The sequence below is a fragment of the Sphingomonas ginsenosidimutans genome, assembly GCF_002374835.1.
GTDB classification, from domain to species: Bacteria; Pseudomonadota; Alphaproteobacteria; order Sphingomonadales; family Sphingomonadaceae; genus Sphingomonas; species Sphingomonas ginsenosidimutans.
The window spans coordinates 54,473-165,493 of the sequence record NZ_NWVD01000003.1; the positions used below are offsets into that span (position 1 = coordinate 54,473).

Consider the following 111,021-nt stretch of genomic DNA (forward strand, 5'->3'; position numbering starts at 1 on the left):
AGGCGCTGGCGCGCTTCTACGCCGGCTGCCGCAAGCAGGTGGTGGAAGCCGCGATCGGATCGAATGGCGACCGCTTCCGCGCGGTCGCCGCCGAGTTGGAGGAGATCGCCGGCGCGTGGCGACAGGCACGCGCCGCCTGAGCGGTTATCGTCCGGTCGACCGATCCAAGGCCGTCATCCCAGCGCAGGCTGGGATCTCCCGGCGACGGCAGCGGGCAGGAGCTGCCGGATCCCCAGCCTGCGCTGGGCCGACGGTTTCGATCAGGTGGGTCGAACGCACGATACGCGCTGACGCGCCCCCGCGCGCCTACCCGCGAAACCAGTGCCGCCGCAGGAAATAGATCGTCACCCCCGCCGCCACCGCGGCGCATATCCCCATCACCGCGTCAAACGCCCATGGCTGATCGGCATAGGGCAGCCCCTTCACGTTCATCCCGTACAGGCCGGTGATGAACGTCAGCGGCAGGAACACCATCGCGACGATCGCGATCACCAGGCTGCGCTGATCGAGCTGTTCGGCGCGCAGGTCGGTCAGCGCCTCGTGCATCAGCGCGGCCCGCTCGCGGATCGCCTCCACCTCCTCGGCCATGCGCGCCGCGCGGTCGGCGGCGGCGGCCAGATGCGCGCGGTCGTCGTCGGCCAGCCAGTCGCCCGGCAGCGCCGCCAGCCGTTCCAGCGCGGTCCGCTGCGGGTTCAGGAACCGGCGATAGGTGATCGATTCCGACCGCACCTTCGTCACCCCGCGGCGCAGTTCGAACACGCGATCGGTGCGCAGGCCCTGTTCGCAATCGTCCAGCCAGTCGCCCAGGTCGGCGACGACCGGGTCGAGATCCTCGGTGATCGCGGTGGCGAAGGCGGCGATCAGGTCGCCGGGATCGCGCAATTCGCCCGCCTTCACCGCCGCGACGACGTCTCCCATGGCGACCAGGTGCTTGCGCGTCACCGACACCACGCGGCCCTTGGCGGCCCAGATGCGGATCGACGCCAGCACGTCGGACGATCCGACATCCTCGTCGGTGCGCCCGCGCAGGTTCACGAACGCGCTGTCGCCCATCTTCTCGCAGCGCGGGCGCGTCTCCCCGGCGGTTAGCGCGTCGACGACATAGGCGGGCAGTTGCGCCTCGTCGCGCAGCCACGTCTGCGCATGGTCGGTGTTGGTGGTCAGGTGCACCCAGACGAACGGCGCCCCGCACGTCAGCGCGCCAGCGACCGGCACCTGCTCCGCGCGGCCCTCCGCCGTGATCCGCCAAGCATAGCCGCTCATCGCATCATCGCCACATCGACCACCCGTTCCCCCGACGCCGCCGTCGCCGGGGGCGCGTCGGTCGCTTCGCGCGCGGCATCGGCGCGCGCGCGGTCCAGGATCGCGCGCGGCACGTCGGCGCGGTGCGTGACCCGGTCCGCCCCCGCCAGCCAGCGCGCGTGGCGCAGCGTCAGGTCGTCGGGATCGCGCGACGCCAGCACGATCCGCCGCACCGCCCCCGCGCCATCGTCGCCGGTCAGCGCCGCCAGCACCTCCACGTCGCCGTGATCGTCGAGCGGATCGAGCGCGCCGCCCGGCGCCAGTGCCGCCGCTATCGCCCGCCGCCGCGCCGCGCCGTCGGGGAACCGCGCGCGCAGTCCCCCCCGCGCCGCATACAGCCCGCGCGCCAGCTGCCCCAGCGACGCGGGCAGCAGCCCCTCCAGCCGCTGGCGCAGCGCCGCCGCCAGCCCGGCGGACACGCCCCCGGTGCCTATCGCGATCAGCACCGGGTCGCGATCGACGATCGCTGGCAGCGTGAAATCGCACAATTCGGGGCGGTCGACCGCATTGACCAGCACCCCGCGCGCCTTGAGCCGCGCGACCGCCGCCTCGTCGTCCGCGACGATCGCCAGCACCGCCGCGGCCTCGTCCTCGCCGACGATCCTCGCGCCGGCGCGCTCCAGCAACCGGCGCTTGGCGGCCGCCGCCTCGCCCTCCCCTACCAGGATGACGGCGCGCCCGGCCAGCCGCACGAATAGCGGCAGGCTGTTGAGCGGGGCGGGCGCGCTCACGCCGTTACAGCCACTCGGGAACGCGCTCGGCCGCCAGGATCGTCTCGGCCGCGATCCGGTCGGCGACCACGGCATAACGATCGCCATCGACCAGCACCTCGGGCACCAGCGCGCGGCTGTTGTACGTCGATGCCATCGTCGCGCCATAGGCGCCGGCGGTGCGGAACACCGCCAGATCGCCCTTCGCCACCCGGTCCACCTCGCGCGCCATCGCGAAGGTGTCGCCGGTCTCGCACACCGGGCCGGCGATGTTCGCGGTCATCCGCGCGCCATCGGGGGTCACCGCCGCGAAATCGTGCCATGCGTCGTACAGCGCCGGACGCGCCAGATCGTTCATCGCCGCATCGACGATGACATAGGGGTGGACGACACCGGGCTTGACCCAGATCACCCTGGTCAGCAGCACGCCGGCATTGCCCGCGATCGCGCGCCCCGGCTCGAACATCAGCCGGACGTCCCAGCCCTTCGTCGCGCGCTCCACCATCGCGCCGTAATCGGCCAGCGTCGGGGGTACGTCGCCCGCCTTGTACGCCACGCCCACACCGCCGCCCAGGTCGACGCGCGCGATCCGGTGGCCCGCCGCGCGCAGCTCGTCGACCAGCCGCTTGACCCGCGCATAGGCGGCCTCCAGCGGCGCCAGGTCCATCAGCTGGCTGCCGATGTGGATCGCCACGCCTTCCAGCGACAGGCCGGGCAAGCCCGCCAGCCGCGCGAAGATCGCCGGCGCCTGGTCGATCGGCACGCCGAACTTGTTCTCCTTGCGCCCGGTCGAAATCTTGGCGTGGGTGCCGGCATCGACGTCGGGGTTGACGCGCAGCACCGCGGTCGCGGTCAGCCCGCGTTCCGCCGCCAGCCGCGCCAAGACGACGCCTTCCTCCTCCAGCTCCAGGTTGAACTGGCCGATCCCGGCCTCCAGCCCGCGGACCAGCTCCTCCTCGGTCTTGCCGACGCCCGAAAAGACGATGCCGTCGGCGGGCATCCCGGCCGCCAGCGCGCGCGCCATCTCGCCGCCGGACACCACGTCCGCGCCATAGCCTTCATGGGCCAGCACCCGCAGCACCGCCAGGTTCGGATTGGCCTTGATCGCATAGGCCAGGTGCGTGTCGGCGATCCCCGACAGGCCGTCGCGGAATTCCCGCGCGCGCTGCCGGAACGCGGCGGCGGAATAGACGTAGACGGGGGTGCCCACCTCGGCGGCGATCCGCGCCATCGGCACGCCTTCGCACCACAGCGCGCCGTCCTGGTAATGAAAATGATCCATGGTCGTCCGTATCGGGTCAGCTCGGGGGCAGGTCGAACGCGTCGTTCTGCCGTTCGTGCGAGCGGGTCATGATCTCGCTGTTGCGCTGCGGGCGTTCCTGCACCGACGGGGTCAGGAGGTCCGCGACGGTCGGCGTCGCAGGGGCGCCATACGGCGCTGCGGGCAATTGCTCACCCGCGGCCGGTTTCAGCGCCTGCGTCGATCCGCACGCCGCGAGCGGCAGCGCGGCCAGCAACAGGGACCAGCGTGCGCGCGTCATGTGCGCGCCTCGCGCGCGGCGCGGATCGCGGCGCGGACATTGTCGGGGGCGGTCCCGCCGAAGCTCCGCCGGCTCGCCACCGAGGCATCGACCGACAGCACGCCATACACCGCATCGGTGATCCGCGCGTCGATCGCCTGCAGGTCCGCCAGCGGCACCGCGTCCAGCGTGCAGCCCAGCGCCTCGGCCCGCGCGACCGCGCGACCGGTGATGTGGTGCGCCTCGCGGAACGGCACGTTCGCCTCGCGCACCAGCCAGTCGGCCAGGTCGGTGGCGGTGGCATAGCCGCTTTCGGCGAGGCCGCGCATGCGGTCGGTGCGGAAGGTCGCGCTTTCGATCATGCCGGTCATCGCCGCGATCGAGATCGCCAGCAGGTCATGGCATTCGAACACCGGCGGCTTGTCGTCCTGCATGTCCTTCGAATAGGCCAGCGGCAGCCCCTTCATCGTCACCATCAGGCTGACGAGGCAGCCGGAAATGCGCCCCGCATGGCCGCGCACCAGCTCGGCGGCATCGGGGTTGCGCTTCTGCGGCATGATCGAGCTGCCGGTCGACCATTGGTCGGACAGCGCGACGAAGCCGAACGGCTGCGACGCCCACAGCACGAATTCCTCCGCCAGCCGGCTGAGGTGGAGCGAGCATTGCACCGCCGCCATCAGGTAATCGAGCGCGAAGTCGCGGTCGCTGACCGAATCGAGGCTGTTGCGCGTTGGCCCGTCGAACCCCAGCGCCGCGGCGGTCGCGTGGCGATCGATCGGAAAGCCGGTGCCCGCCAGCGCCGCCGATCCCAGCGGGCACAGGTTGCCGCGCGCGCGATTGTCGCGGAACCGGCTGATGTCGCGCGACACCATCTCGTGATAGGCCATCAGGTGATGGCCCAGCGTCACTGGCTGCGCCGATTGCAGGTGGGTGAAGCCGGGCATCACGCTGCCGGCATGGTCCTCGGCGCGCGCCAGCAGCGCATCGTCCAGCGCGGCCAGCGCGGCCAGCACCTGGTCGGTCGCGTCGCGCACCCACAGGCGAAAATCGGTCGCGACCTGGTCGTTGCGGCTGCGCGCGGTGTGCAGCCGCCCGGCGGCGGGACCGATCGCGTCGGACAGCCGCGCCTCGGTCAGCATATGGATGTCCTCCATCGCCAGGTCGTCGGGCACTCCGTCCGCGGCATAGCCGGCCGCGACCTCTTCCAGCCCGGCGTCGATCGCGGCGACGTCATCGGCGGCGACGATCCCCTGCGCGCCCAGCATCGCGACATGCGCGCGGCTGCCCGCGACGTCCTGCCGCCACATCCGCTTGTCGAAGGGAATCGACGCGTTTATCTCACGCATCACGGCCGCCGGTCCTTCGGCGAACCGCCCGCCCCACATCTGGTTGGAACCGCTCATGGCCTCCCGCGTCGCGATCGTCTGTCTCCTGGGGGTCGCCGTCGCGACCGCGGCCTGCGATAGGGCGTCACCGGGCAACGGGCAAGCACAGGCGGACACCGCCGCCACGACGGCGGCCAGCCCGGACGAGGCCGCCCCCGCCAATGCCGGCGCCAGGAACGACAAGGTCGACCGCAGCCACAAGGGCGAGGGCGCGCCCGATGTCGCCTTCGCCGCGCCGGGCGGGAAGGAAGGTCCCGTGACGCTCGCCGCGTTCAAGGGCAAGCCGGTGCTGGTCAACCTGTGGGCGACGTGGTGCGCGCCGTGCGTCAAGGAAATGCCGACGCTCGACGCCGCCGCCGCGACGCTGGGCGATCGCGTGCCCGTGCTGGCGATCAGCCAGGACATGGACCCGGCCAAGGCGATCGCCTTCCTCGACCAGCGCAAATTCGCGCACCTGCGCCCCTATCTCGACGCCAAGCTGGGGCTGAGCCTCGCCTATGGCACCAACCTGCCGACGACGATCCTGTACGGCGCGGACGGCAAGGAAATCTGGCGCGTCACCGGCGACCTCGACTGGACCGGCGAGGAGGCGAAGGCGCTGCTCGCCGAGGCACGCTGACGCCCGTACCGACCCCCGCGCACGGCGACCTGCTCGTCGCCCGCGTGTTCCGGCGCAGGCCGGGCCGGTGGCGGTCACGCGCAACGGCCGTGCCGCGCGCCACCCCGTGTTACGGCGAACGCCGGAACCCAGGGCCACGCACGCATCGTGCGCGGTTACCGCGTCCCCTCATCCGCCGCGCGGCGGCGTTCGTCGTCGCGTGCACGTCCCCGCTCGCGCAGGTCGGCGCCGGCATCCTCCAGCGCGGCGCCCGCGTGGTCGCGCGCCGTGTCGACATGGCCGCGAATGTCGCGTTGCAGGTCGTCCGACGCGCGGTCCAGCCGGTCCGCGGCGCGGTCGAGCGAGCGCGCCGCCGCGCCGTCCAGCTGGTTGGCGACCGTGCCGGTCAGCGCATCGACGCTGTCGACGACATTGCTGGTCGCGGCATGGACATCCGCAGCGATCGCATTGCCGGTACGTTCGGCATGATCCTCCACGCGGTCGCCGCACCCCGCCAGCGACAGCGCGGCGGCGGTGGCAACGGACAGGATGGCGAACGGCTTGACGGTCATCATGGCATCTCCTTTGCCGATGCCCAATCCGCGACGCCGGCGTTTCGTTGCGCCCGCGTCCCGCCAGCCGCCTAGCCGGTCGCCTGGATCACGTCGTCCAGCCGCGCGCGCAGCATCCGCGGCGCACACGGCTTGGCGCACACCAGCGCGCCGGGGTAGCGGTCCTCCAGCCCCTGCCGGTCGGCATGGCCGGAATGGAAGATGATCGGCACCCCCGCCTTGGCCAGCCGGTCGGCGGCCGGGAACACCTCGCCGTCGCGCAGCCGCACGTCCAGGATCGCGCACAGGTAGAAGCCCGGCGGCTGGCGCTCCATCGCGTCCAGCGCCTCGGCCAGCGAGCTGTACGGCCCGTCGACCGACAGGCCGGCGTCCTCGACCGTCATCTGCACGTCCAGCGCAACGAACAGTTCGTCCTCGACCAGCAATACCGGCTTAGCCATGCGCCAGCACCGACCCCGGCAGCCGCAGCGCCAGCGTGAAGCGGCCCTCGTCGGCCGCGCGCGTCACCGTCGCGCCCAGCTGGCGTGCGGAGGTGTCGACCAGCAACGTGCCGAAGCCGCGCACGTCGCCGGCGCGGTCGTCGTCGGATGCCGCGCCGCCAACCCCGCCGCGCTCCACCCAGTCCAGCACCACACCGTCCCCATCACGCCGCCATGTCACGTCCAGCCTGCCCTCGCTTCCTTCCGCCAGCGCCCCGTATTTCACCGAATTGGTCGCCCACTCGTGCAGCATCAGCGCGAGCGAGGAAAGGCAGCTGCGGTCGATCCGAACGTCCGGGCCGGCCACAACGATCCCGGCGTGATCGCGATAGGGCGCGATCGTCGCGGCGACGAGATCGGCGAGCGCGATCGCCTGCTGCTCGCCGGTGGGGGAAGCGAGCGCATGCGCGCGCCCCAGCGCGGCGATCCGTTCGCGCATGTCGTCGGCGAAGGTGCGCACGTCGTCATGGCTGCGCGCCGCGGTGCTCACCATCCCGCCGATGATCGCGAACAGGTTCTTCACGCGATGGTTCATCTCGCGCAGCATCAGCTCGCGGGTTTCGGCGACCGCATATTCGGGGGTCACGTCGATCGACACACCCACCATCCGGCGCGGGCTGGCACCCGCGATGGTGCGCCCGAATCCCTTGATCCAGCGGGTGTCGCCGGTCGGGGTCAGGACGCGGAAGCTCGCCTCGAAATCGGCCTCGCCGCGCTCGGCGATGCGCAACGCATCCTCCACGCGGGGGCGGTCCTCGGGGTCGATCCGCGCCATCAGCCCGTCGATCGCCATCCCCGGCACGCCCTCCACCCCGAACAGCGCCTGTTCCGCGCCGTCCAGCACCGTCTCGCCGGTATCCGGGCAATATTCCCACACGCCGATCCCGCCGGCGCGGATCGCCAGCCCCAGCCGCTCGCGCTCGTCGGCCAGCTGGCGTTCCAGCGCCAGCGCATCGGTGATGTCGGTCAGCACCAGCGTCGCGCCATCGATCCGGCCGTTCTGCAAGCGGTAGGGCAGCGTGCGCAGCGCGAAGGTGCGGGCGCCGTCGCGACTGGTGACGCGCCGCTGCGTCGCGGGCGCGCCCGCAGCGACCGCGCGCGCGTCGGCGACGTAGTCGGCATCGTCCAGCCCGCTCGCCACATCGGTCAGCGGGCGTCCGCGATCGACCGGCTGGAGCGGGAAGATCGTGGTCGCGGCGGCGGTATAGTTGCGGATGCGCAGATCGGCATCGACCACCACCACCGCCAGATCGGTCGATTCGAAGAAATTGCGCAGGTCGGCATTGGCGACGGTCAGCTGGTCGACCTTGGTCTTCAACTCGTCGTTGACGGTCGACAGCTCTTCGTTGGTCGATTGAAGCTCCTCGTTCATCGACATCATTTCTTCGTTGGAGCTCTTCAGTTCCTCGTTCGCGGTCTCCAGTTCCTCCACCGCGGAACGCAGCCGGTGGCGCGTCAGCCGCAGTTCGTCCTCCAGCGCCTCCAGATGGTCGTCGCCCTCCGCCAGGTCGACCGCGTCGGGATCGTCGGCGGGGCGGAACGGGCCGGCATCGCGGAACACGAACAGCAAGGTGCCGTCGCCCAGCGGGTCGCACACCACCTCCACCGGCTGGATGCCGAATTCGTTCGCCACCTCGACGTCGCGGGCCACCACCTGCCGGCGCCCGTCGCGCGCCTGCCGCAGCAGCGGGCCGATGACGTCGCGCAGGCCAGGCCGCGCCAGCGTGATCGCACTCGATCCGCCGGTGCGCGATACGGGGAAGTCGAAATAGCGGCTCAGCCGCCCGTGCGCCGCCAGGATCGCGCCGTCCTGGTCCAGCACCATGCTGGGCGGGGCGTAACGATCGACCAGCCGGCGCATCGCGGCCTGATCCTCGGCCAGCGTGCCCGCGCCGTCGCGCCCCGCCCGGTCGCGGCGCGGCGCGGCCTGGCGCAGCCCGCCGGGCAGGTCGATCGGATAGGCCGGGGCGCCCGGCGACCGGGTGAACAGCCGCGCATGGCGATCGATCGCGGGGAACAGATGCTCGAACCGCCCGACGCTTTCGGACGGCCCAAGGAACAGGAAGCCGCCGGGCCGGATTGCATAATGCAGCAGCGGCAGCACCGTCTGCTGCAACCGGTCATCGAAATAAATCAGCAGGTTGCGGCACGACACCAGGTCGACGCGCGAAAACGGCGGATCCTTGACCAGGCTATGGTTGGAGAAGCGGATGAGGTCGCGGATCGCGGTCGTCATCGTGAACCGCTCGCCATGCGGCACGGTATAGCGTTCGCGCAACGCCGCCGGAATGTCCGCCAGCGCCGCGACCGGATAGGTGCCCTCCCGCGCGATCGCCAGCATCTGTTCGTCGATGTCGGTGGCGAAGATCTGCACCGCCGCCGGCTCCCCCGCCTCGCGCGCGGCCTCGGCGAACAGCATCGCGATCGTGTACGCTTCCTCCCCGCTCGAACAACCGGGAATCCAAACGCGCACGTCCTCGCCCGGGTCCCGCCCCGCCAGCAGCGGCGCGATCGCCTCGGCGCGCAGCAGCTCGAACAAAGCGGCGTCGCGGAAGAAGCGCGTGACATTGATCAGCAGGTCGCGGAACAGCGCCTCGCATTCGTCGGCGTCGCTACGAATCCGCGCCAGATAGCCGCGCCCGCTGTCGATCCCTAGGACGTGCATCCGCCGCTCGACCCGGCGGATCAGCGTCGAGCGCTTGTAGCCCGAGAAGTCGTGCCCGACCGCCTGGCGCAGCACGCGGCACAGGTCGTCGACATGGTCGGCGACCACGGTCGCCTCGCTTTCCAGCGGATCGCCCGCGCGCCGCGCGAAGAAGCTGGACAGGCATGCGATGATCTCGCCGGGCGGGCGCACGTAATCGACCAGCCCGGTGCCGACCGCCGACAGCGGCATCCCGTCGTAACGCGCGGTGTCCGGCTGCTGGACGACGCACACACCGCCGTTTTCCTTCACCGCGCGCAGGCCCGTGGTGCCGTCCGCGCCGGTGCCCGACAGGATCACGCACGCCGCATCCGCCTGCCGGTCGACCGCCAGCGACTGGAAGAAATCGTCGATCGGCCGGCGCAGCCCGCGCGGCTGCGCAAAATCGGTCAGTTCCAGCACGCCGTCGCGAATCGCCAGCCCGTGGCCGGGCGGATGATATAGACGCGGTCCGGCTCCAGCCGCTCGCCGCCCTCGCACTGCAACACCTCCAGCGCGGTATGCCGGTCGAGCAGCTGCGCCAGCATGCTTTCGTGATTGGGGTCCAGATGCTGGACGATCACGAACGCCATGCCGGTGGACGTGCGCACCGGCGACAGCATGTCGCGCAGCGCCTCCAGCCCCCCCGCCGACGCGCCGATGCCGACGACGGGGAACGCGGCCTTGCCGGGCATGTCCGTCTCTCCGCCGGGTCGCTCCTGCGTGTCGCCGCTCACGGGAAGCGGACGTCGTCGAGCTCGGCCAGCGTCAACTTGGCCTGTGCGATGGTCGCGGCGGTATTGCCGATCGTCATCAGCGATCCTTCCAGCACCATCCCCGCCTCGGCGACCAAAGGGGTCAGCCGCGACAGCGTCATCCCCAGTTCGCGGTCGTAATCGGCCAGCAGTTCGGGCTGCGCATGGCTGACGTCGAATTGCGAGGCGAAGATGAACGGGATCGCGCCGTCGCCCGTGCGCAGTTTCGACATGTAGAGCAGGTTCACGAACGGCCGGCCGTCCTTGCGGAAATTGACGATCGACGTGCGCACGTTGACGTGCCGGTCGCTGCCCAGGAATTCGTGGATCCGCTCGCGCGCCTCCACATTGGGCGCGTCGCGCTGCAACAGGCGGCAGTTCTGCCCCACCACCTCCGCCGCGCTATAGCCGGTCAGCGCCTCGAACGGCGCATTGACCGTCAGCAGCGCATGATCGTCGGTCACGCCGGCGATCGCCAGCGCGATCCGCGACTGGCGGCAATAGTCCGACAGATGATGGGGAATAATCTGGTTCACACTCACGCCCTTAACGTGGACTAATCGCGAGCGCGAGAACAGTTCCCGCCGATCGACGCCCGCGATCACAACGAGCGGGGCGAAGCCGCGTTCAGCGGAGGAAGGGATGGATGCCCGACAAGGATTCGAACCTTGATTGACGGAGTCAGAGTCCGCTCTCTTACCATTAGAGGATCGGGCAACGAGGCGGCGCGTCTAGCGGCTGCGACCGCGCCGGTCAACCCCCACTGCCCCTTCCCGGTCCGCGTGCCTTGCCGCGCGGCAGGCGAGCGTGTAGCCTGATGGTCAAGCACCGGCCGGCAGCGCGTGCATTCCGTTGCGCGACGCCGGCACGGCAGACAGAAGAAAGTGGACGGCAATGGTGGACGTCACCGCCCAATTGCCGCGCCGGCAGGGACAGCGCCCTGCCCGTTCGGCCCCCCATTCGCCGTCGCCCGCGCGCGGCGGCCCGCGGCATTATGCCGCGCTCGACCTTGGCACCAACAATTGCCGGCTGCTGATCGCGCGCCCGCAGGGAGACGGCTTTGCGGTCGTCGACGCCTTTTCGCGGATCGTGCGGCTCGGCGAAGGGCTGTCGGCGAACGGCGCGCTGTCCGATGCGGCGATCGAACGGACGATCGCGGCGCTGCGCGTGTGCGCGGACAAGCTGAAGCGCCGCAACGTCCGCCTCGCGCGGTCGGTCGCGACCGAGGCGTGCCGCCGCGCCACCAACGGCGCGGCGTTCATCGCGCGGGTGCTGGACGAAACCGGCATCCATCTCGACATCATCTCGGCGGAGGAGGAGGCGCGGCTGGCGGTGCTCGGCTGCCACGCGCTGCTCGAACCCGGGACCGGCCCCGCGCTGGTGTTCGACATCGGCGGCGGCTCGACCGAACTGGTGCTGGTCGATGCCGACACCACCGTGCCGCGCGTGCGCGACTGGCATTCGGCGCCCTGGGGGGTCGTGTCGCTGACCGAGAGCGCGGGCGGCGGCGGGTCGGCGGAGGAACGCGCCGCCGCCTATCGCCGGATGCGCGCGCTCGTCACCGAAAGCTTCGCGCCGTTCGCCGCGCGGCTGCCGCGCCCCGCGGTGACCCCGCGGCTGCTGGGCACCAGCGGCACGGTGACGACGCTGGCCAGCGTGCATCTGGGGCTGGAGCGCTATGACCGCGCGCAGGTCGACGGGCTGATCGCGCCCGCCGCGGCGATGCGCGCGATCAGCCAGGAACTGGCGGGCATGTCGCTGACCGAACGCGCGCAATTGCCGTGCATCGGGCGCGAGCGTGCCGACCTGGTCGTCGCGGGCTGCGCTATCCTGGAGGGGATATTGGACCTATGGCCCGCGCAGCGGCTGGGCGTCGCCGATCGCGGCATCCGCGAGGGCATCCTGCGCCGGCTGATGGAAACCGGAGCGTAAGGGCGGATCATGCGGGGAACCGGAGCGGGGCGCCAGCGCGTCAAGACCGCGCGCAAGCGCAGCGCGCAATCGACCCGCTGGCTCGCGCGCCAGCTCAACGATCCGTACGTCCACCGCGCGAAGGCGGAGGGCTATCGCAGCCGCGCGGCATTCAAGCTGATCGAACTGGACGAACGCTTCGGCCTTCTGAAGGGCGTGAAACGCGTCGTCGACCTGGGGATCGCGCCTGGTGGGTGGAGCCAGGTGGTGCGCCGCCAGGCGCCCGGTGCCGCGATCGTCGGCATCGACCTGCTGCCGGTCGATCCGATCGACGGCGTCACCATCTTCGAGATGGATTTCATGGCCGACAAAGCGCCCGGCGTGCTGATGGAGGCGCTGGGCGGCGCGCCCGATCTGGTCATGTCGGACATGGCCGCCAACACCGTCGGCCATCCGCAGACCGACGCGCTGCGCACCATGGCGCTGGTCGAAACCGCGCTCGCCTTCGCGATCGACGTGCTGCGCCCCGGCGGCACCTTCGTGTCGAAGGTGTTCGCCGGCGGCGCCGATGCCGCGCTGGTGGCGGAGATGAAGCGCAACTTCACCACCGTCAAACACGCCAAGCCGCCGTCGAGCCGCAAGGGATCGGTGGAATGGTTCGTCGTGGCGCAGGGGTTCAAGGGGCGCGCGGTGCCGACGGACGACGGGGCGGCGGAATAGGGTCACGGCGGGCGGAGTGAGGGGCTTCTCACCCGTTCGCCCGCCGGTCCGTTCACCGCCCCCTTCCGTTCGCCCTAAGGAGCCGTTGAGCCTGTCGAAACGGCGTCTCGAAGGGTGGTGAGGCTACCGCACGTGCCTCGAGACGAGGCTTCGACACGCTCAGCCGCTCCTCGGCACGAACGGTTGCCCCCTTCCCGTCATGCCGGACCTGTTCCGGCATCCACCGCGCCGCATCCTCGCGATCGGTCGATCTCGCGGAACGCTGGACCCCGGAACACGCCCGGGGTGACGATTCCTGCGTGTTGGGCGGTGCGCGCTTCGCCATGGCGACGGATGGACATCCCCTCAGCATAACGAAACGGGCGCCGGTGTTGCCACCGACGCCCGATCGTCTTTAGCGATGTACCGCCGGCTTACGCCGCCTGGGGCAGCGCCGCCTTGGCCTGCGCGATGATCGCGGAGAAGGCCTCGCCCTCGTGCATCGCGATATCGGCCAGCACCTTGCGGTCCAGCTCCACGCCGGCCAGCTTCAGGCCGTGCATGAACTGGCTGTAGGTCAGCCCTTCGGCGCGGACGCCGGCGTTGATGCGCTGGATCCACAGGCCGCGGAAGGTGCGCTTCTTCACCTTGCGGTCGCGATAGGCGTACTGGCCGGCCTTCTCGACCGCCTGACGGGCGACGCGGATCGTGTTCTTGCGACGACCGCGATAGCCCTTGGCCTGTTCCAGGATGTTCTTGTGCTTGGCGCGAGTGGTTACGCCCCGCTTGACGCGTGCCATATCTTATTCCTCCTCGTCGCTCAGTTCAGGCCGTACGGCGCCCAGGCCTTCACCGTCGCGGTGTCGGCCTTCGACAGCACCGTGGTGCCGCGGTTCTGGCGGATGTACTTGCCGTTATGGCTGATGAGGCGGTGGCGCTTGCCGGCGACGCCGTGCTTGAGCTTGCCGGTGGCGGTGAGCTTGAAGCGCTTCTTGACGCCGCTCTTGGTCTTGAGCTTGGGCATTTTGGTCCTTTCGTTAAGAGCGCTGAGGCTGGACGGCCGCGGCAGCCCTTGATGGCCGGGCCGTCGTCAAGCACCTGTCGCTCGAGAAGCGGGCCGCCTAGCCGAACGCGTCGCGAAAAGCAACCTTCGGGAACCGCCGGCACGGCGCGGCGATTGTGCCGCCATGGCAACGACCGCTCCCGCCCCAGCTGCGTCCGCCGAACCGCCGACCCGCGCGCGCCGCATCGCACGGGTGGCGGCGCGCGTCGCGCTGGGCGTGCTGGCGCTGCTGTTCGCGATCTGGCTGGTGCTGTTCGTCACCAAGGGCCGCTTCCTGAAACATCCTTTCGAATCGGTCGCCGGTCGCCTGACGAACCGCACCGTTACCGTCGGCGGCGATTTCCGGCTCTATTTCTCGCCGCTGCGCCTCACTTTCTATGCCGAGAAGCTGTCGGTATCGAACCCGGGCTGGGCGACGCGCCCGTACCTGTTCACCGCCGAGCGGATCGATTCGCGGATCGCGCCGCTGTCGCTGCTGTTCGGCAAGCGGCGGTTCCACTGGCTGGACCTGACGCGCGGCGCGGTCGATCTGGAATGGAACGCCGCGCACGATCGCAACACCTGGACGTTCAGCGAGAAGAAGGGCTCGGGCAAGCCGCTCGACCTGCCGCGGATCGATCGCGCGACGATCGCCGGGACGAGCGTGCGCTATCGCGATCCTCGCATGAAGCTGACGACGCAACTGGCGCTCGACACGATCCGCTCCACCGACGCGCGGATCGGGCAGGCGGTCGGCGTTAACGGATCCGGGGTGCTGCGCGACACGCCGTTCACGCTCGCCGCGCGACTGCTGTCGCCCGATGCCACCGTCGCGCGCGGCAAGAACGAATTGGTGATGCGCGCCCGCGCGGCCGGCAACGTCATCGACGTCACCGGCACCCTGCCCAGCCTGGCGCAGGTGGAGGGCGTGCCGCTGGCGGTGCGTGCGCGCGGGCGCAACCTGGCGGCGCTGCTGGGGATCATCGACGTCGCCATCCCCAATACGCGCACCTATCGCCTGCGCGCGCAATTGGTGCAGCAGGGGCAGGAATATCGCTTCACGCGGATGGCCGGGACGTTCGGCGACAGCGACCTGGCCGGGCGGCTGACCGTCACCAACGGCGATCGCCTGCACCTCGATTCGCGACTGGAGACGAAGCGGCTCGATATCGTCGATGCCGCGCCGTTCATCGGCTACAATCCCGATATCGTCGCGACGAAGGGCGCGGTCGCCGCCGCCGCCGCGACCGGTGCCGCGCCCGCGCGGCTGCTGCCCGATGCCGAGCTGCCGGTCGCGACGATGCAGCGGTTCGACGCCGACCTCATCTGGCATATCGCCACGGTCCGCTCGCGCCGGGTGCCGGTGTCCGATGTCGATCTGACGCTGAAGCTGGCGGACGGACGGCTGGCGCTGTCACCGCTCACCTTCGCGATGGCGCGCGGCAATGTCGCGTCGGACCTCGTCTTCGACACGCGCCAGCGTCCCAGCGCGATCCGCTACGACATCCGCCTGGCGCCCACCCCGCTCGGCCGGCTGCTGGCGGGCTATGGCGTGGCGGAGGCGGGGACGACGGGGACGATCGGCGGGCGCATCCAGCTGGCCGGGCGCGGCGATTCGCTCCACGATTCGCTCGCCACCGCCAACGGCCGCATCGCCTTCGTCATTCCCGCCGGCACGCTGTGGACCCGCAACGTCCAGCTGGCGGAACTGGATATCGGCACCTTCGTCCAGAAGATGTTCGCCGATCAGCTGAAGGAGCCGGTGCGGATCAACTGCGGCCTCATCGCCTTCACCGTGCGCGGCGGGCTGGCGGCGGCGGACCCGATCCTGATCGACACGACCAAGAACGTCATCCTCGGCCGCGGCGGGTTCAGCTTCCGCAGCGAGGGCGTGGACATCGCGGTGCGCGCCGATGCGAAGAAGTTCAGCCTGTTTTCCGGCCAGTCGCCGGTCGGGATCACCGGCACCTTCGCGCAGCCGGGGCTAACCGTCATCACGCCGCAGCTGCTGGCTCGCGCCGGCGCCGGGCTGGGGCTGGCGGTGGTGGCGACGCCGGTCGCCGGCATCCTCGCCTTCGTCGATCCGGGCGATGCCAAGGCGGCGCAATGCGGCCCGGTGCTGTCCGGGCGCACCGCCGCGGCACAGCGCACCGACAAGGGCGAACCGCGCACCGACGTGGGCGACGGGCGATCAGCGACCCCCGACCAGCAGCCGGCGAAGCGCAAGAAGTTCCTGGGCATCTTCTAGGCCGCCGCCGTTGCCGCCCCGCCGCGCACGCCGTACAAGGCGCCGCGATGCCCGTCGTGCCGATCCTCCTGTCCGCGCTGGCGATGGCCGCGATCGTCGCGGTGCGCTATCTGCTGGCCAGCGGCGGGTTCGCGCTGGCGACGCGGCTGCGCCACCGTGGCCTCTACACCGGGCTGGACCCGCAGATCCGGCGGGAGATCGCGTGGAGCCTCGCCTCCGCCGCGATCTACGGCCTGCCCGCCGGGGTCATCGCCTGGGGCTGGCAGAACCGCGGCTGGACGCGAATCTATTCCGACATCCACGCCTTCCCCCTGTGGTACTGGCCGCTGTCGGTGCTGCTGTACCTGATCGCGCACGACACCTGGTTCTACTGGACGCACCGCTGGATGCACCGCCCGCGCGTGTTCCGCGTCGCGCATGCCGTCCACCACGCCAGCCGCCCGCCCACCGCCTGGGCGGCGATGGCGTTCCACCCGGTCGAGGCGCTGACCGGGGCTGTGGCCATTCCGCTACTGGTGTTCGTGATTCCGATCCATGTCGGCGCACTCGCATTGGTGCTGACGATGATGACCGTTATGGGGGTGACCAACCATATGGGGTGGGAGGTTTTCCCGCGGTTCATGTGGGGGGGGATAATGGGGCGCTGGCTGATCACCGCCAGCCACCATCAGCGGCATCATGAGCGGTACGGGTGCAATTATGGACTGTATTTCCGGTTCTGGGACCGCCTGTGCGGCACCGACGAGGGGTTGGGGGATTTCGCGCGCGCGCATGCGCAGGCTGGCCGTCGCGGGGGCGATGGCGGTCGGCGCGATGCCGCTGGTGGGGGCGGCGCCGGTCGGGGCGCTTGACGTCGCGCTTGACCATCTGCGCTCGGCGAAGGGGTCGATCCGCGTCTGCCTGACCGCGGACCCGGACAATTTCCCCAATTGCATCGACGATCGTCACGCGGTCACCCGCTCGATCCCCGCCGATCAGCACAGCTTCCGCTTCGGCGCGCTGCCGCGCGGCGATTATGCGATCGCGGTGATCCATGACGAAAACAACAACGCGAAGCTCGATACGTTCGCGGGCATTCCGAAGGAAGGGTTCGGCTTTTCGCGCAACCCGCCGATCCGCTTCGGCCCGCCGCGCTTCACCGCGGCGCGCTTCACGCTCGACAGTGATGCCGAAATGCAACAGGTGACGATGCGCTACATCCTGTAGCGCGGCGACACGGAACCGGAATTCTTTCTCCTTTGTTGCGCCCCGGTATCATTCCGGGGGAAAGTTCCGTGTCCATCCTGCCTCATGTCGCGATCCGCGCGACGCTCGCCGCCGCGCTGGCGGTGCTCGCCGTTCCCGCGACCGCGCAGACCGTCAATGCGCCCGCCGAACCCAATGCGATGCCCGATCCGGCGATGGGCGGCGATACCGTCACCGTCGCGATCGCCGGCGCGTATCTGCCCGATTACGAGGGGTCGGACGACTATCGGCTGGTCCCCGGCCCGGCGGCGATCGGCTCGGTCGGCGGCCATGCCTTCACCATCCTGGGCAACCGCGCCTCGATCGACCTGATCCCCAACCAGCCCGGCCCGACGTGGGACGTGCAACTGGGGCCGGTCGGCGTCATCAACTTCAACCGCAACAGCGTGAACTCGATCGACGATCCGCGGATCAAGGCGCTGGGCAAGGTCGGCACCGCGATCGAGCTGGGCGGCTATGCCGGGATCGGCAAGACAGGGGTGCTGACCAGTCCCTATGACAAATTGTCTGCCTCGATCAGCTATCGCTACGACGTCAACGGCGTGCACAAGAGCGGCATCCTGACCCCGTCGATCAACTATTTCACCCCGCTCAGCCTCAAGGCCGCGGTCGGTCTGTTCGCCGCCGCGGAGCGGGTCGAAAGCAAGTTCGGCCAGACCTATTTCTCGGTCGACGCCGCCGCCGCGGCGCGCAGCGGCCTGCCGCAGTACCAGGCGCGCGGCGGGTGGAAGCACTGGACCGTCGGCCTGGCCGGAACCTATTCGCTGACCGGCAACCTTTTGAAGGGCGTGAAGCTGATCGCGGGCGGCAGCTACAAGCGCATGCTGAACGACTATGGCGATTCGCCATTGGTCTCGATCGCCGGATCGCGCAGCCAGTGGCTGGGCGCGGTCGGCATCGGCTACACGTTCTGAGGGGATATCGGCAGGCTTATGCCGTCTCGACGGCTTTTCGGCAGGCGGTCGGCGGTTATGTCGTGCGGAGCGTAAAGCGTGCCTTGCGGAGGACCGTCGCCCCTTCGCGCCGATAGAACCGGATGGCGCCTTCGTTCCATTCGGGCGTCTGCCACTGGATTTCGGCCATGCCCCGCGATGCCGCAGTGGCGCGCACCGCAGCCAGAAGTTGCGCGCCAACACCCCGCCCCCGGCACTGCTCCTGCACGAAGAGGCAATCGAGGTAGAGGAACGACTGTCCGCTCCACGTCGAAAAGTCCGCCGTCGCAGTGGCATAGCCCACCGGTTCGCCGGTCTGCGTAGCGATCCAGGCAGTAAGAACGACCGGCGGGTCGTCCAGAGCGGATCGCAACGCCGCTTCGCTGACATTGGCCTCCACGCATTCATATTCGGCATGGCGGCGGATCAGCGGAAGCATGGCCGCCGCGTCGGCTCCGCTGGCAGGACGGACGCAGACGGGATCGTGGCGGCTGCCTGTCGGGATGTGCGGATCAGGCACGCGGTTGATGGCTTTCCAGCGGGAAGCCCTCGTCGATCCAGCCTGTCACGCCCCCGGTCATGATCTTCACCGGCCGACCCAGCCTTGCCAGGCGAAGTGCGCCCCGCGCCGCGCCGTTGCAATGCGGGCCCGCGCAATAGGTGACGAACAGCGTATCGGCCGGCCACGCCGCCATCTTGGAGGCGATGATCTTGCCGTGGGGCAGGTTGCTGGCGCCCGGCACATGTCCTTTGTCAAACATGTCGGGACCACGCACGTCGAGCAGGACAAAACCGGGCTCCGGGCGCGACAGCGCCTCGTGGACGTCCCAGCAGTCGGTCTCGAAACGGAAGCGATCGGCGAAATGCGCCTCGGCCTCCGGGGCCGAAGCTGCGGGTATGTCGATGACGGCGTTGGTCATGAAGCGTCTCCTGTGGGCGCCCCCTTCATGCCGGTGCGGCGGCGTCGCTGGCCAGTGACTGCATTGCCGTTTATCGTAAGGATCATGCCAATCGCTGCCACCGCAACCGATCACTTGGTCGTCGCGCTCGCATATGACGGGCTTTGCACCTTCGAGTTCGGCATCACCGCCGAAGTGTTCGGTCTGGAGCGCCCTGAGATGGGGGACGACTGGTACAGCTTCACCACGTGCGCGGAGCGTCCCGGCCGTCTCGCGACCAATGCGGGCCTGGCGATCCACGTCGATCACGGCCTGGATATGTTGAGCGCGGCGACGACGATCGTCATCCCCGGTTGGCGATCGGATGGGGCGGCACCATCAGATCCGCTGCGTAACGCTTTGCTCAATGCGCATGCCCGCGGCGCGCGTCTGGTTTCAATCTGCTCGGGAGCCTTCCTGCTTGCGGCCACGGGTCTGCTCGACGGTCGTCGCGCGACAACGCATTGGCGCTACGCCAAGAGTTTGCAAACGGCCCATCCGGCCGTCGTTGTTGATGCCGATACACTCTATGCCGGTGATGATCGTATCTTCACGTCGGCCGGGTCAGCAGCCGGGATCGACTTGCTGCTCCATCTGGTCCGCCTCGACTTCGGCCCGGACGCCGCGAACATCGTCGCGCGACGCTTGGTGGTTGCCGCTCATCGCAGTGGAGGCCAGGCGCAATTCATCGAGCGTCCGGTCCTGACGCGCCCGGATGGCGTATTGAGGCCTTTGCTCGACCGGCTTCGCAGCGATCCGGCCGCGCGGTGGACGATCGGACGGATGGCGCGCACCGCCGCCATGAGCGAACGCACATTGGCGCGGCGCTTCCGCGAAGAAACGGGTGAAAGCCCGTTGGCGTGGCTGACCGCGCAGCGGCTCGCCCTGGCGCGCGATCTCCTCGAGACGACGAACCTGTCGATGGAACATATCGCCGACCGGGCCGGCATGGGAACCGCCGCCAATCTGCGCCTGCACTTCACGTCGACGGTCGGGATACCGCCAAACCTCTATCGCAAACAATTTCGACGTGCCGACGCCTGAAACGCCGCGGGTCCGTTGCTGCGTGACGCAACGGTGGCGGGTGTGCCGCGCGCCACGGTGGCGGTTGCACCACGTATGTCACGTCCGCGACGGCACGGCCCATGTCGGGAAGCATGTCGACGGCGATCTGGATCGGCCGCACGCGATCGTGACTCACCACATCGCGCGGGGCGACCCGCAGGAGTGGAAGCGCCAGCGAGGCAACCTGCGCCGATTTCGCCGCTTGGGCGTTTCCCTTCGGCGCGCGGGTGGATATGCCCCTCGCCCTGCCGTATCGCACGCGTTAGGGGTGCGAGGCTTTGGCCAGTGAGAGTAGGAAAGGGTCTGCGATGACGGATAGCGAGCATCAGATGGAGGCGCCGTCCGCGCCCGAACCGCGCCGCGCGTCCCGGCGGTCCTTCTTCACCGGCGCGCTGGGCACCGGGCTGGCGGCGGCGACGCTGGCCGGCCGCGCAGTGGCACAAACGACGCCGGCGCCGTCCCCCTCGCCCTCTCCGTCGCCTTCCCCCTCGCCGTCGCCCACCGGCACACCGACGCCGGGGCTGAGCGACGTCGACATCCTGAACTTCGCGCTCAACCTCGAATATCTTCAGGCGAATTATTATTCCTACGCGATCGGCAGCGGCGCACTCGCCGCCACCGACATCAGCGGCACCGGCACCGCCGGGGCGGCAAGCGGCGGTCGGGCGGTGTCGTTCGGCACCGAAACCGTGATCCAGGCCTATGCCCGCGAAATCGCCGCGGATTCGCTGGCGCAGGTGCGTTTCCTGCGCGGGCAGCTGCCCAGCACCGCGGTGATCGCGCAGCCCGCGATCGACCTGTCGGTCAGTCCGACCAGCGCGTTCAGCGTCGCCGCGCGCCGCGCCGGGATCATCGCCGGCACCGGCGATTCGTTCGACCCTTACGCCTCGGTCGACAATTTCCTGATCGGCGCCTTCCTGTTCAAGGATGTCGCGGTCACCGCCTACAAGGGCGCGGCGCCGCTGATCTTCAACAAGACCTTCCTGGAGTCCGCGGCCGGGATCATGGCGACCCACGCCTATCACGCCGCGACGATCCGCACCTTGCTGTACCGCCGCGGGCAGGCGAACGCGGTGCTGATCCCGTGGACGACCGGCATCGCCGCCGCGCGCGACGCGCTGGACGGCGCGCCGACGGAGGATCTGATCCGCGGCATCGCCCCCAACGACGACCAGGGCGTGGCGAAGGTGTCCACCCCCGACGGCGACCGCGCGAACATCGTGCCCAGCAACAGCAACGGCATCACGTTCAGCCGCTCGCCGACGCAGGTGCTCAACATCGTCTATCTCAACGCCGCGGCGGTGACGTCGGGCGGCTTCTTCCCCAGCGGGGTGAACGGAACGGCCAAGACTAGCGCGGCATCGGGCTGACGCGCCCGGTCGCGTCGCGCCACCCCCGTCTTTCCCCCTTTCCCATCAGGGACATGCCGTCATGATCAAGGATTCCGTCTTCGCCGCCCTCGACCTCGCCAACCAGCGGCGGGCAGAGCGGCGCCGCTTCATCAAGCTGGCCGCCGGCTCCACCGCGGTGGCCGGCAGCCTGGCGCTGCTGTCCGCGTGCGGCGGCAGCAACGACGATAGCACCAGCCCGTCGCCGACCCCGTCGCCCTCGCCCACGCCGACCAGCACCGGCGTCGCGACGGACATCGGCATCCTGCAACTGGCGCTCAACCTCGAATATCTGGAAGCGCAATTCTATTCGATCGCGGTGCTCGGCCGCCCGCTGCCCGACGCCAGCCTGACCGGCAGCGTCGGCACGCGCGGCGCGGTGACCGGCGGGCGCAGCGTCGGGCTGACCGGCACGCTGGCCGAACTGGCGCGCGAGATCGCCTATGACGAGATCGCGCACGTCACCGCGCTGCGCAGCGCGATCACCACCGCCGGGGGCGCCGCGCTGCTCATCAACCAGCCCGCGATCAACATCGACGGCGGCACGAACGGCGCCTTCACCGCCGCTGCGCGCGCCGCCGGGCTGGTCGGCGCGACCGAGACGTTCGACCCGTACGCCAACGAACAGAATTTCCTGCTCGCCGCCTTCCTGTTCGAGGATGTCGGCGTCACCGCGTACAAGGGCGCCTCGCCGCTCATCACCAGCACCACCTATCTGGAGGCGGCGGCGGGCATCCTGGCGGCGGAGGCGTATCACGCCGGGCTGATCCGCAGCGAATTGTTCGCGCGCGGCACCGCGGCGCAGCTGGCCGCGAACAAGATCGCCGCCGCGCGCGACACGCTGGACGGCACCGGTACGCGCGATGCCGGGATCGCGGTGGTCGATGCCAGCGGCAATCCGACCGGCGCGTCGAACATCAGCGCCGCCGACGGCAATGGCATCGCCTACAGCCGCTCGACCGCGCAGGTGCACAACATCGTCTACCTGCGCCGCGACGCCGGGATCGGCGGCGGCTTCTTCCCGGCCGGCACCAACAATTCGATCGAGGCATTGCGCACCAGCGGCGCGACCGCCTGATCGGACGCGGCCCTTTCCTTCTTCCCCGGGAGCGCTATGCTGCGCGTCACCCCGGGGGGCCGCTGACGCGCGGCTGAGAGGGGGGCAGCAGCCCCCGACCCGTCGAACCTGATCCGGCGCCCCCTTCGGGGCCCACCGGCGTAGGGAGGGAGCGGCGTCGTGACCGGCAAACCGTCTTCCCTCCGTGAGTAGGAGAAGACGTGATGGCCGACATTCCCGCCCGCGCCGAAATCGGCGTCACCACCGGCCCGATCCGCGGCAGCCGCAAGATCCACGTCGGCCCGCTCAAGGTGGCGATGCGCGCGATCGACCTGGAGCCGTCGTGCGGCGAACCGCCGCTCAACGTCTACGACACCTCCGGCCCCTATACCGATCCCGATGCGCGGATCGATATCATGGCCGGGCTGCCCGCGCTGCGCCGCGACTGGATCGTCGCGCGCGGCGATGTCGAAAGCTATGACGCCCGCGCCATCCGGCCCGAGGATAACGGCCAGCTCGGCCCCGATCGCTCGGGCGGGGTGCAGCCCTTCCCCAATGTCGTGAAGCGTCCGCTGCGCGCGCGTGCGGGCGCCAACGTCAGCCAGATGCACTATGCCCGCCGCGGCATCATCACGCCCGAGATGGAATATGTCGCGGTGCGCGAGAATATCGGGCGCGAGATGCTCAAGGACCATGTCCGCGACGGCGAAAGCTTCGGCGCGGCGATCCCCGATCACGTCACCCCCGAATTCGTCCGTGACGAGGTCGCGCGCGGCCGCGCGATCATCCCGTCGAACATCAACCACCCCGAATCCGAACCGATGGCGATCGGCCGCAACTTCCTGGTCAAGATCAACGCCAACATCGGCAATTCCGCGGTCGCCAGCAACGTAGCGTCGGAGGTCGACAAGCTGGTCTGGTCGATCCGCTGGGGCGCGGACACGGTCATGGACCTATCGACCGGGCGCAACATCCACGACACGCGCGAATGGATCATCCGCAATTCGCCCGTGCCGATCGGCACCGTCCCCATCTATCAGGCGCTGGAGAAGGTCGGCGGCATCGCCGAGGAGCTGACGTGGGAGATCTTCCGCGACACGCTGGTCGAACAGGCCGAACAGGGCGTCGATTACTTCACCATCCACGCCGGCGTGCGCCTGCCGTACATCCCGCTGACCGCGAAGCGCGTCACCGGCATCGTCAGCCGCGGCGGCTCGATCATGGCGAAATGGTGCCTGGCGCATCACAAGGAATCGTTCCTCTACGAACGCTTCGACGAGATCACCGAGATCATGAAGGCCTATGACATCGCCTATTCGCTGGGCGACGGCCTGCGCCCCGGCGCGATCGCGGACGCCAATGACGAGGCGCAGTTCGCCGAGCTGTACACGCTGGGCGAGCTGACCAAGCGCGCCTGGGCGCAGGACGTGCAGGTGATGATCGAGGGGCCGGGCCACGTGCCCATGCACAAGATCAAGCAGAACATGGACAAGCAGCTGGAGGCGTGCGGCGAAGCGCCCTTCTACACGCTCGGGCCGCTCACCACCGATATCGCGCCGGGATACGACCATATCACCAGCGGGATCGGCGCGGCGATGATCGGCTGGTACGGCACGGCGATGCTCTGCTACGTCACCCCCAAGGAGCATCTGGGCCTGCCGGATCGCGACGACGTGAAGGTTGGCGTCGTCACCTACAAGCTGGCCGCCCACGCCGCCGACCTGGCGAAGGGCCACCCCGCCGCCAAGCTGCGCGACGACGCCCTGTCCCGCGCACGCTTCGAATTCCGCTGGCGCGACCAGTTCAACCTGTCGCTCGACCCCGACACGGCGGAGCAATATCACGACCAGACGCTGCCCGCCGAGGGCGCCAAGACCGCGCACTTCTGCTCGATGTGCGGCCCGAAGTTCTGCTCGATGAAGATCACGCAGGAGGTTCGGGACTTCGCGGCGAAGCAGAACGCCCCGGTCGACACCTTTGTCGCCGCACAATCCTCCCCGAGCTCGCTCGGGGAGGTGCAGCCGAATGGTGGAGGGGCTGGTCAGGCGAACACCGCGCCACTGGACGAGGCCGAAGCGGAAGCGGGCATGGCGGCGATGAGCGACCTCTACCACCAGACCGGGCGCGAACTGTACATGGGTGCGGGCGATCGGGAGCGGGATTAGTAGACGTGTATCCGTTAGCGGTCTCGGTGGTTCTGCCGTGCGTCCGCAGTCAATCTACGACAGGACGAAGATCAGCTGCGTTGTAGGACTGCCGCATAGATAAAGAATAATTGAACTCGGCTCATCCCGTAAAAGAGGTCGCGATTTAGCGAATGCCAAGATCAAGCATGAGGAAACGTTGGAGTAGCTGGACCCTACCAACTAGGCTGACCCTCATATTTACATTCGTCGGATTGCTTATTTCCATACTTCAGCTCTTCGAAGCTCCAAGAAGGCTGTCGCAGTGGATATGGCCGGCTGCGCCGCCGCCTTATGACCTAGCTCTTGAGGCTTCAATAACATCACTTCACCAATCAAATATATGCCTCACGTCCAAGCTAATCGAACTTTGACCCTGACGAAAACGATTCGAAATCGATGGTAAATTATCCCACCTCTAGTTGTAAGATTGATTTAGCACCGCTTCAGCTCTTTGCTGAAAATTACACAAACTATCTATCACAGATTCCTTATTCAGGCGCAGAAAGCTTCAAAAACTTCACCGCCACCCTTATCGAATCTCAAATAGAGATAAACAAGGCCAATAGTATTGATGATCTTTTGACAGCGCAAAAAAAGATTGGCATGAGTTTGTCAGAGGTTGGCTTCTGGATGTGCGGGATGGAGTGGTATCTTCGGTTGGCCCCGGAGGGAGTAGGACCTGATAAGGCACCGTTCAAGGGTATTAGCCTGACAGATACTTGGAACGAGTGGGATAAGAAACACGCAAAATTTTTTCTCGGAATCGGTCAAGCGGAGGCTTAATTATCAATATGGCGACAAAACTAATACATGCAGTGGATTTATAGATCTCATCGACTGATTGCGCAGGGAAATCGTAATTTATCACCTGTATCTTATTGAAATAATCAATAATGATAGCGGCACTGCGCCGCCTGCAACACCTGCTCGTCGCCGCTGCCCGCCACCCGATACACTAGCCGATGCTCATGGCTGATCCGGCGCGACCACCAGCCTGACAGGTTGCCGCCCAGCGGTTCGGGCTTGCCGATCCCATTGAACGGTTGACGGCGGCATTCCTCGATCACTGCGTTGAGCTTGCCGAACAGCTTCGCGTCATGATCATGGAGGTCGAGATATTCGGCCCATGATCGGGACGAGAACTGGACCTTCACGGCTGGATGAGATCGGGCGTTTCGCCGCCGCCTGCTTCCAGCACCGCCTTCAAATTCTCGCGCGCTTCAGAATAAACGACCGTCCGCATGACGGCTCATATGGACAGGTTCTTGTCCAATGTGAATATTAGCCGCCACCCGCGCCTTCCGTCCCCTGTCCTACACACGCCCTCTTGTGCCTTACCCTGCCGGATGACGCACACCCCCGCACCGCCCGCCCCCGCCCGCGCGCGCTGGACCCCAGCCCGCCAGCGCATCTTCCTCGCCGCGCTGCATGACAGCGGCAGTGTCGCGCAGGCGGCGCGCGCCGCGGGGATGTCGCGGTCGAGCGCGCATCGGTTGCGCATCCGGCTGGCGGGCACGCCGTTCGTCGGCATGTGGGATCACATCCTCGCCGATCATCGCCGCCGGCTCGGCGATCCGTTCGTCCCCGCGCCGGACGCCGCGCCGGCCGCGCCGCCCGCCCGCCCGTGATGTGCGTGTCGCGTCACCGTCGCCCGGATGGCGCGGTCGTGGCGCGTGCCGGTAGCGCGAGCGTCGCGCCGCGGGCGCGTCGCCGTTGCGCCAGCGGCGCGTCCGTCCGCAAACCGCGTCAGCGTCACAACGTTCGCAACATTCGCCGGCGCGCGCGCCCGCGCTCACACCGTCGCGGGCAGCGCCCAGTCGATCGTGCCCCGGCCGTGCTCCGCCAGGAACGCATTGGCGCGGCTGAAATGCCGCGACCCGAACCAGCCCTTGTACGCCGACAAGGGCGAGGGGTGCGGCGCGGTGAGGACCAGATGGTGCCCGCCGCGGCGCACGTCCGTCACGAACGCGGCCTTCTTCTGCGCATGGCTACCCCACAGCAGGAAGACGACCGGCTCTTCCTTCGCCGCGACCAGCCGGATCACCGCGTCGGTGAACCCCTCCCACCCGCGGTCGCGGTGCGAGGCGGCCTGCCCTTCCTCGACGGTCAGCACGGTGTTGAGCAGCAACACCCCCTGCCGCGCCCAATGTTCCAGGAAACCGTGCGCGGGCGGCGTGACGCCGCAATCGTCGGCCAGTTCCTTGTAGATGTTGATGAGGCTGGGCGGCGGCTTCACCCCTGGTCGCACGGAGAAGCACAGGCCGTGCGCCTGTCCCGCGCCATGATAGGGGTCCTGCCCCAGGATCACGACGCGCACGTCGGGCAGCGCGGTCAGTTCCAGCGCGCGGAACCAGTCCGCCGAATGCGGGAAGATGCGCTTGCCCGCCGCCTTCTCCTCGCGAAGGAACGTGCGCAGCGCCGCCATCCCCGCGCCCGCCAGCACCGGGCGCAGCGGCTCCAGCCATGTCGTGTCGATGCGCGGATCGGCCATGGCCCGCCTCCTATCGCGGCGGCGCGGGCGCGTCCATGCGGGGCCTGCGGGCGGCGCCTAGTCGGGGATGCCGCTCGCCGAATCGGCGCCGGTGGCGCGGCCGCCGCCCTTCTTCGGGTAATCCTCGGGCGCAACCGTCGACTGGTTCTTCACCGCCTGTTCGTCGCCCGCGTCGCGGATGGTGCCGTCGTCGCGCACGTCGCCGCCGGGCTTGTTGGGTTGCCGTTCCATCGTCCGTCTCCTTCGCCGCACCAACGGGTGGCGACGGCGGACGGATCCGGCGCCCCGGCCGCGTCAGCCCTCGGTACGCCGCTCGATCAGCCACGGGCGCGGGCGGCCGGTCGGCCTGGGCGTGCCGTCCAGCCGGATGACGCGGTCGACGCGGACGGGCTTGAGCATCAGCGTGCCCTTCATCCCGCCGCCGGTCTTCTCCGCCAGGATGCGGCGCACGGTCGCCTGTCCGGCGACGACGCGCCCGAACGCGGCATAGCCGGGGTTGGCGGGGGACCAGTCCATCGACGGCATCGCGCCGACGGTGATGAAAAAATTGCCGTTGGCCGATCCCGGTGGCCCCTTGCGTGCCATGGAGATGGTCATGTCGAGGTGGCGGATGCCGGTCTTCTTCGTCGATTCGTGCGGGATCATGTCCAGGAAACGGCGCGCATCGGTGCGGATGCCCGACTGGATGAAGCCATATTGCGGCGCGCGGCGGTTGCGCGCGGTGCGGTAGAAACTGACCCCGTCGAACCGCCCGTCGTCGACATAGCGCAGGAAATTGGCGGTGGTGATCGGCGCGCGCCGCTGGTTCAGCGCCAGCACGATCGGCCCGTCGGCGGTTTCCATCCGTACCCGCACCCAGCCGGGTGTCGCCCGGTCGGCGCGCTGCGCCGTCACGGGCATGGCGGCGAGGAGGGGGATCAGCAAAAGGGAGAGGAAACGCATGTCCGCCCTATCCGGCGCGTCACGGTCCCGCGCAACCCTTCACACGCCCAGCCATTCCAGCGGCGCGGCCAGCGGATCGGCGGCATAGTCGACCTGCACCACCCGCCGCCGCCGCGCGCCGGTCGCCGCGGCGGAGGCGTGCAGGATCGGGGTGGCATAGGCCCAGATGTCGCCCGCGCGCGCCCGGCACGTCCGGCACCCGTGCCGCGCCACCACATCGGCGATCGCCGGCTCCGCGATCCGCCCCAGCCGGTGCGATCCCGGCGCGATCAGCAGCGGCGCATTGTCGTCCGGCACATCGTCCAGATGGATGCGCAGCGTCACCATCGCCTCGATCACCGCAAAGGGTGGCTCGACATGCAATATCCCCTGCTTGCGCGTCCACGGCCCGTAACCGGGGACGTCATGCCGCGCGCGCACTGCGACGGTACGATCCTGGTGCCACGCCAGCGACCAGTTCGCGGCGGGCGACTTGTCGAACAGCAAGGCGCGGACCGGCCGCGCCCGCTCGCCCAGATAATGCGTCGCCACGCCATGGATCACGCCCGCGGACAGCAGCGCGGTCAGGTCCGGCACGCGGTGCAACCGCACCCCCGCCCGCCCCTGCGGCTGCGCTGCCGCGATGGCGAGCAGCGCGCCGAGCACGCCGTCTGCCGCGCCGGCATGATGCACCGCCCCCACCGACGAAAAGAGGGCGGTCGCCCGGTCGGCGCCGCCCTCCTTCGCGTCGGTCATGGAGCGGTCGCCCCGCGCCGTTCGTTACAGCTTCTCGGTCAGTTCCGGTACGATCTTGAACAGATCGCCGACCAGGCCGATGTCAGCCACCTGGAAGATTGGTGCGTCCTCGTCCTTGTTGATCGCGATGATCGTCTTGCTGTCCTTCATCCCCGCCAGATGCTGGATCGCGCCCGAGATGCCGACCGCGACATAGACTTCCGGGGCGACGATCTTGCCGGTCTGGCCGACCTGGTAGTCGTTGGGGACGTACCCTGCGTCCACCGCCGCGCGGCTGGCGCCGACGCCAGCGCCCAGCTTGTCGGCCAGCGGCTCGATCACCTCGGTGAACTTCTCCGCCGAACCCAGCGCGCGGCCGCCCGACACGATGATCTTCGCGCTGGTCAGTTCCGGCCGGGTCAGCTCGGCGATCTCCTGCCCCTCGAACGTCGACAGGCCGGCCTCGCCGGTCGTCGCGACCGCCTCGACGCTGCCCGATCCGCCTTCGGCCGCAGCCTTGTCGAAGGCGGTGCCGCGCACGGTGATGACCTTCTTGGCATCCGACGTCTGCACGGTGGCGATGGCATTGCCGGCGTAGATCGGGCGGGTGAACGTGTCCTCGCCCTCCACCGACAGGATGTCGCTGATCTGCATGACGTCGAGCAGCGCGGCGACGCGCGGCGCGATTGCCTTGCCCGAAGTGGTGGCCGGGGCGACGAAGGCGTCGTGACCGTCCATCAGCTGCTTGACCAGCGGCGCGACATTCTCGGCCAGCTGATGGGCATAAGCGGCATCGTCCGCGACATGCACCTTGCCCACGCCGGCGATCCTCGCCGCCGCCTCGGCGACGCCGCCAACGCCCTGTCCGGCGACGAGCAGGTGCACTTCGCCCAGCTTCGACGCGGCGGTGACCGCCGACAGCGTGGCGTCCTTGACGGCATTGCCGTCGTGTTCGACCCAAACGAGAGTCTTCATGTCTCTATCCTCTCTGCCCGGCGATTACTTGGCGATGCCCATCGACTTGAGCTTGTTCACCAGCTCGTCGACATCGGCGACCTTGATCCCGGCCTGGCGCTTGGCCGGTTCGGTGACCTTCAGCGTCTTGATCCGCGGCGTAACGTCGACGCCGAAATCGGCGGCGGTCTTCTGCGCGAGCGGCTTCGACTTGGCCTTCATGATGTTCGGCAGGCTGGCGTAGCGCGGCTCGTTGAGGCGCAGGTCGGTCGTGACGATCGCCGGCAGCTTGTAGCTGTCGGTCTCCAGCCCGCCGTCGACCTCGCGGGTCACCCTGGCGGCATCGGCGGTCAGTTCAATCTTCGATGCGAAGGTCGCCTGTCCCCAGCCGAGCAGCCCGGCCAGCATCTGGCCGGTCTGGTTGTTGTCGTCATCGATCGCCTGCTTGCCCAGGATGACGAGCGAGGGCTGTTCCTCCTCGACGATCTTGGCGAGGATCTTGGCGACGCCCAGCGGCTCGACCTTGTCCTCGGCGGTGACCAGGATCGCGCGGTCCGCGCCCATCGCCAGCGCGGTGCGCAGCGTCTCCTGCGCCTTGGCCTCGCCGATCGAGACGGCGACGATCTCGGTCACCGTGCCCTTTTCCTTGAGCCGGATCGCCTCCTCGACGGCGATCTCGTCAAAGGGGTTCATGCTCATCTTCACGTTGGCGAGGTCCACGCCGGACCCATCCGCCTTCACGCGGGGCTTCACGTTATAGTCAAGCACGCGCTTGACCGGCACCAAGACCTTCATCGAGGCTCCTTCCTCATCCTGTCCTTACGCGGTCGCGTTGGCGATCCACATGGCTGTTCAGGCCGTCTTTCGCAAGTGCGGTATGGCGTCGCGCGCGTCGGAGCGCCATTCCGTAGCGTCAGCGGCACGACAAGAAACGGCCCGGACGATCAACGCCCGGGCCGTGCGATTCGCTTCAAAAGTAACGACGCCGGGTCACGCCGCCTTCTGCACCTCGGCGACTATCTTCTTCGCCGCATCGCCCAGATCGTTCGCCGGCACGATGGCGAGGCCCGAGTTGGACAGGATTTCCTTGCCCTGCTCGACGTTGGTGCCCTCCAGACGGACGACCAGCGGCACCGACAGATTCACTTCCTTCGCCGCCGCGACGATGCCCTCGGCGATGATGTCGCACTTCATGATCCCGCCGAAGATGTTGACGAGGATGCCCTTCACCGCCGGATCGGCGAGGATGATCTTGAACGCCGCGGTCACCTTCGCCTTGTCGGCGCCGCCGCCGACGTCGAGGAAGTTGGCCGGGAACATGCCGTTCAGCTTGATGATGTCCATCGTCGCCATCGCCAGACCCGCGCCGTTGACCATGCAGCCGATGTCGCCGTCCAGCTTGATGTACGCCAGGTCGTACTTCGATGCTTCCAGTTCGGCGGGATCTTCCTCGGTTTCGTCGCGCAGTTCCATCAGGTCCTTGTGACGGAACATTGCATTGCCGTCGAAGCCGACCTTGGCGTCGAGCACCATCAGCTTGCCGTCTTCGGTGACAGCGAGCGGGTTGATCTCGATCTGCGACGAATCGGTGCCCAGGAACGCGTCGTACACCTTGCCCGCCAGGCTCTGCGCCTGCTTGGCCAGATCACCCTCGAGGCCCAGCGCATTGGCGACGGCGCGGCCGTGATGCGGCTGGAAGCCGGTGGCGGGATCGACGTCGAACGTGTGGATCTTCTCCGGCGTGTCGTGCGCGACGGTCTCGATATCCATCCCGCCCTCGGTCGACACGACGAAGGCGACGCGGCCGGTGGCGCGATCGACCAGCAGCGCGAGGTAGAATTCCTTGGCGATGTCGACGCCGTCGGTCACGTACAGGCGGTTGACCTGCTTGCCGGCCTCACCCGTCTGGATCGTCACCAGCGTGTTCCCCAGCATCTCGGCCGCGGCGTGGCGCACCTCTTCCTCGGTCTTGGCGAGGCGGACGCCGCCCTTGCTGCCCTCCGGCAGTTCCTTGAACTTGCCCTTGCCGCGGCCACCGGCATGGATCTGCGCCTTGACGACATAGAGCGGTCCGGGAAGCTTCTTCGAGACGTCGACCGCCTCCTCCACGCTCATCGCGGCGTAACCAGCCGGCACGGGGACGCCGAACTTCGCGAGCAATTCCTTGGCCTGGTATTCGTGGATGTTCACGGGCCGATCCTCCAGCAATTGATAGAGTCGAATGCGTTCCCACGGCCTAAAGCACACGGCTTGACGCGAATCCACCTTCATATGTGCAGCTGCGAAGCATTTGCGGTATCGTTTCCTAGGTTGCCAATCTGTTCCCTGGAGCGCACCTAGGGGCGGTGACGCCGCTTCCCTATCCCGCGCTGCACGCCAGCCATTCCGGCATCTGGATGGCGCAGGGCGACGAACCCGTGCGCGCATTGTCGCGGGGCGAGGCGATCCGGCTGGCGGCGGACACGCCGGTGATCCTGCTCAACGCGCCGCTGGTCGGGCAGCGGCTGGGCTATGCCGATCTGTCGGGGCTGGACGTGCTGGAGCTGTTCGCCTTCCTCCATCCTGCACGTTTCATGGTACCGACGCCCAAGGGCGTGGCGCAGGCGACCGGGCTCACGCCGCCGGGGTCGGATGCCGATGTCGCGCCCTTCCTGCTGGAGGCGACCGCGCGGATGCTGGCCGTCACCGATACCGACTGGCCGGAGCGGGAGGGCGCATGGACCGCCGCGCAATCGCTGACGCGCGCGCGCTGGGCGTGGGCGCCGGTGGTGACGCCGCGCCTGCGCAAGCCGGCGCAGAATGAACGCTGGCTGTTCACGCGCCTGCCCGAATGGAGCGAGGCCGCGCCGCGCCCCGCCCCGCGCACCGTGACGCTGGACGATCGCCAGGTTGCCGAGCGGCTGACGACGCTGACCGGCGCCGGGGCGGAGGCACGCGGTGGCCAGCGCGCCTATGCCGCCGCCGCCGCGGGCGCCTTCGCCCCGCGCGTCGCGCGCGAGGTGCCGAACCTGGTGCTGGCGGAGGCGGGAACGGGGATCGGCAAGACGCTCGGCTATCTCGCGCCGGCGTCGCTGTGGGCCGAACAGGCGGGCGGGGCGGTGTGGATCTCCACCTACACCAAGGCGCTGCAACGCCAGCTGGGGCATGAGACGACGCGCCTCCACCCCAATCGCGCCATCCGCAAGGCCAAGGTAGTGACGCGCAAGGGACGCGAGAATTACCTGTGCCTGCTCAACCTGGAGGATGCGTTGCAGGGCGGGTTCGCGGGACGCGCCGCGATCCTGGCGCATCTGGTCGCGCGCTGGGCCGCCTATACCGACGACGGCGACATGGTGGGCGGCGACCTGCCGGGGTGGCTGACCACGCTGTTCCGCCGCAACGGCTCCGCCGCGCTGACCGACCGACGCGGGGAATGCATCTATGCCGGCTGCCCGCATTATCGGAAATGCTTCATTGAACGCGCCGCGCGCGCCTCGGCGGAGGCGGACCTGGTGATCGCCAACCATGCGCTGGTGATGGTCAACGCCGCGCGCGGCCGCGAACTGGCGACGCGCCCGACCCGCTACGTCTTCGACGAAGGGCATCATTTGTTCGACGCGGCCGACGCGATGTTCGGCACCGCGCTGACCGGGCAGGAGACGATTGAGCTGCGCCGCTGGATCGTCGGGCCGGAGGGCGGGTCGCGCGGCCGCCGCCGCGGGCTGCAGGCGCGGCTGTCCGATGTCGCGGGTTATGACGAAGCGGGCGCGCGCGCGATCACCGATATTGTCGCGGCGGCGGGATCGCTGGCGGCGGACGGCTGGCTGGCGCGGATCGCGGAGGGTGCGCCGTTCGGCGCGATCGAGCATCTGCTCGCCGCGGTGCGCGGGCTGGCCTATGCGCGTGCCGAACAGGATGCCGAGGCGGGATACGGGCTGGAGACCGAACTGGCGGCACCCTCCCCCGAACTGATCGAGGCCGCCGCCCCCGCTGCACACGCCCTCGACGCGCTCGTCCGCCCGATGGTCGCGCTGGGCAAAAGGCTGGAGGCGGTGCTGGCCGAGGCGCCCGACTGGATGGACGGCCCGGCGCGCGCGCGGATTGAGGGGGCGATCGCCTCGCTCAGCTGGCGCGCGGAAACGGTGGCGGGGTGGCTGGCGCTGCTGGCGCGCATCGGCGGACCGGCGGACGACCGCTTCGTCGACTGGCTGGCGGTCGACCGGGTCGAAGGGCGCGAGTTCGACATGGGGCTCCACCGCCGCTGGGTCGATCCGACCATCCCCTTCGTCGAGACCGTTCTGAAGCCCGCGCATGGCGCGCTCGTCACCTCGGCGACGCTGACCGGCGGGGGCGACTGGTCGATCGCGGAGGCGCGGGTCGGCGCTCCGCATCTGGCGCGCGCGCCCGAACGCTTCGCCGCCCCCAGTCCGTTCGATTACGCCACCCAGGCCGAGGTGCTGATCGTCACCGACGTGAAGCGCGGCGACGTGCCGGGACTGGCCAACGCCTATGCCCGGCTGATCGAGGCGAGCGCGGGCGGTGCGCTTGGGCTGTTCACCGCGATCCGCCGGCTGCGCGCGGTCCATGCGCGGATCGCCGACCGGCTGTCGCGCGCGGGGCTGCCGCTTCACGCCCAGCACGTCGACCCGGTCGATACGGGCACGCTGGTCGATATCTTCCGCGACGATCCGCATTCCAGTCTGCTCGGCACCGATGCGCTGCGCGACGGGGTGGACGTGCCGGGGGACTCGCTGCGGCTGGTGGTGATGGAGGGCGTTCCCTGGCCCAAGCCGACGGTGCTGCACGCCGCGCGACGGATGGCCGACGCGGGGCCCGGCGGGGGTGGGGGCAACACCTATGACGACCGGATCGTGCGCGCGCGGCTGGCGCAGGCGTTCGGGCGGCTGATCCGGCGCCGCGACGACAACGGGCTGTTCGTGCTGCTGTCCTCGGCGATGCCGTCGCGCCTGCTCGACGCCTTTCCGCCGGGCGTACCGGTGGCGCGTGTTCCGCTGGACGAGGCGATCGTGCGGGTACGACAGCGGCTTTCCTCGACGCGCGCGATCGGGCATGAGGCGGCGCACGACATCGCCTAACGGAGATCAGGACCGGTGAAGACGCTGACGCTGCTGCGCCACGCCAAATCGGGCTGGGACGATCCGGTGGCGCGCGATTTCGACCGCCCGCTCAACCCGCGCGGGCGCCGCGCGGCCGCGACGATGGGGCGCCACCTGCGCGCGCTGGACATGGCGTTCGACCGGGTGATCGCGTCCCCGGCGGTACGGGTTCAGGAAACGCTGGACGATGTCGGCCAGGGATTCGGGCGGATGGCGCCGGAATGGGACCGGCGGCTGTACCTGGCGTCCGCGGCCAGCCTGCTCGACGTGATCCGCGAATGCCCGGCCGATATCGGCTCGCTCCTGCTGGTCGGGCACAATCCGGGGCTGGAGGATCTGGTGCTGATGCTGGTCCCCGACGAACGCGGTGGGCTGCGCGACAGCGTGGAGGAGAAATATCCGACCGCGACGCTGGCGCAGATGACCTTCGCGGTCGACGACTGGGCAGCGGTGGCGCCCGGCGGCGCAACACTGACGCACTTCATCCGCCCACGCGACGTCGACCCGGAGCTCGGCCCGGAAGCCTGATCCTCAGCGGATCGCCGCCGTACACCGCACCTGCGAATCGGTCGACGCGCGCACGGTGCACGCCGCGTTACCCGCGACGTCGACCACGCTGCCCGCCGACGCGCGCACCGTCGCGGTCGACCGCGCGGCGGCGCGGACCTGCGCGGCATCGCCCGCCTGGATGACGAGCCGGTCGGTGACGAGGCCCGCCGCATCGATCGTGCCGGCATCCGATCCGATCCCGCTCGCCGCCAGCCGCACCTCCGCCGCGCGCCCCGCCAGCGACACGCTGCCACCGCCGATCAGCGTGGCGACCAATTGGGGCGTGTCGAGCGCGGTAACGGTCAACGCCCCCTTCCCCGTCACCGTCAGCATGACGCGGTCGCCGCGCATCCCCGCCACGCTCACCGGCGCATCGGCGAAGAGCGCCACCGACTGGAGCCGCGGCACCGCCACCGTGACCGCGCCGCGCAGCGACGTCGCCGGACGCACGGCATTGCCCGCCAGCCGGATCAGCAGCGTTCCCGCATTGACCGTGACCTCCAGCGCCTCCAGCACGCGCGGATCGTCGGCGGTGGCGCGCACCGCATTGCCCGCGCCGGTGGTGACGGTCACCGCCAGCGGTGCTTCGACCTGCAGCCGTTCGGCGCTGCCCAGATGCCAGCTGCGCTCCGAAGCGGATGCGGGGCTCGCCCCCAGCGCCAGCCCCAGCCCCAGCATCGCCCCGGCGATCAACCGCATCGTCCGCCCGATCATCGTCGCCCCCAATGTTGTCAATGTTGAGTCGATCGCAGGGGTTGCGCAAACGAAAAGGGGCGACCCGTCCGGACCGCCCCCTTTCGTCGCCGGAAGGATGCCGGGTCAGGCCGGCACCTTGTCCTTGTTGTAGATCGCCGCGGCGGTGCGCAGGATCTCCAGGATCTTTTCCTGCGCCGCCGGCTCGTCGATCTGCTCCATAGCAGCCAGCTCGCGCGCCAGGCGGCTGCAGGCACCCTCGAAGATCTGCCGCTCGGAATAGCTCTGCTCGGGCTGGTCGTCGGCGCGGAAGAGGTCGCGGACCACCTCGGCGATCGACGCCAGGTCGCCCGAGTTGATCTTCGCTTCATATTCCTGCGCGCGGCGGGACCACATGGTACGCTTCACCTTGGGCTTGCCCTTCAGCGTTTCCATCGCCTCGCGCATCGTCTTGTCCGACGACAGCTTGCGCATCCCGACCGATTCGGCCTTGTTGGTGGGAACGCGCAGCGTCATGCGCTCCTTCTCGAACCGCAGCACGTACAGCTCCAGCTGCATGCCCGCGATTTCCTGTTTCTGCAGCTCGATCACACGGCCGACACCGTGCTTGGGATAGACGACATAGTCACCGACATCGAAATGCAGAGCCTTGGCAGCCATAGGTGGCCTTTCCGGTGTTGTTGCCCGGGACGCGGTTGCCGCGACAAGGACCGTCGCGGGAGGGCGTCGTCAGGGACAGATAGGTTGGACGTCTCCATCGGGCGCGGGAAATGACAAAGCGCCCGTGCCGGACGTATGTAGCACCGTCGCAATAAAATTTCCAGCGCCTTTGGGACAGCACGGCTGACGCGCGGGAACCTTTCCGGTTCCGCGACGGGACGGTGCGTCCGATGGTAGCGGCGGGCAGCAACCGCGCCGGGCGGCGATATCAGTCGCCCGCGCCCGGCTCCGCCGAGAAATATTTGTCGTACTTGCCCTCTTCGCCCTTGTGCTCATCGGCGTCGGCGGGAGTCTGGTCGGCCTTACGCGTGACATTGGGCCACTGCGCGGAGAAGGTGTTGTTCAGCTCCAGCCATTGTTCCAGCCCGCTTTCGGTATCGGGCAGGATCGCCTCGGCAGGACATTCCGGCTCGCACACGCCGCAGTCGATGCACTCGGACGGGTTGATGACGAGCATGTTCTCGCCCTCGTAGAAACAGTCGACCGGACACACTTCGACGCAGTCCATATATTTGCAGCGGATGCAGGCGTCGGTGACGACGTAGGTCATGGATCGGGTTCCTCTGTTCCGGCGCACGCTTTTGCGAAGCCTGACGCCTGCGTCAACGCCCCACCGCCGTGATGCGGCACGTTTGCGGGCGGATCGGTCACCAGATCCTGGTAACAGGCCTGCGCCTCCGGAGCCGGGCCGCGCCGGTGCGGCAGCGCCTCGACACGCAGCACGCGCACCCGCCCGGCGTGGACGAAGGTCAGGATATTGCCGATGCGGACCGGCGCGTGCGCGCGGTCGATCGCGCGACCGTCGATGCGCAGATGGCCGGCACAGGCCATGTCCTGCGCCGCATCGCGCGAGCGCGCCAGCCGCGCGAACCACAGGAAGCGGTCGAGCCGCATCGCCGCCGCGCTCACGCCACGGGACTCACGATCGTCCCCAGTCCGCCAGCGCGGCAAAGGCATTGTCCGGGGCCGGACGCACCGACGGCGCGGGCGCGCGTCCCCGGCCGCGCCAGACATAGCGCGTCACCCCTTCGCTGTCGGGGGCGGGACGGAACCCCAGTTCCGCCATCAACCGCGCGATCGTCCCCGGCTCCAGCCCGATCGACACCGCCAGCGCCGGATCGAGAACGAAGGGCGCGCGCGGCGATGCGGCATCGCGCGCATCGTGCACCGCGCGCGCGATCCGTTCGACCATGTCGATTCGCACCGCCTGCGCCGCGATCGGGCGATAGCCCATCGCCGGCACCGCGCCGGGCGCGCCGCGCGGGAATATCGTCGCGCCCTGCGCCGGCGCCATCGTCCGGGGGGCACCGGCGGCCTGCAACAGCGCGCGGCGCCACGGCTGCGCGGCGGGCTTGAGCAGCCGCGGGTCGAACAGGTCGAGCGCGCCGATCGTCACCCCCTGCCGCCGCAACCAGCGGCGCTGGTCGGGCGTCAGCGCGTCGACCGACGAACGCAGCGGCAATCGCTCGGCAAAGCCGCCGCCCGCCTCCAGCGCGCCGGCGATGCTGCGCAGCGCAGGGCCGGCCGCCTTCGCCCGCGCCGCTTCCGACAGCGCGGCCAGCGCGGGCAGTGCCGCGGCGGCGGCGGTCGCCACCCAGTCGCGCAGCCGCGCCGCGACCCGGTCGCGCACGCCCGCGTCGAGGCAATCGAGCGCGGGATCGAGCACGAGCTGCGGCCGCATCAGCGACGGCCCGCGCGCCAGCCGCGCGACCGCCAGTCCGTGCGATAGGATCGCGCCGTCTTCCGCCAGCGCGAAGCCGTCGTCCTGCGCCGCGATCAGCGTTTCGGCGCGGCGCCGCCGCTCCCCCGCCAGCCGCTTCTCGGCGGTAGCCAGCAACAGGCGCTTGTCCGCGGCATTGGCATCGGGTGCGACCAGGAAACGAAAGCCCTCAAGCCTGCCGATCGGGTGGGTGTCGATCGTCACCTCGCCCCCGGCATCGATCTCGACCGGCAGCGCCCCCGCCCCGCCACCGATCTTGCGCGCCAGCGCGGTCGTCCGCTTGTCGACGAACCGCTGTGTCAGCCCGGCGTGGAGCGCATCGGACAGGCGCTCCTCGATCGCCAGCGTGCGTGCGGCCCAATGCGCCGGATCGGCGAGCCAGTCGGAACGCTGCGCGATATAGGCCCAGCTGCGGATCGCCGCGATCCGCCCCGCGATCGTCTCGACATCGCCCTCGACGCGGTCGAGCCGCGCGACCTCGTCCGCGAACCATCGGTGCGGGATATGCCCCTGCGCCAGATAGCCGAACACGCGCCCGACAAAGCGCGCATGGGGATCGAGGCCCAGCTTGGCGAAATCGGGGATGCCGCACGCCGCCCACAGCCGCGCGACATTGTCCCCGCGCGCCCGCTCGCGCACGCCGGCCTCCTCGGCCAGCCGCTTCAGCACCTTGACGTCGATCGCCTCGGGCGCAGGGCGCAGCCGTTCGTGATCGGGGCGCCGCGCCAAGCTGGCGATCAGCGCGTCGAGACTGGACAGGTCCGGCTCGCCCTCGCGCCAGTACAGCCAGTCGAGCTTCGGGAAGCGATGCCCCTCGATCGCGGCGACCTCCTCCGGCTCGAACGCATCCGGCCCCTCGGCGACCAGCGCGCCGAACGTCCCGTCGCGCTGGTGCCGTCCGGCCCGCCCGGCGATCTGCGCCATTTCCGCCACCGTCAGCCGACGGCGCTGATAGCCGTCGAACTTGGTCAGCCCGGCGAAGGCGACATGCCCGACGTCGAGGTTCAGCCCCATGCCGATCGCGTCGGTCGCCACCAGGTAATCGACCTCGCCCGCCTGGAACATCGCGACCTGTGCATTGCGGGTGCGCGGCGACAGCGCCCCCATCACCACCGCCGCCCCGCCGCGCAACCGCCGCAGCATCTCCGCGGTGGCATAGACTTCCTCTGCGGAGAAGGCGACGACCGCGGAGCGGCGCGGCAATCGCGACAGCTTCTTCGCACCGGCATAGCTGAGCGTCGAGAAGCGTGGCCGCTCGACGATCTCGACGCCGGGGATCAGCGCGCGCAGCACCGGGCGCAGCGCCTCCGACCCCAGGATCATCGTCTCCTCGCGCCCCCGCGCGCGCAGCAACCGGTCGGTGAAGACGTGCCCGCGCTCGCGGTCCGCGCCCAGTTGCGCCTCGTCCAGCGCGACGAACGCGACGTCGCGCTGCAGCGGCATGCTTTCGGCGGTGCACAGGAACCAGCGCGCGTCGGGCGGGACGATCCGCTCCTCCCCGGTGATCAGCGCCACCCGCTCGCGCCCCTTGATCGCGACGACGCGGTCATAGACCTCACGCGCCAGCAGGCGCAGCGGGAAGCCGATCATCCCGCTGGAATGCGCGCACATCCGCTCGATCGCGAGATGCGTCTTGCCGGTGTTGGTCGGCCCCAGCACGGCGGTGACGCGCGGGCGATCGTGAAGCGTCATGACGATGGTGTACATCGGGTGTCGGCGCGCGCGATGCAATCACTGTCGTACATGCCGCGCGACTCGGCGCGGCACGCCCACGCTTGGGCGCAGGCGCGCGCGCCAAGTCACCGGGTTAATTTGACTTTAGCCTTTGGCGTCCACAACGCTCCCCACCTCACGCCGGGGGGTGTCGGCGTTCGTACAAAAGGGGCTGACGCGGGCGTGTTCCTACGCGAGCAACAGGGTTGGGAGTTTGCCGGCGGCGCGGGGACGCGCGCGTTCGGACGGCAATTGGTCCCGCTCGCGGACCGCAGCCTGTCCGACCGCCTGCGCATCGCCGCCGCCCATACCGACTGGACGCCCGACCTGGGGCAGCGGATCGGCAGCCGCGACTGGTGGCGCGGGCTGGCGACCTGCACCGCGCTGTGCGCGGGCGCGTGGATGCTGTCGCCCGGCTGGCACCCGATCATGGGCTATGCCGCTCCGGTCGAAAGCGGCGCCGCGTTCGAGGAGACCCGCACCCAGTCGATCGCACCGATCGCGCTGGGCGCCACCACCGGCCGCCGGATGGCCGCCGGGGCGCTGGTCCGCCCGCTCGCCGAAACCCCCGAACGCCCGCAGGTGGAACTGACCGCCGCGCTTGCTGATGGCGATACGCTGCGCAACGCATTGCAGCGCGCCGGCGTCGGCGGCGGCGAGGCGGGGCGCGTCGCCGATCTGGTCGCCGGCGCGGTGAAGCTGGACGATATCCGCCCCGGCACCGTCCTGTCGCTGACGCTGGGACGGCGCGCGACGCGGTTCCAGCCGCGGCCGCTGGAACAGCTGGCGTTCCGCGCCGCCTTCGACCTCAACCTGACGATCCGCCGCAGCGGCGACGACCTGTCGCTCGACCGGCGGCCGATCGCGATCGACCGTACCCCGTTGCGCGTGCGCGGGATCGTCGGCCCCAGCCTGTACCGCTCGGCGCGCGCCGCGGGCGTCCCCGCGCGAATCGTAGAAGGCTATATCAAGGCGCTGGCCGCGCGCATGCCGATCGGCGACGTGCGCGCGTCCGACACGTTCGAGATCGTCGCCGACCAGGCGCGCGCCGCGACCGGCGAGGTGGAGGTCGGCCAGCTGCAATATGCCGGGCTGGACCAGGGGCGGCGCAAGCTCCAGTTGGTCCGCTGGGGCGATCGCGACGGATCGGGCGGCAGTTTCCAGGATGCCGACGGCCAGTACGAACAGCGCGGCGGCATGGGGATGCCGGTCGCGGGCCGGGTCACCTCCACCTTCGGGATGCGGATGCACCCGCTGCTCGGCTTCATGCGGATGCACAAGGGCATGGATATCGCTGCCCCCTATGGCAGCCCGATCTATGCCGCGATCGACGGGGTGGTGCAGTTCGCCGGCCGATCGGGCGGCTACGGCAATTTCGTCAAGCTCGCGCACACCGGGGGCCTGGCCACCGGCTATGGCCATATGAGCCGGATCGCAGTGGGCCCGGGCGCGCATGTGCGGCGTGGCCAGGTGATCGGCTATGTCGGATCGACCGGCATCTCCACCGGCCCGCACCTCCACTGGGAAGTCTGGAAGAACGGCCGGCCGGTCAACCCGCGCTCGCTGTCGCTGTCCAGCGTCCAGGTGCTGTCGCGCGAGACGATGCGCGCGATGAAGGCGAAGATCGGGCGGCTGCTGGGTCGCTGACCGGCCCGGTCCGGGGCGGGGCGCGAACGTCGATCCGTCTAGCGGCCCAGCCGCCATCGCTGGATGGTGCGCGCGATGCTCTGATCCTCGCCCCCCTGTTCGCGCCACAGCTCCGAGAAGATCGGGTCGGCGGATGCCGGACGCTGATCCTCGTCCAGCGTGTCGAACGAGGCGCGGATCGGGATCGACACGCCCTCGCCGCAGATGATGCATTCGCGGTTGCGGAGCGCCGGCAGCGTGTCGAGGAAACCGCGCGCGCCCTCCGGCATCGCCGCGCGGACGAACGCCTGGTCCCGTTCGTTGTTGAGCCGCATCGCGATGATCGTGCCGCATTGCGACAACACGCCCTCGGCCAGATCGGACGGCCGCTGCGTCACCAGACCCAGCGAGACGCCATATTTGCGCCCCTCCTTCGCGATGCGACCCAGGATACGCGATACCGAACTGCCCGCCTCGCGATCGGAGGGGACGTAGCGGTGCGCCTCCTCGCACATCAGCAGGACGGGGCGGCGCGGTTCGTTGCGCGACCAGATCGCGAAGTCGAACACCATCCGGCTCAGCACCGCGACCACCACCGACGTCACCTCGCTGGGGACGCCCGACAGGTCGATGATCGAGATCGGTCGGCCATCACCGGGCAGGCGGAACACGCGGCTGACGAACGCCGCCATCGAATCGGCCACCAGCATCCCCGCGAACATGAACGCGTAGCGCGGGTCGCCCTTGATCTCGTCCAGCTTGTTCTTGATGCGCAGATAGGGCGCGACGTCGCCCGCGCGGTCCATCTTGCCCATTTCCTGTTGCAGGATCTGCGACAGGTCGCTCAGCAGATAGGGGACCGGCGCGTCGACGGTCAGCTTGGGAATGTCCTGTCCCAGCCGGCCCTTGGCGCGCGCGGCGAGCAGGCACTTGGCCAGGATGTCCGTTTCCAGCTGCCGGTCGGGGCCGCTCGACTGGAGCAGCACCTCGCAATGCTCCTCGAAATTCATCAGCCAGTACGGCATCTGCAGGTTCGACACGTCGAGCAATTCGCCGCGCCCGCGGAACGCGGCGCCATATTCGCCGTGCGGGTCGATCATGACGATGTGCGCTTCCGGCGCGCTGTCGCACAGGCGATGCAGGATCAGCGCCGCCGCGGTCGACTTGCCGGTGCCGGTCGAGCCGAGGAGCGCGAAATGCTTGCCGAGCAGCGGATCGACGAACAGCGACGCGCGCACGTCGCGCGTGGGATAAACGCGGCCGATGGTGATGACGGGCTTGTCGCTGACCGCATAGACCTGTCGCAGATCCTCCTCGGTCATCGGATAGGCTTCGTCCCCCGGCATCGGATAGCGGGTCACACCGCGACGGAAGCCGCGCAGGCCGTCGCCGGCGGCATCCACCTGCGCCTCACCCATGAAATCGATCCGTGCGACGATCCGGTCGGTGCGGCCTTCCGACAGGCCGAGCGAGCGGACGCTGGCGACCAGCCAGCGATCGTCGACGCGCACCTTCACTTGCCCGCCCATTTGCCCCGCGGCGGCGACGATCGGATCGTGATGGCCCGCCAGCGGCGCGAGCGCCGCCACATCGAACACCAGTTCGCTGCCCGCGCCGCCGACGCCGGAGACATAGCCGATCGGCTCGGACGTGGGCGCGCAGGCGCCGAAAGCGGCCTGGATCGCGCTGTGGAAACTGCCGGTGGCGGACAGGTCGTTCAAACGGGCTTCTCGCACGATGGCCGATGATTGCGCCGATGGTTACCGGGAAACGGTTAACGTACGGTGCAGCCGATCACGTCCGCACGGCGATCCGCCCCGCGGCCCAGCCCAGCAGCACCGACAGTGCTACCGCGAACAGTCCGTAGAGGATCGCGTGACGATCCGCCGCCTGCGCCACGAACCGTTCGAACCCGGATTTGCGGATGTCGATGTCACGCACCGCCGCCGCCAGCACGCGCCCGTCGCGGATCAGGAAGGTTTCCGCGGTGAACCGTCCGACGGGAACGCGCGCGGGGATCGACACGCGCGCGCGGTACAACACGCCGTCGGTGATCTCCACCGCGCCCGGCGCCTCGTAGAACAGCCCTGCGCGACGGCGCAGATCGACCAGCCCACGCGTGAAGCGGTCCTGCACCGCGGACGGTTCGGCCGAGGCGGGGGACAATTGGAGGCTGTCGAGCCCGAGTTCATAGATGGCGCGGGTGCGCGCATCGACCACCTGGTCGAGCGGGCGCGACGAGGCGACCGCGTAGAACGACGGCGCCGAGCGATAGCGCAGCCGCCCGGCATTGACCCAGATGCCCGCCACCTTTTCCTTTTCCCGGATCACGATCGACTGGGTCGGCCCCTTCACGACGATCACCACGTCGGTCGGGGCATCGTTCCGGGGCGAACGTCCGCCGGGATCGAGAACGGCGCCGAACAGCAGCAGCTCGGCGCCGGTGAAGCTGTAGGCAATGTCGATGTTGCGCTGGGACACGTCGGGAACCAGCACCGGCTTGGCCTGCGCGGTCAGCAGCGGTGCCGCCAGCCCCAGCCCCGCGGCGAACACCGCACGCCTCACGACAGCTCCACCGAATAGATGTCGTCGGGGCGCCAGCCCAGTCCCAGCCCGATCCGGAACGCCACCGCCAGCACCATCAGCGCCAGCGCGAGGCGCAGATATTCGGGCTTCGCACGCGCCGCGAACCGCGCGCCGACCTGCGCGCCCACCACCGACCCCACCAGCAGCAGCCCGGCCAGCACGATATCGACCGCCTTGGTCGTGGTGGCGTGGACCATCGTGGCGGCGGCGGTCACGAACAGGATCTGGAACAGGCTGGTCCCGACGACGACCTGCGTCGACATGCCCAGCAGGAAGATCATCGCGGGCACCAGCACGAAGCCGCCGCCCACCCCCAGCAGGATCGTCAGGATGCCGGTCGCAAAGCCCAGCAGCAGCGGCGCGAGCGGCGAGATGTACAGGCCCGAGGCGTAGAAGCGCATCCGGAACGGCAGCGCCGCGACCAGCGGGTGGTGCCGCCGGCGGCGCGGCGGCGGGGCGCGGCGGCCGCGCGCCACCGCGATCGCCCCCACCGCCTCGCGCAGCATCAGCAGCCCGATGGTGCCGAGCAGCAGGACGTAGGTGATCGCGATCGTCGTATCGATTTGCCCCCATTGCTGAAGCAGCCGGAAGAGCCAGGCGCCGAACAGCGACCCCAGCACGCCGCCGGCCACCAGCACCCCGCCCATCACGGTGTCCACCCCGCCGCGGCGGAAATGCGCGAACACGCCCGAGACGCTGGCGCCGGTCACCTGCGACGCCGCCGACGCGGCGGCGACGGTCGGCGGAATGCCGTAGACGATCAGCAGCGGCGTCGTCAGGAATCCGCCGCCGACGCCGAACATGCCCGACAATAGCCCGACGCCGGCCCCGAGCGCGATCATCACCCAGGCGTTCACCGACAGGTTCGCGATCGGCAGGTAGATGTCCATCGTGCGCCCGTCGCTAGCGAATTCGCGCGCTGCGCGCCATCAGAAGTCGGTGCCGATCGACAGCGCCGGGCCGGACACGGGCCGCGCATCGCCCGCGATCCGCTGGCGCCAGTCGAACGAGACGCGCAGCGCGCGGGTGCCAAGCGGCAGCGTGATCGCGGCGGAGGGGCCGATGTCCAGCCGCGCGGCACCGCGCTGCGCCGCGCCCCATGCGCCGATCCCCAGATCGAGCGCGATGCCGCCGCTGGCGCCGGCCACCGGGCGCGCCACGCGCAGCGCGCCGTCGGCATAGCCCTCCCCGCCGCCGCGCGCGATCACCCCAGCCTGTCCGTAACCGTCGAGGCGGAAACCGAGCGCGAGCGGCTGGTCGCCGACCCCGCCGACCGCCCCCAGCGCGAACCCGCCGGCGGTGCGCGCGATGCCGATGCGGCGTTCGGCGACCAACCGCAGCGGGCTGCCGCGCAGGCGCCATTCCACGCCGATCGCCGCTTCCTGCTGGCGGGTGGACAAGGCGCCGGCGATGCGGCCGGCGATCGCCAGTCCGCCGTGATCGTCGAGCGCATAGGCGATGCGCGCGCCCGCCTGGCTGCCGCCCAGTTGCGGCGTCGCGACGCCGCCCGGCTGCCGCCCGCCGCGTGCGACCGCCCAGAGGCTCGCCGACCAGCGGCCTGGCCCGGCGGGCGGCGGCTCGGCATTGCCGTAACGGACCAGCCCCAGCATCGCGAGCGTATAGGCGTCGGGGCGCGGCCCGTGATCGTGGGCCGGCGAAGCCGGAGGCGGCATGCGATACAGCTCCGGCGGCTGCCGCATCGCCAGTCTGGCGGGATGGCCGCGGAGCGCCAGCGGTGGGATCGCGCGAGTCGTCGGCCATTGCGGCAGCGGATCGCCCGCGATCGCCAGCGTGGTGCGCCGGGCGTACCGGTCGGCGATCTCCAGCGCGGCGGGCGCAGCGGGCGGGCGCGGTTCTTCCCGCCGCGCGACGACCGGCGGGGCGGGCCAGACGCACCAGATGCGTATCGCCACCCAGCCGCCCAGCACCACCGCCAGGAACCGCAGCGGCCGCCCGCCGCGCCTCACGCGCGATCCGGCAGGATGGCGGGAAAACGATGCGCCGTCTTGTCCCAGTGCGGCGGTGCCCCCCACAATAGCCGCCAATATTGGGCGAGTGCGCGCCGCGCCGCCATCATCGCGATCATGTTGGCCGCCACCACGCGCGGGATGGCGCCGATCCCTTCGCGCCAGCCATGGTCCGCCGCGGTCAGCCGTACACGCATCCACAACCGCCACGTCAACAGCCCGGCATTGACGATCAGCAGCGCGCGCAGCCCCGCAGCGGCCACCGGCGCCGCATCGCCGCGCCAGACATGCGCCGCGACCGATATCGCTTCCCCCGCCAGCGTGGCATAAGCCGCGAGCAGGACGAGTGCCGCAAGGAGCCCGCGCCGGTCGCGCATCCGCATCCACAGTTCGGCCGGGCGGCGCTGCTGGCCCCAGCCGATCCGGTCCCAGCCCGCCAGCGCGATTCCCGTCAGCCAGCGCGCCTTCTGCCGGACCGCGGCATCGACCGTGTCGGGGAAATAGGCGCGCGTCGCGACCAGCGGCCCGCCCGCGCGCTCGCGCCAGCGCGCGAAACACGCGCCCAGTCCCATCGCCCCGACGCGCAGCCCCAGTTCGTAATCCTCGGTCAGGCTTTGCGCCTCGAACGGCGCACCGTCGCGCATCGCCGTCAGCCGATCCAGCGCGTCGCGCCGGATCGCGCAGCCGACCCCGGCGAGCGGCAACGCCGCCCCCAGTGCGGCCCGCGCCGGCAGGTCGCGGGAATGGGCGCCGGCAAATTCGTCCGCATAATGGCCCGACACTAGCCGGGTGCGCGGGTCGATCAACGGCACGACCGGCACCTGCACCAGTGCGGCGGTGCGCAGGTGATGGTCGAAAACGCGCAACTCGGCGGGATGCACGACGTCCTCGGCATCGTGGAGCACGATCGCATCGGTAGGCCGCCCGGCCGCCGCGTCGTGCGCGACCAGCGCGCGCCACAGGCTGTTGAGGCAATCGGCCTTGGTGGTCGGACCGGGCACGGGGTTGAGCACCAGCCGCACGCGCACGTCCTGCGCGGCGACCGCCTGCACCGCCGCGATGGTCTCGCCATCATTGGGATAACAGCCGACGCACAGCGTGTAATCGGGATGATCGTAACGGGCGAGCGCAGCGCGCAGCATCGCGCCGATGACCCGCGCCTCGTCCCACGCCGGGATGAACACCGCCAGTCGCAACGGTGGCGCGTACGGCAGGTCGGCGAGCAGCGGATCGGGGCGGCGATGCCAGCGCCACACGATATCCACCGCCAGATCGTCCAGCCCACCGATCAGGATCATCACGCCCGCGAACAGCGCCACTTCCGCCAGCGCCGCGTCGAGCAGCGCCAGGGCCGCGACCGCCATCTCCGTCATGATTCCCCCGTGCAGCCCCCCTTGCACGGCGATCATCCTTACGCGGGTGTGGCCGATCCGCAACGCCTTTCGCACAAGGTGACGTCGACGCGCAGAGACGCGAACCAAAGGCGAAACGAGGCGTTAAGCGCCCCGGTCCCTTTCCCCCTTTCGGGACCGGTGCCGACCCCAAGCCGGTACCGGCCGCGTCGCCGCGTGTTGGCGGCGCGGCCGAACCGTGCCGGCCTACCAGTAGAAGCCGCGGATCACGTCCAGCACGATACCGCGGCGGTAATCGACCAGCAGGGCATCGTCATAGTGGCGGACCCAGCGCGCGGTGCGCGGCGCGGCGGGCAGGCGATACCGCCACGGATCGGCGATGACGTAGCGCGTGCCGTAATAGGCCGGGGCGATCCGAACGCCGGGGCGGAACGGCTGGTAACGGAACGGCGCGCGCCAGTTGCCGCGGGCATAGAGCGGGCGGTTGGCGTCGTGCCAGCGCCGCCAGTCGTCGCGGCGCCAGTCGCGCTGCCATTCGCGGCGATCGCGCAGATCCTCGCGATATTCGCGCCGCGCATCGCGCAGGTCGCCACGCTGCTCGCGCACGCCGCGCCAGTCGCCGCGCGCATAGGCCCGGTCCAGCTGGCGCTGTTCGCGGTGGATGTCCTGTCGGTCGCGGTACAGCTCGGCACGCGACTGGGCGAAGGCCGCTCCGGGCACCAGGGTCGCGGCGATCAGCGCCGCAGTCATCAGCTTACGCATCACATACCTCCGTTCACGACGATGGCGTGTCGCTGCCACCGTTGCAGGAGGGCTACACCGCGCCGGCTGAACGCTGCGGGAATGGTCGCGTCAGCGAAACGACAGCTTCGCAGCGCCGACGCCGGATCAGTTCGGCCCGGTCGGCCCGCGCCCGCTCGGCCCGCCGGCGCCCGCACCCGGCGCACCGACCGTGCCGATGTTGCCGAACAGATCCTGGAAGAAGCCGCGCTTGCGGCCCAGCGTCGGCGTCGTCTTGCTGTCAGGCTTGATTGTGGCGACCTGGTCCATCCCGGACTTGCGCACCGCGGTGACGTTGCCGGCCTGGTCGAAGCTGATCTGCAGCGTCAGCTGCTCCTTCGGCTTGGGCGGGTTGAACGCCAGATTGCGGCTATCGCGCGCGATATAATACCAATCGCCCTGGTTGAACTGCGCCGCGAAGCTGGGCGTGCCCAGCGTCGCGAGCACCGACTGGCGATTGTCCACACCCGGCTGGATCGCGTTCACCAGATCGGCATCAACGATATAGCCCTGGTGCGAGCGGAGCGGGGTGCAGCCCGCGGCGGCGACGCCGGCGAGAAGCGTCAGGACGAGAAGGGGGCGCATCGATACTCCGCTCAACAGGCGATCGGCCGCGGGGGTCCGGTGCGGGGCACATGGACTTTGCGGCCGTCCGCCTCAATATGCCGCCCGAACCGGCGAGACAAGCACGCCGCGATACAGGATGGACGCATTTGGGTTGGTGGCAACGAATAACCGGCGGGCGCGGCGACCAGCAGGCGGCGCTGCCGCTGTACGATGCGGTGGTGGCGCGCGCGCGCCAGCCGCACTGGTATCTGGCCGGGCACGTTCCCGACACGCTGGACGGGCGGTTCGACATGGTCGCGGCGGTGCTGTCGATGGTGCTGCTGCGGCTGGAGGCGGAACCGGCGGGCGCGACGCCGACCGCGCAGCTGACGGAGCGGTTCATCGAGGACATGGACGCGCAGGTCCGCCAGATCGGCTTCGGCGACCTGGTGGTGGGCAAGCATGTCGGGCGGATGATGGGGATGCTGGGCGGGCGGCTGGGCGCGTATCGCGACGGTCTGGCGGGCACGGCCGACATGGATGCGGCGCTGGTGCGCAACCTGTACCGTGGCGAGGCGCCGCCCGCCGAAGCGGTGGCGCATGTGCGTGACGGGCTGGCGGCGCTGCGCCGCGCGCTGGACGAGGTGTCGATCGACGCGATGATGCGGGGGGAACTGCCGTGACGCCGGAATTTTCGCGTATCGAGCGGCTCGATACGATCGGCGGCGACGAGCGGGTGGTGTCGATCGTCGCCGACGAAGCCGAGCGCGCGGCGCTGGCGGCGCGGTTCGGGCTGGTGGCGATCGAGCGGTTGGAGGCGCGGCTGGCGATCCGGCGCGGGTCCGCCGGGATCGACGTGCACGGCACCGTCGCGGCGGCGGTGGTGCAGGCATGTTCGGTGACGGGCGACCCGCTGCCCGCGACGATCGACGAGCCGGTCGCGCTGCGCTTCGTCGAGCCGGCGGCGGCGGGGGACGAGATCGCGCTGGACGAGGTTGAGCTGGACGGGGACGCGCTCGACATCGTCGAGATCGAGGGCGGCGGAATCGACCTGGGCGAGGCGGCGGCGGAGACGATGGCGCTGGCGCTCGATCCCTTTCCGCGCAGCCCGCGCGCCGCCGCGGTGCTGAAGGAAGCGGGCGTCGTCAGCGAGGAGGAGGCCGGGCCGTTCGGTGCGCTGGCCGGGCTGAAGGCGAAGCTGGCCGGCGGGGAGACAGGCTAGATCAGCGCCAGGTCGCTGAGCCGGCCGATCAGCGCGGGCGGCATCGCGGCGAGGCTGTCGCTCGCCTCCCCGCCCAGGTCGCCCGGCGCGTCCGCCGCCTCCAGATAGCGCCAGCCCTGATGCGCGCGCTTCGGGCGGGACTGGACCAGCCGTAGCGCCGGATCGATGTGGATCGCGACGCGCCCGCCCTCGGCCTCTCCGAACGCCAGGATCGGGGAGCGCGCCACCAGCGTGTGCTTGATGATCCAGAACAGCGAGCCTTGCCCGGCGATCTCCTCATGCCGCTTGGGCAGGTAGCGCGTGGTCAGGAACACCGGGCCGTCGGCGGCGCGCGCGGCGAGCCGCTGGCCCAGAAGGTCGACGCTGGCCGCGCCGAAGGCGACCTTGGTTAGGTGAAGCGGCATCGTCGCGCCGATGTGGGTCAGCCCCCCAGCCCCCACAAGGTCGCCAGACCGAGGAACGAGAGGAAGCCCATGACGTCGGTGATCGTCGTGACGAACACCGCCGACGACACCGCCGGATCGACGTTCGCCTTGTCCAGCGCGACCGGCACGATCACCCCGACCAGTCCGGCGACGACGCTGTTGATCATCATCGCCAGCGCGAACACCACCGACAGACCGCCATGGCCGAGCAGCACGTAGCTGCCCGTCGCCCCCACGGCGGCGAGCGCGAGGCCGTTGCAGATCGCGACGCGGAATTCGCGCAGCAGCATCCGCAGCGTGTTCGAACTGGTCAGCTGGTTGGTGGCGAGCGCGCGGACCATCACCGCCAGCGTCTGCGTCCCCGCATTGCCGCCCAGCGCCGAGACGATCGGCATCAGCGCGGCGAGCAGCGCGAAGCGCGCGATCTCGCCCTGGAACAGCCCGACCACCGAGGCCGACAGGATCGTCGCGCCCAGGTTGACGATGAGCCACGCGACGCGCGTGCGCACCGTCACCGCGATCGGTTCGTTGATGTCGCCGTCGCCCGCACCGGCGAGCCGCAGCGTATCCTCGCCCGCTTCCTCCTGGATGATGTGGACGATGTCGTCGACGGTGATCATGCCCACCAGCCGCCCCGCGGCATCGGTGACCGCGGCGGAGATCAGCGCATATTTCTGGAAGCGCAGCGCGACCTCTTCCTGATCCATGTCGACCGGGATCAGCGTCTGTTCGCGCTTCATCACGTCGCCCACCGGGATGCTGCGGGGGGTGCGAAGGATCCACGACAGCGCGCAGGTGCCGATCGGGCGATGCGCAGGATCGACGACGAAGATCTCCCAGAAATCGGTGGTCAGTTCCTCGTCGCCGCGCAGATAGTCGAGGACGTCGCCGACCGTCCAATGTTCGGGCACCGCGACCAGATCGCGCTGCATCAGGCGCCCGGCGGATTCCTCCGGATAGGACAGCGCCTCCTCGATCGCGGCGCGATCGTCCGGCTCCATCGCGCGCAGGACCTCGCGCTGGTCCTCCGGCTCCATGTCCTCGATGATCGCGACGGCATCGTCGGTATCGAGTTCGCTGGCGATGTCCGCGACCTGCCGCGCGTCGAGCGCGTCGATCAGCGCCTCGCGGACGTAATCGTTCATCTCCGCGAACACGTCGGCATCGACGAGGTCGGCGATCGCGGCGGCCAGGTCCTTGCGCCGGTCCTCCGGCGTCAGTTCGAACAGGTCGGCGATGTCGGCGGGGTGGAGCGGCTCCACCAGCGCGCGCGCCGCTTCGGCATCGCCGTCCTCGACCGCGTCGAGCACCGCGGTGACGAATTCGGGCTTCAGCCGGTCATCCTCGTCCAGCCGGGTGTCGTCGGCCGGGTCCAGCGTATCGGGAAGATCGGTGTCGGTCATGGTCCGCCTCCCGGAACGTTAACGGCGCCGCCCCTAGCGCGGCGGCTGCGCATTTGCCAGCCGCGCCCGGCATCACTACGTGCGCGCCCAAGCAAACGTAAAGGATTCCCCATGGCCGATACCTATTCGACGCTGACGATGACGCTCGACGGCGGCGACGTCACGATCAAGCTGCGCCCCGACCTGGCGCCCAACCACGTCCAGCGCATCGCCGAACTGGCGAACGAGGGCTTCTACGACGGCGTGCCGTTCCATCGCGTCATCCCCGGCTTCATGGCGCAGGGCGGCGACGGCGGAAACCACAACGGCACCGGCGGTTCGTCGAAGCCCAACCTGAAGCAGGAGTTCAACAAGGAGCCGCATGTGCGCGGCGTGTGCTCGATGGCGCGCACGATGGACCCGAACAGCGCCAATTCGCAGTTCTTCATCTGCTTCGACGACGCGCGCTTCCTCGACGGCCAGTATACCGTGTGGGGCGAAGTGACCGAGGGCATGGAGTTGATCGACGCGCTGCCCAAGGGCGAGCCGCCCGCGAACCCGGGCAAGATCGTCACGATGAAGGCGCAGTGACGTGCGGCGGCGGGGCGCGGGCGATATCGCCCGCCCCCGTCGCGCACGCCGAATGTTGCGAATGTTGAGCCGCTGGCGGGGTAAATCGCCGTCCGGCGGCGCGTCGTGGCGCCGGGGTGGCGCGTCACGGGAGCGTGGGGGTCGCATCATCCTGCCGCGCAGGCTGCGCGATGTTGGCGGGTGTAGGACAGGGGGCGGCACGGTTCGCCGGAGAAGCGAGACGGTCGCGAAAGGACAAGGCGATTCGTGCCCCTCTTCGGGAAATCCCAGCCTTCGCTGGGATGACGTGTGGAGCGCCAACGGGCGCTCGAGCCGCGCGCCCATCGATCCGATCGGCATTCAGGCATGTGACCCATCCATACTGAGGAGAGGCTGAGCCTGCCGAGGCCTCGTCCCAAAGCACCCTTCGAGACGCCGTTTCGGCAAGCTCAACAGCTCCTCAGGGCGAACGGGGCGAATGTTGCCCCCTCAATCCTCGCGCAGGGTGCGGATCAGCCAGTCGCGGAACAGCCGCACCGGCTTGGTCTGCAGCGCGCGCGGGCGGCAGGCGAACCAGTAGCTGTACGGGCTGGTCACCTGGAAATCGAACAGCTTCACCAGTCGCGAATCGTTGGCGTCGTGGAAATGGCTTTCGTGCATGAACGCGACGCCCAGCCCCTGCGCCGCGGCCTCCAGCATCAGCGCGCCCGAATCGAAATAGTCGATCGCCGCCGGCTCGATCGCGGTCAGCCCGGCGGCGTGGCGCCAGGCGACGAACGTGTCGATCATCTCGCGGTGGAGCAGCACGGTATGCCGCGCGAGCTGCTCGGGGGCGACCAGCGGGTCCGGCCCCTCCACCAGCCGTCGCGCCGCGATCGGATAGACCATGTTACGGTCTAGCCGTTCGGCATGGAGCGTGGGGTCGATGTCGCGCGCCAGCACGATCACCGCGTCCAGCCCCTCCCCCAGCCGCGCGATCGCGTTGCTGCCGGTGTCGATATCGAGATGCAGTTCCGGGTGGGCGGCGCGCAATTCGCCCAGCCGCGGGAACAGCCGTTGCGAGGCGTAGAGCGGCAGCACGCCGAGCCGCAGCCGCAGTACCTCCGTCCCGCTGGTCATCGATTCGATCGCGTCGGACAGCCCGTCCAGCGCCGGGGCGATCGCCGACAGCAGCCGGTCGCCGTCGGCATTGGGCACCATCGCCTGGTGCCGGCGATCGAACAGCGGGCGCGCCAGGAAGCGTTCGAGCGTCTGGATCCGGCGGCTGAGCGCGGGCGGGGAGAGCGCCAGTTCTTGCGCCGCCGCCTTGATCGAGCCAAGCCGCGCCACGGCCACGAAGGCTTCGATCGCGGTCAGGGGCGGGAGGCGGCGCATCGATCATCCAACCTGGGTTATGTGCGCCGCATCATGCAAGTGAAACGTTCACATACGAGCGCGATCGTTGATTGATTGCACTTTATGCAATCGTGCGCAACGTTTTTCGCATTTGCACATCGCGATGCTGCGCTGCACATAGGGCGGGCCTTTCAGGCATCCTCTCCTATAAAACTTTCACGGGCCGGCCCTTCGGGGCTGGCCCTTTTTTTTCGGCGCGCGCACCGGCCCGCGCGGCGCGCGCCCTCGCAATCGGGAACCCGGCCCCTATCTCCTGCGCTCGACCGCGAGCCGCACGAAAGGGACCCAATGGCCGACGCCGACGAACGCACGATCAAGCTGCAGGTCGCCAATGCCCGGCCCGAGGACAGCGGCCGCGGGATCGCGCACCTGCCGCGGTCGGTGATGGCGGCGCTGGGGCTGGGCGACGGTGACGTGGTGGAGATCGTCGGCAAGAAGACCACGCCGGCGCGCGCGGTCGGCCCCTATGCCGAGGACGAGGGGCTGGAGTTGCTGCGCATCGACGGGTTGCAGCGCGCCAACGCCGGGGTCGGATCGGGCGATTTCGTCGAGGTGCGGCGCGTCGAGAGCAAGGCCGCGACGCGCGTCGTCTTCGCGCCGGCGCAGCAGAACCTGCGGTTGCAGGGATCGACCAACGCGCTGAAGCGCACCTTTTTCGGACGGCCGCTGTGCGCGGGCGACGTCGTCGCGACCGCCGGGCACCAGCGCGTGCAGAACATGCCGCCGGGCATGGAGCGGTTCGTCAACGCGCCCGCCTATGCGCTGCAGGAAATCCGCCTGACCGTAGTGTCGGCCAGCCCGAAGGGCGTCGTCCATATCGACGAGCATACCGACGTCGAGCTGCGCCCCGAATATGAGGAGCCGGACGCCGCGCGGCGCGCCGACGTCACCTATGACGATATCGGCGGGATGGCGACGACGATCGACCAGCTGCGCGAAATGGTCGAGCTGCCGCTGCGCTACCCCGAATTGTTCGAGCGGCTGGGCGTCGAGCCGCCCAAGGGCGTGTTGCTGCACGGCCCGCCCGGCACCGGCAAGACGCGGCTGGCGCGCGCGGTGGCGAACGAATCGGATGCGCAATTCTTCCTCATCAACGGGCCGGAGATCATGGGATCGGCCTATGGCGAGAGCGAGCAGCGGCTGCGGCAGGTGTTCGAGGAAGCGACCAAGGCCGCGCCGTCGATCGTGTTCATCGACGAGATCGATTCGATCGCGCCCAAGCGCGGGCAGGTGTCGGGCGAGGCCGAGAAGCGGCTGGTCGCGCAGCTGCTGACGCTGATGGACGGGCTGGAGGCGCGCGCCAATCTGGTGGTGATCGCGGCGACCAACCGGCCGGAGGCGATCGACGAGGCGCTGCGCCGGCCGGGGCGGTTCGACCGCGAGATCGTCGTCGGCGTCCCCGACGAGCGCGGGCGGCGCGAGATCCTGGGCATCCACACTCGCGGGATGCCGCTGGGCGAGCGGGTCGACCTGGACGAGCTGGCGCGCACGACCTTCGGCTTCGTCGGCGCGGACCTGTCGGCGCTGACGCGCGAGGCGGCGATCGAGACGGTGCGGCGGATGATGCCGCGGCTGAACCTGGAGGACCGCACGATCCCGACCGAAGTGCTGGAGACGCTGGCGGTCACGCGCGAGGATTTCATGGAGGCGTTGAAGCGCGTCCAGCCGAGCGCGATGCGCGAGGTGATGGTGCAGGCGCCGACGACGCAGTGGAGCGACGTCGGCGGGCTGGACGATGCGCAGATGCGGCTGAAGGAAGGCGTCGAGCTGCCGCTGAAGGACCCCGATGCGTTCCGCCGGCTGGGCATCCGCCCGGCCAAGGGCTTCCTGCTGTACGGGCCGCCTGGAACGGGCAAGACGCTGCTCGCCAAGGCGGTGGCGCGCGAGGCGCAGGCCAATTTCATCGCCACCAAGTCGAGCGACCTCTTGTCCAAATGGTATGGCGAGAGCGAGCAGCAGATCAGCCGTCTGTTCGCGCGCGCGCGGCAGGTGGCGCCGACGGTGATCTTCATCGACGAGCTCGATTCGCTGGTCCCCGCGCGCGGTGGCGGGCTGGGCGAGCCGCAGGTGACCGAGCGAGTGGTCAACACCATCCTGGCGGAGATGGACGGGCTGGAGGAACTCCAGTCGGTGGTGGTGATCGGCGCGACCAACCGGCCCAATCTGGTCGATCCCGCGCTGCTGCGCCCGGGGCGGTTCGACGAGCTGATCTATGTCGGCGTGCCGAGCGCGGAGGGGCGGCGGCGCATCCTGGCGATCCAGACGCAGAAGATGCCGCTCGCCGACGATGTCGACCTGGACGCGATCGCGGCGCGGGCGGAGCGGTTCACCGGCGCGGACCTGGAGGATGTGGTGCGGCGCGCCGGGTTGATCGCGCTGCGCGAATCGCTCCAGACGCGGGAAGTGCGGCACGAGCATTTCGAACGCGCGCTGGCCGAAAGCCGCGCCAGCGTGACGCCCGAGGTGGAGCGCGAATACGAACAGATGGCCGCGCGGCTGAAGCAGGAAGCGAATGCGATCCAGCCGATCGGCTTCATCGCGCCGGGCCAGCTGTCGCCGCGCGGGCCGAAGGGGAGCGACTGACCGGCTGACCTGATCCGTCGCCCCGGCCCGGGCTGTGGCTTTTCGCGGTTGATCGTGCGCGCATCGCGGAAGATCCCAGCCTGCGCTGGGATGACGTCCAGGTCGGCGCTACACCACCGGGTCGTCATAGGCGGCGACGGTGGGGGCGGCGTCGCGCAGCGCGGCCCAGCACCAGACGAACAGCACCAGGCACGCCAGCCCGGCGGTCAGATACGGCAGCGGGTGCCACAATTCGTAGAGGCCTACGCCGATCGACGGGCCGAGCACGAAGCTGGCGCCGTTGATGCTGGTGACCTTGCCCGCGACCGACCCCTGCGCCTCCGGCCCGACCGCCAGGCTGGACCCGGCGGTGAAGCCGGGCCGCGTGAAGCCGAACCCCAAGCTCGCGAGCGCATAGGCGGTGGCGATGCCGTACAGCGACGGCGCGAGGCCCGTCAGCGCGGTGCCCGCCGCCGCCAGCACCAGCCCGACCAGCACCAGCGCGCGCGGTTTCAGGTTGAGCAGCGGGATCAGCCCCCATTGCGCGAGCAGCGCCGCGCCCGCCCCCATCATCAGCACGATCCCGGTCGATTCCAGCGCCATGCGCGGCGGCAGCCCCAGCCGGTCGATGACGAGGAAACCGATCGCCTGCCCGGTCATCGCCTGTGCATGGCCCATCACCAGCCCGGCCGCCATCCAGGTGCGGATGCGCGGATCGAGATAGCCGACACGCGTCCCCGGCGGGGCGATCGCAGCCTGCACGCTGGCGCCGGACGACTGCCCGCCGATCGAGGGATAGGCGTTTACCGCGCCATGCGCCTCCGCGGTCAGCCCGCGATCGTCTGGCAGCATCCGCCGCACCGTCACGAAGATGACGAGGCCGAAGGCGGCAAAGACGAAGGCGGGTCCGGCCAGCCCGACCTCCACCGTACCGACATGCCCCAGCAGCAGGTAGGGCGCGACCGCCGGCCCGAGGATGGTCCCCAGCCCGAAGGCGGAGGCCAGCAGGGTCAGCGCGCGCGTCCGCTCCTCCCGCGTGGTGTTGCCGGCGACCAGCGCCTGTACCGCGGGCGGCGCGGCGGACCCGAAGGTGCCGTAGATCAGCCGCCCGGCGATGAAGAGCAGGAACGCGGTGGTCCCGCCGATCCAGCCGTTGATCCCCGCCGCCAGGAACAGGCCGCACAGCAGCAGGCTGATGCAGAAGCCACCCAGCCCCAGCAGGATCATCAGCCGCCGCCCGTGCCGGTCCGACCGGTTCGCCCAGAAGGGCGCGGCGAGCACCCACAAGAGCGCCGACACCGAAAAGGCCGCCGCCACCGCCGAATCCTTGACCCCCAGGGATCGCCCCAGCGCGGGCAGCACCGATTGCAGCGCGGTATTGCCCGCCGCGATCGTCAGCATGACGAGGAACATCAGCCCGAAGGTGGATTCGACACCGCGCCGCACCGGCCTTCCCCTCTCCATCTGTACCGTTCGTCGTGTCCTTATCCCGATTAGGCGCTTGGGGGCCGCGCGCAACCCCGCTATGGCAACCGGGTCGCTTGCAGCGCGTTCGTCATGAAGGTGTCGTGGAAACGTCACCGATCAGGGTTCAGGAGTCCGATCTTTCGACATGGCTAGTTCGACCAACGCCATCCGGCGCAGCCGCCGCAACGCCGCCGGCGTGCCCAGTCCGTGGCAGATGTTCTTTTCGGGGTTTCTGAAGCACCCCGTGATGGTCGGATCGATCATCCCGTCGTCCGACCGGCTGATCGCCAAGATGCTCGGCCCGGTGGACTGGGCGAACACCAAGCTGTTCGTCGAATACGGCCCGGGCGTCGGCACCTTCTGCCGCCCGATCCTGGAGAAGATGGCGCCCGACGCGATGCTGATCGCGATCGACACCAACCCGGATTTCATCCGCTACCTCGACCATACGATCACCGATCCGCGCTTCGTCGCGGTCCACGGGTCGGCGGCGGACGTCGAGCGGATCGTCGCCGAACACGGGCATGAGGCAGCCGACTACGTTCTGTCGGGCCTGCCCTTCTCCACGCTGCCGGACGGCGTCGGGCCGCAGATCGCCGCGGCGACGCAGCGCGTGCTGCGCCCCGGCGGCGCGTTCCTGGTCTATCAGTTCAGCCCGAGGGTGCGCGACTTCATCGCGCCGCATTTCGAGCGGATCGACCATGACATGGAATGGTGGAACGTGCCGCCGGCGCAGCTGTACTGGGGCTGGAAGGACTAGGTCGGACCGACATCCGGCGGTCCGAATTCGACCGGCCGTCATCCCGGCGCAGGCCGGGATCTCCAGGAGAGAGCAGGAGGCAGGAGCCGCGTGAGGCCCCAGCCTTCGCTGGGGCGACGGCTACGGTCAGGCGGCCTTCACTGAACCGCCTCCGGCCATGCCGCTCCTCAATCGTGACGCGCCAGTCCCTTCGCCAGCATCGCGGCGATCGTGTCGGCGATCGCGGCGGGGTCTTCCTCGGCCGACCAGATGCCGTAGCGCAGCCCCAGGAACACGTTCATCCCCATGATCGCCCAGGCGTGTACCTCGCCGACATCGGCGATCACCTCGCCACGGTCGGCGGCGCGGCGCAGGCGGGCGGCGATGCGGTCGGCGGTGGTGGCATAGTGGCGGCGGAAGCTGTCGGGGTCGACGAATTCGGATTCGTCGATGATCCGGTAGATTTCCTTGTGTGCGCGCGCGAATTCCAGAAAGCCGAGCAGACCGGCGCGTTCCGCCGCGATCTGGTCCGGCGCGGCGCCGATCGCGGGGGCGACATGATCGCGCACGCGGTTCGACATGTCCGCCACCAGCGCGCGGAACACCGCATCCTTGCTGTCGAACCAAGTGTAGAAGCTGCCCAGCGCCACCCCGGCGCGGCGGGTGATCCCGCTGATTGAGGCGTCGTGGAAGCCGCGTTCGCCGAATTCGGCCGCCGCCGCATCGAGGATCGCGCGCTGCGTGCGTCGCCCGCGTTCGGTGCGCGGCACCTTGTCGCCACTGTCCGCGTCCGTCGCGGCCCGCCGATCGCTCATCCCACCCCTCCCGATCCGGCGCCCACATGATCGCATCATGAAAGTTGAAAGCCGGTTCAAGTTTCAGTATAGCGCGATCGACGTGCCGGCAACCCGCCAGAGGGATCGGCCAACAAAGGGGAGGAAGGCGATGCGCCGCACCACGACGACCGTTCGATCGATCCTGCTGCTGGGCAGCGCGCTGGCCGCAATACCCGCCGCCGCGCAGACCACATCCTCCGTCGCGCCTCCCTCCACCGAAACCGCGCCGACCCCCGAAACCGCCACCGCCGCCAGCGAGGAGACGGGCGAGAACATCGTCGTCACCGCGCGCCGCCGCGAGGAAAGCGTGATCGACGTGCCGATCGCGATGTCGGTCGTCTCGGGCGACCTGCTGGAGAAGCAGGGCGCGGTCGATATCACCGCCTTGCAGGACAAGACGCCGAACCTGACGCTGCAGATCGCGCGCGGCTCCAACTCCACGCTGATCGCGTTCAGCCGCGGCGTCGGCCAGCAGGACCCGCTGTGGGGGTTCGAACCGGGTGTCGGCCTGTACATCGACGACGTCTATGTCGCGCGGCCGCAGGGCGCGGTACTCGATATCTTCGACGTGGAGCGGGTGGAGGTGCTGCGCGGGCCGCAGGGCACGTTGTACGGCCGCAACACGATCGGCGGCGCAATCAAATACGTCACCAAGCGGCTGGGGCACGACGTGTCGGGCATGGTGCGCGGGTCGTACGGTTCGTACAACCAGTTCGACCTGGTCGGGCAGATCGCGCTGCCGATCACCGACACGCTGTCGATCGGCGCGGCGGTGGCGCGGTACAAGCGTGACGGGTTCGGCACCAACCTGACCACCGGCGCGGACCAGTATGACAAGGACGTGATCGCGGCGCGCGTGTCCGCCGAATGGTCGCCGACCGACGCGATCTTCGTGCGGCTGGCGGGCGACCGCACGCTCGACAAGTCGAACCCGCGCCACGGCACCCGGCTGGTCGGCAACGGCGGCGACCCGCGCTACGCCCCCACCGCCAGCGTGTACGATACGCGCGCCGGGATCGGCGACAACAACCGCGTGCTGGCGCAGGGGCTGTCGCTGACCGGCGAGTTCGGCCTGTCCGACACGCTGACCTTCAAGACGATCAGCGCGTATCGCGACGGCCAGACCGACACGGTGATCGATTTCGACAATACCGCGCTGCCGACGCTGGACGTGCCCGCCTATTACGAGGACTGGCAGTTCACGCAGGAATTGCAGCTGCTGTACCAGGGCAGCCGCGTGCAGGGGGTGTTCGGCCTCTATTACCTCGACGCGCGCGCATCCGGCGCGTTCGACACGGTGCTGGGGCTGCTCAACACCACCACGCTGACGTCGGGGTCGGTCAAGACCAAGAGCTATGCCGCGTTCGGCGACTTCAGCGTCGACGTGACCGACCAGCTGAAGGTGTCGGCGGGACTGCGCTACACCAAGGACGACAAGACCGGCACCGTCTTCCGTCGCAACTACACCGGCATCCGCTCGCCGCGGTTCGGCAATGCCGCGGCGGTGCCGGGCCTGATCCGCACCGATTACACCAACAGCCGCAGCTTCGATCAGGTCACGCCGCGCATCTCGATCAGCTATGAGCCGCGCCGCGACCTCAACCTCTATGCCTCATGGGGCAAGGGGTTCAAATCGGGCGGGTTCGACATGCGCGGCGACGCGGTGTTCACCCCCACCACGGTCAACGGCTACGATCCGGAGAAGATCAGCAGCTACGAACTGGGGTTGAAGGGCGCGTTCCTGGACCGCACCCTGTTCCTGAACCTGGCGGGCTATTATTCGCGCTACACCGACCAGCAGGTGACGATTCAGGTCCCCAACGTCGCCGGCGGCATCGCCAGCTTCGTCGACAATGCGGGCAAGGCCGACATCTACGGCGTCGAGATCGAGGCGCGCGCGGTACCGTCGCGCTGGTTCTCGGCACAGGCGTCGTTCGGGTACACCCATGCCAAGTATCTGGAATTCCTGACCTTCATCAACGGCGGGACGACGCCGGTGGACGTCGCCAACCAGCGCGTGTTCCAGAACACGCCGCGCTTCACCGCCGCGGCATCGTTCACCGCGTCGACCGGATTTGCGGGCGGCACCATCTCGATCACGCCCGAAGTGACGCTGCGCAGCGACTATACCTTGTTCGAGATCCCGACCCCGGCGCTAGACCAGGACGGCTATGCGCTGGTCAACGCATCGGCCAACTGGATTTCGGGCGACGGGCATTACCGCGTGGCGATGAACCTCAGGAACCTCGCCGACCAGCGGTACCGGGTGGGCGGGTACAACTTCCCCGGCGCGGTGTTCGGCAATTCGATCATCGGATATTACGGCCCGCCGCGCACTGCCACCGCGACGTTCGAGGTGCGGTTCTGATCGTGACCTGCCCCACCGACTTCGTCACCCCGGCGCAGGCCGGGGTCTCCCTCCGTATCGCACGGCGCCCGACCGGCGGGAGATCCCAGCTTTCGCTGGGATGACGTTCGTGGGGCAGACGAACCAATCCGCCGCGCCCACCCGTCCGGGCGTCACGCTGGCGATGCTGTTGCTGGTCTACAGCTTCAACTTCCTCGACCGGCAGATCCTGTCGATCCTGGCGCAGCCGGTGAAGGCCGACCTGGACCTCACCGATGCGCAGCTGGGGATGCTGGGCGGGCTGGCGTTCGCGATCCTGTATTCCACGCTGGCGATCCCGCTGGCGCTGCTCGCCGATCGCACCAGCCGTACCTGGGTCATCACCATCAGCCTGGCGGTGTGGAGCGGGTTCACCGCGCTGTGCGGCGCGGCCGGCAGCTTCACACAGATGTTCCTGTTCCGGCTGGGCGTGGGCGTGGGCGAGGCGGGCGGGGTGGCACCATCCTATGCGCTGATCGCCGACACGTTCCGCCCCGAATGGCGCGCGCGGGCGCTGGCGATCTATTCGCTGGGCATCCCGCTGGGCGCCGCCGCGGGCGTGCTGCTGGGCGGCTATATCGCCGCGGCGGTGGAGTGGCGCACCGCCTTCTTCGCGGTCGGCATCGCCGGGCTGGCGATCGCGCCGGCGTTCCGCTGGCTGGTGCGCGATCCGCCGCGCGCCGCCGCGACGACGGACCGCGAGCCGATCGGGCGGGTGTTCGCGATCCTGGCGGTGAAACCCGCCTTCTGGCTGCTGGCGTTCGGCGCGGCGGCCGGGTCGATGTGCGGCTATGGCGTCGCCTTCTGGCTGCCCAGCCTGGTGATGCGCAGCTTCGGGCTGACGTTGGTGGGGACCGGGCAGTTCATCGGTGCGCTACTGCTGAGCGGCGGGGTGGCGGGCATCCTGCTGGGCGGCACGCTGGGCGACCGGCTGGGCGCGCGCGACCGGCGCTGGTACGCGCTGCTGCCAGCGCTCTGCTATGTCGCGGGGACGCCGCTGTTCATCGCGGGCGTCCTGTCGGGCAGCGCGACCGCCGCCTTCGCGCTGTTCGTGGTGCCGCAGGCGCTGGTCTATGTGTGGCTCGGCCCGGTGCTGACCGCGGTGCAGCACCTGGTGCCCGCGCACATGCGCGCGACCGCATCGGCCAGCTTCCTGCTGATCAACAACCTGATCGGGCTGGGGCTGGGCAGCTGGGTGATCGGGCGATTGTCCGACACGCTGGTGCCGACGTACGGCGCGCAATCGCTGCGCTATGCGATCGCGGCGGGGCTGTGCCTGTACCTGGTCGCCGGCGCGCTGATGGCGCTGGCGAGCCGGCGGCTGGCGCGCGACTGGGTGGCGTAGCGGGGGCGCTGGAAGGACGCCCTGACACCTGCCCTTCGAGACGCCGTTTCGACAGGCTCAACGGCTCCTCAGGGCGAACGGCAGGCGGTCCCGTCAGCGTTCGCGGGTCGCGGCGAAGCGGACCTTGGGATAGCGATCCTGGATGTAGCCGACTTCCCACGCGCTCTTGGCCAGGAACACGGGGTTGCCGTCGCGGTCCTTCGCCATCGCGGCGCGGTTGACGTCGGTGAAATCCTTGAGGTCGGCGGGGTTCTCCGCCGACACCCAGCGCGCGGTGTCGAACGGCGCGGGTTCCAGCGCGGCCGCGACCTTGTATTCGGCGTCGAGGCGCGAGAGCAGCACGTCGAGCTGGAGCTGCCCGACGACGCCGATCACCCAGTTGGAGCCGATTTCGGGGTAGAAGACCTGCGTCACCCCTTCCTCCGCCATGTCGTCCAGCGCCTTGCGCAGCTGCTTGGTCTTGGTGGGATCCTTGAGCGCGACGCGGCGCAGGATCTCCGGCGCGAAATTGGGCAGGCCGGTGAAGCGGATGTCGGCGCGTTCCGACAGCGTGTCGCCCACCCGCAACGTGCCGTGGTTGGGGATGCCGATGATGTCGCCGGGAAACGCCTCGTCAGCGACCTCGCGGTTCTGCGCGAAGAACAGGATCGGCGAATGGACCGCGATCGGCTTGCCATGACCGGTCGGGGTCAGCTTCATGCCGCGCCGGAACGTGCCCGAACACAGCCGCATGAACGCGATCCGGTCGCGGTGCTGCGGGTCCATGTTGGCCTGCACCTTGAAGACGAAGCCGGTCACTTCCTTCTCGTCCGGGGATACCGGCGCCGGCTCGGCCGGCTGCGGGCGCGGCGGGGGCGCATAGTCGGCCAGCGCGGCGATCAGGTCCGCCGGGCCGAAATCCTTGAGCGCGGAACCGAAATAGACCGGCGTCAGATCGCCGTGACGATAGGCTGCCGCGTCGAAGGCGGCATAGCCGGCCTCGGCCAGTTCGATCTCCTCGGCGACGTCGTCGGGCAGCGCGGGATCGGCCTCCACCTTCCCCTGGAAGGTGCGGCTGTCGCCCTCCGGTCGGGTGATCTGGCGCGTCGCAAGGTTCAGGATGCCCTGGAACGTGCCGCCCATGCCGACCGGCCAGGTCATCGGGCAGACGTCGAGCGCGAGCATGTCGGCGATCTCGTCCAGCAGTTCGAACACCGGGCGGCCTTCGCGATCGACCTTGTTGACGAAGGTGATGATCGGGACCGAACGCAGCCGGCACACCTCGAACAGCTTGCGCGTCTGCGGCTCGATGCCCTTGGCCGCGTCGATCACCATGATCGCCGAATCGACCGCGGTCAGCGTGCGGTACGTGTCCTCGCTGAAATCCTCGTGCCCCGGCGTGTCGAGCAGGTTGAAGGTGATGCCGGCATGTTCGAACGTCATCACGCTGGACGTCACCGAAATGCCGCGCTGCTGTTCGATCTTCATCCAGTCCGACCGCGCGCGGCGGTTTGCCCCGCGCGCCTTTACCTCGCCCGCCAGATGGATCGCGCCGCCGAAATACAGCAGCTTTTCGGTCAGTGTCGTCTTGCCCGCGTCGGGGTGGGAAATGATCGCGAAGGTGCGGCGGGGGGAGGTCATGGACGGGTCCGGGAAACAGGGGCGGCGGGCGCCGCGGGAAACGAAAAGGGGCAGCGCCCGCGGGCGCGCGCGGCGTCGATAGCAGGGGTTGCGCGGCGTGCACAGGGGAGCGCGCGGGCGCAGGATCATCGTCACGGTTGATCCGGGGCTTGCCGAACCGCTACGGCGGGGCGGCCCGGCCGCCAGCGTGCGGCCCGGCGCAACAACGGATTGGCGCATGAGCGATATCGACGAGCTGAAGACCCACCTGCTGACCGCGATCGAGGCGTCGGCCGCGCTCGACGCGCTGGAGGCGGTGCGCGTGGAGGCGCTGGGCAAGCAGGGGCGCGTGACCCAGCTGCTCAAGACGATGGGCGCGATGTCGCCCGAGGAGCGGCAAGCCAACGGCCCCGCGATCCACGGCCTGCGCGAGGCGGTGACGAACGCGATCGCGGCGCGCAAGGCGGTGCTGGAGCAGATTGCGCTCGACGCGCAGCTGGCGGGCGAGGCGCTGGACATGACGCTGCCGGTCGACGTGCCCGCGGCGGGGACGGTCCATCCGGTCGCGCAGGTGATGGACGAACTGGCGGAGATCTTCGCCGACCTGGGCTTTGCGGTGGCGACCGGGCCGGAGATCGAGGACGACTGGCACAATTTCGGCGCGCTCAACATTCCCGAGACGCATCCGGCGCGCGCGATGCAGGATACGTTCTATATCGCCAAGCCCGAGGGGGCGGCCGACGATGCCGCGCCGATGGTGCTGCGCACGCATACCTCGCCGGTGCAGATCCGCACGATGGTGGAGGTGGCCAGGCGCCACGCCGGTGCCGGTTCGGCGGGCGGCGCGCCGATCCGCATCATCGCGCCGGGGCGCGTGTACCGGTCCGACTGGGACGCCACGCACACCCCGATGTTCCACCAGGTCGAAGGGCTGGTGATCGACAAGGGGATCACGCTGGCGCACCTGAAATGGACGCTGGAGACGTTCCTGCGCGCGTTCTTCGAGCGCGACGACGTCGTGCTGCGGCTGCGCCCCAGCTATTTCCCGTTCACCGAACCGTCCGCTGAAGTCGACGTCGGCTTCTCGGTGGAGAAGGGCAAGCGCGTGATCGGCGGCGACGAAGGCTGGATGGAGGTGCTGGGCAGCGGGATGGTGCATCCGCGCGTCATCGCCGCCTGCGGCCTGGACCCGGACGAATGGCAGGGGTTCGCCTTCGGCTGCGGGATCGACCGGCTGGCGATGCTGAAATACGGCATCGACGATTTGCGCCCGGTGTTCGAGGCGGACGTGCGCTGGCTGAAGCATTACGGCTTTGCCGCGCTGGACGTGCCGACGCTGTCGGGCGGCGTGGGAACCGCGGCGTAGCGACCACGTCATCCCGGCGAAGGCCGGGATCTCCCGCGGAAGGAGCGATCCGCCCGCCCCGAAAAGGCCCCCGCCTGCGCTGGGGCGACGGAAGAAGAAGAACATGAAATTCACGCTTTCCTGGCTCAAGGACCATCTCGACACCGATGCGTCGCTGGACGCGATCCTCGATGCGCTGACGCGCGTCGGGCTGGAGGTGGAGGGGGTCGAGAATCCGGCCGCGAAGCTGGACGGCTTCACCGTGGCGCGGGTGCTGACCGCCGAGCGCCACCCGCAGGCCGACAAATTGCAGGTGCTGTCGGTCGACGCAGGCGACGGCCCGTTGCAGGTGGTGTGCGGCGCGCCCAATGCGCGCGCAGGGCTGGTCGGCGTGTTCGGCAGGCCGGGCGCGGCGGTGCCCGCCAACGGCATGGTCCTGAAAGTCGCGGCGATCCGCGGGGTCGAATCGAACGGCATGATGTGTTCGACGCGCGAGCTGGAGCTGGGCGAGGATCACGACGGGATCATCGAGCTGCCCGACGACGCGCCGGTCGGCAGCGCCTTTGCCGCTTATGCGGGCCTCGACGATCCGGTGATCGACGTGGCGATCACCCCCAACCGGCAGGATTGCATGGGCGTGCGCGGGATCGCACGCGATCTGGCGGCGGCGGGTCTGGGGACGCTCAAGCCGCTGACCGTGCCCGAAGTGCCGGGGAGCGGCGCTGGGCCGGACGTGCGGATCGAGGATGCGGCGGGCTGCCCCGCCTTTTATGCGCAAGGCGTGTCGGGGCTGACCAACGGCGCGGCGCCGGAATGGATGGCCAAACGGCTGCGCGCGATCGGGCAGAAGCCGATCAGCGCACTGGTCGACATCACCAATTACCTGACCGCCGACCTGGGCCGGCCGCTGCACGTCTATGACAAGGCGAAGCTGTCGGGCGGGCTGGTCGCGCGGGCGGCGCGTGCGGGCGAGACGATCGAGGCGCTGAACGGCAAGACCTATACGCTGGCGGCGGGGATGACCGTGATCGCCGACGACGTGGCGGTGCACGATATCGGCGGGATCATGGGCGGCGCGCATTCGGGCGTGTCCGAGGCGACCACCGAGGTGGTGATCGAATGCGCGTTCTTCGACCCCGATACGATCGCGCGGACGGGCCAGACGCTGCAACTGACCAGCGATGCGCGCCAGCGGTTCGAACGCGGGGTGGACCCGGCGTTCCTGGACGACGGGCTGGCGATCGCGACGTTCCTGGTGCTGGAATATTGCGGTGGCACCGCCACCGGCGTGACGCGCGCGGGCGCGGCGCCGCTGGGCACGCGCAGCTATGCCTATGATCCGGCCCGCGCAGCGACGCTGGGCGGGCTGGCGATCGCGCCGGAGCGCCAGCGCGCGATCCTCGAATCGCTGGGCTTCACGGTCGGCGACGACTGGCAGGTGACGCCGCCGACGTGGCGCCGCGACATCGACGGCCCGGCCGACCTGGTCGAGGAAGTGATCCGCATCGAGGGGCTGGACAAGGTGCCGTCGGTGCCGCTGCCGCGCGACGCCGGCGTCGCGCGCCCGACCGCGACCCCCGAACAGAAGCTGGAACGCCGCATCCGCCGCGCCGCCGCCGCGCGCGGGCTGGACGAGGCGGTGACGTGGAGCTTCGTCCCCGAAAAGCACGCCGCGCTGTTCGGCGGCGGCGCGTGGCGCGTCGCCAATCCGATCAGCGAGGAGCTGAAGGTGATGCGCCCGTCGCTGCTGATCGGCGTGCTGGCCGCGGCCGAGCGCAACCTGCGGCAGGGCGCGGAGGGCGTGCGACTGTTCGAGCTGGGCCGCCGCTATCTGGATGAGGGCGGCGCTCCGCGCGAGCGGGTGACGCTGGGCCTCGTTCTGGCGGGCGATCGCCGCCCGCGCGGCTGGCGCGAGGGCAAGGCGGCACCGTTCGACGCCTATGACGCGAAGGCCGAGGCGCTGGCGCTGCTGGCGGCGGCGGGCGCGCCGGTCGACAACCTTCAGGTGATGGGCGAGGCAGGCGCGGCGTTCCACCCCGGCCGGTCGGGCACGCTGCGGCTGGGGCCGAAGACGGTGCTGGCGGCGTTCGGCGCGGTCCATCCCGCGGTGCTCAAGGCGTTCGACCTGTCCGGGCCGGTCGCGGCGGTGGAACTGTACCTCGACGCGATTCCCGCGAAGCGCGGCGCGGGCGGGTTCATGCGCCCGGCCTATACGCCGCCGGCGTTGCAGCCGGTGCGGCGCGACTTCGCGTTCCTGGTCCCCGCCGACGTCAATGCCGAGGCGCTGACCCGCGCGGTGAAGGGCGCCGACAAGGCCGCGATCGTGCGCGCGCGCGTCTTCGACGTGTTCACCGGCGCGGGCGTGCCGGAGGGCCACGCCTCGGTCGCGATCGAGACAGTGCTGCAACCGGGCGAGAAGAGCTTCACCGACGCCGATCTGAAGGCGATCGCCGACCGGGTGATCGCCGCGGCGGCCAAGCTGGGGGCGCAGCTGCGTGGCTGAGCGGGGGGCTGAGCGGGACTGGATCCGCATCGGCAACGGGATGCTGGCGGCGGCGATCAACCCGCATGGCGCGGAACTGTCGTCGCTGACCGACGCCGACGGGCGCGAGTTGATGACCGACGCCGATCCGCGCTTCTGGACCGGGCGCGCGCCGATCCTGTTCCCGGTCGTCGGGCGGCCGAGCGGCGAGACGATCCGCGTCGACGGGCGCGAATATCCGATGAAGCAGCACGGCTTCGCGCGCCACCGCGACTTCGCGGTGGTGGAGGCCGGGCCGACGCGCGCGGTGTTCGCGCTGGAGGACGATGACGCGACGCGCGCGGTCTATCCGTTCGCGTTCCGGCTGGAGGTGGCGTTCGAGGTGACGGGCGCGACGCTCGCTGTGGCGGTGACGGTCGCCAATCCGGCGACGGACGCGACGCTCTACGCCAGTTTCGGTTTCCACCCCGCCTTCGCCTGGCCGCTGCCCTATGGCCGGGCGCGTGGCGACCATCGCATCACCTTCGCCGCGGACGAGCCGGGGGCGCTGAAGGCGATCGCGGCGGACGGGACGATCGCGGCGCAGGAAACCCCCTCGCCGCTCGACGGCCGGGTGCTGCATCTGGCGGACGATCTGTTCGCACACGATGCTTTGGTGTGGGACCCGGTCGCGTCGGACGCGGTCCGCTATGGCGCGGCGGACGGGCCGCAGCTCGACATCGCGTTCCCCGACACGCCGATGCTGGGCATCTGGACCAAGCCGGGCGCGGCCTATGTCTGCGTCGAGCCGTGGCACGGGATCGCCGATCCGGAAGGCTATGCGGGCGAGTTCCGCGACAAGCCCGGCGTGTTCGCGGTCGCGCCGGGCGCGGCGAAGCGGATCGCGATGACGGCGACGCTGGCGGCGTGAGGCGGCGGGCATGTAGCCGTCGCTCCTGCGCAGGCAGGAGCCTTTGGCGAGTGGAAGCGCTCTAACCGCGGGAGATCCCGGCCTTCGCCGGGATGAGGTTTGGGGCCAATGACGTTCGATGTTCCGACGCGAAAAGGCCCGCGACTCGCATGACGAGTCGCGGGCCTTTTCAGCGGCACCTCGTGCGCGCGTCAGCCGTCGTAGTCGGCGCCGACGTTCTGATTGCGCGGCGGGGCGACGGCGGTGAGGCGCAGCGCCTCGGCCGAGGCGGCCAGGCTGCCGATTTCGTCGGCCTCTTCCTCATCGTCGATCTGGACGCGCTGCAGACTCTGCACCACGGCTTCCTGAAGGTCGCGCGGCCTGACCGTCTCCTCGGCGATCTCGCGCAGCGCGACCACCGGGTTCTTGTCACGATCGCGGTCGATCGTCAGTTCCGCACCGCCCGACACCTGCCGCGCGCGCTGCGCGGCTAGCAGGACCAGATCGAAACGGTTCGGGATCTTGTCGACGCAATCCTCGACGGTGACGCGCGCCATCCGCGTATCCTCTTGAAGGTAAGCTAAGGGAAGGGTCGGGCATCTAGAGACTCACCCGCCATCCGTCAAGGAAAGCCCGCGCTTGCGGTGCGCGCGCGCAACCGCCATGCCGCGGCGCGATGGAGGATGCCACCGCCCAGCCGACCTTCGCGGTCGACGGCAACCGGCTGACGTTGCTCGATACCGGGCCGCGGCGGCTGGACGCGCTGCTGGCGCTGATCGATGGCGCGCGGCGGTCGCTGCGTATCCTCTATTACATCTACGCCGACGACGAATCGGGGCGGCGCGTCAATGCCGCGCTGGCGCGCGCGGCGCAGCGCGGGGTGACGGTGGCGCTGATCGTCGACGGATTCGGCAGCGCCGCGGACGAGGCTTTCTTCGCCCCGGTGGAGGCGGCCGGGGTCAGCGTGTGCCGGTTCGCGCCGCGGTTCGGGCGGCGCTACCTGCTGCGCAACCACCAGAAACTGGCGCTGGCCGATGCCGAGGAGTTGGGCGCGGCGCGGATCATCATCGGCGGGTTCAACATCGAGGACGATTATTTCGGCACGCCCGCCGAGCGCGCGTGGCGCGACCTGGGGCTGCTGGTCGAAGGCGCGGCGGCGGGGCGGATCGCGGGCTATTTCGACGCGCTGGAACAGGGCATCCGCCACGGCGGGCGCGTCCGCCGGCTCAACAAGGCACTGGCGCAGTGGAGCGAGGCGCGCGGCGCGTTGCGCTGGACGATCGGCGGGCCGACGCGGCGGCTGTCGCCATGGGCGCGCGCGATCCGCGAGGACATGGCGCGCGCGGCGCGGATCGACATCATCGCGGGTTATTTCACGCCCTCCCCCACGATGCTGCGCCGGCTGGACCGCGCGGGCAAGCGCGCGGCGCGGGTGCGGGTGGTGACGGCGGCGCTGTCCGACAACAACGTCACGATCGCGGCGGCGCGCTTCACCTATGCCGGGCTGCTCAGGCGCGGTGTGCGGGTGTTTGAATATGCGCCGACCAAGCTGCACACCAAGCTGTACGTCGTCGACGATGCAGTGTGGGTGGGCAGCGCCAATTTCGACATGCGCAGCCTGTTCATCAACCTGGAACTGATGCTGCGGATCGAGGATCGCGCCTTCGCCGACCATGTCCGCCGCTATGTCGACGCGGAAATCACGCGATCGAACGAGGTGACGCCCGAGGCGTACAAGGCGGCGACCGGCTGGTGGCAGCGCGCCAAGCAGTTCGTCGCCTATCTGCTGACCGCGGTCGCCGACCCGGCGATCTCGCGCGGGCTGAACTGGGGGATCGACGCGGACGAGTGAGACGCGCGCGTCAGCGCGGACGCGTCCACAGCAGCGGATCGCGCGGGGTATCGGGAATGACGTGACGGCGGCTGGCCTGCGCCGCGGCGCGCGCGATCCAGGCGAGCTTGGCGGCCTTGCCCGTGGTCACGCGTCGGTCCCAGGCGTGCGCGCCGCGGCGTGCGACGGTGCGCGCGATATCGCCGTAGATGCCCGCCGCCGCCAGCACCGCCCAGGCCGATCGCCACGACAGCGCGCGCGTGCCGACCCGCGCGCTCGCTTCGTGCAGCGCGGCGCGGTCCGCCAGCCGCCGCGCGATCATCACCAGCGCATCGCGGTGCGCCGGCGCCATCACCGCATCGGCGGGGATCCCCGCCTGCGCCAGCCACGCCTGCGGCAGATAGCAGCGGCCGGCGCGTGCATCCTCATCCACGTCGCGCGCGATATTGGCCAGCTGGAACGCCAGCCCCAGGTCGCACGCGCGGTCCAGCGTCGCCTCGTCCTCCGGGGGCACGCCCATGACGATCGCCATGATGCACCCGACCGCGCCGGCGACATGATAGCAATAACGGTACAGGTCGTCCTCGCCGACCGGGCGCCAGTCGTCGGCGTCGAGCTGGAACCCGTCGATCAGGTGGTGGACGTAACGCGGCGGCATCCGCGTTTCGGCGGCGACGACGCCGAGCGCGTCGAACGCCGGATCGCCGGTCGGCTGCCCGGCGAGCGCCGCGACGCTGAGCGCGCGGACCCGCGTGACGCGGCGCTGCGCGTCGGTGACCGCGACCCGTTCGCCGCCATGGTCCTGCCCGTCGACCAGATCGTCGCACGCGCGGCACCAGGCGTAGAGCAGCCACGCGCGCTCGCGCACGGCGGGGGCGAACAGGGTGGAGGCGGCGGCGAAGCTTTTCGAGCCGCGCGCGATCGACACGCGCGCCGCCTCCACCAGCGCCGCGCGCTCGGGCATCACAGGTCGGACGCCGCCATGCGCACGATCGGCTGGGTCGGGACATGCGCCGCCATCCGGCCGAGCAGCGCATCCAGCGTATCGGCGACGATCAGCAGCTCGCGATGCTGCGCGCGCAGGAAGCCGACGTCGCCCATCTTGTGCCAGAAGGCGACGATATCGTCATAATAGCCGCGCGCGTTGAGCAGCCCGACCGGATCGGCGTGATAGCCCAGCTGCGCCCAGCTGAGCGCCTCCCACAATTCGTCCATCGTGCCGGTGCCGCCCGGCAGCGTGACGAACCCATCGGCCAGGTCGGTGAACGCCTGCTTGCGCTGGTGCATGCCCGTGACGACGTGGAGTTCGGTAAGGCCGCGGTGCGCGACCTCCGCATCGACCAGCGCCTGCGGGATGACGCCGATCACCTCGCCCCCCGCGGCGAGCGCCGAATCGGCGATCGCGCCCATCAGCCCCAGCCGCCCGCCGCCATACACGACGCCGATCCCGCGCCGCGCCAGCGTGTCGCCGACCTGCCGCGCCAGATCGAGGTAGAAGGGGTCGGCGGGCGTGGCCGAGCCGCAATAGATGGCAAGACGCTTCATGCCGCCGCGCTACTGCCAACGCGGGGAAAGGGGAAGGGGCTGACCTATCCCCGCGCCAGCTGGGGGCCTATCTCCGTTCCAGCATCAGCGCCGCGGTCGCCTTCGCACTGCCGACCACGCCGGGGATGCCGGCGCCGGGGTGCGTGCCCGCGCCGGTGAAGAACAGGTTGTGGATCGAATCGTCGCGGTTGTGGACGCGGAAATAGGCGCTCTGCGTCAGGATCGGTTCCAGCGAGAAGGCGCTGCCGAGATGCGCGTTGAGATCCTGCGCGAAATCGGTCGGCGCGTAGCTGAACTTCGTGACGATGCGGTCGTGGATGTCGGGGATCAGCCGCCGCCCGACCTCGTCCAGGATGCGCTTTTCCAGGATCGGGCGCACCGTTTCCCAGTCGCCGGCGTACTTGCCCATGTGCGGGACGGGGGCGAGCGCGTAGAAGGTCGAATGCCCCTCCGGCGCCAGCGACGGGTCGGTGACGGTCGGGTGGTGGAGGTAGAGCGAGAAATCCTCGCTCAGCATCCCGTGTTCGTAGATGTCGTCGAGCAGCCCCTTATAGCGCGGGCCGAACAGGATCATGTGGTGCGGGATGCCCGGCCACGTCCCCTTGATGCCGAAGTGGACGACGAACAGCGACGGGGAGAAGCGCTTGCGTTCCAGCCGGGCGGCGGTGCGCCGCGCCGCGCCCGACCCGGGCAGCAGATCGCGATAGACGTGCATGATGTCGGCATTGGCGGCCAGCATGTCGACCTCCGCGCGGAAGCCGCCCTGCGTCTCCACCGCGGTGACGCGGTCGCCCAGCGTCTCGATCCGCGCGACCGGATCGGCAAGGCGCAGCGTGCCGCCCAGCCGTTCGAACAGCGCGACCATCCCGGCGACCAGTCGGTTGGTACCGCCGCGCGCGAACCACACGCCGCCGTCGCGCTCCAGCTTGTGGATCAGCGCGTAGATCGCGCTGGTGGTCATCGGATTGCCGCCGACCAGCAGGGTGTGGAACGACAGCGCCTGGCGCAGCCGTTCGTCCTGCACGAACGTCGACACCATCGCATAGACCGATCGCCACGCCTGATATTTCATCAGCGCGGGCGCCGCCTTGATCATCGAGGCGAAGTCGAGGAAAGCGACGTGCCCGAGCTTCTCATAGCCCTCGCGATAGACGCCCGCGGAATATTCGAGGAATCTGGCATAGCCGGCATTGTCGGCCGGGTTGAGCTTCGCGATCTCGGCATGGAGCAGCGTGTCGTCGTTGGTATAGTCGAACGTCGACCCGTCGGGCCAGTGCAGCCGGTAGAAGGGCTGGACCGGTTCCAGCACGACGTCGTCGGCCATGCGGTTGCCCGACAGCGCCCACAATTCCTCCAGGCACGCCGGATCGGTGATGACCGTCGGGCCGCCGTCGAACACGAAGCCGTCGCGTTCCCAATAATAGGCGCGCCCACCGGGCTTGTCGCGCGATTCGAGGATCGTCGTCTCGACCCCGGCCGATTGCAGCCGGATCGCCAGCGCCAGCCCGCCGAAGCCGGCGCCCACCACCACCGCGCGGGTCATGCCGCGGCCCCCGCGAGCGCGGTAATCGCGCGCCCGATCGGCACCGGCGGGCGCCCGCTGAGCACACGCAGCTTGTCGAACGCAGTCGATCGCGCGGCGTAGAAGCGCGCCACCAGCGACGGCGACAGGCGGTAGAAGCGTTCCAGCACGCGATAGCGCTGATCGGGATCGGCGGCCTTGAAGAGCATGAGGTCGAGCATCCGGTAGAAGCGCCGCGCGGCCCAGGCGCGCGCCGCGTGATCGTGGGTGACATCGTGCAGCGCCGCGCCCGACAGGTCACGTTGCGCGGCGATCAGCGTGGCGAGCCGCGCGGCATCGGGCAGCGAATAGCCGGTGGTCGGGTGGAACAGCCCCGCACGCGCGCCCGCCTTGGCCACCTTTGCACCCCCCGATCGCCAGTATCGCGCGAAATCCCCCCCCATGACGACCGGCAGCACGCCTTGTTCCCGATGCAGCGGTTCGCCCACCTGCCAGCCGCGCGCCGCAGCATAATCGCCGATGCGCCGCGTCAGCAGCGCGCGGTCGAGCGCGGGCGTGTCGCTGTAATAGGTATCCTCCACCAGCAGCCGGTCATCGCTGAACGGCAACAGATAAACGAAGCGATAGCCGTCGTCCTGCACGACAGTGGCGTCCATCACCAGCGGGCGTTCGATGCCGTGACCGCCCGCGACGGGCAGTTCGTGGCCGACGAATTTCTGCCACCCGCAGTCGAGGAGCGAGAGATCGGCGGGGCCGCGCGCGTCGATCACCGCGCCGGCGTTGAGCCGGTCGCCCTCCGCCAAGATCACCGCGGTCGCACTGCATGCCACGACCTGCCGCCCGGTCATGATCGCGCGGCGCGGCAACGCGGCGCGGACATGCGCATCGAGCCGGTCGGACCGCACCGAATAATAGGATTGCGCCAGCGTGCGCGCATGGGAGGGGAACCGCACGTCATAGGACGGCCAGGCATGGTCGACGATCGGCGCCAGTAGCGCGCGTTCCGCCTCCCCCACGTCGGCGCCGAAGAACGACCAGACGTGGCGCCCGCCGATCGTGTCGTCGCCCTCGATCAGGCGGACGTCGCATTGCGGGTGGCGCGCCGCCACCGCCAGCGCGATCAGCGCCCCCGACAGGCCGCCGCCGACGATCGCCAGGTCGCATTTGTTGATCGTCGCCATCCCCGCCAGCGCTACCCGATTGCGCAGATGGCGGAAACCTCAATGATGCCCATGCTCGTGATCGTGATCGTGATCGTGCCCGGCGGCGTGCAGCGCCTCCAGCACCTCGTCGGTGCGCGCCGGATCGCCGATCGCCAGCACGTGACCGGCGCTGTCGGCGGTCAGCGGATCGCCGTTCCAGTCGCACATCCGCCCGCCCGCGCCCTCCACGATCGGCGCCAGCGCGGCAAAATCGTACAGTTTCAGCCCCGATTCGCAGACGATGTCCAGAAAGCCGCTGGCGAGCAGGCCGTAGTTATAGCAGTCGCCGCCATAGACCGGACCCTGCCGCGGCGCGCCGCCGCTGGCCGCAGCGACCAGCGCCAGATAATGCGGCACGTCGCCGTCGTCGAACAGATGCGGGCTGGTGGTGGCGACGATCGCCCCCTCCAGCGCGGGGCAGGGGCGCGTCGCGGCGGGCGCGCCGTTGAACAGGGTGGGCCGCCCCGCCACCCCCAGCCAGCGTTCGCGCTGCACCGGCTGGTCGATGACGCCCAGCACCGGCCAGCCATCCTCCACCAGCGCGATCAGCGTGCCGAAGATCGCGCGCCCGGCGGTGAAGCTGCGCGTGCCGTCGATCGGATCGAGCACCCACTGGCGCCCGGTCACGCCGTCCTTCACGCCATGTTCCTCCCCCACGATGCCGTCGCCGGAGCGTTCGGCGTCGAGGATGCGACGCATCGCCTCCTCCGCCTCGCGGTCGGCGCGGGTCACGGGGGAGCGATCGGCCTTCATCTCCAGCCCGGCGGGGCGGCGGAAATAGGGGCGGATGACCGCCCCCGCCGCATCGGCGAGGCGGTGGGCGAGGTCGATGTCGGAGGGGCGCACGGGCATGACCGGCGGCCTATCGCGCCCCGCCGCCGCGCGCTAGGGTGTCGGCAACGTCAAGGAGTATTCCCCGATGCGCTTCCTGCCTGCCGCCGCGATGACCGCCGCCTTTGCCGCCTCGTTCTCGCTCGGTGCCGCGCCGGCCGCCGCCGCGCTTGCCCCCGGGGCGGTCGCGCCCGATTTCAGCACCCGCGGCGCGATCGCCGGCAAGGTGGTGGCGATCAACCTGAAGCAGCAGCTGCGCCGCGGGCCGGTGGTGCTGTACTTCTTCCCGGCGGCGTTCACCTCCGGCTGCAACGCGGAGGCGCGCGCCTTCGCCGAGAAGGTCGATGCGTTCAAGGCGGCGGGCGCGACCGTCATCGGCATGTCGGCGGACGATGTCGCCGACCTCCAGAAATTCTCGTCCAGCGAATGCGCGGGCAAGTTCGCGGTGGCCAGCGCCGGGCCGCGCGTCATCGCGGGCTATGACGTCGCGCTGGGGCGGCAGGTGAAGGGGCGCGATGCGACCACCCGCACCAGCTATGTCATCGGGCGCGACGGGCGCATCGCGTTCGTCCATTCCGACATGAACCCGGCGGAGCATGTCGCGCTGACGCTGGCGGCGGTGCAGAAGCTGCGCGGACGGTAAATTCGGCGCACATACGATCTATTAGCACCTGTCCCCTATGTTCCGGCCGTTCGATCATTGCAGCGCCGAAACGGCGCCCGGGAGACGGTGGTGGCAGGAAAGACGGATCACGCGGCGCAGGCATCGACCGGGGATCGGCTGTTCGCGAAGATCGGCGCGTTCCTGACCGCCAACCGGCTGAGCCCCGATCCGGCGCATTACAGCTTCGCCCATGCCGTGCTGGCCAATGCCGACGGCTTGCTGGCGCGGCGCGTGGCGGAGATCACCGACGGCGGCGTGCGGCTGACCGCGCAGGACATCGTGCGGCTGGGCGGGCAGGCGAAGACCGGCGCGCCCATCGCCGCCGCGGCCGGCGCGGACAATGACGACGACGACCGGATGGTCGCCGATCCCGCCACGCACCAGGCGATGATCGAACGCGTGCTGATGCAAATCGCCGGGTTCGACGACACGATCACGATCGCGCATGCCGAGGCGAACAATTTCGGCCGCGACCTGGCCCGCAGCGCCGCGCAGATGCGCGACGTCGGCCCCGCCGCCAGCGCCGAGGAGATCGGGCGGCTGACCAACGACATGATCGCGCGCGTCCACCAGGCCGAAGAGCGGCTGGACGCCGCCCGCCGCGAAACCGAAGAGCTGCGCGCCGCGCTGGACGAGGCACGCGGATCGGCGCGGACCGACCCGTTGACGGAGCTTCCCAACCGGCGCGCGTTCGACGAAGCCTTCGCCGGGCTGGATCGCGACCGGCCGATCGCGGTCGCGATCTGCGACATCGACCATTTCAAGCGGATCAACGACAATTTCGGCCATGCGGTGGGTGACCGCGTGATCCGCGCGGTGGCGCATACGCTGGCCAGCGAATGCGGCTGCCTGGTCGCGCGCTATGGCGGCGAGGAATTCGCGCTGCTGTTCGACCGAATCGGGCTGGACGAGGCCGCCGAGCGGATCGAAAGCGCGCGCCAGGCGATCACCGGGCGCCGGCTGCGCGTGCGCGAGACGGGCGAGCTGGTCGGCACGGTGTCCTTCTCCGCCGGGGTTGCCGAAGGCTGTCCGGGCGAGGGGCGCGCCGCGCTGATGCTGCGTGCCGACGCCGCGCTGTATCGCGCCAAGGACCAGGGCCGCGCCCGCACGATCACCGCACCACATGTTGGCGAAACGTGCGAACGGCAGGTGGCGTAATCCGCCGGCCCGCGGCGGCAGAAATAGCCAATTCCTTGTAACGCGTGGATTCTCCATTTCTGGCACGATCGATGCTGAAGCGGTGGCATGGCCGGATCAGCCGGTCGACCACTATCGGAGACTTGCCATGTACCGTTCCGCCGACCTGCGCCGTATCGCCGCTTCGCTGTTCGCCGCCATCGCCGTCGCCACGCTGCTGGTCGGCGCCGCCGTCCCGCTCGCACCGATCGCCTGACCGCCCGGAGCCGTCTCGCCATGCGCCGCCACCCCGATCCGTATCGCACCGTGATGCTGTTCGCCGCCGCTTTCTCCACCACCGGGCTGCTGCTCTACGTCGATGCGGCGAGCGCGTTCGGCATCTGACCGGCACGCCGGCCGCGTCCGTGCGTTGTGCCGCCATGGAGCTTGACCGGTTCGTCGCCGCCCAGTCGCACGATTACGCCATCGCGCTGGCCGAACTGCGCGCGGGGGCGAAGCGGCATCACTGGATGTGGTACGTCTTCCCGCAGATCGCGGGACTGGGGCGCAGCACGACCGCGCGCCATTACGCCATCGCCGACCTGGCAGAGGCGCGCGCCTATCTGGCGCATCCGCTGCTGGGGTCGCGCTATATCGAGTGCGTCGCCGCGGTCGCCGGGCACCCCGACCGATCGGCCGAGGCGATGCTGGGCGCGGTCGACGCGATGAAGCTGCGGTCGTCGCTGACGCTGTTCGACGCCGCGGGCGCGCCGCCGATCGTGGCGGCGACGCTCCGCCACTTGTTCGGCGCGCCCGACGCGGCGACGCTGGCGTTGATCGCCGCAAACTAGCTGGCGGCGGGCGCCGGGCTGCCGGCCACAGGCGCGACGGCGGCGATGCCGTCATTGCCGATCGCGACCAGCCAGTGCGAATCATTGTCGCACGTCGCCACCCAGGCGGGCTTCCCCGCCACCGCGGGCACGGCCGTCGACCGTTCCACGCCCTGGCATTCGCGCCCGGCGTCGCGAATCGCGCGGAACAGGACGGCGTTGCGCTCCCCTTCGTTCATCGCGGCGATTCGCGCGATCGTGTCGCCGGCATTCGCCGGCTCGGCGGTATTGGTCGGCGCGGACCCGCTGCCCCCGCAGGCGGCCAGCGGCGCGGCGGCCAGCATCACAAGCGCAAAACGACGCATTCGCTCTCCTTCCCGGTCGTGTCGGGCTGCCGAGGGCGGCAGCCCGTGACGGCACGCGAAACACCTGATGACGCGCGCCGGTGCCCGCTATAACGTAGGGCAGTTTCAGGGGGTACGGGTGATGCGTAGCGGTCGGCGTCGGGTGGTGGGACTGGTGGCGCTGGCGGCGATGCTCGCCTCGTGCGGCGGCGGGGACGGCGGGGGCAGCGGCGGCTCTGGCTTCGGCGGATCGACCGGCACCGCGCCCACCCCCTCGCCGTCCCCGTCCCCTTCCAGCAGCGGATCGTGCAGCCTGCGCGCGCGACAGGATTGGGTGCTGGCGCAGATGCGCGAATGGTATCTGTTCCCCGATACGCTGCCGGCGTCGATCGACCCGTCGCGCTACGGCGATGTCGATACGTTCCTGGACGCGCTGACCGCGACGGCGCGGGCGCAGAACAAGGACCGCTATTTCACCTATCTGACGTCGGTGAAGGAAGAGAACGCCTATTACGGCTCCGGCACTACCGCCGGGTTCGGCGTGCGGCTGACGCTGGACCGGTCGAACCGGCTGCTGGTGACCGAATCGTTCGAGGGCGGGCCGGCGCTGGCCGCCAATGTCGATCGCGGCGCTCAGATCGACGCGGTGGGCACCAGCAGCAGCAACCTGCGGACCGTCAGCAGCCTGTTGTCGTCGGGCAATACCGATGCGCTGAACGACGCGCTGGGCCCCGACACGCCGGGCACGACGCGCGTATTCCGCGTCATCGATACGTCGGGCACGCGCGTGGTGACGCTGTCCAAGGCCGATTTCTCGCTCGCACCGGTATCGCCGCGCTACGGCTACAAGGTGATCGACGACGGCGGGCGCAAGGTCGGCTACGTCAACCTGCGCACCTTCATCAGCACCGCCGACGACCAGCTGCGCACCGCCTTCGGCGTGTTCCGCGCGCAGGGTATCACCAACGTCATCGTCGACCTGCGCTACAATGGCGGGGGGCTGCTGGCGACGGCGGAGACGTTCACCGACCTGCTCGGCGGCGCGCGCAGCACCAGCGACGTGCAGACCTATATCGCGTTCCGCCCGAGCAAGTCGAGCAACGACGAGACGATCTATTTCGGACGCGAAGCCAATGCGATCACGCCGACCAAGGTGGCGTTCATCGGCACCGAGGGGACCGCATCGGCCAGCGAATATGTCATCAACGCGATGATCCCGTACCTGCACGGCAATGCCGCGCTGATCGGCAGCAACACCTATGGCAAGCCCGTCGGGCAGATCCCGCTCGACAACCCCGCCTGCCCCGACGACCGGCTGCGCGTGATCGCGCTGGCGCTGCAGAATGCCGCGCGGCAGGGCGATTACTACAACGGGCTGGCGGGCAAGGTAGAGGCCAGCTGCCAGGCGAGCGACGACCTGACCCGCCCGCTGGGCGATGCGAACGAGGCGTCGGTGCGCGCGGCGCTGAACTATCTGGGCGGGCGCGGCTGCACCCCGATCGGCGCGAGCGCATCGGCGCAACGCACCGCCGGACTGACCGCGCAGGCGCGCACGCTGCTGACGCCCGGCCGCCCGCGCACCGCACAGCGCGAGACGCCGGGCCTGTACTGAGGCGCGGCACGCCAGAATCGCGGGTTATGGCCGGTGGTGCGTTTTTCGCTGTCGTGGGCGCCGATGATATGATGTTCTGCGGCGCATGATCGCGCTTTTCCTGGCCCAGGCCGCCGCCGCCGCCGCCGCATCCCCCGCCCCTGCCGCCACCCCGCCCGTCCCGGCGCGGATCGAACGGTTGCTGGAACGCACGCCGGTGATCGACGGGCACAACGATCTGCCGTGGGAAATTCGCCAGCACTATGGCGCGAAGGTCGAGGCGCTGGACCTGCGCACCGATTCGACGCGCTGGCCCTATCCGCTGCAGACCGACATCGCGCGGTTGCGGCGCGGGCACGTCGGCGGGCAGTTCTGGTCGGTCTATATCCCCGCCAGCGCCACCGGGCCGCGCGCGGTGGAAATGACGCTGGAGGAAATCGACATCGTCCGGCGGATGGCGGCGGCCTGGCCCGACGCCTTCGCGCTGGCGGACAGTGCCGACGACGTGCGCCGCGCGCAGAAGAGCGGGCGGATCGCGTCGCTGATCGGGGTCGAGGGCGGGCACCAGATCGACAAACGGCTGTCGGTGCTGCGCCAGTATCGCGCGCTGGGCGTGCGCTACATGACGCTGACCCACGGCAAGAGCCTGGAATGGGCCGACAGCAGCACCGATGCCCCGCGCGCCGGCGGGCTCAACGAATTCGGCCGCCAGGTGGTGAAGGAGATGAACCGCATCGGCATGATCGTCGACGTCAGCCATGTCGCCGACACGACGATGGCCGCCGCGCTGGACGTATCGCGCGCGCCGGTGATCGCCTCGCACTCCTCCGCGCGCGCGATCGCCGATGCGCCGCGCAACATCCCCGACGCGCTGCTCAAGCGGATCGGCGACGGCGGCGGGGTGGTGATGGTCAATTTCTACCCCAGCTTCGTGTCGGCCAAATGGCGCGCCTGGGACGCAGCGCGCACCGCCTTCGCCAAGGGGGCGGGGCTGGCAAGCGACGAATATGGCCCGCGCGCTCCGGCGCCGCTGGTCGCGTGGGACGCGCAGCACCCGGAACCGGTGGTGACCGTCGCCGACGTCGCCGATCATATCGAGCATGTCGCGAAGGTCGCGGGGCGCGGCGCGGTCGGGCTGGGCGGCGATTTCGACGGGATCAGCGGGACCGGGCCGATCGGGCTGAAGGGCGTCGAAGGCTATCCGCTGATCTTCGCCGAGCTGGCGCGGCGCGGGTGGAGCGATGCCGACCTGTCGGGACTGGCGCAGGGCAATATCCTGCGCGTGATCGAGCGGGTGGACGCGGTGGCGGCGTCGATGGCGAAGGAACCGCCGGTCGACGCCACCGCCCCCGACTGACGCGCGCCGGCCGCGATCCCGGCCGGCGCACGCACGATCGTCAGGCCGCGGCCGTCTCCAGCGCGGGATAGTCGATATATCCCTCCGGCCCGGGGGCGTAGAAGGTCTTCGGATTGGGCGTGTTGAGGGCCGCGTCGCGGCGGAACCGCTCCGGCAGGTCGGGATTGGCGATGAACAGCCGGCCCCAGGCGACCGCGTCGGCGACGCCCGAATCGAGATCGGCCTGCGCGGCCTCCTTCGAATAATCCTGGTTCAGCACCAGCGGACCGGTGAACACCTGCCGGATCTTCGGGCTGAGCTTGGGCACCGAACTGGCGCCGAAGGTGCCGTTCTCGGCCTGCTCGCGCAGTTCCAGGAAGGCGATGCCGAGGTCGTTCAGCACCTTCGCCGCGGGGACGAACACCGCTTCAGGGTTTGAATCGTCCGCGCCCTGCGTTTCGCCGTTCGGGGACAGGCGGATCGAGGTGCGCCCCGCGCCGACCTCCGCGATGACGCGCTCCACCACCTCGCGCATCAAACGGATGCGATTTTCCGGCGAGCCGCCGTAATCGTCGTCGCGGTGGTTGGTGTTGTCGCGCAGGAACTGGTCGATGAAATAGCCGTTCGCGCCGTGAATCTGCACCCCGTCGAAACCGGCCGCGATCGCGTTGCGCGCGGCGGCGGCATAATCGTCCAGCGTCTGGCGGATGTCGTCCAGCGTCGCAGCGCGCGGCGTGTCATAGGGGTTCTTGTCGGGATCGTGATAGGGCGCGCGATCGGTCGAGGACGACAGCGACTGCAGCCCGGTGACGTCCGGACGCGCCAGCCGGCCCATGTGCCACAATTGCGCGACGATCCGCCCACCCGCGTCATGCACCGCTTCGGTCACCGGCTTCCACGCCTCGGTCTGTTCCTGCGTCCACAGGCCCGGGGCATTCGGCCAGCCCAGCCCCTGGCGGCTGATCCCGGTCGCCTCGGAGATGATGAGGCCCGCGCCGGCGCGCTGCCGGTAATATTCGATCATCAGATCGGTGGGAACATGGCCGTCGGTGGCGCGGGTACGCGTCAGCGGGGCCATGAAGATGCGGTTCGGGGCAGTGATCGCGCCGATCGTGATCGGGTCGAACAGGCTGGGCATGGAGATGATTTCCTTTGTCACAAAGGTACCTGACGCCGCCAAGCTAGGAAGCTAAGGGGCCACATGCACGCACGTTCGTCGCCTAGAAAAGCTATGCCGGCCCCAAGCGGCGGGCACACCGCCGGTTTCGTCGCTGCGGTGGTGGCCAATGTCGCGCTGGCGTTCGGGCCGATGTTCGTGCGGCTGACCGATACCGGGCCGGTCGCGGCGGCGTTCTGGCGGATGGCGCTGGCACTGCCGCTGCTGTGCGCGGCGGCGTGGATGGCGCGCAACCGCACCGTGCGCGTGCCGCTGTCGTGGCGCAGCGGATTGTTGCTGGCGGGCGCGGGCATCGCTTTCGCCGGCGATCTGGGCAGCTGGCATATCGGCATCCTGCATACGACGCTCGCCAATGCGACGCTGTTCGGCAATGCCGCGACATTCATCTTCCCGATCTGGGGCTTCCTGGTCGCGCGGGCGTGGCCGTCGCGCGGGCAGGCGCTGGCATTGGTGCTGGCGGCGGCGGGTGCGGGGCTGCTGATGGGGCGATCGTACCAGCTGGACCCGCGGCACCTGGTCGGCGACCTGCTGTCCGTCGCGGCAGGCGTGCTGTACGCGGTCTATTTCATCATGATGGCCGATGTGCGCCGGACGATGGCGCCGCTGCCGGCGCTGGCGCTGTCGTCGGCGGCCGCGCTGCTACCGCTGCTGGGATTCGCGCTGCTGCTGGGCGAGCGGGTGGTGCCGACCAACTGGACCCCGGTGATCGGGCTGGCACTGGTCAGCCAGGTCCTGGGGCAGGGGTGCATGATCTATGCGCTGGGCACGCTGTCGCCGCTGGCGATAGGGCTGGCGCTGCTGATCCAGCCGGTGGTCGCAGCGGCGATCGGCTGGATCGGGTTCGGCGAGCAGCTGGGCGCCCCCGATCTGGTCGGCGTGGCGATGGTCGCCGCCGCACTGGTGCTGGTGCGGCGCGAGCCCGGACCTGCTATGGCGGAGATCGACACGCCCACCAACCCGGTGACGGAGGAAACGCGATGACCGATGACCCGACGACCGCGGATCTGACGCTGGACGAGGTGCGCGCGCGGCTGGCAGCCGATCTGGCCGCCAATGCCGCGTTCGACGGCTGGGGCGATGCCGCGCGCGACATGGCCGCCGACGCCGCCGGGATCGACCGTGACATCGCGAGGCTGGCGTTCGCCGGGGGTGCGGGGGCGATGATCGATGCATGGTTCGACGCGATCGACGCGCGTATGGCGCAGGCGCTGCCCCCGGAACGGCTGGCGGCGATGAAGATCCGCGAGCGGATCACCGCGCTGGTCACCGCGCGGCTCGACGCGCTGGCCCCCGACCGCGAAGCGCTGCGCCGCGCGCGCGCGATTCTGGCGCTGCCGACCAACCTGGCCGCCGCGGCGCGACTGGGCTGGCGCAGCGTCGATCGGATGTGGCGGCTGGCCGGCGATACCGCCACCGATTACAACCATTATACCAAGCGCGCGATGTTGCTGGGCGTCTATACCGCGACGATCACCGTGTTCCTGGACGACGAGAGTGAGGGGCAAGCGGAAACGCGGGCGTTCCTGGCGCGGCGGATCGATGGGATCATGCGGTTCGAGCGCGCCAAGGCGGGCATGGCGCGCCGCGCGATCCGCCGCCCCAGCCTGAGCCGGTTCGTCGGACGGCTTCGCTATCCGGTGGTGTAACCGCCAATTGATAATCAGTCGCAGTCGTTATATAGCCGCGGCGTGACGTCGATACTCACCCTGGAAACGCTCCCGCGCCATCAACCCGCCGCGGTCGACACGATCGACTGGGACAGGCTGGCGGCGCCCGAGGCACGGCGGCTGCGCGAACTGGGGTTCGACCAGGGCGTGGCGGTGGAGGTGCTGCATCGCGCGCGGCTGGGCAGCGGGCCGATCGCGTGCCGGATCGGGCGGATGACGGTGGCGCTGCGCCGCGCGGTCGCGCGGTCGATCCGCGTATCGACCGCCACCCTGCCGGCCGAATGACGTCGCCCCCCCCCGCCGCAGCATCGGCCCGGATCGGCTGATGGAGCTTTCCCCGCTGGTCGCGATGGTCGGCAATCCCAATGCCGGCAAGAGCGCATTGTTCAACGCCCTGACCGGTGCCCGCCAGAAAGTGGGCAATTACCCCGGCGTGACCGTGGAACGCCATTCGGGGCGCCTTGCGCTGGACGACGGGCGAGCGGTCGAACTGGTCGACCTGCCCGGCGCCTATAGCCTCGACCCGTCCTCCCCCGACGAGCGCGTGACCCGCGACGTCGTGACGGGGACGCAGGCGGGCGAGCGGCTGCCCGACGCGCTGGTGGTGGTGGTGGATGCCGCCAACCTCGACAACCATCTGCGCTTCGCGTTGCAGCTGATCGCGCTGGGGCTGCCGGTGGTGGTGGCGCTCAACATGGTCGACCTGGCCGAGCGCGACGGGCTGGTGCTCGACCCGGCGGTGCTGGAGCGCGAGCTGGGCGTACCGGTGGTGCCGACCGTCGCGGTGCGCCGCCGCGGGATCGACGTGCTGCGCGCACGGCTGACCGCGCTGGTCGGGGGCACGACCGCGGACCTGCGCCGGCTGCGCCCGTCGGACGGCAGCGTCGACGACGATATCGTCACGCTGCAACGTCGCGCGCGCGCGATCGCCGCCGCGGCGACCGTCAGCGAGACGCCGGTGCGCCGCTGGAACCACGCGGTGGACGCGGTCGCGCTCCACCCGGTCGTGGGGCCGGTGCTGCTCGCCACGCTGCTGTTCGTGATGTTCCAGGCGGTGTTCAGCTGGTCGCAGGCGCCGGTCGCGTGGATCGAGAGCGCGTTCGCTGCGCTGGACGATGTCGTGCGCGCGGCGATGCCCGACGGCTTTCTGCGCTCGCTGCTGACCGACGGGGTAATCGCGGGCGTCGGCGCGGTGCTCGTGTTCCTGCCGCTGATCCTGATCCTGTTCCTGTTCATCCTGGTGCTGGAAGCGTCCGGCTATATGGTGCGCGCGGCGTTCCTGATGGACCGGTTGATGGCCGGGGTCGGGCTGTCGGGGCGCGCTTTCATCCCGCTGCTGTCCAGCTTCGCCTGTGCGGTGCCGGGGATCATGGCGACGCGCACCATCGACGACGAGAAGGACCGGCTGACCACGATCCTGATCGCGCCGCTGATGACCTGTTCGGCACGGCTGCCGGTCTATTCGATCATCATCGCCGCGTTCATCCCCGCGCGGCAGGTGGCGCCGTTCATCGGGCTGCAGGGGCTGGTGCTGTTCGGCCTGTACGTGATGGGGATCGTCGGCGCGTTCGTCGCCGCGCTGGCGCTGCGCCGTACCGTCACCAAGGGCGACAGCTCCGGCTTCATGATGGAGATGCCCAAATACCAGATGCCGCGGCTGGGCGACATCGCGATCGGGCTGTGGAGCCGGGCGTGGATTTTCCTGAAGCGCGCGGGCACCACGATCGCGCTGACCACGGTGATCCTGTGGGCGTTGCTGAGCTTCCCGCAGGCGCCCGCCGGGCAGAAGCAGGCCGAATATTCGGTCGCCGGGCGGATCGCGAGCGGGCTGGAGGTGATCGTCCGCCCGATCGGCTTCAACCACGACATCGCGCTGGCGCTGATCCCCGCGATGGCCGCGCGCGAGGTGGCGGTGGCGGCGATCGGCACCGTCTATGCCATCGACGATGTCGAGGACACGCGCGGCGAGCGCAGCCTGGTCGACAATCTGCGCGGGCGCTGGTCGCTGCCGACCGCGCTGGCGTTCCTGATGTGGTTCGTGTTCGCGCCGCAGTGCATCTCCACCATCGCGGTGACTCGGCGCGAAACGAACGGATGGCGATGGCCCGCGTTCATGGTTGGCTATCTGTTCGCAACCGCCTACGTGATGGCAGGCATTACATATTGGCTGGCGGTGTTCGCCGGCCTCTAAGAGGTTTCCATGGCAGGCAGCGTCAACAAGGTCATTCTCGTCGGCAACCTGGGGCGCGACCCCGAATCGCGGTCGTTCCAGAACGGCGGCAAGGTGGTGAACCTGCGCATCGCGACGTCCGAATCGTGGAAGGACCGCAACACCGGCGAGCGCAAGGAAAAGACCGAATGGCATTCGGTCGCGATCTTCAACGAAGGGCTGGCGAACGTCGCCGAACGCTTCCTGCGCAAGGGTAGCAAGGTCTATGTCGAGGGCCAGTTGCAGACCCGCAAGTGGCAGGACCAGAACGGCCAGGACCGTTATTCCACCGAAGTGGTGCTGCAGGGGTTCAACTCCGTCCTGACGATGCTGGACGGGCCGGGCGGCGGCAATGGCGGCGGCGGTGGCGGCGCACGTGACGATTTCGGCGGCGGCGACGATTTCGGCAGCAGCGGCGGCGGTTACGGCGGCGGCGGCGGCGCACGCGGTGGCGGATCGCGCGGCGGTGCGCCGGCGGGCGGCGGCGGCGGTGCGCGCGGCGGCAATTTCGGCGGCGGCTTCGCGGACGACCTCGACGACGACGTGCCGTTCTAAATGATCGACCTGCCCTGCATCGCGCCGGACGCGAGCGACGAGGCCGAACGGCTTCGCGTGCTCGCCGCGCATCACCCCGCGATGCTCGACGGTGCGGCCGCGCTGCGCCAGATCACCGATTTCGCCGCCCGGCTGTGCGATGCGCCCACCGCGCTGGTCAGCCTGGTCGACGACCAGCGCCAGTTCTTCCTGGCGCGCACCGGGCTGGACGTCACGGAGACGCCGCGCGAACAGTCGTTCTGCGCCCATGCGATGTGGGAACGGGTGCTGATGGTGGTGCCCGATGCGCGCGACGACCTGCGCTTTGCCGACAATCCGCTGGTAACGGGCGAGATGGGGCTGCGTTTCTATGCCGGGATGCCGCTGATTTCGGCCGACGGCTTCCCGCTCGGCTCGCTGTGCGTGATCGACACCCGGCCGCGGCCCGAGGGGCTGACCGACTTGCAGCGCGACGGTCTGGCGGTGCTGGCACAGGCGGTGATGGCGCGGCTGACCGAAACGCGCGACGGCGTCGCACGGCGCGATTCGGAACGCGCCGCACGCCGCGCGGCCACCGACAGCGAAACGCGGTTCCGCACGCTGGCCGACACGATGCCGCAGATGGTGTGGTCGACGCTGCCCGACGGCTATCACGATTATTACAACGCGCGCTGGTACGAATTCACCGGCGCGCCGGCAGGCACCACCGATGGCGAGGGGTGGAACGACATGTTCCATGCCGACGACCAAGAGCGCGCCTGGACGGTGTGGCGCCATTCGTTGGCCACCGGCGATCCCTACCAGATCGAATACCGGCTGCGGCACCATGACGGCACCTATCGCTGGGTGCTGGGGCGCGCGCTGCCGATCCGCAACGCCGACGGGCGGATCACCCGCTGGTTCGGCACCTGCACCGACATTCACGAACAGAAACTGGCGATCGAGGAACGCGAGGTCATCAGCCAGGAGCTGAGCCACCGTATCAAGAACATCTTCTCGGTCATCGCCGGGCTGATCCAGTTCGCCGCGCGCACCCATCCGGAGGCGGCGGGAGTGGCGCACGATCTGCGCCATCGCATCACCGCACTGGGCCGCGCGCACGATTTCGTCCGCCCGCACAGCCCGCAGTCGCGGCCGAGTGTCCAGCAGGACAGCCTGCACGGGCTGTTGGGCGAGTTGTTCGTGCCGTACCGGCGCGACGACGGCGACCGGGTGCGCGTGTCGGGGGACGATGTCGCGGTGGACGATCGCGCGGCGACCCCGCTGGCGCTGCTGTTCCACGAACTGGCCACCAACGCGAGCAAATATGGCGCGCTGTCGGTGCTGGACGGGCGGGTCGACCTGTCGGTTGCGCGCCGGGACGAGGTGGTGACGCTGACCTGGGCCGAACGAGACGGGCCCGCGGTATCACCGCCGCCTGCTTCGCAGCACGGCTTCGGCAGCCAGTTGATCGAAATGAGCGCCGTGCGTCAGCTGGGCGGCAGCGTCACGCGCGACTGGCAACCCGCCGGGCTGGTGGTCGAGGTCACCGTGCCCGTGCCGGCGTTCAGCCGGGTTGCCGCCACCTGACGAAATCCTGGCTGACGCTGGTCGCCTCTCCCGCGGTCGCAATCTGCGCCGCGGTCAGGATCGCTTCGTCGTTGAACGGCTTGCGGATGTAACCCAGCGACACGCCGGGATCGGCGATCTGGCCGGGATTGGCGGTGACGAACACCACCTTCACGCCATGATCGCGCATGATCCGCTCCGCGATCACCGGGCCGGTCGGCCCGTCGCGCAGGTTCACGTCGACGAACGCAAAGGAACATCCCGGCGCCGCCTGAAGCGCGGTATCGGCATCGGCAGCGATCGCGGCGACGCGATATCCGGCATCGATCAGGATGCGTTCGAGGTCGAGGGCGACGAAAATCTCGTCTTCAACGATGAGCGCGGTCTTTTGCATCAAAGTGGTTCCGATCGCCGCCTTAACCGAAATCAAACCGACTTGTTCCGTGTCAGCAGAAATACGGCGTGTTCGGCCAGCATATTCGCGGCGGCCCCGCCGGTGCTCTTGTCCCCCGACAGGAACCACGCGCCCTCCACCGTCACCGCGCGTTCGCGCAGGTAGGCACGGAAATCGTCGATCGTCAGGTGGTGGATGTTGGGCGTGTCGTACCAGCGTTCGGGCAGCAGCCGCGTCACCGGCATCCGCCCGCCCCACAACAGCGACAGCCGCACGCGCCAGTGCGCGAAATTGGGGAAGCTGACGAAGGCATGGCGGCCGATCCGCAGCAATTCGTCCAGCACGCGGTCGGGGGCGCGCGCGGTCTGCAGCGTCTGGCTGAGGATCGCGTAATCGAAACTCTGGTCCGGATAGCCGGCCAGATCGGTATCGGCATCGCCCTGGATCACCGACAGCCCGCGCGCCACCGCGGCGGCGACATTGCCGCGGTCAAGCTCCAGCCCGCGCGCATCGACGTCGCGGGTATCGCGCAGCGCGGCCATCAGTTCGCCGTCGCCGCAGCCGACGTCCAGCACGCGCGCGCCGGTGGGGACGTGGCCCGCGATGATCGCCAGATCGGGACGCAGGCTCATCGCACCGCCCCCAGGAAGCCGGCGATCACCCGTTCGAGGTCGGGCGAATCGAGCAGGAAGGCGTCATGGCCATAGGGGCTGGACAGTTCGACGAAGCTGGCCGGCGCGCCGGCGGCGTTCAGCGCCTGCACAATGCTGCGCGATTCGGCGGTGGGATAGAGCCAGTCGGTATCGAAACTGACCAGGCAGAAGCGCGTGCCCGTGCCGCGGAACGCCTGCGCCAGCAGCCCGCCATGTTCCTCCGCCAGATCGAAATAATCCATCGCGCGGGTGATATAGAGGTACGAATTGGCGTCGAACCGGTCGGTGAAGGCCAGCCCTTGGTGTCGCAGATAGCTTTCGACCTGGAAATCGGCGTCGAAGCCGAAGCTCTTGCGCTCGCGCGCCTGCAACCGGCGGCCGAACTTCTCGGTCAGCCCGGCTTCGGACAGATAGGTGATGTGCGCCGCCATCCGCGCCACCGCCAGCCCGGCGGCAGGCGGATCGCCGTCGTAATAATCGCCGCCGCGCCAGTTGGGATCGGCCATCACCGCCTGTCGCCCCACCTCGTGAAAGGCGATGTTCTGCGCGGTGTGGCGCGCGGTGGAGGCGATGACGACCGCGGCGGGCACCCGATCGGGATAGGTCGCCGCCCAGCTGAGCGCCTGCATCCCGCCCATCGACCCGCCGACCACCGCCGCCAGCCGCGCGACGCCCAGGTGATCGAGCAGCAGCGCCTGCGCACGGACCATGTCGCGGATCGTGATGACCGGGAAGTCCATGGCATAGGGGCGGCCGGTCGCGGGATCGGTGCTGGCCGGGCCGGACGTGCCCATGCAGCTGCCCAGCACGTTGGCGCACACCACGAAGAAGCGGTCGGTGTCGATCGGCCGCCCCGGCCCCACCACCCGCGTCCACCACCCCGGCTTGCCGGTGCGCGGGTTGGGGCCGGCGACATGCTGGTCCATGGTCAGCGCATGGCAGACCAGCAGCGCGTTGCCGCGATCAGCCGCCAGCGTACCATAGGTTTCGTAGGCGATCTCGACCGGCGCGAGCAGCGCGCCGCTGTCCAGTTTCAGCGGGCCGGGCAGCGTCACCCGCCGCGCGAGGCCGAACCGCTGGTCGATGGGGTCGGTAGTGGTAAGCATCGAACCACCGCCTTAGCCCCGTCGTCCCCACGAAGTCGAGCAGTGCCGGCCCGCACCCGCGTTGCCACGCGCGCGTCCGCCCCGTACAGCGCAGCGCCATGACGCAGACCCCCAACGCCCCCGTCGCCAAGCCCTGGATCCTGGGCATCGCCCCCTACATCCCCGGTCGCGCCACGTCCGAGGACGGGCGCCCGGTGATCAAGCTGTCGTCGAACGAAAATCCGTTCGGCACGCCGGAGGCGGCGCGCGCCGCCTATCGCGATGCCGCCGGCGAGCTGGAACGCTATCCCGATGCCGCCGCCGCCGACCTGCGCGACGCGCTGGCCGCGCATTACGGGATCGAGGCCGATCGCATCATCTACGGCACCGGTTCGGACGAGGTGCTTCACCTGGCCGCCGGCACCTTCGCCGGGGTGGGCGACGAGATCGTGTTCGTCCGCTACGGCTTTGCGGTGTACGAGATCGCGACGCGGCGCGTCGGCGCGGTGCCGGTGGTGGCGCCCGACGCCGATTACGCCACCGACGTCGACGCGATCCTGGCGGCGGTGACCGAGCGGACGCGCGTCGTGTTCGTCGCCAACCCCAACAACCCGACCGGCACCTATACGCCGCGTGGCGAAATCGCGCGGCTGCACGCGGCGTTGCCGCGCGACGTGCTGCTGGTGATCGACCAGGCCTATACCGAGTATCTGGAGCCGGAGGACGACGACGGCGCGCTGGAGCTGGCGCGCACCCAGCCCAACGTGCTGGTGACGCGCACCTTCTCCAAGATCTTCGGGCTGGCGGCGGAGCGGGTCGGCTGGGGCTATGGCGCGGCGGAACTGATCCGGGCGATGCACCGCATCCGCGCGCCGTTCAGCTTCGGCATCGGCGCGCAGCGCGCGGCGATCGCGGCGCTGGGCGACGACGCCTTCGTGCGCCACAGCCGCGAGCACAACCGCCAGTGGCGTGCATGGTTCGCCGACCAGATCGCGGCGATGGGCAACGCCGGGCTGCGCGCGGTGCCCAGCAAGGCCAATTTCGTGCTGGTGCTGTTCGAAGGGGCGCTGACCGCGGAGGTCGCCTATCACGCGCTGATGGCCGCGGGCTATGCCACGCGCTGGCTGCCGGGACAGGGGCTGCCGCACGGGCTGCGCATCACGATCGGCAGCGAGGCGGACATGCGCGCGGTGCTGGGCGTGCTGCGCGCCGAGGTGGAGAAGGCGGGCTGATGCTGCCGTTCTCGCGGGTCAGCATCATCGGGCTGGGGCTGATCGGCAGCTCGATCGCGCGCGCGGTGCGCCAGTCGATGCCGACCGTCCGGCTGACCGGGCATGACGCCAGCGCCGCGGTGCGCGAGGTGGCGCGGCGCATCGACCTGACCGACGATGTCGCCGACACGGCCGGCGCGGCGGTGATCGACGCCGATCTGGTGATCCTGTGCGTGCCGGTCGGCGCGATGGGCGACGTCGCCGCCGCGATCGCCCCCGACCTGCCCGACGATGCGATCGTCAGCGACGTGGGCAGTTGCAAGACATCGGTGGCGCAGGCGCTGTCGGCGGTGCTGCCGGAGGCGCGCGTCGTCCCCGCGCATCCCGTCGCGGGGACCGAGCAGAGCGGACCGGAGGCAGGATTCGCCACCTTGTTCCGCGGCCGCTGGTGCATCGTCACCCCCCTGCCCGGCAGCGATGCGGCGGCGACCGCGCGGGTCGAGGAATTCTGGCGCCGGCTGGGCGCCGACGTGGAGCGGATGGCCCCCGACCACCACGACCTGGTGCTGGCGGTGACCAGCCACCTGCCGCACCTGATCGCCTATACGATCGTGGGCACCGCCGACGATCTGGAGCAGGTGACCCAGTCGGAGGTCATCAAGTTTTCCGCCGGCGGCTTCCGCGACTTCACGCGCATCGCCGCGTCCGATCCGACGATGTGGCGCGACGTGTTCCTGGCGAACAAGGATGCGGTGCTGGAGATGCTGCAACGGTTCAGCGAGGATCTGAGCCAGTTGCAGCGCGCGATCCGCTGGGGCGACGGCGATGCACTGTTCGACCGGTTCGCGCGCACCCGCATGATCCGCCGCTCGATCGTCGACCAGGGACAGGACGATCCGGCCGCCGATTTCGGCCGGCGGCACGACTGACCGGCGGGTCATACGTAGCGGAAGAACAGGAACGTCCGGCAATGGCCGTCGCCCGCGTCGATCCGCCAGGCATAGTCGCATTCCTGCGCGAACGCTTTGAGGTTGGCGAGCGCGCGCCGGTGCATCGCACCCTCCCCCCGCGGCGTCGCGATCAGGCAGCCGAGCCGCCGGTCGGTATGCGTCTTCTCGATCGCGGCGGCGCATCGCACCGCCGCCGCCATCACCTGTTCCAGGCGATCGGCGGTGAACCGGGTCTTGATCTGCTTGAACTCCAGCCCGCAGTGGAACCGGTCGGTGCCCATCCACATGTCCCAGCGGCCGCGAACATAGCGGCGTCCGCGCCCGATCCCGCGCTTTTCCTGCGTAAATTCGGCCAATGCCAGTTGACCCGAGGCCATCGCGGCGGAGCATAACAGGCTGACGCTGGCGGTTTCGTTATAGGCGAACGGATCATCGTCGCATTCGCGGTAGAACCGTTCAGCCAGCAAGGCGGCGTGATCCAGCCATGACTGGAAATAGCGATATTCGCGGTGCGTTTCGTTGCCCTTCAGCTTTTCCGCGCCGACACCCGCCATGGCCATCCCCTTGTTGGTGGGGATGCAGGAGAACGGGGGAGCCGCGGGGTACGCAAGCCCGCGGAACCACGATCCATCCGATACGGATCAGTCGTTGAGCGCGTTGATCGCCGCGTGGACACGCGCCTCCACCTCCGCGCGCGGCAGGCCGGGGGGGATCGGCGTACCGAAGCGCAGCGTCAGCGTGCCGGGCCGCGCGGTGCCGTGGCGCGGCACCAGCCGCCCGGAATCGCTGGCGATCGGCACCACCGGCAGTCCCATCGCCTTGTACAGGCCGACGAAGCCGGGTTTGAGCGCGGAGCGCTCGCCATGCGGCACGCGCGTCCCCTCCGGGAAGATCAGAACCGACCGGCCGGCGGCGCGCACCGCCGCGCCCTCGCGCAGCAGCTGGCGCATCGCCTTGCCGCCTGCCTCCCGGTCGATCGCAACCGCGCCGTAGTTCCTGGCCATCGCGCCCCAGACCGGGATGCGCAGCAATTCCTGCTTCAGGACGATCAGCGGGCCGTCGATCCGGTCGACCAGTTCGAACGTTTCGAACATCGTCTCATGCTTGGCGACGTAGAGCGCCGGGCCGTCGTACAGCGCGCCCTCCATCCGCACCCGCACGCCCAGAATCGCGCGCGCCAGCCAGCGGTGCATCCGCACCCAGCCATGCGCATAGCGCTGCACCGCGCGGCGCCCGAACGGGATCGCCAGCGGCCCGGCCAGCACCACCGGCACCGACAGCGCGTAGAAGGCGAAACGGAAGGCATAGGTGCGCAGCGCGTTCATGCGATCGCCGCCCACCACAGGACGACGCGGCGCAGCAGCAGCTTGTGATATTCGTTCATCGCCTGACCGATCGTCGGAAAACTGGGGACGCCGTCGACCACCACCGTCACGTCGCGCCCCAGCGCCGACCCCAGTTCCAGCCGCGCGCGCCGCGCATGCCAGTCCGACGTCACCAGGCGGATCGTGCGATAGCCGTGCGCGCGGACCCAGGCAGCGGTTTCCTCCGCATTGCCGCGGGTATCGACCGCCTCCGCGCCCAGATCGACGCAACAGGCGATCGTGCGCGCATGGCCCGCGACCCGCGCCAGATCGGCGCGCGTCACCCCCGGCGCAGTGCCGGTCACCAGCATCCGCCGCGCGCGGCCATGTTCCAGCAGGTCCAGCCCGCGCGCGATCCGCCCGGCCGCGCCGGTCGGCACGACGATCGCGTCGGTGGTCACGTCGTCCGCCGCGGGGCCGGGCAGCATCAGCATGAACGCGGCGAAGCCCAGCGCCCAGCCGAGCACCACCAGCGCCGCCAGCCGCCGGATCACAGCTGCCGCCCCATGGTGCGCATGATCGCGCGGCGCGCGACGAGGGCAGCGAGCGCGACGAACGCGAACGGCAGCGCGATCACCGCGCCCCAGCCGCCCTGCCCCAGCGTGATCCCGCCCAGCAGCTGCGATCCGCTGCCCGATGCCTGCATGCCCAGCCCGCCCACCACCAGCCAGCCGGCCACGCCGCCGACGCACGCCCCCAGCGCCGCGTCGCGCGCGATCCGCCGCTGGAACAGCCGCGCGACCTGCACGTCGGTGGCGCCCAGCCCGTGCATCACCTCGATCGTGGCGCGATGCGCCTCCAGCCCGGACCGCGCCGCCAGCACGATCACCGCCGCCGATGCCGCCGCCATCAACGCCACCAGCGCCGCGGCCAGCGCGGTCAGCAGCCGCAGCAGCCGCCCGACCGCCGCCAGCGCATCGCCATGCCGGTCGACCCGCGCGCCCGGCGCCAGTCGCGCCGCCAGCGTGCGGACGCGGTCGAGCGCATCGGCGCGCTCGGCCAGGTCGACGTCGATCAGCGCGGGCACCGGCAGATCGGCATCGCGCGCCGCATCGCCCAGCCACGGCCCCAGCAGCCGCGCCAGTTCCTGCCGCGACACGGGAGTGGCGCCCCTCACTGCCGACGACTGGCGCAGCGCGGCCAGCACCCGCGCCGCGGCGGCGGTGCGCGCGGCGGAATCGGCATCGACGATCTGCACCGTCGCACGCCCGGCCAGCGCCTGTCCCAGCGCGGCGGCGGCGCGCGCGGTGCCGATGCCCGCCGCGGTTGCGAGCACGGTCAGGAACAGCATGATCGCCAGCACCCACGCCATCGCGCGTCCCTGTCGGGCGGCATCGAGGATCCGGGCGGTCGCCGCGGTCATGCCGGCCCCCGCCCCGGCGGGAAGCGCAGCGCGCCGGTGGGATCGTGCAGCTGGCCGTCGACGATGCGCATCATCTGCGCGGCCTTGATCCTGTTGAGCAGGGTCAGGTCGTGGGTGGCGACCACCACCGTGGTGCCCAGCCCATTGAGCGAACCGAACAGCTGCATCAGCCGCTCCGCCATCGCTTCGTCCACGTTGCCGGTGGGTTCGTCGGCGACCAGCAGTTCGGGGCGGCCGATCACCGCGCGCGCGATCGCGACGCGCTGCTGCTCCCCGCCCGACAGCGTCGGCGGGCGCGCATCGGCGCGGTGCGACAGCCCGACCCAGGCCAACATCTCGCGCACCGCGTCGCGCACCTCGGTTTCCAGCACCCCGGCGATGCGCAGCGGCAGCGCGACATTGTCGGCGATCGACAGATGCGGGACCAGCCGGAAATCCTGATAGACGACGCCGATCCGCCGCCGGAATCCGGGCATCCGCGCGCGCGGCAGCGTGACGACATCGGTGCCGAACAGCCGGATCACCCCGCGGCTGGGACGCTGCGCCAGGTACAACAGCTTCAACAGCGAGGTCTTGCCCGCGCCGCTGGCCCCGGTCAGGAAATAGAATTCCCCCGCCGCCAGCGTGAAGCTGAGGTCGCGCAGCACCTCGTCGCCATGGCCGTAGCGCAATCCGACATTCTCGAACTGGACGATGCCCGCCACGCGGCCCTGACCTATCCCTGCTTTGTTCCGCGACGCGCGGCCGCCCCGACGCCATCGCATGGGGCCGTGTGCGCATCAAGCGCGGCGACACCGGCTTGCCATTGCCGGTAAGCCGGTGTTTAGATTCCGTTCCCGTCCAGCCGGTGCCCCGCGTCCATGATCCTTGAATGTCCCGAATGCCGCGCCCGCTATCTGGTGCCCGACAGCGCGATCGGCCCCACCGGCCGCACCGTGCGCTGCGCCAATTGCCGCCACAGCTGGCATCAGGACGGGCCGGAACTGCCACCGCCGCCGCCACCCGCACCCGAACCCGCCGCCTTCGCGCCGGCCGACCTGCCGCCCGAAACCGCGGTGGTCGCGGTGCCGGCGCAGCCCGAGCCGTCCTATTCCGCCCCGCCCCCGCCCGGCGTGGCGGCGACATATGTCGATCCGGCGGTGGACGCGGGTGCGGCGGGCGGCGCAGGGTACGATGCCTTCGCGCACCGCCCGCCGTTCAAGCGCACGCGCAACACCACGCGGATGCGCACCATCGCCAGCTTGGCGGCGGGGCTGCTGATGCTGGTGGCGGTCGGCATCATCCTGTGGACCACCGCGCCGGGGCTGGCGCAGCAGATCGGGCTGTCGATCGGGCCGGACGAACTGCCGCTGACGATCGACGACAACCCGATCGAGCGGCGCAAGATGGCCAATGGATCGGAGCTGTTCGCGGTCAGCGGACAGATCACCAATCCCTCCGCCACGCGCCAGCGCGTCCCCGACATCCGCGCGGACCTGCGCGATTCGCAGGGGAAGATCGTGTTCAGCTGGACGATCACGCCGCAACAGCGCTCGCTCGCGCCCAATGCGGTGATCGACTTCAACTCCGCACAGGTGGACGTGCCGGCCAGTTCGAAGCGGCTCGACCTCAGCTTCGTCGGCGAGGCGAGCTGAGCGCGAACATATCCGTTGCCAGCCCCCGGCCGCGATGCTAGGGGCGCGTCCCTGCCAAACCCCGGCGCTGCCCGGTGGTCATCACGTGCGGCCGTGGCGGAATTGGTAGACGCGCAACGTTGAGGTCGTTGTGTCCGAAAGGACGTGGAAGTTCGAGTCTTCTCGGCCGCACCACACTAATGAAAGTGGACCCCATATGAGGACAGGGCCGGGCGCCCGTTCGTGGGGGTGATCGCGTTCGACGCTTAACTTATTGGTCAATGTTGCTCAGATGTTCTTGCCGCAATGACAGGCGGGGCGGCATGAATCAGACACCACGCGGTAGGACGTCGAGCGCTTTTTCATGGTGGCTGCGAACAGGCGGGCTGCCCCGAGCGGTCAGTCCTGACGGCCTCGAACTCAAATTCAACCCATGGCACGATCCGGCGGACGGTCGGTTCACCTTTGCCGGCGCGGGACGCCACTATGGTGCCGATGCGACCGGCGGGGCGAGCCGTCGCACGTCCGCCCGCTCCGGCGCCGCGCGTGCTTCACGGAGGAACTGAACCCCGACACCGCAGTGAAGATGATGGAGGCCTTGGCTGGTCATCTTCAAGAAATGGACAAGGGATTTCTTCGTGAACTGGTGGTCGCATTTCAGATCATAGCCGAGAACTACAGCGGCGAGGAGCAAAAGGTAGTGCGCAGCATAGCTGATGGCTATTATCTCGAAGAGGCGTTGGCGGCCGACGGCCCCGTCAAGCTGGCGGAGTTGGAAGCGTTGCGCGACGCGAGGGATTGAACGACATGATGTGGACCCGTGGAAAATCTCAAGGCCGCCTGATGTCGGCGTCGACACTTGCATCATGTGACGTGCGACCGACCGAAATTCCCGAACGATCCGAGTGCCCGATTTTATGCCCTGTGGGGCACCAGATTGCCGGCATGTGACCGGTGGCGATGCCACGGGGCACACCTGCCCCCTGACACGCCCGTCGCGCGTTATATGCCGCGATGAGCCCCGACGCCGACGGCATCACCCCGCATATCCACGCGATCGGCACCGCCGTTCCCGCACAGGATATCCATGACGCGTTCCGCCGCTGGGCGGGCGCGCGGCTGCCGGCGCGCGAGGCGCAGCTGTTCGAGCGGATGGCGGCGCGATCGGGCATCCGCCACCGCTGGTCCGTGCTGCCGCAGACGCCTGGATCACCGATCGACGACGGCGGCTTCTACGCGGTCGATCCGTTGCCCGGCACGGCGGCGCGGATGGCGATCTATGCCGAGGCCGCGCCCAAATTGGCGCTGGCGGCGATCGCCGATCTGGCGACGCGCGTGCCGGTCGACGGCATCACGCATCTGGTGGTGGCCAGCTGCACCGGCTTCGTCGCGCCGGGCATCGACCAGATCATCGCCGCGCGCCTTAGCCTGTCCCCAGCGGTCGAGCGCACATTGGTGGGGTTCATGGGATGCTATGCCGCGGTCGCGGCGCTGCGCACCGCGCGGCATATCGTGCGGTCCGAACCGGCGGCGCGGGTGCTGGTGGTGACGGTGGAGCTGTCGACGCTGCACCTGCAGGCGGTCGGCACGCTGGAGCCGTTGCTGGCGATGCTCCAGTTCGGCGACGGCGCGGCGGCGGCGCTGGTCAGCGCCGAGGCGCATGGCATCACGATCGGCGCGCCGTTCGTCGCGACGCTGCCGGATTCGGCGGCGCTGATCCGCTGGGACATCACCGACCGTGGCTTTGCGATGCATTTATCGGGCGAAGTGCCGGGGCGGATCGCCGCCGCGCTGCGCGACCCGGCGCTGGTCGCCGTGATCACCGGCGGGGCGGCGGTCGACGGCTGGGCGGTCCATGCCGGGGGCCGGTCGATCCTGGACGCGGTGCAGCAGGCGCTGGCGCTGGACGAGGACGCGCTGGCGGCGTCGCGCGCGGTACTGGCCGATAACGGCAACATGTCGTCGGCGACGCTGATGTTCGTGCTGGCGCGCGTGCTGGCCGGGCCGCCCGTGACGCGCGGCGTGGCGCTGGCGTTCGGGCCGGGGCTGGCCGCCGAGGGATTTGCGTTCGGGCACGCAGCGCCATGACGCCGGCGACCCGCGCCATCGCCGAGGAGCTGATGGACGCGGACGACCTGTCCGCCGGAACCTATGCCGATGTCGTGTCCGACCTGGCGCGGGTGAACGTAGTGACGATGGCGGCGCGCCCGACGCTGGCGTTCCTGCGCCGCACCTGCCGCGTGGGCGGGCGCTATCGCGTGCTCGACGTCGGTTACGGCGACGGCGACATGCTGCGCCGGATCGCACGCTGGGGCGAGCGGCGCGGGATCGCATTCGAGCTGGTCGGCATCGACCTGAACCCGCGCAGCGCGGCGGCGGCGCGCGCGCACACGCCGGACGCGATGGCGATCGACTGGCGCACCGGCGATTACGCCGATCTGGCGGGCGAGCCGTGGGACATCATCCTGTCCAGCCTGGTCGCGCACCATATGAGCCATGACCAGCTGGTCGCGTTCCTGCGCTTCATGCAGCGGCACGCGCGGGTCGGCTGGCTGGTCAACGACCTGCACCGCCACGGTTTCGCCTATCGCGGCTGGCCGCTGCTGGCGGCGCTGTTCCGCTGGCACCCGATCGTGCGGCATGACGGGCATCTGTCGATCGCGCGCAGCTATCGCCCCGACGAATGGCCGCCGATCCTGGCGGAGGCGGGCGTTACCGACGCGCGTATCCACCGCGTGTTCCCGTTCCGGCTGTGCGTCGAGCGCCGCTGATCCTGGGCGCCGGGCCGGCGGGCGCCAGCGCGGCGATCGTGCTGGCGCGCGCGGGCGCCGCGCCGCAGGTGATCGAGCGGCAGCGCGAGATTCCCGATGCGCTGTGCGGCGGGTTTCTGAGCTGGCGGACGCTGGCGGCGCTGGAGCGGCTGGGCATCGCCGCCGACCGGCTGAACCCGACGCGGATCGGCACCGTGCGGCTGTTCGCCGCCCGGCGGATGGTAGCGGCGCCGCTGCCCGCGCCCGCGCTGGCGGTGTCGCGTCGCCGCCTCGACACCGTGCTGGCGGACGTGGCGACCGCTGCGGGCGCGCGGATCGAACGCGGGGTGACGGTACGCGCGGTCGACGAGGCAGGCGTGCGCACCGCCGATGGCGCGACGCTGGACAGCGGCGCGATGTTCCTGGCCAACGGCAAGCATGACGTGCGCGGCGCAGCGCGCCCGGCGGCGGCGCGCGGGGACGATCCGACGCTGGGGCTGCGCTGGCGCTGCCCGCCCGCCCCCGCGCTGACGCGGATGGTGGCGGGGGCGATCGAGCTGCACCTGGTGGCACGCGGCTATGTCGGCATCGCGTTGCAGGAGGACGGCAGCGCCAATGTGTGCATGGCGATCCGCCGCTCACGGCTCCATGCGGCGGGCGGCCCGGCGGCGCTGCTGCGCGTGCTGGCGGCGGAGGCGCCGGCGCTGGCCGAGCGGCTGGCGTTCGTGGGCGAAGGCGCGGGCGATGCGATCGCCAACGTCCCCTATGGCTGGCGCGCGACCGCCGGTGCGGTAGGCCGCTATCGGCTGGGCGATCAGGCCGCGGTCATCCCGTCGCTGGCGGGCGAGGGGATCGGGATCGCGGTGGCGAGCGGCGCGTCGGCGGCCGCCGCGTATCTGCGCGACGGAGCGACAGGCGCGCAAGGGTGGCAGCGGAGCTTCGCGCGCCGCGCCGCAGCGCCGCTCGGCTGGGCGGGGGCGGTGTGGCGCATCGCCGAGCGCCCCGCGCTCGCGGCGCTGCTGTTGCCCGCGGCGCGTGCGGGACGGGTGATCCCGCTGATCGCTGCGCTGACGCGGATCGACGGGCGGCACGGCGAATAGCGTCGGGCGAGGCGCCCCGCATATATCTTGTTAACCATCGCCTAAGCCTCTATCCGCCAAGGGCGACGACATGGCCCGCGCCCGTTCCTCCGCAACCCGTACCGCCGCCCCGCCGGCATGGCGCCGCCGGCTGATGCTGGCGGTCAAGATATCCGCGTTCCTGGCGGTGCTGGGGCTGGGGGCGCTGGCGACCGCCGTGTTCATCGCGCGATCGCAGCTGCCCAGTTTCGAAAGCCTCAAATCCTCCCCCAACGGGCAGATGATCCGCGTCCATGCCGCCGACGGATCGGTGCTGGTGTCGCTGGGGCCGAGCTATGGTGAATGGCTGCCGTATGATCGCATCCCCGCGGTGATGCGCGACGCGACGATCGCGGTCGAGGACCGGCGGTTCCGCAGCCACCTGGGCGTCGACCCGATCGGCATAGCGCGATCGGTGATGATCCGCATCGAACGCGGCCGCTGGGTGCAGGGCGGGTCGACCGTCACGCAGCAGCTGGCGCGCAACATCTTCCTGAACAATCAGAAGAAATTCGGGCGCAAGTTTCGCGAATGGATCCTCGCGCTCGCGCTGGAGCGCAAGTTCGACAAGGACCAGATCCTCGAGCTGTATCTGAACAAGGTCTACTATGGCGGGGGCGCATACGGCATCGACGCGGCCAGCCGGAAATTCTTCGGCCATGGTGCCGACCGGCTGAGCCTGGCCGAGGCGGCGGTAATCGCCGGGCTGGTCAAGGCGCCGTCCAATTATTCCCCGACCGCCGACGCCGATGCCGCCAAGGGGCGGGCAGGCGTCGTGCTGCAGCAGATGGTGCGCAACGGCTTCGTCACGCAGGCGCAGGCCGCCAGCGCCGATCCGGGCGAGGTGAAGCTCGCCCCCCCCGCGCGGCAGAACAGCGTGCGCTATTTCACCGACTGGGCGCTGCCGCAGCTGGACCTGCTGATCGACGAGACGGTCAAGCCGCTGGAGGTGTGGACCACGCTGGACCCCGCGATGCAGCGTGAGGCGGATGCCGCGATCCGCGCCAACGTGCCCAAGGGCGCACAGGGCGCGCTGGTGGCGATCGACCGCGACGGCGCGGTGCGCGCGATGGTGGGCGGGACCGATTACGTCAGCTCGATCTACAACCGCGCCACCCAGGCGCAGCGCCAGCCGGGATCGGCGTTCAAGCTGTTCGTCTATCTCGCCGCGCTGGAAGCCGGGCGGACGCCAGAGGACAAGGAGATCGACGAGCCGGTGACGATCGACGGCTGGTCGCCGCGCAACGATTCGCGCCGCAATTCGGGCGAGGTCACGCTGCGCACCGCCTTCGCCTATTCGCTCAACACGATCGCCGCGAAGCTGGGGCAGGCGGTGGGGTTCCAGACCGTCGCCGACATGGCACGCCGGTTCGGCATCACCACCCCGGTCAACACCCATCCGTCGATGGTGCTGGGCACCTCGGACGTGCGGCTGATCGACATGACCCACGCCTTCGCCAGTATCGGCAACAAGGGCGTCGACGTCGCACCGTTCGGCATCACCCGCGTCACCGCCGAGAATGAGACGATCTACACGCATGAGGTGGACCGCAGCCGCGTGCTGGTGGCCCCCACCGTCGCGGCGCAAATGACCGACCTGTTGCAGACCGCGGTCAACACCGGCACGGGCCGCGCGGCGCAGATCGGTCGCCCGGTGGCGGGCAAGACCGGTACCACCACCAGCAGCAAGGACGGCTGGTTCCTGGGCTTCTCCTCCGGGCTGACCACGGGCATCTGGATGGGGCGCGACGATGCCCGGCCGGTCGCCGGGCTGCACGGCGGCACGGCGCCCGCGCGCGCCTTCGCGCAGTTCATGAAGGCGGCGGTCGCGGGCCGACCGATCGAGCAGTTCGACACGCAGGTGACGCTGCCCGAGGCGCAGCTGGAGCCTGATGCCGAGAGCTATTACGGCGCGCCCGACAATATGAGCTTCGTCGACGACGACGGGAACCCGCTGCCGGTGGATGCTCCGCGCGCGCCGGCGGGCGACCCGGATTACTACCCCGATCGCCCCGGCGGCCCGCCGCCGCCGGCCGGCATCCAGCAACCCTTGCAGGGGCCACAGCGCCCGCGCGACGACCTGGCGCCGCCCGATACCGGGGGCGAACGGCTGGACCAGGACTGGCTGGATCGAGTGACCGGCCAGGGTGTGCCCCGCCGCGATCCGCGTCGCGACCCCGGGCGCGCTCAGCCGCCGCGCGAATCCCCGGACCGCCCGAACCAGTGAAGCGCCGCGCCATGCGCGCGCAGCCACCAACGCTCGGCCACAGGATCGCGCCCATAAAGCGTCGCGACCAGCGCATGGAACGCGGGCGAATGGTTCATGTGGACGCGGTGCGCCACCTCGTGCGCGGCGGTCGCGCGGCGCACCTCGGCGGGCGCCAGGATCAGCCGCCAGCTGTAGCGGATCGCGCCATGCGAGGCGCAGCTGCCCCAGCGGCCGCGCGGATCGCCGACCGTCACCCCGGTCACCCCCACCCCCGCGCGCGCGGCGTAGAAAGCGGTGTCGTCCGCCAGCACCGCCAACGCGTGGCGGCGTAGCCAGGCCGCGACGCGGCGCGGCACCATCTCCGCCGGCCCGCCGACGACCAGCCGGTCTCCCTCAAGCCGCGGCAGCCGCCCGGCGCCCGCATCCCAGACGATGCGGCGGTCGACGCCCTCCACCGGCACGATCGCGTCGGCGACGAACGGGCGCGGGTGCGGCAGCATATTGCGCTGGCGTTCGATCCACTCGCCCTGCCCGCGCGCCCACTCCAGCGCGCGCTGCAGCGAGGCGCGCGGCGGCAGCGTCAGCCGCGCCCGCCCGCTGACCGGATCGAACGACAATTTCGTGCGGCGCGCCTGCGGGTGGCGGACGACATCGACGTCGCCATCCTCCAGCCCCACGCTCACAGCGTGCGGTCGACCATGTGATGTTCGAGGTCGCCGGCGTCATCCTCGCTGATCGTCCAGCCACGCACCGATTCGCCTACGCGGTGCACCGCCTCGCGATCGCCCGAGACGAGATAATGCCAGTCGGGCAGCGGCAGCCCCGCGGCACGCAGGCGATAGGCGCAGGTCGACGGCAGCCAGTCGATCGAATCGACATTGCCCGCCGTCAGCCGCACGCATTCGCTGACGAAGGCGCGGCGGTGACGATAGTTGGAACATTGCCCGCTGCGCCGGTCAAGCAGGCGGCACGCGACGTTGGTCGCGATCAGCTCACCGGTCTCTTCATCCTCCAGCTTGTGCAGGCAGCATTTGCCGCAGCCGTCGCACAGCGCCTCCCACTGTGCGCGGTCGAGCTTCGCAAGCGGCACGTCGTCCCAGAAGCGGCCGGTCAATGCGCCCATTTCGTCACCTCGTCCGCGATCGCCTGCGGCGGGCCTTCGGGCAGCAGCGCCAGCGGCTTGCCGTCGGGACCGAACAGATAGATCTGGCGGCTGTGGTCCATCATATAGCCGTCGGCAGTGCCGGCGCCGCGCGCGTAATAGATGCCATATTCCTTCGCGGTCTTCGCGATCGCCTCCGCACTGCCGGTCAGCCCGACCAGCCGGGGGTGGAAGGCGGCGGTGAACTTCTTGAGCACCGCGGGCGTATCGCGCGCGGGATCGACGGTGACGAAGATCGGCACGATCCGTTTGCCGAGCGCCGCATCCTTCGCCTCGACCAGCTTCAGCGCGGCGGAGATGTTCTGGACATCGACCGGGCAGACGTCCGGGCAGAAGGTGTAGCCGAAATAGACGATACGATAGCGGCCCGCGAAATCGCGGTCGGTGACGGTGCGGCCGTTCTGGTCGGTCAGCGTGAACGGCCCGCCGATCCGCGCCCCCGCCAGCGGCGGGGTGGCGGCGGGCTGGGCCGAACAGGCCGCGAGCGCCAGCGCGAGCGCGGCGGCGACCCGGCGACCCGCGGGCAGGATGGGCATGTTCATGGCGGGGCCAGATGTGATGCGTTATAGGGTGGTGCGCAACCCCGCCTGCAACGATCGAGGCCTATGTTCCGTCGCTCCCTCCGCCCGCTTTTCGGTACCGCCCTGCTGGTGACCGCTGCCGCTCCCGTCGCTGCGCAACAGCAGTCGCAAAGCTACAAGTTCCTCGACGCGGTGCGAAAGGGTGACGGCAACGCGGTCATCTCGATCCTCGACCAGCCGGGGCAGACGATCATCAACACCCGTGACGTCACCAATGGCGAGGGCGCGCTGCACATCGTGGTGAAGCGCGGCGATTCGACGTATCTGCGCTATCTGCTGGCCAAGGGCGCCGATCCGAACATCCGCGACGGGCATGGCGACACGCCGATGCTGCTGGCGGTCCAGTACGGCCAGCCGGAGATCGTCAAGATCCTCGCGGCGGCGAAGGCCAATGCCAACCTCGCCAACGGCAGCGGCGAGACGCCGCTGATCCGCGCGGTGCAGCGCCGCGACCTGACGCTGGTGCGCGAAGTGCTGGCGGCGGGCGGCAACCCCGACCAGACCGACAATGTCGCGGGCCTTTCGGCGCGTGATTATGCCGCGCGCGATGCCCGCGCGACCGCGATCGCGAAATTGTTCGACGATACGCCCAAGCAGACGGTGCGCGCGGTCGCGGGGCCGAAGCTGCGCTGAACCGGCGCGAGCGGGGGGGTCAGAACCCCTGCACCGCTTCCGGATCGTGCGCCGCGATCAACCGGCGCGCGGCGCGGCGCGCGAAGGCGAGCGTGCAGCGCTTGCGGACATGCGCGGGCAACGGATTGGTCCGCGCCTCGCGCACGATCGCGGCGTCGTAGCGATCCGCGACGATCAGCCCGGTGCGTTCGGGCAGGAACGCCGCGCCGTCGATCGGTGAGGCATCGAACCCCGCCGGCACCGCCCAGTAGAAGCGGTCGCAATGGGCGAGATAATCCTGCCACTTGGCATCGCCGAGCAGGTCGGCGCGCGACACCTTGATCTCCACGATCACCAATTGCCCGCGCGCATCGATCGCCATCAGATCGGCACGGCGCCCGCCGTCCAGCGGCACCTCGGCAATGGCGGTCAGTTCGTGGCGCAGCAGCATCCGCGTCACGCCGCGCGCCACATCGGCGGCGCACAGCGCATCGGACGCGGGATCAGCGGAGCAGGGCTCAAGGCAGGAGGAGGGGGTCGTCAGCATCGTCCCCCGAATAGAACATCATGCGAACAGACGCAAAGCCTGTCCGCGCGACGCGCGGCCGGTTTAGCGATAGAAGATGTGGTTGCCGATCGCCGCGACCTTCACCCGCGAGGGGCGGCCGACGTGGCGGGCGTTGAAATACATCGCCTCGGACGCATTGCTTTCCCAGGCGTTCTTCAGCGCCACCTTGGCGACGGCGACCGCGGTGCGCCAGTCGTTGTTGACCGGGGCGCTGGGGATCTTCCCGCCCCGGACGAACGAGAACTGGCCGCGCTGGGTGATGACGTCGCACACGCTGCCGCCGAAACGGCGCGACTGCGAGCGGTTGAGGATCACCTCCGCGACGGCGAGCTGGCCGGCGAGCGGTTCGCCGCGCGATTCGAAATAGATCGCGCCGGCCAGGCAACGCAGGTCTTCGCCGGCGTTCGAGGGCACCGACTGATCGGCGACCGCCGCGGCCAGGGTGGGATAGGCGACCTCTTCCTCGACGTCGTCGGACGGAGTGGCGGAGGTATCGGCTGCGGTCTGGGCGGAAAGCGGTGTCGTCGTGGCGACGATCGCGGGAATCGGGGCGGGAACCGGCGCCGGCGCGGCGAGTTGGTTCACCGAAGCGGTGGTGGGAAGCGTGGGCGACTCAGCGGCAATGCCCGCGGAGCTTTGGGCGATCATCCCGACCAGCGAAAGAGAAAGCGCGGCAAAGGTAGCGACGCGCGAGGCAAACGACATTCGACAACAACGATATGCGGTGGGTATGCGGAAACGATCGCCGGTGAAGCGTTAAAGCCCCCAGGATCGCCCGGATTCCCCCCCGGCTGCGTCACCGTCCGATATCGCACACCGGCGCGGCACAACGCGAAACACGATGCGCCGTCTATTCCCGGCAAACGTTAACAGGGTCAATCTGACAGGATCGTTTCAGCGACGAACCGTTCGGCGCCTGCGACGCTCAGTTCCACGACCCACAGATCGGGGTCGCGCGCGCGGCGGGCGCGCCAATATTCCTCGACGTCGCGCTCCTCGCCGCTGGCCGGGCCGCACGCGACCATCGAGTCGCGGTCGTCCAGTCCGCGCATCCGCTCGATCGCGCGCATGTGCCGGCCCTCCCCCATCAGGATCAGCAGCGCGCCGGTCGCCGGATCGCCCGACGCGCGCACCATCCCCATCCCGCCCGAATCGCTGACCCGCCGCAGCAGCGCCGCGACCGACAGATGCGTGGGCAGCCGCGCGCTCACCCCGCGGCGTAGCCCGGCAGCGTCGCGAGCGGGATGCGCGAGCGCATGAACGTGCCGGTGCCGCGCGCCACTTCCTCGCCATCGGCGGCAACCAGCCGCGCCTCGGCGATGAACACGCGGCGCTGGCCGCTGATCCAGCGACCCTCCGCCACCACCGGTCCTTCGCCCATCGGCCGAGTCAGCAGCAGGCTGAACTGCGTGGTCAGCAGGAAGCGATCGGTGACCAGGCTGTTGCAGGCGTAGAACGCCGCATCGTCCAGCATCTTGAAGTAGCTGGTGCCGTGCGCGGCGCCGGCGGCGTGGAAATGGCGCTGGTCCACGGTGAAATGGATGCGCGATTCGCCCGCCGCCGGGATCGCCAGCCGCGATTCGAAGAAGCGGTTGATCGGCGCCGCCGCATAAAGCGATTCGAGCGCGCGATAATGCGCCTGTGCCCCCTCAGGCGGCGTCACGGCCAAGATCCGATGCCAGCAGCGCGTAGATGGCGTCGGGCGATCCCGCACCGCGCAGTTTCGCGACGAACAGCCGGTCGCGGAACCGCCGCGACACGCGCGCCAGCGCCTTGAGATGCTCGGCGCCGGCGCGCGGCGGCGACAGCATCGCGACGACCACATCCACCGGACGGTCGTCCACCGCATCGAAATCGACCGGCTGCGCCAGCCGCGCGACGCCGATGACGATCCGTTCCAGCCCGGCGACGCGCGCGTGCGGAATCGCTACGCCACCGCCGAAACCGGTCGACCCCGCCTTCTCCCGCGCCGCCAGCGCCTCCGCCACGGCGCGCGGGTCCAGCCCCAGCGCCGGGGCCATCAGGCCGCCGAGCTGGGGAAACAGGCTTTTTCGTGAGGCCGCGGACAGGTCCACGGCGACCAGCTCGGGCATGAGCAGGTCACTCAGGTCGGTCATGGGGATCGTTTCTTTGAAAGGAGCAGGACGGCATCATCCGCCGCGCTGCGGTTCGACCCAGCCGATCGTCCCGTCGCCGCGGCGATAGACCATGTTGTACGCGCCGGTGCCGGCGTTCTTGAACAGCAATGCCTGGGTGTTGCGCAGGTCCAGCATCATCACCGCATCGGACACGCTGGCGTCGGGGACGTCGACACGGGTTTCGGCGATCACCAGCGGCGCATCGCCGGCATCCTCCTCATCGACCGGCTCCGCGAACAGCGTGTAGCCGGCATTGTCATAGCCGCTGCGATCCTGTTCAGCGGCGATCTCCGCATGGGCGGGCGAGCGATCCTTGAGCCGGCGGGTGTAGCGGCGCAGCTGCTTCTCAATCTTGTCGGCGGCGCCGTCGAAGCACAGATGCGCGTCGTGCGCGCCATGCCCGCCCTTCAGCACCAGCCCGCGCGTGACGTGCGCGACGATGTCGCACTTGAAGCCCGCATCGTGCGGGCCCTTGCCGAAGGTGACTTCGGCGGAAATGGCGCGGGCGAAATATTTGTCCGCGATACCCTGGAGCCGGTCCTGCACATGCGACTTCAGCGCATCGCCGATCGTCACCTGATGACCTGAAACCCGGATATCCATAAGCTGCTCTCCATGTCGTCGTACCGGCCCGGCCCCTTATCGCCGGTACGTCGGCGTCAACCGGACGCCGCGGTCCCCCACAACGGTTCTTTTATCTTCTGAACAAACGCAGCATGCGCCGCCAGTTCCTCCGGCGGTGCGGAAAAGACACGCAGCGGGCGTGCGCGCGGCGGCGCGGCGGGCGCCGCCGCAACGATGACCGGCGCGGCGGACTCGCTGACCAGCCCCAGCCCGATCTGCCGCCCGCCGAGCAGTTCGACATAGACCTGCGCCAGCAATTGCGCGTCGAGCAGCGCGCCGTGCAGCACGCGGTGCGAACGGTCGACACCGAAGCGGCTGCACAGCGCGTCCAGCGTATGCTTGGCCCCGGGGTGCCGCGTGCGCGCAATCTGCAGCGTATCGACCATCCGCGACCGGCATACCGGGTCGCGCCCGCAGCGTTCCAGCTCGCCGTTCAGGAAGGAAAAGTCGAACCCGGCATTGTGCGCGACCAAGGGCGCATCGCCGATGAACTCCAGCAGCCCGTCGACCCCGGCGGCGAACACCGGATGCTTGGAGAGGAAGTCGATGCGCAGCCCGTGCACCCGCGCCGCTTCCTCCGGCACGTCGCGCTCGGGATGGAAATAGGCGTGGAAGGTGCGCCCGGTCTCACACCGGTTGACCAGCTCGACGCAGCCAATCTCGACCATCCGGTCGCCGCCCGCGAAGCTGAGGCCGGTGGTTTCGGTATCGAAGACGATTTCGCGCATGGTCGGATCGTTATCCGCCCTCGCCGCGCTGCACGCAAGCGATGACGCGCCGGACCGCCGCACGCGTTTCATCGAGCGGCACGTCGGTGGGGATCACCCAGTCGGCCCGCGCGCGCTTGTCCGCATCCGGCAGCTGGCGCGCC

General features: G+C 69.8%; 114 protein-coding genes, 2 tRNA genes and 1 pseudogene (2 of these 117 only partly in view). 49 read left to right on the top strand and 68 right to left on the bottom strand.

What is annotated here, in order from left to right; genetic code table 11:
* On the top strand, positions 1–140 hold the 3' portion of the coding sequence (locus tag COA17_RS08645; RefSeq protein WP_066486978.1) for a flagellar export chaperone FliS. The gene continues 259 nt to the left of window position 1, outside the view; the window shows 140 of its 399 coding nt (coding positions 260–399); its start codon lies off the left edge, out of view; it ends in the stop codon at positions 138–140.
* Positions 141–306: 166 nt separating this feature from the next.
* Here COA17_RS08645 and COA17_RS08650 read toward each other — a convergent pair whose 3' ends face one another.
* Genes COA17_RS08650 through argH form a run of 5 tightly spaced genes read right to left on the bottom strand, consistent with a single transcriptional unit; the run spans position 307 to position 4,917 of the window.
* Positions 307–1,263 (bottom strand): CorA family divalent cation transporter, encoded by a 957-nt coding sequence (locus COA17_RS08650; RefSeq protein WP_096611766.1) that lies wholly within the window; start codon positions 1,261–1,263, stop codon positions 307–309.
* Positions 1,260–2,033, bottom strand: coding sequence for a precorrin-2 dehydrogenase/sirohydrochlorin ferrochelatase family protein (locus COA17_RS08655; protein WP_245857583.1), 774 nt, complete (start codon positions 2,031–2,033; stop codon positions 1,260–1,262). The genes COA17_RS08650 and COA17_RS08655 overlap by 4 nt, the downstream gene beginning before the upstream one ends.
* 4 nt (positions 2,034–2,037) lie before the next feature.
* Positions 2,038–3,294, bottom strand: coding sequence for a diaminopimelate decarboxylase (lysA, locus tag COA17_RS08660; RefSeq protein ID WP_066486990.1), 1,257 nt, complete (start codon positions 3,292–3,294; stop codon positions 2,038–2,040).
* 16 nt (positions 3,295–3,310) lie between these two features.
* Positions 3,311–3,553, bottom strand: a complete 243-nt coding sequence (locus COA17_RS08665; RefSeq protein ID WP_066486993.1) for a hypothetical protein — start codon at positions 3,551–3,553, stop codon at positions 3,311–3,313.
* Positions 3,550–4,917, bottom strand: coding sequence for an argininosuccinate lyase (gene argH, locus COA17_RS08670; protein WP_096612220.1), 1,368 nt, complete (start codon positions 4,915–4,917; stop codon positions 3,550–3,552). The genes COA17_RS08665 and argH overlap by 4 nt, the downstream gene beginning before the upstream one ends.
* 16 nt (positions 4,918–4,933) lie before the next feature.
* On the opposite strand from argH, the gene COA17_RS08675 reads away from it, so the two are divergent.
* Complete coding sequence (locus tag COA17_RS08675) at positions 4,934–5,536, top strand: TlpA family protein disulfide reductase (protein WP_096611770.1); 603 nt, start codon at positions 4,934–4,936, stop codon at positions 5,534–5,536.
* 155 nt (positions 5,537–5,691) lie between these two features.
* Here COA17_RS08675 and COA17_RS08680 read toward each other — a convergent pair whose 3' ends face one another.
* From COA17_RS08680 to COA17_RS08700, 6 genes and pseudogenes are all read right to left on the bottom strand, one after another.
* Complete coding sequence (locus COA17_RS08680) at positions 5,692–6,090, bottom strand: hypothetical protein (protein ID WP_096611772.1); 399 nt, start codon at positions 6,088–6,090, stop codon at positions 5,692–5,694.
* A gap of 68 nt (positions 6,091–6,158) precedes the next feature.
* A complete protein-coding gene (locus tag COA17_RS08685) occupies positions 6,159–6,527 on the bottom strand; it encodes a response regulator (protein ID WP_066489368.1) in 369 nt (122 codons plus the stop codon).
* On the bottom strand, positions 6,520–9,462 hold the full coding sequence (locus tag COA17_RS08690) for a CheR family methyltransferase (RefSeq protein WP_425442702.1): 2,943 nt from the start codon (positions 9,460–9,462) through the stop codon (positions 6,520–6,522). The genes COA17_RS08685 and COA17_RS08690 overlap by 8 nt, the downstream gene beginning before the upstream one ends.
* Positions 9,457–9,944: pseudogene (locus COA17_RS20140) on the bottom strand (chemotaxis protein CheB); the annotation flags it as partial. The pseudogene COA17_RS20140 and the gene COA17_RS08690, both read right to left, overlap by 6 nt.
* 38 nt (positions 9,945–9,982) lie before the next feature.
* On the bottom strand, positions 9,983–10,540 hold the full coding sequence (locus COA17_RS08695; protein ID WP_066489366.1) for a PAS domain-containing protein: 558 nt from the start codon (positions 10,538–10,540) through the stop codon (positions 9,983–9,985).
* A 107-nt stretch (positions 10,541–10,647) separates the two neighbouring features.
* Positions 10,648–10,721: transfer RNA gene (locus tag COA17_RS08700), tRNA-Gln, on the bottom strand.
* Between the two features lie 177 nt (positions 10,722–10,898).
* Between COA17_RS08700 and COA17_RS08705 the strand changes: the two genes are divergently transcribed.
* Positions 10,899–11,936, top strand: coding sequence for a Ppx/GppA phosphatase family protein (locus COA17_RS08705; RefSeq protein ID WP_176484847.1), 1,038 nt, complete (start codon positions 10,899–10,901; stop codon positions 11,934–11,936).
* Positions 11,937–11,945: 9 nt separating this feature from the next.
* On the top strand, positions 11,946–12,635 hold the full coding sequence (locus COA17_RS08710) for an RlmE family RNA methyltransferase (protein ID WP_096611774.1): 690 nt from the start codon (positions 11,946–11,948) through the stop codon (positions 12,633–12,635).
* Positions 12,636–13,048: 413 nt separating this feature from the next.
* Here the strand turns inward: COA17_RS08710 and rplT are convergent, their stop codons facing one another.
* The gene (gene rplT, locus COA17_RS08715; RefSeq protein WP_022687966.1) at positions 13,049–13,414 is read right to left on the bottom strand and encodes a 50S ribosomal protein L20; all 366 of its coding nucleotides are present in this window, start codon (positions 13,412–13,414) and stop codon (positions 13,049–13,051) included.
* A gap of 20 nt (positions 13,415–13,434) precedes the next feature.
* A complete protein-coding gene (gene rpmI / locus COA17_RS08720) occupies positions 13,435–13,638 on the bottom strand; it encodes a 50S ribosomal protein L35 (protein ID WP_066489358.1) in 204 nt (67 codons plus the stop codon).
* A gap of 163 nt (positions 13,639–13,801) precedes the next feature.
* Between rpmI and COA17_RS08725 the strand changes: the two genes are divergently transcribed.
* From COA17_RS08725 to COA17_RS08740, 4 genes are all read left to right on the top strand, one after another.
* Positions 13,802–15,904, top strand: coding sequence for an AsmA family protein (locus COA17_RS08725; RefSeq protein WP_096611776.1), 2,103 nt, complete (start codon positions 13,802–13,804; stop codon positions 15,902–15,904).
* Between the two features lie 47 nt (positions 15,905–15,951).
* Complete coding sequence (locus COA17_RS08730; RefSeq protein ID WP_096611778.1) at positions 15,952–16,755, top strand: sterol desaturase family protein; 804 nt, start codon at positions 15,952–15,954, stop codon at positions 16,753–16,755.
* Positions 16,676–17,110: a DUF2141 domain-containing protein gene (locus tag COA17_RS08735; protein WP_082740430.1), complete on the top strand. Its 435-nt coding sequence runs from the start codon at positions 16,676–16,678 to the stop codon at positions 17,108–17,110. Before COA17_RS08730 ends, COA17_RS08735 begins: the two co-directional genes overlap by 80 nt.
* 68 nt (positions 17,111–17,178) lie before the next feature.
* Positions 17,179–18,063, top strand: coding sequence for a MipA/OmpV family protein (locus COA17_RS08740; RefSeq protein WP_231738504.1), 885 nt, complete (start codon positions 17,179–17,181; stop codon positions 18,061–18,063).
* A 55-nt stretch (positions 18,064–18,118) separates the two neighbouring features.
* On the opposite strand, the gene COA17_RS08745 is transcribed toward COA17_RS08740, so the two are convergent.
* Positions 18,119–18,520, bottom strand: a complete 402-nt coding sequence (locus tag COA17_RS08745) for a GNAT family N-acetyltransferase (protein ID WP_096611780.1) — start codon at positions 18,518–18,520, stop codon at positions 18,119–18,121.
* Positions 18,521–18,593: 73 nt separating this feature from the next.
* The gene (locus COA17_RS08750) at positions 18,594–19,001 is read right to left on the bottom strand and encodes a rhodanese-like domain-containing protein (protein ID WP_066484793.1); all 408 of its coding nucleotides are present in this window, start codon (positions 18,999–19,001) and stop codon (positions 18,594–18,596) included.
* An 84-nt stretch (positions 19,002–19,085) separates the two neighbouring features.
* Between COA17_RS08750 and ftrA the strand changes: the two genes are divergently transcribed.
* The 5 genes from ftrA (at position 19,086) to COA17_RS18770 (ending at position 25,498) form a co-directional block, all read left to right on the top strand.
* Positions 19,086–20,063, top strand: a complete 978-nt coding sequence (gene ftrA / locus COA17_RS08755) for a transcriptional regulator FtrA (protein WP_096611782.1) — start codon at positions 19,086–19,088, stop codon at positions 20,061–20,063.
* Between the two features lie 329 nt (positions 20,064–20,392).
* Positions 20,393–21,454 (top strand): ferritin-like domain-containing protein, encoded by a 1,062-nt coding sequence (locus COA17_RS08760; protein WP_096611784.1) that lies wholly within the window; start codon positions 20,393–20,395, stop codon positions 21,452–21,454.
* Positions 21,455–21,515: 61 nt separating this feature from the next.
* Positions 21,516–22,550 (top strand): ferritin-like domain-containing protein, encoded by a 1,035-nt coding sequence (locus COA17_RS08765; RefSeq protein WP_096611785.1) that lies wholly within the window; start codon positions 21,516–21,518, stop codon positions 22,548–22,550.
* Between the two features lie 203 nt (positions 22,551–22,753).
* Positions 22,754–24,694 carry a phosphomethylpyrimidine synthase ThiC gene (thiC, locus tag COA17_RS08770; protein WP_096611786.1) on the top strand — a complete coding sequence of 647 codons (1,941 nt, stop codon included), beginning with the start codon at positions 22,754–22,756 and terminating at the stop codon, positions 24,692–24,694.
* Between the two features lie 417 nt (positions 24,695–25,111).
* Complete coding sequence (locus COA17_RS18770; RefSeq protein WP_141397061.1) at positions 25,112–25,498, top strand: hypothetical protein; 387 nt, start codon at positions 25,112–25,114, stop codon at positions 25,496–25,498.
* 104 nt (positions 25,499–25,602) lie between these two features.
* Here the strand turns inward: COA17_RS18770 and COA17_RS08775 are convergent, their stop codons facing one another.
* Positions 25,603–25,869, bottom strand: coding sequence for a Txe/YoeB family addiction module toxin (locus COA17_RS08775; protein ID WP_096611788.1), 267 nt, complete (start codon positions 25,867–25,869; stop codon positions 25,603–25,605).
* A 192-nt stretch (positions 25,870–26,061) separates the two neighbouring features.
* Here COA17_RS08775 and COA17_RS08780 point away from each other — a divergent pair, with 192 nt between their 5' ends.
* Positions 26,062–26,343 carry a terminase small subunit gene (locus COA17_RS08780; RefSeq protein WP_096611790.1) on the top strand — a complete coding sequence of 94 codons (282 nt, stop codon included), beginning with the start codon at positions 26,062–26,064 and terminating at the stop codon, positions 26,341–26,343.
* A 164-nt stretch (positions 26,344–26,507) separates the two neighbouring features.
* Here the strand turns inward: COA17_RS08780 and ung are convergent, their stop codons facing one another.
* The 7 genes from ung to sucC all read right to left on the bottom strand — a co-directional run bounded on the left by ung (position 26,508) and on the right by sucC (position 32,006).
* Positions 26,508–27,206, bottom strand: coding sequence for a uracil-DNA glycosylase (gene ung, locus COA17_RS08785; RefSeq protein WP_096611792.1), 699 nt, complete (start codon positions 27,204–27,206; stop codon positions 26,508–26,510).
* Between the two features lie 57 nt (positions 27,207–27,263).
* Positions 27,264–27,437, bottom strand: a complete 174-nt coding sequence (locus COA17_RS19365; RefSeq protein ID WP_176484848.1) for a hypothetical protein — start codon at positions 27,435–27,437, stop codon at positions 27,264–27,266.
* Positions 27,438–27,500: 63 nt separating this feature from the next.
* Positions 27,501–28,148 (bottom strand): peptidylprolyl isomerase, encoded by a 648-nt coding sequence (locus tag COA17_RS08790; protein WP_096611794.1) that lies wholly within the window; start codon positions 28,146–28,148, stop codon positions 27,501–27,503.
* Positions 28,149–28,187: 39 nt separating this feature from the next.
* Complete coding sequence (locus COA17_RS08795; protein WP_096611796.1) at positions 28,188–28,883, bottom strand: phytanoyl-CoA dioxygenase family protein; 696 nt, start codon at positions 28,881–28,883, stop codon at positions 28,188–28,190.
* A 24-nt stretch (positions 28,884–28,907) separates the two neighbouring features.
* The gene (locus COA17_RS08800) at positions 28,908–29,837 is read right to left on the bottom strand and encodes an electron transfer flavoprotein subunit alpha/FixB family protein (RefSeq protein ID WP_096611798.1); all 930 of its coding nucleotides are present in this window, start codon (positions 29,835–29,837) and stop codon (positions 28,908–28,910) included.
* A 24-nt stretch (positions 29,838–29,861) separates the two neighbouring features.
* Entirely contained in the window at positions 29,862–30,611 is a 750-nt protein-coding gene (locus COA17_RS08805) for an electron transfer flavoprotein subunit beta/FixA family protein (protein WP_096611800.1), read from the bottom strand.
* A 195-nt stretch (positions 30,612–30,806) separates the two neighbouring features.
* Complete coding sequence (sucC, locus tag COA17_RS08810) at positions 30,807–32,006, bottom strand: ADP-forming succinate--CoA ligase subunit beta (protein ID WP_066491302.1); 1,200 nt, start codon at positions 32,004–32,006, stop codon at positions 30,807–30,809.
* Positions 32,007–32,212: 206 nt separating this feature from the next.
* Here sucC and COA17_RS08815 point away from each other — a divergent pair, with 206 nt between their 5' ends.
* Positions 32,213–34,891 (top strand): ATP-dependent DNA helicase, encoded by a 2,679-nt coding sequence (locus COA17_RS08815; protein ID WP_096612226.1) that lies wholly within the window; start codon positions 32,213–32,215, stop codon positions 34,889–34,891.
* Between the two features lie 15 nt (positions 34,892–34,906).
* Positions 34,907–35,440, top strand: a complete 534-nt coding sequence (locus tag COA17_RS08820; protein WP_096611802.1) for a SixA phosphatase family protein — start codon at positions 34,907–34,909, stop codon at positions 35,438–35,440.
* Positions 35,441–35,443: 3 nt separating this feature from the next.
* Here the strand turns inward: COA17_RS08820 and COA17_RS08825 are convergent, their stop codons facing one another.
* The 5 genes from COA17_RS08825 to COA17_RS08845 form a co-directional block, all read right to left on the bottom strand.
* Positions 35,444–36,175, bottom strand: a complete 732-nt coding sequence (locus COA17_RS08825; RefSeq protein WP_096611804.1) for a GIN domain-containing protein — start codon at positions 36,173–36,175, stop codon at positions 35,444–35,446.
* A 105-nt stretch (positions 36,176–36,280) separates the two neighbouring features.
* A complete protein-coding gene (locus COA17_RS08830) occupies positions 36,281–36,814 on the bottom strand; it encodes a CarD family transcriptional regulator (protein ID WP_066491301.1) in 534 nt (177 codons plus the stop codon).
* A 268-nt stretch (positions 36,815–37,082) separates the two neighbouring features.
* Positions 37,083–37,424 carry a ferredoxin FdxA gene (gene fdxA / locus COA17_RS08835; protein ID WP_066484860.1) on the bottom strand — a complete coding sequence of 114 codons (342 nt, stop codon included), beginning with the start codon at positions 37,422–37,424 and terminating at the stop codon, positions 37,083–37,085.
* Positions 37,421–37,768 carry an RNA-binding S4 domain-containing protein gene (locus tag COA17_RS08840; RefSeq protein ID WP_096612228.1) on the bottom strand — a complete coding sequence of 116 codons (348 nt, stop codon included), beginning with the start codon at positions 37,766–37,768 and terminating at the stop codon, positions 37,421–37,423. The genes fdxA and COA17_RS08840 overlap by 4 nt, the downstream gene beginning before the upstream one ends.
* 25 nt (positions 37,769–37,793) lie before the next feature.
* On the bottom strand, positions 37,794–40,286 hold the full coding sequence (locus COA17_RS08845; RefSeq protein ID WP_096612230.1) for a helicase-related protein: 2,493 nt from the start codon (positions 40,284–40,286) through the stop codon (positions 37,794–37,796).
* A gap of 204 nt (positions 40,287–40,490) precedes the next feature.
* Between COA17_RS08845 and COA17_RS08850 the strand changes: the two genes are divergently transcribed.
* A complete protein-coding gene (locus COA17_RS08850; protein ID WP_096611806.1) occupies positions 40,491–41,954 on the top strand; it encodes a M23 family metallopeptidase in 1,464 nt (487 codons plus the stop codon).
* A 38-nt stretch (positions 41,955–41,992) separates the two neighbouring features.
* Here COA17_RS08850 and COA17_RS08855 read toward each other — a convergent pair whose 3' ends face one another.
* The 7 genes from COA17_RS08855 to COA17_RS08885 all read right to left on the bottom strand — a co-directional run bounded on the left by COA17_RS08855 (position 41,993) and on the right by COA17_RS08885 (position 49,203).
* Positions 41,993–43,654, bottom strand: coding sequence for an ATP-binding protein (locus tag COA17_RS08855; protein ID WP_082740895.1), 1,662 nt, complete (start codon positions 43,652–43,654; stop codon positions 41,993–41,995).
* 73 nt (positions 43,655–43,727) lie between these two features.
* Entirely contained in the window at positions 43,728–44,498 is a 771-nt protein-coding gene (locus COA17_RS08860; protein ID WP_176484849.1) for a TIGR02186 family protein, read from the bottom strand.
* Complete coding sequence (locus tag COA17_RS08865; RefSeq protein ID WP_066489408.1) at positions 44,495–45,409, bottom strand: sulfite exporter TauE/SafE family protein; 915 nt, start codon at positions 45,407–45,409, stop codon at positions 44,495–44,497. The genes COA17_RS08860 and COA17_RS08865 overlap by 4 nt, the downstream gene beginning before the upstream one ends.
* Positions 45,410–45,448: 39 nt before the next feature.
* Positions 45,449–46,486 (bottom strand): hypothetical protein, encoded by a 1,038-nt coding sequence (locus tag COA17_RS08870; protein WP_245857595.1) that lies wholly within the window; start codon positions 46,484–46,486, stop codon positions 45,449–45,451.
* Positions 46,483–47,859, bottom strand: coding sequence for a glycosyl transferase family protein (locus COA17_RS08875; protein WP_342746857.1), 1,377 nt, complete (start codon positions 47,857–47,859; stop codon positions 46,483–46,485). Before COA17_RS08875 ends, COA17_RS08870 begins: the two co-directional genes overlap by 4 nt.
* A gap of 225 nt (positions 47,860–48,084) precedes the next feature.
* Complete coding sequence (locus tag COA17_RS08880; RefSeq protein WP_066489412.1) at positions 48,085–48,600, bottom strand: RcnB family protein; 516 nt, start codon at positions 48,598–48,600, stop codon at positions 48,085–48,087.
* Between the two features lie 126 nt (positions 48,601–48,726).
* Positions 48,727–49,203 (bottom strand): outer membrane protein assembly factor BamE, encoded by a 477-nt coding sequence (locus COA17_RS08885; protein ID WP_082740897.1) that lies wholly within the window; start codon positions 49,201–49,203, stop codon positions 48,727–48,729.
* 128 nt (positions 49,204–49,331) lie between these two features.
* Between COA17_RS08885 and COA17_RS08890 the strand changes: the two genes are divergently transcribed.
* Both COA17_RS08890 and COA17_RS08895 read left to right on the top strand, forming a co-directional pair.
* Complete coding sequence (locus COA17_RS08890) at positions 49,332–49,847, top strand: ubiquinol-cytochrome C chaperone family protein (protein WP_245857598.1); 516 nt, start codon at positions 49,332–49,334, stop codon at positions 49,845–49,847.
* Positions 49,844–50,386, top strand: coding sequence for a YceD family protein (locus COA17_RS08895; RefSeq protein WP_096611810.1), 543 nt, complete (start codon positions 49,844–49,846; stop codon positions 50,384–50,386). Before COA17_RS08890 ends, COA17_RS08895 begins: the two co-directional genes overlap by 4 nt.
* Here the strand turns inward: COA17_RS08895 and COA17_RS08900 are convergent.
* Together COA17_RS08900 and mgtE are read right to left on the bottom strand one after the other, a co-directional pair.
* The gene (locus COA17_RS08900; protein ID WP_096612236.1) at positions 50,383–50,790 is read right to left on the bottom strand and encodes a DUF1489 family protein; all 408 of its coding nucleotides are present in this window, start codon (positions 50,788–50,790) and stop codon (positions 50,383–50,385) included. The genes COA17_RS08895 and COA17_RS08900 overlap by 4 nt on opposite strands.
* 17 nt (positions 50,791–50,807) lie before the next feature.
* Positions 50,808–52,214 carry a magnesium transporter gene (gene mgtE, locus COA17_RS08905; RefSeq protein ID WP_096611812.1) on the bottom strand — a complete coding sequence of 469 codons (1,407 nt, stop codon included), beginning with the start codon at positions 52,212–52,214 and terminating at the stop codon, positions 50,808–50,810.
* Positions 52,215–52,325: 111 nt separating this feature from the next.
* On the opposite strand from mgtE, the gene COA17_RS08910 reads away from it, so the two are divergent.
* Entirely contained in the window at positions 52,326–52,784 is a 459-nt protein-coding gene (locus tag COA17_RS08910; protein ID WP_066489421.1) for a peptidylprolyl isomerase, read from the top strand.
* A gap of 468 nt (positions 52,785–53,252) precedes the next feature.
* Here the strand turns inward: COA17_RS08910 and COA17_RS08915 are convergent, their stop codons facing one another.
* Positions 53,253–54,137, bottom strand: a complete 885-nt coding sequence (locus COA17_RS08915) for a LysR substrate-binding domain-containing protein (protein WP_066489424.1) — start codon at positions 54,135–54,137, stop codon at positions 53,253–53,255.
* A 309-nt stretch (positions 54,138–54,446) separates the two neighbouring features.
* Between COA17_RS08915 and COA17_RS08920 the strand changes: the two genes are divergently transcribed.
* Positions 54,447–56,741, top strand: a complete 2,295-nt coding sequence (locus COA17_RS08920; RefSeq protein WP_066489427.1) for a CDC48 family AAA ATPase — start codon at positions 54,447–54,449, stop codon at positions 56,739–56,741.
* 108 nt (positions 56,742–56,849) lie between these two features.
* On the opposite strand, the gene COA17_RS08925 is transcribed toward COA17_RS08920, so the two are convergent.
* Entirely contained in the window at positions 56,850–58,133 is a 1,284-nt protein-coding gene (locus COA17_RS08925; RefSeq protein ID WP_231738863.1) for an MFS transporter, read from the bottom strand.
* A 199-nt stretch (positions 58,134–58,332) separates the two neighbouring features.
* Between COA17_RS08925 and COA17_RS08930 the strand changes: the two genes are divergently transcribed.
* Positions 58,333–58,947 carry a class I SAM-dependent methyltransferase gene (locus COA17_RS08930; protein ID WP_066489430.1) on the top strand — a complete coding sequence of 205 codons (615 nt, stop codon included), beginning with the start codon at positions 58,333–58,335 and terminating at the stop codon, positions 58,945–58,947.
* 167 nt (positions 58,948–59,114) lie between these two features.
* Here COA17_RS08930 and COA17_RS08935 read toward each other — a convergent pair whose 3' ends face one another.
* Positions 59,115–59,741, bottom strand: coding sequence for a TetR/AcrR family transcriptional regulator (locus COA17_RS08935; protein ID WP_096611814.1), 627 nt, complete (start codon positions 59,739–59,741; stop codon positions 59,115–59,117).
* Positions 59,742–59,871: 130 nt separating this feature from the next.
* On the opposite strand from COA17_RS08935, the gene COA17_RS08940 reads away from it, so the two are divergent.
* Together COA17_RS08940 and COA17_RS08945 are read left to right on the top strand one after the other, a co-directional pair.
* The gene (locus COA17_RS08940; protein WP_096611816.1) at positions 59,872–62,130 is read left to right on the top strand and encodes a TonB-dependent receptor; all 2,259 of its coding nucleotides are present in this window, start codon (positions 59,872–59,874) and stop codon (positions 62,128–62,130) included.
* Positions 62,131–62,293: 163 nt separating this feature from the next.
* Positions 62,294–63,493, top strand: a complete 1,200-nt coding sequence (locus COA17_RS08945; protein ID WP_176484862.1) for a spinster family MFS transporter — start codon at positions 62,294–62,296, stop codon at positions 63,491–63,493.
* A gap of 93 nt (positions 63,494–63,586) precedes the next feature.
* Here COA17_RS08945 and COA17_RS08950 read toward each other — a convergent pair whose 3' ends face one another.
* Positions 63,587–65,113 carry a peptide chain release factor 3 gene (locus COA17_RS08950; RefSeq protein ID WP_070321626.1) on the bottom strand — a complete coding sequence of 509 codons (1,527 nt, stop codon included), beginning with the start codon at positions 65,111–65,113 and terminating at the stop codon, positions 63,587–63,589.
* A gap of 217 nt (positions 65,114–65,330) precedes the next feature.
* On the opposite strand from COA17_RS08950, the gene pheS reads away from it, so the two are divergent.
* From pheS to COA17_RS08965, 3 genes are all read left to right on the top strand, one after another.
* On the top strand, positions 65,331–66,458 hold the full coding sequence (gene pheS / locus COA17_RS08955; RefSeq protein ID WP_066488627.1) for a phenylalanine--tRNA ligase subunit alpha: 1,128 nt from the start codon (positions 65,331–65,333) through the stop codon (positions 66,456–66,458).
* Between the two features lie 103 nt (positions 66,459–66,561).
* A complete protein-coding gene (gene pheT, locus COA17_RS08960; protein WP_096611820.1) occupies positions 66,562–68,940 on the top strand; it encodes a phenylalanine--tRNA ligase subunit beta in 2,379 nt (792 codons plus the stop codon).
* Positions 68,933–69,829: an aldose 1-epimerase family protein gene (locus tag COA17_RS08965; protein ID WP_082740808.1), complete on the top strand. Its 897-nt coding sequence runs from the start codon at positions 68,933–68,935 to the stop codon at positions 69,827–69,829. The genes pheT and COA17_RS08965 overlap by 8 nt, the downstream gene beginning before the upstream one ends.
* Before the next feature lie 191 nt (positions 69,830–70,020).
* Here the strand turns inward: COA17_RS08965 and rpoZ are convergent, their stop codons facing one another.
* Positions 70,021–70,365, bottom strand: coding sequence for a DNA-directed RNA polymerase subunit omega (rpoZ, locus tag COA17_RS08970; protein WP_066488620.1), 345 nt, complete (start codon positions 70,363–70,365; stop codon positions 70,021–70,023).
* Between the two features lie 119 nt (positions 70,366–70,484).
* On the opposite strand from rpoZ, the gene COA17_RS08975 reads away from it, so the two are divergent.
* Positions 70,485–71,660 carry a phospholipase D-like domain-containing protein gene (locus COA17_RS08975; RefSeq protein ID WP_096611822.1) on the top strand — a complete coding sequence of 392 codons (1,176 nt, stop codon included), beginning with the start codon at positions 70,485–70,487 and terminating at the stop codon, positions 71,658–71,660.
* Between the two features lie 10 nt (positions 71,661–71,670).
* Here the strand turns inward: COA17_RS08975 and COA17_RS08980 are convergent, their stop codons facing one another.
* The 5 genes from COA17_RS08980 to COA17_RS09000 all read right to left on the bottom strand — a co-directional run bounded on the left by COA17_RS08980 (position 71,671) and on the right by COA17_RS09000 (position 76,760).
* A complete protein-coding gene (locus COA17_RS08980; RefSeq protein WP_096611824.1) occupies positions 71,671–72,603 on the bottom strand; it encodes a phytoene/squalene synthase family protein in 933 nt (310 codons plus the stop codon).
* Positions 72,603–73,184: an LOG family protein gene (locus COA17_RS08985; RefSeq protein ID WP_066486898.1), complete on the bottom strand. Its 582-nt coding sequence runs from the start codon at positions 73,182–73,184 to the stop codon at positions 72,603–72,605. The genes COA17_RS08980 and COA17_RS08985 overlap by 1 nt, the downstream gene beginning before the upstream one ends.
* 67 nt (positions 73,185–73,251) lie before the next feature.
* The gene (locus tag COA17_RS08990) at positions 73,252–74,727 is read right to left on the bottom strand and encodes a phytoene desaturase (protein ID WP_096611826.1); all 1,476 of its coding nucleotides are present in this window, start codon (positions 74,725–74,727) and stop codon (positions 73,252–73,254) included.
* The gene (gene crtY / locus COA17_RS08995) at positions 74,724–75,887 is read right to left on the bottom strand and encodes a lycopene beta-cyclase CrtY (protein ID WP_096611828.1); all 1,164 of its coding nucleotides are present in this window, start codon (positions 75,885–75,887) and stop codon (positions 74,724–74,726) included. Before crtY ends, COA17_RS08990 begins: the two co-directional genes overlap by 4 nt.
* A 39-nt stretch (positions 75,888–75,926) precedes the next feature.
* Positions 75,927–76,760, bottom strand: a complete 834-nt coding sequence (locus tag COA17_RS09000) for an inositol monophosphatase family protein (protein WP_066486904.1) — start codon at positions 76,758–76,760, stop codon at positions 75,927–75,929.
* 67 nt (positions 76,761–76,827) lie between these two features.
* Between COA17_RS09000 and COA17_RS09005 the strand changes: the two genes are divergently transcribed.
* The 3 genes from COA17_RS09005 to COA17_RS09015 all read left to right on the top strand — a co-directional run bounded on the left by COA17_RS09005 (position 76,828) and on the right by COA17_RS09015 (position 79,370).
* Positions 76,828–77,382 (top strand): peroxiredoxin, encoded by a 555-nt coding sequence (locus tag COA17_RS09005; RefSeq protein ID WP_096611830.1) that lies wholly within the window; start codon positions 76,828–76,830, stop codon positions 77,380–77,382.
* Positions 77,383–77,472: 90 nt separating this feature from the next.
* A complete protein-coding gene (locus tag COA17_RS09010; RefSeq protein ID WP_231738654.1) occupies positions 77,473–78,561 on the top strand; it encodes a GGDEF domain-containing protein in 1,089 nt (362 codons plus the stop codon).
* 398 nt (positions 78,562–78,959) lie between these two features.
* The gene (locus tag COA17_RS09015) at positions 78,960–79,370 is read left to right on the top strand and encodes a DUF1810 domain-containing protein (RefSeq protein ID WP_096611832.1); all 411 of its coding nucleotides are present in this window, start codon (positions 78,960–78,962) and stop codon (positions 79,368–79,370) included.
* Here COA17_RS09015 and COA17_RS09020 read toward each other — a convergent pair.
* Positions 79,367–79,714 (bottom strand): hypothetical protein, encoded by a 348-nt coding sequence (locus tag COA17_RS09020; protein ID WP_096611834.1) that lies wholly within the window; start codon positions 79,712–79,714, stop codon positions 79,367–79,369. The two genes, COA17_RS09015 and COA17_RS09020, sit on opposite strands and share 4 nt — an antisense overlap.
* 121 nt (positions 79,715–79,835) lie before the next feature.
* Between COA17_RS09020 and COA17_RS09025 the strand changes: the two genes are divergently transcribed.
* Both COA17_RS09025 and COA17_RS09030 read left to right on the top strand, forming a co-directional pair.
* On the top strand, positions 79,836–81,305 hold the full coding sequence (locus COA17_RS09025; protein WP_096611836.1) for a S41 family peptidase: 1,470 nt from the start codon (positions 79,836–79,838) through the stop codon (positions 81,303–81,305).
* Positions 81,306–81,390: 85 nt separating this feature from the next.
* Entirely contained in the window at positions 81,391–82,641 is a 1,251-nt protein-coding gene (locus COA17_RS09030) for a dipeptidase (protein ID WP_096611838.1), read from the top strand.
* A 40-nt stretch (positions 82,642–82,681) separates the two neighbouring features.
* Here the strand turns inward: COA17_RS09030 and COA17_RS09035 are convergent, their stop codons facing one another.
* Positions 82,682–83,758, bottom strand: coding sequence for an alkene reductase (locus COA17_RS09035; protein ID WP_066484696.1), 1,077 nt, complete (start codon positions 83,756–83,758; stop codon positions 82,682–82,684).
* Positions 83,759–83,851: 93 nt separating this feature from the next.
* Between COA17_RS09035 and COA17_RS09040 the strand changes: the two genes are divergently transcribed.
* Genes COA17_RS09040 through COA17_RS09065 form a run of 6 tightly spaced genes read left to right on the top strand, consistent with a single transcriptional unit; the run spans position 83,852 to position 89,776 of the window.
* On the top strand, positions 83,852–84,778 hold the full coding sequence (locus tag COA17_RS09040) for a DMT family transporter (RefSeq protein ID WP_245857600.1): 927 nt from the start codon (positions 83,852–83,854) through the stop codon (positions 84,776–84,778).
* Positions 84,775–85,443 (top strand): COQ9 family protein, encoded by a 669-nt coding sequence (locus COA17_RS09045; protein ID WP_096611843.1) that lies wholly within the window; start codon positions 84,775–84,777, stop codon positions 85,441–85,443. The genes COA17_RS09040 and COA17_RS09045 overlap by 4 nt, the downstream gene beginning before the upstream one ends.
* A gap of 42 nt (positions 85,444–85,485) precedes the next feature.
* A complete protein-coding gene (locus COA17_RS09050) occupies positions 85,486–85,749 on the top strand; it encodes a FeoA family protein (protein WP_066484704.1) in 264 nt (87 codons plus the stop codon).
* A 40-nt stretch (positions 85,750–85,789) separates the two neighbouring features.
* Entirely contained in the window at positions 85,790–87,655 is a 1,866-nt protein-coding gene (gene feoB / locus COA17_RS09055) for a ferrous iron transporter B (RefSeq protein ID WP_066484706.1), read from the top strand.
* Positions 87,656–87,664: 9 nt separating this feature from the next.
* Positions 87,665–88,228: a single-stranded DNA-binding protein gene (ssb, locus tag COA17_RS09060; RefSeq protein WP_096611845.1), complete on the top strand. Its 564-nt coding sequence runs from the start codon at positions 87,665–87,667 to the stop codon at positions 88,226–88,228.
* Positions 88,229–89,776 carry a sensor histidine kinase gene (locus tag COA17_RS09065; protein ID WP_096611847.1) on the top strand — a complete coding sequence of 516 codons (1,548 nt, stop codon included), beginning with the start codon at positions 88,229–88,231 and terminating at the stop codon, positions 89,774–89,776.
* On the opposite strand, the gene COA17_RS09070 is transcribed toward COA17_RS09065, so the two are convergent.
* Genes COA17_RS09070 through metX form a run of 3 tightly spaced genes read right to left on the bottom strand, consistent with a single transcriptional unit; the run spans position 89,754 to position 91,908 of the window.
* Positions 89,754–90,149 (bottom strand): response regulator, encoded by a 396-nt coding sequence (locus tag COA17_RS09070; protein ID WP_176484850.1) that lies wholly within the window; start codon positions 90,147–90,149, stop codon positions 89,754–89,756. The genes COA17_RS09065 and COA17_RS09070 overlap by 23 nt on opposite strands.
* Before the next feature lie 32 nt (positions 90,150–90,181).
* Positions 90,182–90,781 (bottom strand): methionine biosynthesis protein MetW, encoded by a 600-nt coding sequence (metW, locus tag COA17_RS09075; RefSeq protein WP_096611849.1) that lies wholly within the window; start codon positions 90,779–90,781, stop codon positions 90,182–90,184.
* On the bottom strand, positions 90,778–91,908 hold the full coding sequence (gene metX / locus COA17_RS09080) for a homoserine O-acetyltransferase MetX (RefSeq protein ID WP_096611851.1): 1,131 nt from the start codon (positions 91,906–91,908) through the stop codon (positions 90,778–90,780). Before metX ends, metW begins: the two co-directional genes overlap by 4 nt.
* 98 nt (positions 91,909–92,006) lie before the next feature.
* On the opposite strand from metX, the gene hisC reads away from it, so the two are divergent.
* Positions 92,007–93,119: a histidinol-phosphate transaminase gene (gene hisC / locus COA17_RS09085; RefSeq protein ID WP_096611853.1), complete on the top strand. Its 1,113-nt coding sequence runs from the start codon at positions 92,007–92,009 to the stop codon at positions 93,117–93,119.
* Entirely contained in the window at positions 93,119–94,027 is a 909-nt protein-coding gene (locus COA17_RS09090; protein ID WP_096611855.1) for a prephenate/arogenate dehydrogenase family protein, read from the top strand. Before hisC ends, COA17_RS09090 begins: the two co-directional genes overlap by 1 nt.
* Before the next feature lie 8 nt (positions 94,028–94,035).
* On the opposite strand, the gene COA17_RS09095 is transcribed toward COA17_RS09090, so the two are convergent.
* From COA17_RS09095 to ftsE, 5 genes are all read right to left on the bottom strand, one after another.
* On the bottom strand, positions 94,036–94,602 hold the full coding sequence (locus COA17_RS09095) for a hypothetical protein (protein WP_141397062.1): 567 nt from the start codon (positions 94,600–94,602) through the stop codon (positions 94,036–94,038).
* A gap of 87 nt (positions 94,603–94,689) precedes the next feature.
* The gene (locus COA17_RS09100) at positions 94,690–95,373 is read right to left on the bottom strand and encodes a lysophospholipid acyltransferase family protein (RefSeq protein WP_096612238.1); all 684 of its coding nucleotides are present in this window, start codon (positions 95,371–95,373) and stop codon (positions 94,690–94,692) included.
* Positions 95,370–95,906, bottom strand: coding sequence for a YdcF family protein (locus tag COA17_RS09105; RefSeq protein WP_245857602.1), 537 nt, complete (start codon positions 95,904–95,906; stop codon positions 95,370–95,372). Before COA17_RS09105 ends, COA17_RS09100 begins: the two co-directional genes overlap by 4 nt.
* Entirely contained in the window at positions 95,903–96,775 is an 873-nt protein-coding gene (locus tag COA17_RS09110; protein ID WP_096611857.1) for a cell division protein FtsX, read from the bottom strand. The genes COA17_RS09105 and COA17_RS09110 overlap by 4 nt, the downstream gene beginning before the upstream one ends.
* Complete coding sequence (ftsE, locus tag COA17_RS09115) at positions 96,772–97,479, bottom strand: cell division ATP-binding protein FtsE (RefSeq protein WP_066484735.1); 708 nt, start codon at positions 97,477–97,479, stop codon at positions 96,772–96,774. The genes COA17_RS09110 and ftsE overlap by 4 nt, the downstream gene beginning before the upstream one ends.
* Before the next feature lie 156 nt (positions 97,480–97,635).
* On the opposite strand from ftsE, the gene COA17_RS09120 reads away from it, so the two are divergent.
* The 7 genes from COA17_RS09120 to COA17_RS09155 all read left to right on the top strand — a co-directional run bounded on the left by COA17_RS09120 (position 97,636) and on the right by COA17_RS09155 (position 104,483).
* The gene (locus COA17_RS09120) at positions 97,636–98,409 is read left to right on the top strand and encodes a zinc-ribbon domain-containing protein (protein WP_096611859.1); all 774 of its coding nucleotides are present in this window, start codon (positions 97,636–97,638) and stop codon (positions 98,407–98,409) included.
* An 87-nt stretch (positions 98,410–98,496) separates the two neighbouring features.
* Positions 98,497–98,583: transfer RNA gene (locus COA17_RS09125), tRNA-Leu, on the top strand.
* Positions 98,584–98,968: 385 nt separating this feature from the next.
* On the top strand, positions 98,969–99,190 hold the full coding sequence (locus COA17_RS09135) for a hypothetical protein (RefSeq protein ID WP_231738521.1): 222 nt from the start codon (positions 98,969–98,971) through the stop codon (positions 99,188–99,190).
* A gap of 212 nt (positions 99,191–99,402) precedes the next feature.
* Positions 99,403–100,476 carry a type III polyketide synthase gene (locus COA17_RS09140; RefSeq protein WP_096611861.1) on the top strand — a complete coding sequence of 358 codons (1,074 nt, stop codon included), beginning with the start codon at positions 99,403–99,405 and terminating at the stop codon, positions 100,474–100,476.
* A complete protein-coding gene (locus COA17_RS09145; protein ID WP_096611863.1) occupies positions 100,473–101,159 on the top strand; it encodes a methyltransferase domain-containing protein in 687 nt (228 codons plus the stop codon). Before COA17_RS09140 ends, COA17_RS09145 begins: the two co-directional genes overlap by 4 nt.
* Positions 101,141–102,238, top strand: a complete 1,098-nt coding sequence (locus COA17_RS09150) for an NAD(P)/FAD-dependent oxidoreductase (RefSeq protein ID WP_096611865.1) — start codon at positions 101,141–101,143, stop codon at positions 102,236–102,238. Before COA17_RS09145 ends, COA17_RS09150 begins: the two co-directional genes overlap by 19 nt.
* A gap of 70 nt (positions 102,239–102,308) precedes the next feature.
* Positions 102,309–104,483, top strand: coding sequence for a transglycosylase domain-containing protein (locus COA17_RS09155; protein ID WP_096611867.1), 2,175 nt, complete (start codon positions 102,309–102,311; stop codon positions 104,481–104,483).
* Here the strand turns inward: COA17_RS09155 and COA17_RS09160 are convergent.
* The 3 genes from COA17_RS09160 to COA17_RS09170 are packed head-to-tail and all read right to left on the bottom strand — an operon-like array spanning position 104,444 to position 106,163.
* Complete coding sequence (locus COA17_RS09160) at positions 104,444–105,148, bottom strand: M48 family metallopeptidase (RefSeq protein WP_245857604.1); 705 nt, start codon at positions 105,146–105,148, stop codon at positions 104,444–104,446. The two genes, COA17_RS09155 and COA17_RS09160, sit on opposite strands and share 40 nt — an antisense overlap.
* Complete coding sequence (locus tag COA17_RS09165) at positions 105,145–105,588, bottom strand: YcgN family cysteine cluster protein (protein ID WP_066491472.1); 444 nt, start codon at positions 105,586–105,588, stop codon at positions 105,145–105,147. The genes COA17_RS09160 and COA17_RS09165 overlap by 4 nt, the downstream gene beginning before the upstream one ends.
* A complete protein-coding gene (locus tag COA17_RS09170; protein ID WP_425442703.1) occupies positions 105,576–106,163 on the bottom strand; it encodes an SCO family protein in 588 nt (195 codons plus the stop codon). The genes COA17_RS09165 and COA17_RS09170 overlap by 13 nt, the downstream gene beginning before the upstream one ends.
* Before the next feature lie 69 nt (positions 106,164–106,232).
* Between COA17_RS09170 and COA17_RS09175 the strand changes: the two genes are divergently transcribed.
* Positions 106,233–106,841 (top strand): ankyrin repeat domain-containing protein, encoded by a 609-nt coding sequence (locus COA17_RS09175; protein ID WP_096611871.1) that lies wholly within the window; start codon positions 106,233–106,235, stop codon positions 106,839–106,841.
* A gap of 19 nt (positions 106,842–106,860) precedes the next feature.
* On the opposite strand, the gene COA17_RS09180 is transcribed toward COA17_RS09175, so the two are convergent.
* The 8 genes from COA17_RS09180 to coaE all read right to left on the bottom strand — a co-directional run.
* Complete coding sequence (locus COA17_RS09180) at positions 106,861–107,367, bottom strand: MmcB family DNA repair protein (protein WP_096611873.1); 507 nt, start codon at positions 107,365–107,367, stop codon at positions 106,861–106,863.
* A 63-nt stretch (positions 107,368–107,430) separates the two neighbouring features.
* On the bottom strand, positions 107,431–107,973 hold the full coding sequence (locus COA17_RS09185) for a cell wall hydrolase (protein ID WP_331710148.1): 543 nt from the start codon (positions 107,971–107,973) through the stop codon (positions 107,431–107,433).
* A gap of 290 nt (positions 107,974–108,263) precedes the next feature.
* Positions 108,264–108,599, bottom strand: coding sequence for a DUF1491 family protein (locus tag COA17_RS09190; protein ID WP_096611875.1), 336 nt, complete (start codon positions 108,597–108,599; stop codon positions 108,264–108,266).
* Positions 108,596–109,051: a PaaI family thioesterase gene (locus COA17_RS09195; protein ID WP_066485941.1), complete on the bottom strand. Its 456-nt coding sequence runs from the start codon at positions 109,049–109,051 to the stop codon at positions 108,596–108,598. The genes COA17_RS09190 and COA17_RS09195 overlap by 4 nt, the downstream gene beginning before the upstream one ends.
* Entirely contained in the window at positions 109,038–109,505 is a 468-nt protein-coding gene (locus COA17_RS09200; protein ID WP_066485939.1) for a PTS sugar transporter subunit IIA, read from the bottom strand. The genes COA17_RS09195 and COA17_RS09200 overlap by 14 nt, the downstream gene beginning before the upstream one ends.
* Positions 109,506–109,538: 33 nt before the next feature.
* Positions 109,539–110,129, bottom strand: coding sequence for a ribosome hibernation-promoting factor, HPF/YfiA family (hpf, locus tag COA17_RS09205; RefSeq protein ID WP_066485936.1), 591 nt, complete (start codon positions 110,127–110,129; stop codon positions 109,539–109,541).
* A 56-nt stretch (positions 110,130–110,185) separates the two neighbouring features.
* Complete coding sequence (gene dnaQ / locus COA17_RS09210) at positions 110,186–110,878, bottom strand: DNA polymerase III subunit epsilon (protein WP_096611877.1); 693 nt, start codon at positions 110,876–110,878, stop codon at positions 110,186–110,188.
* Between the two features lie 10 nt (positions 110,879–110,888).
* Positions 110,889–111,021: the 3' portion of a dephospho-CoA kinase gene (coaE, locus tag COA17_RS09215; protein WP_096611879.1), read on the bottom strand. It continues 485 nt past the right edge of the window; the window shows 133 of its 618 coding nt (coding positions 486–618); its start codon lies off the right edge, out of view — the gene reads right to left on this strand; the stop codon is at positions 110,889–110,891.

Coding starts and splice junctions, on each gene's coding strand:
- COA17_RS08650 (WP_096611766.1), bottom strand. CDS start 1,263: ATGAGCGGCTATGCTTGGCGGATCACGGCGGAGGGCCGCGCGGAGCAG.
- lysA (WP_066486990.1), bottom strand. CDS start 3,294: ATGGATCATTTTCATTACCAGGACGGCGCGCTGTGGTGCGAAGGCGTG.
- COA17_RS08665 (WP_066486993.1), bottom strand. CDS start 3,553: ATGACGCGCGCACGCTGGTCCCTGTTGCTGGCCGCGCTGCCGCTCGCG.
- argH (WP_096612220.1), bottom strand. CDS start 4,917: ATGTGGGGCGGGCGGTTCGCCGAAGGACCGGCGGCCGTGATGCGTGAG.
- COA17_RS08675 (WP_096611770.1), top strand. CDS start 4,934: ATGGCCTCCCGCGTCGCGATCGTCTGTCTCCTGGGGGTCGCCGTCGCG.
- COA17_RS08680 (WP_096611772.1), bottom strand. CDS start 6,090: ATGATGACCGTCAAGCCGTTCGCCATCCTGTCCGTTGCCACCGCCGCC.
- COA17_RS08685 (WP_066489368.1), bottom strand. CDS start 6,527: ATGGCTAAGCCGGTATTGCTGGTCGAGGACGAACTGTTCGTTGCGCTG.
- COA17_RS08690 (WP_425442702.1), bottom strand. CDS start 9,462: ATGCCGCTGTCGGCGGTCGGCACCGGGCTGGTCGATTACGTGCGCCCG.
- COA17_RS08705 (WP_176484847.1), top strand. CDS start 10,899: ATGGTGGACGTCACCGCCCAATTGCCGCGCCGGCAGGGACAGCGCCCT.
- COA17_RS08710 (WP_096611774.1), top strand. CDS start 11,946: ATGCGGGGAACCGGAGCGGGGCGCCAGCGCGTCAAGACCGCGCGCAAG.
- rplT (WP_022687966.1), bottom strand. CDS start 13,414: ATGGCACGCGTCAAGCGGGGCGTAACCACTCGCGCCAAGCACAAGAAC.
- rpmI (WP_066489358.1), bottom strand. CDS start 13,638: ATGCCCAAGCTCAAGACCAAGAGCGGCGTCAAGAAGCGCTTCAAGCTC.
- COA17_RS08725 (WP_096611776.1), top strand. CDS start 13,802: ATGGCAACGACCGCTCCCGCCCCAGCTGCGTCCGCCGAACCGCCGACC.
- COA17_RS08730 (WP_096611778.1), top strand. CDS start 15,952: ATGCCCGTCGTGCCGATCCTCCTGTCCGCGCTGGCGATGGCCGCGATC.
- COA17_RS08735 (WP_082740430.1), top strand. CDS start 16,676: ATGCGCAGGCTGGCCGTCGCGGGGGCGATGGCGGTCGGCGCGATGCCG.
- COA17_RS08745 (WP_096611780.1), bottom strand. CDS start 18,520: ATGCTTCCGCTGATCCGCCGCCATGCCGAATATGAATGCGTGGAGGCC.
- COA17_RS08750 (WP_066484793.1), bottom strand. CDS start 19,001: ATGACCAACGCCGTCATCGACATACCCGCAGCTTCGGCCCCGGAGGCC.
- ftrA (WP_096611782.1), top strand. CDS start 19,086: ATGCCAATCGCTGCCACCGCAACCGATCACTTGGTCGTCGCGCTCGCA.
- COA17_RS08760 (WP_096611784.1), top strand. CDS start 20,393: ATGACGGATAGCGAGCATCAGATGGAGGCGCCGTCCGCGCCCGAACCG.
- COA17_RS08765 (WP_096611785.1), top strand. CDS start 21,516: ATGATCAAGGATTCCGTCTTCGCCGCCCTCGACCTCGCCAACCAGCGG.
- thiC (WP_096611786.1), top strand. CDS start 22,754: ATGGCCGACATTCCCGCCCGCGCCGAAATCGGCGTCACCACCGGCCCG.
- COA17_RS18770 (WP_141397061.1), top strand. CDS start 25,112: ATGGTAAATTATCCCACCTCTAGTTGTAAGATTGATTTAGCACCGCTT.
- COA17_RS08780 (WP_096611790.1), top strand. CDS start 26,062: ATGACGCACACCCCCGCACCGCCCGCCCCCGCCCGCGCGCGCTGGACC.
- ung (WP_096611792.1), bottom strand. CDS start 27,206: ATGGCCGATCCGCGCATCGACACGACATGGCTGGAGCCGCTGCGCCCG.
- COA17_RS19365 (WP_176484848.1), bottom strand. CDS start 27,437: ATGGAACGGCAACCCAACAAGCCCGGCGGCGACGTGCGCGACGACGGC.
- COA17_RS08790 (WP_096611794.1), bottom strand. CDS start 28,148: ATGCGTTTCCTCTCCCTTTTGCTGATCCCCCTCCTCGCCGCCATGCCC.
- COA17_RS08795 (WP_096611796.1), bottom strand. CDS start 28,883: ATGACCGACGCGAAGGAGGGCGGCGCCGACCGGGCGACCGCCCTCTTT.
- COA17_RS08800 (WP_096611798.1), bottom strand. CDS start 29,837: ATGAAGACTCTCGTTTGGGTCGAACACGACGGCAATGCCGTCAAGGAC.
- COA17_RS08805 (WP_096611800.1), bottom strand. CDS start 30,611: ATGAAGGTCTTGGTGCCGGTCAAGCGCGTGCTTGACTATAACGTGAAG.
- COA17_RS08815 (WP_096612226.1), top strand. CDS start 32,213: ATGGCGCAGGGCGACGAACCCGTGCGCGCATTGTCGCGGGGCGAGGCG.
- COA17_RS08825 (WP_096611804.1), bottom strand. CDS start 36,175: ATGATCGGGCGGACGATGCGGTTGATCGCCGGGGCGATGCTGGGGCTG.
- COA17_RS08830 (WP_066491301.1), bottom strand. CDS start 36,814: ATGGCTGCCAAGGCTCTGCATTTCGATGTCGGTGACTATGTCGTCTAT.
- fdxA (WP_066484860.1), bottom strand. CDS start 37,424: ATGACCTACGTCGTCACCGACGCCTGCATCCGCTGCAAATATATGGAC.
- COA17_RS08840 (WP_096612228.1), bottom strand. CDS start 37,768: ATGCGGCTCGACCGCTTCCTGTGGTTCGCGCGGCTGGCGCGCTCGCGC.
- COA17_RS08845 (WP_096612230.1), bottom strand. CDS start 40,286: ATGACGCTTCACGATCGCCCGCGCGTCACCGCCGTGCTGGGGCCGACC.
- COA17_RS08865 (WP_066489408.1), bottom strand. CDS start 45,409: ATGGACATCTACCTGCCGATCGCGAACCTGTCGGTGAACGCCTGGGTG.
- COA17_RS08875 (WP_342746857.1), bottom strand. CDS start 47,859: ATGACGGAGATGGCGGTCGCGGCCCTGGCGCTGCTCGACGCGGCGCTG.
- COA17_RS08880 (WP_066489412.1), bottom strand. CDS start 48,600: ATGCGTAAGCTGATGACTGCGGCGCTGATCGCCGCGACCCTGGTGCCC.
- COA17_RS08885 (WP_082740897.1), bottom strand. CDS start 49,203: ATGCGCCCCCTTCTCGTCCTGACGCTTCTCGCCGGCGTCGCCGCCGCG.
- COA17_RS08900 (WP_096612236.1), bottom strand. CDS start 50,790: ATGCCGCTTCACCTAACCAAGGTCGCCTTCGGCGCGGCCAGCGTCGAC.
- mgtE (WP_096611812.1), bottom strand. CDS start 52,214: ATGACCGACACCGATCTTCCCGATACGCTGGACCCGGCCGACGACACC.
- COA17_RS08910 (WP_066489421.1), top strand. CDS start 52,326: ATGGCCGATACCTATTCGACGCTGACGATGACGCTCGACGGCGGCGAC.
- COA17_RS08915 (WP_066489424.1), bottom strand. CDS start 54,137: ATGCGCCGCCTCCCGCCCCTGACCGCGATCGAAGCCTTCGTGGCCGTG.
- COA17_RS08920 (WP_066489427.1), top strand. CDS start 54,447: ATGGCCGACGCCGACGAACGCACGATCAAGCTGCAGGTCGCCAATGCC.
- COA17_RS08925 (WP_231738863.1), bottom strand. CDS start 58,133: ATGTTCCTCGTCATGCTGACGATCGCGGCGGGCAATACCGCGCTGCAA.
- COA17_RS08930 (WP_066489430.1), top strand. CDS start 58,333: ATGGCTAGTTCGACCAACGCCATCCGGCGCAGCCGCCGCAACGCCGCC.
- COA17_RS08935 (WP_096611814.1), bottom strand. CDS start 59,741: ATGAGCGATCGGCGGGCCGCGACGGACGCGGACAGTGGCGACAAGGTG.
- COA17_RS08940 (WP_096611816.1), top strand. CDS start 59,872: ATGCGCCGCACCACGACGACCGTTCGATCGATCCTGCTGCTGGGCAGC.
- COA17_RS08945 (WP_176484862.1), top strand. CDS start 62,294: ATGCTGTTGCTGGTCTACAGCTTCAACTTCCTCGACCGGCAGATCCTG.
- COA17_RS08950 (WP_070321626.1), bottom strand. CDS start 65,113: ATGACCTCCCCCCGCCGCACCTTCGCGATCATTTCCCACCCCGACGCG.
- pheS (WP_066488627.1), top strand. CDS start 65,331: ATGAGCGATATCGACGAGCTGAAGACCCACCTGCTGACCGCGATCGAG.
- pheT (WP_096611820.1), top strand. CDS start 66,562: ATGAAATTCACGCTTTCCTGGCTCAAGGACCATCTCGACACCGATGCG.
- rpoZ (WP_066488620.1), bottom strand. CDS start 70,365: ATGGCGCGCGTCACCGTCGAGGATTGCGTCGACAAGATCCCGAACCGT.
- COA17_RS08975 (WP_096611822.1), top strand. CDS start 70,485: ATGGAGGATGCCACCGCCCAGCCGACCTTCGCGGTCGACGGCAACCGG.
- COA17_RS08980 (WP_096611824.1), bottom strand. CDS start 72,603: ATGCCCGAGCGCGCGGCGCTGGTGGAGGCGGCGCGCGTGTCGATCGCG.
- COA17_RS08985 (WP_066486898.1), bottom strand. CDS start 73,184: ATGAAGCGTCTTGCCATCTATTGCGGCTCGGCCACGCCCGCCGACCCC.
- COA17_RS08990 (WP_096611826.1), bottom strand. CDS start 74,727: ATGACCCGCGCGGTGGTGGTGGGCGCCGGCTTCGGCGGGCTGGCGCTG.
- crtY (WP_096611828.1), bottom strand. CDS start 75,887: ATGGCGACGATCAACAAATGCGACCTGGCGATCGTCGGCGGCGGCCTG.
- COA17_RS09000 (WP_066486904.1), bottom strand. CDS start 76,760: ATGCCCGTGCGCCCCTCCGACATCGACCTCGCCCACCGCCTCGCCGAT.
- COA17_RS09005 (WP_096611830.1), top strand. CDS start 76,828: ATGCGCTTCCTGCCTGCCGCCGCGATGACCGCCGCCTTTGCCGCCTCG.
- COA17_RS09015 (WP_096611832.1), top strand. CDS start 78,960: ATGGAGCTTGACCGGTTCGTCGCCGCCCAGTCGCACGATTACGCCATC.
- COA17_RS09020 (WP_096611834.1), bottom strand. CDS start 79,714: ATGCGTCGTTTTGCGCTTGTGATGCTGGCCGCCGCGCCGCTGGCCGCC.
- COA17_RS09025 (WP_096611836.1), top strand. CDS start 79,836: ATGCGTAGCGGTCGGCGTCGGGTGGTGGGACTGGTGGCGCTGGCGGCG.
- COA17_RS09030 (WP_096611838.1), top strand. CDS start 81,391: ATGATCGCGCTTTTCCTGGCCCAGGCCGCCGCCGCCGCCGCCGCATCC.
- COA17_RS09035 (WP_066484696.1), bottom strand. CDS start 83,758: ATGCCCAGCCTGTTCGACCCGATCACGATCGGCGCGATCACTGCCCCG.
- COA17_RS09040 (WP_245857600.1), top strand. CDS start 83,852: ATGCCGGCCCCAAGCGGCGGGCACACCGCCGGTTTCGTCGCTGCGGTG.
- COA17_RS09045 (WP_096611843.1), top strand. CDS start 84,775: ATGACCGATGACCCGACGACCGCGGATCTGACGCTGGACGAGGTGCGC.
- feoB (WP_066484706.1), top strand. CDS start 85,790: ATGGAGCTTTCCCCGCTGGTCGCGATGGTCGGCAATCCCAATGCCGGC.
- ssb (WP_096611845.1), top strand. CDS start 87,665: ATGGCAGGCAGCGTCAACAAGGTCATTCTCGTCGGCAACCTGGGGCGC.
- COA17_RS09065 (WP_096611847.1), top strand. CDS start 88,229: ATGATCGACCTGCCCTGCATCGCGCCGGACGCGAGCGACGAGGCCGAA.
- COA17_RS09070 (WP_176484850.1), bottom strand. CDS start 90,149: ATGCAAAAGACCGCGCTCATCGTTGAAGACGAGATTTTCGTCGCCCTC.
- metW (WP_096611849.1), bottom strand. CDS start 90,781: ATGAGCCTGCGTCCCGATCTGGCGATCATCGCGGGCCACGTCCCCACC.
- metX (WP_096611851.1), bottom strand. CDS start 91,908: ATGCTTACCACTACCGACCCCATCGACCAGCGGTTCGGCCTCGCGCGG.
- hisC (WP_096611853.1), top strand. CDS start 92,007: ATGACGCAGACCCCCAACGCCCCCGTCGCCAAGCCCTGGATCCTGGGC.
- COA17_RS09090 (WP_096611855.1), top strand. CDS start 93,119: ATGCTGCCGTTCTCGCGGGTCAGCATCATCGGGCTGGGGCTGATCGGC.
- COA17_RS09095 (WP_141397062.1), bottom strand. CDS start 94,602: ATGGCGGGTGTCGGCGCGGAAAAGCTGAAGGGCAACGAAACGCACCGC.
- COA17_RS09100 (WP_096612238.1), bottom strand. CDS start 95,373: ATGAACGCGCTGCGCACCTATGCCTTCCGTTTCGCCTTCTACGCGCTG.
- COA17_RS09110 (WP_096611857.1), bottom strand. CDS start 96,775: ATGACCGCGGCGACCGCCCGGATCCTCGATGCCGCCCGACAGGGACGC.
- COA17_RS09120 (WP_096611859.1), top strand. CDS start 97,636: ATGATCCTTGAATGTCCCGAATGCCGCGCCCGCTATCTGGTGCCCGAC.
- COA17_RS09140 (WP_096611861.1), top strand. CDS start 99,403: ATGAGCCCCGACGCCGACGGCATCACCCCGCATATCCACGCGATCGGC.
- COA17_RS09145 (WP_096611863.1), top strand. CDS start 100,473: ATGACGCCGGCGACCCGCGCCATCGCCGAGGAGCTGATGGACGCGGAC.
- COA17_RS09155 (WP_096611867.1), top strand. CDS start 102,309: ATGGCCCGCGCCCGTTCCTCCGCAACCCGTACCGCCGCCCCGCCGGCA.
- COA17_RS09165 (WP_066491472.1), bottom strand. CDS start 105,588: ATGGGCGCATTGACCGGCCGCTTCTGGGACGACGTGCCGCTTGCGAAG.
- COA17_RS09170 (WP_425442703.1), bottom strand. CDS start 106,163: ATGCCCATCCTGCCCGCGGGTCGCCGGGTCGCCGCCGCGCTCGCGCTG.
- COA17_RS09175 (WP_096611871.1), top strand. CDS start 106,233: ATGTTCCGTCGCTCCCTCCGCCCGCTTTTCGGTACCGCCCTGCTGGTG.
- COA17_RS09180 (WP_096611873.1), bottom strand. CDS start 107,367: ATGCTGACGACCCCCTCCTCCTGCCTTGAGCCCTGCTCCGCTGATCCC.
- COA17_RS09200 (WP_066485939.1), bottom strand. CDS start 109,505: ATGACCGACCTGAGTGACCTGCTCATGCCCGAGCTGGTCGCCGTGGAC.
- hpf (WP_066485936.1), bottom strand. CDS start 110,129: ATGGATATCCGGGTTTCAGGTCATCAGGTGACGATCGGCGATGCGCTG.
- dnaQ (WP_096611877.1), bottom strand. CDS start 110,878: ATGCGCGAAATCGTCTTCGATACCGAAACCACCGGCCTCAGCTTCGCG.